Origin of the sequence: Haloplanus rubicundus (genome assembly GCF_003342675.1) — an archaeon.
GTDB lineage: Archaea > Halobacteriota > Halobacteria > Halobacteriales > Haloferacaceae > Haloplanus > Haloplanus rubicundus.
In genome coordinates this window covers 989,745-1,098,583 of sequence record NZ_CP031148.1, presented here as the reverse complement: position 1 = coordinate 1,098,583, position 108,839 = coordinate 989,745, and the positions used below count along the sequence as shown (strand labels likewise).

Sequence of the window (108,839 nt, the reverse complement as noted above, 5' to 3'; positions counted from 1 at the left end):
CGAGGACGGCTACTTTCGGTACGTCAACCAGGCGTACGCCGGCATCACGGGGTACGAGCGAGGGGCGCTCATCGGCGAACACTGGGAACTCCTCTACCCGGATGCCCACGTCGACCGGATCTACGACGAAATCCTCCCGGCCGTCCCCCGCGACGGCCGGTGGAGCGGGCGGACGGTGTACGAACGCGCGGACGGCGACCACATCGTGACGAGCCACGCGCTCGCGTACGCCGACGACGGGAGCCTGATCTGCCTGGTTCGGGACTGCGACGACGACCGGGACGTGGACGACTTCGAGACGGTCGCTGCGGACGAGGACGAGCGAACGACATCTGCGGCCGACGGCATTCTCGACGACGCCCTCGACGCCCTCGGCGACGTGTTCTACGTCCTCGACACCGAGGGCAACGTCGTCTACGTGAACGAGCCGAAGGTGACGGGGTACGATAGGGCAGAGATCGAATCGATGGACTCCACGGAACTGTTCGATCCGGCGGACCGCGAACGGGTCGTCGAGGGCATCCGCCACGCACTCGAAACCGGCTCCGACGAACGCGAACTGCGCCTCCGAACCGAAGTGGGCGGTCGGCGAACCTACGAGTTCTGTAGCTGGACACTGACCGACGCGGACGGCGAGCCGTCCCACGTCGTCGGTATCGGCCGCGACGTCTCCGGCCGGAAGGACCGCGAGCGGGCGCTGAACGGTCTCCACCGGACGACCCGGGATCTGATGCGCGCCGACTCGACGGCGGAGATCGCGGAGCTAACCGTCGAGGCGCTCGCGGACATCCTGACGCTCACGCAGGCCGGCGTTCACTACCACTCGGAACGCGAGACGGCGCTCGTGCCGGCCGCCTGGACGAGTGAAGTGGAGGACGTGATCGGCGAACCGCCCGATCTGGGGCCGGGAAGCATCGCCTGGGAGGCCTTCGAGACCGGCGAGGTGAAACACTACGAGGACCTCGGAAACGCCGACGACCTCCACAACGAGTCGACGGTGCTGGGGAGCGAACTGATCGTCCCGCTGGGGGACCACGGGGTCGTCATCGTCGCCGCGGTGGAAGCCGACGCCTTCGACGAGAACGACCGCCGCCTCGTGCAGTTGCTCTGTGAGAACGTCACCGCCGCCATCGAGCGCATCACCCACGAAACGGTGCTTCGCAAGCGCGAGGTCGAACTCGAACGCGAGAACGAACGCCTCGACGAGTTCGCCAGCCTCGTCAGCCACGACCTTCGGAACCCACTCAACGTCGCGAGCGGTCGCCTCGAACTGGCGAGGGAGACGTGCGAGAGCACGCACATCGACGAGGCCATCCAGGCGCTCGAACGCATGGAGACGCTCGTCGACGACGTGCTCAAACTCGCCCGGGAGGGCGAAGCGGTCGACGAAACCGAACCGGTCGCGCTGTCGACCGTCGTCGAACGGTGCTGGGCGAACGTCGAAACCGACGGCGTGACCCTCGACCGCGTCGACGAGGCCACCATCGCCGCCGACAGGAGCCGGCTCGCACAGGTGTTCGAGAACCTGTTTCGGAACAGCGTGGAGCACGGCTCCACGAGCAACCGGACGGAGTCCGGTGACGCTGTCGAACACGGTTCGACAGGCCCTCGGTCACAAGCTCCCGAGGACAGTGTGGAGCATGGCTCCAGGGACGACCGATCCGAGTCCAGTCACGAGGACTTCCTCGAAGTCACCGTCGGGACCATCACCGACGCCGCCGACGAGGTACGGGGCTTCTACGTCGAGGACGACGGTGTCGGCATCGACCCCGACGAGCGCGAGCAAGTGTTCGAAGCGGGCTACTCGACCGGTGACGGCGGGACGGGCTTCGGCCTCCGCATCGTCGAGGACATCGTGCGCGCCCACGGCTGGACCATCGAGTGTACCGACGGCGCGGCGGGTGGCGTCCGATTCGAGATCACCGGCGTCGTCGCGCGGTGACGTTGCGAGTGGCCGAGGCGGCGAGTCGGAACCGAACGCGCCGACCCCGCCTCAGAAGTCGTCGAGTCGCCGCTGGTCCGCCGGGAGTTCCGGCGAGGTGTCGACGGCTTCGTCGCCGCCGAGGAGGCGGGGCAGCGCCGTGTGGGCGAAGGTGATGCCGAGCGCGAGAACGATGGGCGCGAAAAAGAGCCCGTAGAACCCGAACACGACCGGGCCGAAGATGTACGCGAGCATCAACAGGCCGACGTGGGTGCGCTCGCCGCTGAGATACGGACGCAGGATGAGGTCGGGGATGGTGTCGACGACGACGACGGCCACGAACAGGAAGGCAACGAGGTAGCCGGCGAGCGAGTACTGGGCGTTGACGACCATCGGTGCGGCGATGGCGCCGGCGAGGGGGACGTACACCACCTTCATCCCGACGACGGGGATGAGGCTCGCGACGCCCGTCAGGACGCCCGCGAGGGCGGGATACGGCACCTCGACGGCGGCCGGGACGAGGGCGTTGTACCCCTTGAACGAGCCGACGGCGATGAGCGCGATGGCGATGACGTTCAGGAGGTTGCCAAAGAGGATGGCTTCGAGTTCGCGGTCGGCAGCCTCCAGATACTCGCGGACGATGGCGTCGTCGTCGAACCGGAGGAGCCACCGGCGAAACTTCCCGCCGTCGATCAGCAGGTAGTAGGTGACGACGACGACGATGAACAGGTTGAGGAAAAAACCCGTGATCGCACTCGTCAGCACCGCCGCGTTCTCCATCAGGAAGTCGATGATGGCGTCGAACCGGCCCGCGCGATACGCCTCGACGACTCCCGCGAACGTGAGTTCGGGGAGGTCCTCGAGTCCCTGGAGCCACGGCACGTTCGTCACCGCGATATCGAGGACGGCGTACGTCGACAGGAACTGTCGGGTCTCGGTGACGAGCAACACGAGCGTGTAGCTAAGGAGGAGAAGAAGCGGGACGGCGAGAAGCAACAGTACGGTCATCGCCCGCACCCGCTTGGGGAGGTGAAGCCGTCCGAGCGCCTTGTAGAAGCGGCGCGTCGAGTAGTAGAGGAAGACGGCGACGGTGAGGGCGGCGACGAAGCGATACGCGATGAAGGTGGTGACCAGAGCCACGACGAGACCGAACAGGGCGACCACTGCACGTCGTTCGTCCATGTGCAATCGAACGTGAACGGGGGCGTGTGAAAGACCTTGCCGTAGCGACAGGTGAAATTTGAGTCTGCCGCGGAGAGGAGACCGAACGGAAGCGGCACCTCGAAGAACCGTCGGAGGAGTGGATCGACATCCGAACGCGTCGTGCACAGCTATAGAATTGAGAGAGTATATTCAGATCTGATATATCTACACCAATTCAGTCGACGGCAGGGCTCGATGCGGTCGAGTCACCCGTGCACTCGTCGAAAGCGTAGCCGACGAGTTAGACCACTCTCCGGCGCTTTCATGCCGGTAAGCTAGTTAACTGTGTCTGATATCACAATTCTCTATCCCGACTCTGGAACGATCCGTTTTAGCGGACTGAGACGCCCGTAAGAACCGAACAGCGCGTGAATCTCGCGATTCCTGCGTTCAGTTTCGAAACGTTCGTGAGTTGCCCTTCCATAAATATAATTTTTTGTATATTATGTTGTTTCTTACTTAATTCTTATACTTTTTTCGAGGCCGAAGTCGAGCCGGTGGTGACCGGCTTGGATCGGTCCCCCGTGCGGCATCGACGACGTGCCCTCCGAGTGTGTCTCCTCCGCCACGGGGCGTCTACTCGGGGGCGTCCCACTCCTCGGCGTCGTCCTCGGGGTCGTATCCGAGAACGTCGCGGGCGTGGTCGATGTCGAACCACCGACGGTCGTTGTCGCTCACGACGTAGAAGACGTCGAAATCGACGGAGTCGTCCGACAGACAGCACTCGACGAACTGTGCGAGGTCACGGCGCGACGTCCACATGGCCTTCCGTCGGGCGACGGCCCGGTCGTACGCCTCGCTCCCGCGTTCGAACCGTCCCTCTTCGACGCCTCGTTCGGCATCGCCGTACGGGTGATCGTACTCGGCGTGGCGCACGCCACAGATCCGGAGCGCGTAGAAGCGGCGCGGGTAGTCGTGTTCGGGGTGTTCGACGTAGTACCGTCCCAGCCCTTCCCCGAAGAGCTTCGAGACGCCGTAGTACGAGTCGGGCCGGGCGGGCGCGGTGTGATCGACGCAGAGGTCCGCGTCCGGCGCGTAGATATCGGGTCCGTGCTCGAGTTCGTACATGCCGACGACGTGGTTGGTCGAAGCGAAGACGAACCGCTCGACGCCCGCATCGGCTGCCGCCTCGATGGCGTTGTACGTCCCGATCACGTTGTTCCGGAGAATCTCGGGCCAGCTCCCGTCCGTCGTCGGATATCCTGCCAAGTGAATCACTGCATCGGCCGTCTCGAACGCCGGTCTGATCGATTCGTAGTCGGTGACGTCCGCGACGACCGACTCGTACTCCGGATGTGGGTTCTGATCCAGATACGTGAACTCGTACGCCTCTCGGTCGGCCAGACCGTCGATCACCGCCGTGCCGACCCGCCCGAATGCCCCCGTGAGTAATACGTCCATGATTTGATACTGTGACCGGCGGCGGTATAAATCCGGGCGACGGTGCAGGTAATCGGCACGAGCCTGTCGGCGGTCCAGTTCTCCCGCCAGTCCGGCGAAACCACGGGCCGGTGGCTGCGCGGTCCGGTCGTCTCGACGGCCACCCCGCGAACTGGCGGTAGTTTTACAGTATGGGTGGGTGTCCATGGGGGTAGGTTAACCTATGGAGATAACCAACGTCGAAGCGTCGGCGCATCTCGTACCGGTCGATGTCCCCCTGCGGGACGAAGTGAAACGGCGTCGGGTCGTCGTCGCGTCCGTCGAGACGGACGAGGGAATCACCGGACACGGGGTCGCGGCGAAGCCGCAGTGGTTCGGGATCCGGTCGCTGATCAACGAAGAGGTCGGCCCGTTCGTCGAGGGCATGAATCCCCTCGAGACCGAGCGGATCTACAAGCAGTCACAGCTGGAGATCAACCCCCGATACCAGACCGGCGTCTGGCACTCCGCGATGAGTGCCGTCGACATCGCCCTGTGGGACATCGCGGGGAAGTACCACGGCGAACCGGTCTGGCGGCTTCTCGGTGGGGCCCAGAACCCGGTCGACGCGTACGTCACCTTCGGGCTGAAGAACTTCAACCGCGAGCAGCTGGCGGAGGTAGCGGCCGACTTCGCCTCGCAGGGCGAGACGCGGCTGAAAATGAAAGTCGGCATCAACGGCGCGGACGACCTCCCGGAGGACGAGGCTCGAGTCGCCGCGGTCCGTGAGGCCGTCGGCGACGACGTGGAGCTGATGATCGACGCCAACCACGAGTTCTCGGTCAACCAGGCGATCAAGCTCTGTGAGCGGCTCGAAGAGTACGACATCACGTGGTTCGAGGAGCCGGTCTACGCGAACGACCCCGACCTGCTCGCGAAGCTCCGGGAACGAACGACGATTCCGATCTCGGCCGGGCAGAACGACGGCGGTCGCTACCAGCATCGCAAACTCGTGCAGCGGGGCGCGGTCGACATCGTGCAGCCGAACGTCGTCTACAACGGCGGCTACACCGAGGGCAGGAAGATAGCCCACCTCGCACAGGCGTACAACCTCGACATCGCCAACGGCGGCGGGTGGCCCCACCACAACGCGCACCTCCACGCCGGCATGGAGAACGGCTGGCGCGTCGAGTACCACTACATCATGTACCGGGTGGGCGAGAAGCTGTTCGACGACCCGCCGCACATCGACGGGAACGAGGTCGAACTCTCCGAGGAACCCGGACTCGGGTTCGAGCCGGATCCGGACGCTCTCGACGAGTACGAGGTCACGTCGACGGACGAAGTGGACTGGTAAGGACCGTCGCAGCCCTCCCCTTTCGAGCGAGGATCACGACCGCGACGGACACGACACGCCTGGCTACCCGGTGTCGAAAAGAACGAAAAACAACGGTCGATTCGGCGACAGCGGCCGGCCGTGCGGAACGACGACCAGTTGCTCGTTGGGTCGGGTTAGAGACCGCCGCCCTGGCTCCGGTCGAGGATGTCCTGGACCTGCGGCGCGTAGTTGTCGACGACCGTTTCGGGATCCTTCTGGTCGACGTTGACTGCCTGGACCATCTCCGACAGGATGCCGGTCGCCCAGATGGACCCGAGGTGGGGGTTCGTTCTCTCGGCCTCGAAGATCTGTGCGTCGGCGTGTGACGTCGCCTCGTACAGGTGACGCTTCGCCGACGCGCCGATGCCGTTCGAGTTGTCGTAGCCCCCGTAGGGCCGGGTGTCCCAGTGGTCGGCCAGATCGTTTTTCAGGTGGTTCTGGAAGGGGTCGGATTCCTTGATCCCCGGGAACGGCGGCTGACAGTGGACAGGGCCGTCGCCCCAACAGAAGTCGGACGCGAACTCGGGATCGGACATCAGGAACTCGATGAACCGCTTGCCAGCCTCGGTGTTCTCGGCACCCGAGAACGCGTAGAGCGGCGCGACCTGGGCCTGGCTGTCCGGCGTCCGCTTCTCCGGGATGTGTCCCACGTTGGTGACGCTCTTCGCGGAGTCGTACGGCAGGTTGTCGTGGTGTGCCGAGTGGAGCTTCACCCGCGCACCGGCGTCGAAGGTGGCCGCCCCGAGCCCCGTGGGGATGGCGTGCTCGTTCTCGCCCTCGCCGGCGCCACCGGCCTCCACGGAGTACTCGTGGAGGTTCTGGAGATAGCTCAGCGTCTCGACCATCCTGTCGCGCTGCGTCCCGCTTCGCCACGCCACCTCGAACTTGTCGCCGGTCCACTCGCACATCTTCCCCCCGTTGGACATGAGGAACGAGCCCATCATGAAGTTCCCCGTGGCCTTCGCCTGGCCCGACATGACGAACACGCCCTCTTGGAGACTTTCGGGACCGTTCTCGGAGTGGGCCTGGGCGTACTCCATCAGCTTGTCCCACGTGTCCGGGACGAAGTCCTGACTGAGGCCGACGTCCTCAAGCAAGTCGTCGCGGAACCAGTAATCCGTGACTCCCTGTGCGAAGGGAATCATATAGTCCTCGCCGTCCTGCTGCCACCTGACGACCGGGTCCCCGTGCTTTTCGATCAGACGCTCCATGTTCTCGGTGAGGGGCGCGAGGGCGCCCTCGTTGTAGAACTGGCCCCCGATCGACAGGTTGATCGTCGCCACTTCCGGGGGGTCTCCGGACTGGATCAGCGAGACGATCCGCTGGTACTTGCTGTCCCCGATCCCGGTATACTGCGGTTCGACGACGGCTCCGGTCTCTTCCTCGAACGCGGCCGCGGCGCGGTCGATGACCTCGATCAGTTGGTCGCTGGTTTCGCCTTTGATGAACTGGACGGTGTCCCCCTCGATGTCGGATTTGGCGGTACTCCCGGTGGTACCGCCATCGCCGCCATCGCCGCCATCGCCGCCACCGCCGCCACCGCCGCCATCGCCGCCGTCGCCGCCGTCGCCGTCGCCGCCGTCGCCACCGGTACATCCTGCCAGACCGACAGCACCGGTTGCTGCGAGTGTCTTAAGCGCTTTTCTACGATTTACGCTACGCCAACGGTTGTCTTCCGTGGGCATAAGAAACAATCATGATGGTACACATATAAAAATATTGGGACGTGATCACATCCCAATCAGCCATTGAACGATCCTCGGTCCGAAGGAGATGACCACCAGATAGACGAACACGACCACCCCCGTTCGTACTCCGCCGTCCGGAGAGACACCGGGGATCGACGAGAGATCCCGCGCGATACCGTTGTAGTTGATGCCGACGTACACCGGGACCCAGACGAACGCGAGGGTGCTCAGGATCGGTAACGCCAGTACGTATACGACGCCGAGCGCGATGTTTCGACCCGTCGCCCCTTTTCGCATGCCGGGGACGTATTCGACGAACGCCATGGCCAACGGTCACGGGCGAAGCTTAAGAACGTGCGGGTGACTGCTGCCGGGAAGCCATCACGACAACTATCCGACTAGTCGGGGAGAATCGACCCACGGAACGGAGGCAGTCCGGAGAACGGTCACCCCGAGATTTTTTTAACTTCCGTGATGTGCACGTTACCATGGCCCACCTAGAGGTCGATAACATCCGAAAGGTGTTCGACACCCCTGATGGTAAGGAAGTTGCCGTAGAAGGGGTCAGCTTCGAGGCTGACGACGGCGAGTTCGTGACGCTCGTCGGCCCGTCCGGGTGTGGAAAGACGACTACGCTTCGGTGTATCGCTGGGCTCGAAACCCCGACGAGCGGGAAAATACGCCTCGACGGGCGAGACATCACGGAGCTTCCTCCGAACAAACGGGACATCTCGCTCATGTTCCAGTCCATCGCGCTGTACCCGCACATGACCGTCCGGGAGAACATCGCGTACCCGCTGAAGGTCGACGGCGTCTCCAAAGAGAAGCGAAAAGGACCGGCCACGGAGGCGGCCCAGACGATGCAGATCGAGGACATGCTGGACAAGATGCCCGGCGACCTGAGCGGGGGACAACAGCAGCGGGCGGCCCTCGCTCGAACCGTGGTGCAGGACCCCGGCGTGTTCCTGATGGACGAACCGCTCAGTGACTTAGACGCGAAGCTGAAAGCCGAGACGCGAAAGGAGATCCAGCGGATCCACGAGAAGCTGAATACGCCGGTCGTGTACGTCACGCACGATCAGGAGGAGGCGATGACGATGAGCGACTACATCGCCGTTATGAACGACGGAGAAATCGAGCAGTTCGACAGCCCGAACAACATCTTCTATCGGCCCAACAACCTGTTCGTCGGGCAGTTCATCGGCCAGCACGGCATGAACGTGGCGGACGCCGAAGTGGTTCGCACCGACTCGGGCGTGTCGGTTGCGATCAACGAGTACGAGCCGGACCTGCGACTGGAAAATCCGGAGAATCTCCAGGATGGCCAAGTCAAATTGGGATTCAGGCCGGAGAACACGCTCCTCGAAACGGACGCAACCGAAGGGATCCCGGGCGTCGTCGAACTGATCGAGACCTTCGGCGAGGAGGCAGTCGTGACGGTCGACATCGATCGTTCGGAACCGTTGCTCGCCGTCATCGACTCGAACAGGGATCTGAACGAGGGGGCGAACGTACGGGCGCAGATCGGACGGTACGCGCACGTCTTCGACGAGGAGACCGGCGACATCTTGACGCACACGATGCGGGGACGGAAACAGCCGGCGGACTGACGGCCGCGTTCGTCGGGTGTGGCACTCGTCGACGCCGATCGTGTTTTCCGACGCTTTCTGCCATTTCGGTCCTCTGAGTCGCTGTATTTCGGCTTTCGTACCGTATCGGGCACAACAAAGGATTTAATACGACGACTAGGGAGTATGGTGACACATGGCATCAGCTACCAAAGATGGGGTAGCGTCGGTCGTATCGAAGGTGGTCGGCCAGAGCCGAAGAGAGCGACTCGAGGACTACCTGTCCGACCGCAAAGTAATGGCGTTCATCACGGTCGTTCCGGCCACGACGATGTTCGCACTCATCGTCGCGGCGCCGATCATCTGGTCGATGGCCGCCTCGTTCCACTCGATCAACGCACTCAGTCCCGAGTGGGAGTTCGTCGGGGTCGAGAACTACGTCACACTCATCTCCTCGGGGCAGTTCTGGACGTCGTTCGGGTACAATCTGGTGTGGGCGGCCTCGACCTCCATACTCAACACGGTCTTGGGCACGGGGGTGGCGCTGTTGCTCAACCAGAACTTCAGGTTCAAGCGGGTGCTGACGCCCGTGATGCTGTTCCCCTACTTGGTCCCGACCGCCTTCTTCGGGTACATCGTGATGTGGATAACCACCCAGCAGTGGGGCCTGCTGAATCAACTCCTGATCGCGTTCGGCATCATCGCGCGGGAAAACGTGATCGCGTGGTTCACCGGTGATCCGCTGACCGCCCTCACCACACTCGTCGCCGTCCACAACTGGAAGTTCTCCATCTTCGTCGCCATTCTGGTGTACGCGAAGTTGCAGGGGATTCCGGACGACCTCTACGAGGCGGCGATCATGTCCGGCGCGACGAAGTACCAGCAGTTCAGGGACATCACGCTCCCGTACATCAAGAACGTCCTGTTCATCACGGTTCTGCTCCGCGGGCTCTGGAACTTCAACATGTTCGACCTCATCTGGGTCGCAACTAACGGGAACCCGATCGACTCGCTGATCACGCTCCCGGTGCTCGCCTACAAGACCGGGTTCCAGTTCCAGCAGCTGGGTATGTCCAACACGATCGCGACGACGCTGTTCATCATCCTCTCGATCGTCGGAATCATCTACTTCAAAACGGCCAAACCGTCCCAGGAGGTGCGCGTAGAATGAGTACCGAAGACAAGGGCCCGTTCGGGCTGACGGAGGTACAGTACCACAAACTCAAGAACAAGACCATCTGGGGAGGAATCTCGCTGGCGACCATAGTGGCAGTGGTCGCAATCTTGATTCCTCCGTACTGGATGCTGCATTCGTCGCTGTCGCCGTTCTCGCTGCTCAGGAAGGTGCCGCCACAGTGGTTCCCGATGGAGTTCACCTTCGCCCACTACGAGAGCGTCCTGTTCTCCTCTCAGTACCCACGGTTCTACATCAACAGCATCATCCTGTCGGTCGGGGTGCTGATCATCGTGACGTCGTTGTCGACGCTGGCCGGCTACGGACTGACCCGGTTCGACTTCCGACAGAAGCGTAATTTCGCCCGAATGATCCTGTTCGGCTACATGTTCCCGCCGATCCTGCTCTCGATTCCGATGTTCGTCATCTGGAAGGACATCGGCATCCACAACACCTACGTCGGCGCGATGCTGGCGATCAGCGCAACGCGGTTACCGCTCTGTATCTGGATCATGTGGCAGTTCTTCCAGACCGTTCCGTACTCCCTAGAGGAGTCCGCACAGATGTCCGGTGCCTCACGCTTCCGCGCGTTCTACGAGATAGCACTCCCGATATCCAAGCCCGGGATCCTGGCCGTCGCGACCCTAGCCGTTCAGGGTGGATGGAACGCGTACACCGTCCCCAAAATCATCCTCATCGACCAGACCCTGTGGCCGATCACGGTCGGGATCGAGAGCTTCATCAAGTCCTCGACGATCCTGTGGCCGCAGATCATGTCCGGGGTGACGCTGGGGATGATTCCGGTGATCTTCTTCCTCTACCTGCTTCACGGTAACTGGGAAACCATCTCCGTCTGATCGCCACCGGCTCGCCCGGACTTCCGAAGCGAGCCGCCGTTGGCCCTCGTATCGCTCGACTCGCATCCGAATCAACCGAAGCCGTCCGCGTTCGACGCCGTCGAACGACTCCTCCACCTCACGGAGCGGCGTGGGACGGGACTCGTCGCGAGCACGGTTGTCGAGGTGGTCGCTGCCGGTTAGATGTGAGTCGCGTTCACTTCGATGATGTTGGCAACCCGCTGGACGCGGCGGGGCAGTTCACCCCCGAATACGTCTTCCTGAAGGCGGGACTTCGGTGCCGAAACGCTCACCGCACCGAGCACCGTCCCGTCGCTCTTGACGACCGGCGAAGCCACACACCGGACGCCCTCGATCCGTTCGCCGTCGTCGGTCGCATATCCACGTTCGCGGATTCGGCGGAGTTCGTCCTCCAGCTCGTCCCGTGAGCTGAGCGTCTGTGAGGTGAGCGGGGCAAGTCCGTGACGGTCGAGTATCCACTCGTACCGCTCGTCCGGGAGGTGTGCCAGTATCGACTTTCCGAGCGCGGTGGTGTGTAGATACGTTCGCATTCCCTCGTACGTGTCGAGTTTCAGCGCATCGGACCCGGTCGCAATGTAGAGAAAGATGCCTCGTCCGTGTTCCTCGATCATCAGGTTGGCGTGCTCGCCGGTGTCGCGCGCGAGTTTCTTGATCTCGGGCTCTGCGACGTTGTATATCTGCATCCGGTCGCGGACGTACCCCCCGAGCGTGAGGAACTTCGTCCCGAGTCGGTAGCGGCCGTCCTCTTGGACCACGTAGTGTTGCTCCTCGAGCGTCTTGAGGTGGTCGTGCACGGTGCTGACCGGCAGATCCATCTCAGCCGAGAGCTCGGACACGCCCGCCCCGTCGAGGGATTTCAGCGCATCTACGATCCGGAAGCTGGTCTTCGTAGCCTCGATTGGCGCGTCGTGCCGTTCGTTTCTCGACATACGTTACCATTGTTCACTTCAATGTTAAAATTTCCGCCATGATCGGACGAACCCCGTCGGACGCGACGGCAACCGCGGGTCGGATCGCGGGAGGCTACCGGCAAGATGGACGACGGAGCGGTTACTACCGGCTCTGCGTTGGAGTCGGTGACACTGTGACGTCGGCAGTTATCCGACAGTGTCGGATAGCAATTCGTCGAGCGAAATGCACGGTAACGAGGCACGTGGACTACCCTCGAATCCCGTTTCGGATGGGAAATATTGCCCGTGACGCGTCGAGAAACGTGATCGATTTGACGATAGATATCACAACGTTATGGTTGTTATTCGTTTTCTGGAAATGTGTCCGAACAGTGTGTTTCAAAAACCATTATAATAATTCATTTATCAATTTCAAAAAGCGATGGGCAAACAAATATGAGTATTATTCGTCAGAAATATCTGAAACAGAATTGTTGCATCTTTATCACAACGTAGTCCGGTAATGCCGGAAACAACGGCCTCCGTACGGAACGTCGCCAACCGAGGCAGTCTTCGTTCCAGCACGACCGGGTGATCGGCCCACCCGAAGTTCGGATCGAGAGGTAAGCGGTCCACGTCACCCCCGCAACCGTCTCGCGAATCCGGACCCGAATCTTCGATTTCCGTCTCGTGATGCGACGCGGACCGCTCGCTGGGCCTCTCGCCACTGGCCAAGCAGCCGTACCGTCCACGCCACCAGCTAGCTTACACGAATGCATATTGTCTTTACCGATGCGTGACGACCTCGTTATGTTTAAGTATCTGTATGGACAAGTATCGAAAAAGATGCCTGTGACAGTAAACCTGAGCGGCGAAGGGATCGAGTTCGAACGAGAAATATCGGAAGATGCCGCGATAGAGATCATGCAGCTATCGATCTCGGATGGCCGAAGTAACGACGAGGGGACCGCCGAGGAACGGGATGACTCCGACGTCGACGCCAAGACTCTCCCGGACGATTTCTTCAGGCGGCTTTCTTCGAAACAGAGAGCCATGCTTACTGTCCTTACGGAGGCCAAGGACCCACTCACGAGTACCGAGCTTCGGCGGCGCATGGACGAAGAGTACGACATCGAGACCAGTGGTGGTCGAGCGCTCGCCGGCATCCTCGCCGGCTTCACCCGAAAGTATGGAGCGGATTTCGAACTCGTATCCATCGATTGGGGGGACGGCGAGGGACTCTACCAGTTGAACCCGAACCGTCCCGGCTACGTCGAGGAACTCGAATCTCGGTTGCTCGACTGAACGGCGAGGACGCCTCGCTACGCATCACCGAACGACGGGGTTCGATCGACACGGTTGGTGGCGGTCGTGAAAAAGTTCGGGCGCGAGAATCGAACCCGATTGCGAGACTCGCTGTCGCTCGACTCGCGTGATTCGATTCTCCGTCGGACCTTCCGGTCCTCACACTGGTTCGTCCCGAGAAGGTCCGGGTGCGAGAATCGAACCCGCGTCTCAGCCTCCACAAGGCTGAAGGATAACCACTACCCCAACCCGGACACGACTCGGACTACTGCGCTGTGAGTAAAGTAGGTTACGACTCGGGACTACCATGCGTCCCCAGCACACGGCAGGAAGTCGGGAGTCTTTAGCCTCGCCGTCCCGTAGTCGCCGCCAGTGGCCATCACCGACAAAGTCTATCTGAAGAACCACCGTCAGATCGTCTCCCAGCTAGATACGTCTATCCCCAAGGGCGCGTTCAAGGGGGCGACGATGGAGGTGCTCTACAGCGGCGACGGCCTCACCAAACTCGACGACGCCACCCGCGACCGACTCCTCGATTTCGCGACCGACTTCCTCGACTGCGAGGACCCCGACGACCTCTACACCGGCTACCCCGAACGGCAGTTCGTCCGCTACCTGCTGGAACTCCGCGCGCAGGGGCTGGGGCCGGACGCCATCGTCGACGTGATGACCGACGACTACATGCTGTACGCCTACCCCGGCGACGTGCTCTCTTTCCTCGACCGGGCGGTGCGACGGCTGGAGGCGGTCGAGTCGCTGGCGGCGGTCGAGGGAGACGGGGAGATGGAGCGTCGGGCCGCCGAGACGCGGCGGGTGCTGTCGAACGGCTAACGGTCAGCCCAGCTGGTACGGTTCGTCGTGGTCGCCGTCCAGGTCCTCGAGGTGGATGATCTCCTCCCCCGTCTCCAGTTGTTCCTGCAGGTACTCGATGTACCGTTTGTGCTCGTCGAGCTGTTCGTTCAGGTGTTCGACCTCGAGTTCGAGGCGTTCGCGCTCGCGGACGAACTCCTTCGGCACCTCGACGGTCGGCGGGAAACTGGGCTCGTCGTCCGGGCGGCGGGCGAACTCGTGCTCGGGGACGACTTCGACCTGGCCGTCGTGGGCAACGAGCATGTCGACGTAGTCACGAAACACCGCGGACAGGGAGATGTCGCGCTCCTCGGCGATGTCGCGGAGCGTCTCGAACGCGTCCTCGTTGACGCGGAAGGAGACGGTTTTGTTCTTGTTGCCCATCGTCACACCGCAATCGACGCCCGATTCACTTAAGCGTTCGTCAGACGACGGGGAGTCGGCCGATTAGGGCTCCGCCGGGGCGTCGATGCCGTCGTCGCCCTCGGCGTCGTCGTCCGATCCCAGTTCGTCCGACTCGTCCAGCCCTTCGAGCGCCGCGAGCGCCATCGGCCGGTAGTCGTCGACCGAGAGGTCGTACTCCTCGCGGGCCATGCGGGCGTACTCGTTGCTCTCGTCCTCGAACGCCTCGATTCGTTCGAGCGTCCGGGTGGCCGCCTCGACGACCCAGCGGTCGCGGGTTGCGGCGTCGACGGCCGTGATGGATTCGGGGCGCACGGAGACGTTGACGCTCCCGTCGTCCGTCTCGTAGGTCCGGGGCTTGCCGACGACGGCGACGTACGCCGGGGGTTCGAGGTCCCGGAGCGTCGAGGCGGCGTCCGGCTGGTACTGGCCGGCGTAGACGAAGAAGGTCCCCGTCGGGTCGACGATGCGACCCCGCCAGTACTCGTCGCCCTCGCCCACGTCCTCCTTCTCGGTCAGGGTGCCGACGAGGAACACGCGGTTAGCGCGTTCCCCCGTCGGGAGCAGGAGATAGACCGGGGCGCGTTCGTCGTCGGACTCCTTGAACGTGTGACTCGCGTCGTTGAACTCGCGGGCGAAGACGCGGCGCGCGACTTCGCGGGTGGGTGCCTGGCTCATGTTAGATCGACCTCGCTTCGATGAGGGCGGCTTCGGCGTCGACCGGATCGCTCAGTCGCTCGAACTCGTCGACCAACACGTACCGGCCGAACTGCGGGCCGCTCACCCGGTAGTACCGGCCGAGCGTCCCCGTGCGCATCTCGTCGGCGACGACGGTCGTATCCAGCGCGTCCATCGCCATGTCCTTCGCCTCCTCCAACGTCGTGCCGGTGAGTTCCTCCGTCGACTCGCGATCGAAGATCACCTCGTGGACCGTCTCGCCGTCGTCGAGGACGCCCTTGATCCGCAGGTCGAACTCGCCGTCGACGTCGCCGTGTTCGGAACACCGACCGTTCTGGAGGACGCGCGTGCAGTCGTCCTCGGGACAGCGCTTGATCAGGCCGCTCCCGCTCTGGATGTCGACCAGCGCCCCCTCGACGGTCTCGGCGTCGTCGCCGACCTCGATCTCCTCGTCGACTTCGGTGATGGTCGTCGTCCGGTTGAGCTTCACCGAGAAGTTGCCCTGGTACTCGTCGGTGACGAGGTTCTCCAGCCGGTAGACCTTTCCCTCCTCCAGTTCGGGGAGGTCCGAGGTCTCGAACGCGACGAACTTGGTCGTCCCCGTCTCGTCGCCGAGCAGGCCGACCTGGGCGACGGAGTCGCTCCGGGCCTCCCAGAGTTCGACGACTTTGGCGGTCACGTCCAGCCACTGTTCGTCCTGGTCGATTTCGGCGAGGCCGACGGAGGCGTTGCCGCCGCCGCCCAGCGCCTCACGCTCCAAGCCCGCCTCGTCGAGGTAGCTGTTCACGACGCTCCGGCGTGCTTCGTCCACCGGGACCCGGTACTCGTTGACGAGGTTGTCGAGGCGCTCCTCGACCTCGTCGACGGTCAGGTCCAGATGGTCCGAGAACTGCGCTACGATGTCCTCCGCGTGGGTATGCAAATCGGTCATGGTCTCACTCGCCTCCGTGTTGTTCTCGTGGGGAGGCACACGCCGGTTGGTTCGCGACAGTATAAAAACTTCCGTGACCACGGCGAAAGTGAAACAGTTCGGCTGGACCGGTCCGACACGGGGCGACGCCGACGGCCCTTTGACCCCGCCGGTACAAGCGGAGGTATGGACGACCGGCTGGAACGGTTCGTACGGACCACCTTCCGCTCGGCCGGCCGACGCTACGCCGAGGCCCGGAAGGCCTACCGCGAGGGGCGGGACACGCCCGCCCTGCCCCGGGACGACGAGGGGCGCGTCCGCATCGTCTGCCGGCGGGCGGCCGAACGCCGTGCCGTCGCGCTCGACGACGCCGGCCGCCCCGAGTGTTACGAGGCTGGCCACCCCGACTGTGAGGGGTGTGTCGAGGACGTTCACGAGGGCGTCGTGGAGACGTGGTGAGCGCCGTGAATCGCCCAACAGCCACGGATCGACCGCTCGTCGCCGTCGTGCTCGCCGGCGGCGTCGGCACGCGGCTCTACCCCGCGAGCCGGAGCCACCGACCGAAGCAGTTGCTCGCCATCGGCGGCGACGACAGCCTCCTCGAACGTACCGTCGCCCGCGTCGACTTCGCCGACGAGGTGGTCGTCGTGACCCGACCGGGGTTCGAGGACGCCGTCGGCGAGGCGGCCCCCGACGCGACCGTCCTCGTCGAACCCGCGGGCAAGGACACCGGCCCGGCGCTGGCCTACGCCACCCACCGGGTCGCCGACCGGTTCGCGGACCCCGTCGTCCTCGCGGTGCCGAGCGACCACCACGTCGACGGCGACTTCGAGGCGGCCGCCCGCCGTGGCGCCCGCGTCGCCACCGAGACGGGCGCACTCGTCACCTTCGGCGTCGAACCCACCCGCCCCGATACGGGCTACGGGTACATCGAACCGGGGCCAGACCACGGCGACTACGCCGATGTGGCCGCGTTCCACGAGAAACCGGACGCCGAGACGGCCCGACGGTACGTCGACCGGGGCGACTACTGGAACGCCGGCGTCTTCGCGTGGACGCCCGCGGCGTTCCGCGCGGCGGCACGGGACACGCCGCTCGGGCCGTTGCTCGACGCGCTCGACGCCGGCGATCCGACGGAAGGGTTCGACGCCGTCGACCCGGTGAGCGTCGATCACGCGGTGTTCGAACGCGCCGACGACGTCGTGACGGTCCCCCTCGGCGTCGAGTGGGACGACCTCGGCTCGTGGGACGCGCTCCGGCGGCTGCTGCCGGCCGACGAGGACGGGACCGTCGCCGTCGGCGACGTCGACGTCGTGAGTCTCGACGCCGAGAACAACGTGGTCGCGGGCGAGGACGTCCACGTCTCGCTGGTGGGCGTCGACGACCTGACCGTCGTCGCGTACGACGACCGGGTGCTGGTGGTGCCGACGGAGAGGGCACAGCAGGTGCGCGACCTGGTGGCCGAACTGGAGCGGCGCGGCGAGTTCTGATTACTTCGACTGCCGAACTCTGACGGTGCCGTCGGTGGTGACGCCGACCAGCAGGGGGGCCTGAATCTCGCGGCCCTGCACGGCCTCGCCGGCCTCGTCGCTGACGAGTTTCATCAGATCCGGCGCGGTGTGGTTGACCTTGACGCCGGCGGCGTCGCAGGCGTCGTAGACGAGTTTCGGCACGTTGTAGAGGTCGGTCTCCTCGTCGACTTCGACCCGGACGGGCGCGGTCAGGGCCTCCGCGAAGGCGACGGTTTCGCGGGCCTTCGCCACGTTGTCCCGGGCGCTCGACTCGATGCTGGAGACGTTCGCACGGGAGGTGCCGAGGAGATCGGCGATGGTGGACTGGCGCACGTTCCGCTCGCGGAGGGCGAGCACTTCGGCCTGTCGGCGCGTCAGAACGCTCTTCTCTGGGTCGAAACCGGCGCGTTCGAGCAGGGCGTTCGCGTCCGGGTCGTCTTCCATGCCTCGGTAGTACGCCTTCGGCCCCTAAAAGCTACACTTCCGACTGTCCACTCTCGACGTTGGGGCGGTGCCGGCGACTAGCTCCCCCAGAAGTTGTCTCGGCTTCCCAACTGCTCGGGACGACCGGAGTCCCCCGCCGTCGACTCCCCGTCCGACTCGTCGGCGGCCGTCACCTCGTCGTCCTCTTCCTCCTCCATCGGCAGCCGTTCGACTTCGTCGGCCGTCGCGTGGTTGGCCTTCACGCGGTCGATGCGGACCCGCGCCCGCGCCGGCGGGAGCGTCCCGTCGACGAGGACGATGAAGCCGTCTTCGGTACGGCCGACGCCCGCGCCGCTCTCGTGGATATCGGTCACCTCGACGACGAGCTCCTCCCCGGGTTTCACCGGCTGCTGTTTCAGATCGGAGATGGGCATGTCGTAGTGGTTGCACCACTCGGCACCCCCGCGGTCACCGTAGTGCTGGCACCCCATGCCCTGGATCCGCTCCGAGAAACTGGGGCAGTCGTCGGCGAGTGGACAGTTCGCCATGTCCCAACCTACTCAACCGGCTGTCTAAACGCTTGCGTTGTGCCGGGCGACGGCGTGGCGTCGTGGGCACTCGCAAGCGTTATCACCGTCGACCGGAAATCGAGTCGTATGGCTACCTTCGAGAGCGCGGAAAAGCGGATGCTCGACAAACAGATCTGTATGCGGTGTAACGCGCGCAACGCACCCCGCGCCAAGCGCTGCCGCAAGTGCGGGTACAAGAAGCTCCGCCCCAAGGCGAAAGAACGCCGTAGCGCCTAATCCTGGTACTTCGGCTCGCGACGCTCCGCCCGCGAGAGCGCCCGCGCTATCACCTGCCGGACGCTCTCGTCGTCCGCGTGGAACGCGTCGCCGTGGCCGGCGTACATCGCCGTCACCGAGTCCGGCAGTCGGTCGAGCAGCGTCTCCAGGCTCTCGATGAGGCGCTCGCGTGACTGCCCGGCCATGTCGGTCCGGCCGAAGCTCCCGTCGTCGAACGCGCCGTCGTTGTAGACGACCACGTCGCCGCTGAAGAGGGTGTGCTCGCTCACGAGCGAGACGTGGTCGTCCGCGTGGCCCGGCGTGTAGACGACGTCGAACGACTCGTCGCCCATCGCCACGGTGTCGCCGTCCGAGAGTTCGTGCGTCCGCCGCGAGTGGTCGCCGTAGGCGTACAGGTCGGCGTCGAACGCGTCGAGGACGGCGTCGAGTTCGCCGACGTGGTCGTGGTGCTGATGGGTGAGCACCACCCGATCCAACTCGTCGACGTGGTCCGCGACGACGGACGCGACGCCGGGCATCGTCCCCGCGTCGACCAGCGTCGGCGTCGCCCCGGTGACAAGATAGGCGTTGCACGTGAACTCCTCGGCGTCCGCGGTGACGGTGAGTACGTCCATACCCGACACACGGCGGTGACGGGGGAAATAACTGCCCGGTGTGGATCGGGGACCGCCTGCAAATGTTTTTTCATCGTGCGCGTGCTACGGATACACGTATGGGCTTCGGGAGCTACGACGAATCCGAACAGGAGAACCAGGAGTTAGACGCCGACCTCGACGACAACGAAGGGGTCGAGACGTCCGAGAACGACCACCGGGGGTCGGTCGAGTTCGAGATCGGGGCGTCGAACGACGAACTGCTCGATCGGCTCAAAGACATCAAAGAGGAGTGACCGCGGCGGGCGTGCGGTGGCGTCGCGGTCGCGTCTCGTCGTCGCACCCGCGATGAAGGCGGGCACGCGGGCGCTCGGCGTCGCGGAGTCGTTCGCCGACGGCGACGACCGGAGCGTCCTCTGCGGGGCCGTTCTCCGGGCGGACCGAACCGCAGACGGGTTCGTCTTCGGATCGTGTACGGTCGGTGGCACCGACGCCACCGCCGCCGTCGAGTCGCTGTTCGTCGACCTGGACCGCGAGGACGTGCAGTATCTCCTGCTCGCCGGCATCGCGCCCGCGTGGTTCAACCTCGTCGACCTGCGGGCGCTCGCCGACGCCGTCGAGCGGCCCGTTCTATCCCTCTCCTTCGAGTCGAGTCCCGGCCTCGAACCCGCGCTCCACCGGGAGTTCTCCGACGACGCCCTCGACGAGCGACTGGCGACCTACCGCGCACAGCCGCCGCGCCGACGGATCGAGGTGAACGACGACGCGGTGTGGGTCCGGGCCGTCGGCGTCGACGCCGCCCGGGCCGCGGAGATCGTCCGGGCGTACACCCCCGAGGGCGGCCGGCCCGAACCGCTCCGCGTGGCGCGGCTGGCGGCCCGGGCGGCGCGACGCTTCCGCGCGAGCGACGGCGACGTTTAAGCCCCCGGCCCCCGGCGGTCCAGTATGGTCGAACGCGACGGGCCGGACGTGACGGCCTGCGAGCGCTGTCCGGCGCTCGTCGAGTCACGGAGTCGCATCGTCAACGGCGTCGGCCCCGACGACGCCGCGCTCCTGTTCGTCGGCGAGGCCCCCGGCGCCAACGAGGACGCCGAGGGCGAACCCTTCGTCGGCCGGTCGGGGACCGTCCTCGACGACGCCCTCCGCGACGCCGGCCTCGCACGCGCCGACGTGCGCATCACCAACTGCGTGCGGTGTCGCCCGCCGGAGAACCGCGACCCGCACGTCGAGGAACTCGACAACTGCGCGGACTTTCTGGAACGCGAAATCGAGTTCGTCGATCCGGACCTGATCGTCACGCTGGGAAAGGTGCCCGGCGAGCGCCTGCTGGATCGCTCCGTGGCGGTGACGAAGGAGGCGGGATCGGTCGTCGACGCGCGTCTCGGCGGGGCGTCGCGGCGCGTCCTCGTCTGTCTCCACCCGGCGGCGACGCTGTACGACCGGAGCCAGCGGGAGGCGTTCGACGCGGCGATAGCGAAGGCGGCGGACCTCGCCGGCGTCTCGACGGACGGGGGCGGCGGGCAGTCGCGGTTGGGCGACTACTGAGAGAGGGTGTCGTGACGGTCCATCGCTTCTCGCCGGATCGTTCCGTCGGGAACGTCCGATGTACTGCCGATTGACACCGCACGGGCTAAAGACCACGTACAGAACGGTCTCAATGGACACCATGGTAAAAGTTAACATACAGTAGCTCGAATCCGCCTATATGACCTCTTTGTCATGAGGCCGAACGCAGGCGAGAGGTTGTGCGGGTGTCACGGAAGGTAACAGCCTCTCTCTACCGAAAACTCAATTATGAAACCGGATGTGGCACGAGTCGCACTCATCGCACACGACGAGAAGAAACCAACACTCGTAGAGATAGTACAGGCGTATGAAGATATCCTCTCAAATTTTGACTTAGTCGGGACTGGGATGACCGCCAAGCGACTCATGCGTAAGACGGATCTAAACATCGAGCGTAAACGGGGTGGCAGCGTCGGTGGAGACGTACAGATCGCCGCAGAAGTCGTTGAAGGCGACATCGATGGTGTCATTTTTTTGCGTGATCCCTCGATCGCACAGCCACACGAAGCAGACATCAATGCCCTGTTACGGGCCTGTACCGTTCATAACGTCCCGATAGCGTCGGTCCCTGTGACCGCAGAATTTCTCATCGAAGCACTGTACCGAAAGGGGAGCCACCATTCCGGATGGCGCTTGCGGATAAAATAACTACATATAAAAGAATCGTCCGGGTATAGTGGGGGCGTCAAGTTAGAGGATGGGGTAGACGAATCCTGAGTGTTCATGACAGAATTTGGCCGCCTCAGTACTGCTATCGAGTGGATCGGCTGGTCGTTTGAAAATGATTTTAGCCATATCGAACCACAGACAGCAGAATCCTGGCTCCAAGCTCCCGCCGTCCGTCACAATTCACGCGACCGAACGTCTGTCACACTGTAAACGGCCGATCCCCACGCGCAAATGCAACAATTCGCGCCCTCTATCCAGCAACAACGTCGAAACTTTCTCGGCTTCTGGCAGATTCCCCGTGACCGATACGAAGTGTCGATCCACCCCCGCCCACAGTCTTCAAAACGCCGTCGTGTACGGGATCATCCGGGACTGGACGTCTGTTGTATCACCTTACCGTGGTTCGATAGGTTCGGACTGCACACCATCCTCCTCGTAGGTCACATCGTCTCCCTCGGTCAATCCCAGTCTCCCTGCGGCTGTTCGCCGACGATCAGTCGCGGGATACAGCGTCCCTGCCTTTCCCAAGCCGATGGGTGGCGTATTGTTGTATACCGTTTCATACGCGCCGCCCCCCACGAGATACGTCTCGTGCCAGATTCCCACGGCATCGCTCTCGCGCATTTGCTGATTGGTCCACTGGATCGCAGGGGCGTGTCGACCGTCCGGGTTGAGGGCGTACTCCCGCAACTGTTCGAACGACCGCCAGTACTGGACGACTTCGTGATTCCGAATTCCCAGTTTCGTGTCGTACCCCAGCAATCCGCTCTCGGCGTCCGTTTCAAGTTCCTCGAGCATCTTCGGCATCGCTCGAAGAACGGGGAGCCATTCGTGGACCTTCCAGAGTGTGTTTATTCTCATTCCGATTCGGAACACGACGAAGCTCCCCTCGAGCTCGGCTGTCACCCGTTCGGTAGTGAGTTCTGCCATCTTTTCTCCCTCGCGATTGAACGGTCAACCCTCGCTGAAAGCCGCCTCTCGACCGTCGGGTAGTAGATACAGCCTCGGGCCTGTTAATCGTTGTCACTCCCGCGGAGTCTCGGCCTGTGCCGTGCTGAATACGCGCCCTGTATGCAGCATGGCATCGGCCGCAGATCAGCGGCCGAGGGTTTCAGCAGAGCCGATAATCCCTACCGCAACGGAAAGCCACTTGCCCCCTGCGGACCGACTACACGTATGAGCCTCTCCCGACCCCCGTCGGAGGCGCTTGCCGACGTGGTCATCGTCGACTACGGCCTCGGCAACCTCCGGTCGGCAACGCGCGGCCTCGAACGCGCCGGCGCGTCGGTCACCATCACCGACGATCCCGACGACTTTGCCGCCGCCGACGGCATCGTCCTGCCGGGCGTCGGTGCGTTCCGCGAAGGGATGGAGAACGCCGGACCGTACCGCGACGCCCTCGCCGACGCCGTCGACCGCGGCCAACCCGTCTTCGGCATCTGTCTCGGGATGCAGATGCTCCTCACGTCGAGCGAGGAGGCGGACCACGCCGGCGAGGGCGACGTCGTCGGCCTCGATTTCGTCCCCGGGCGGAACGTCCGCTTCGCCGAGGGACAGAAGGTGCCCCACATGGGCTGGAACGACCTGACCGTCGAGCGCGACCACCCCCTCGTCTCGGGCGTCGACGCGGCGGCCGCGCCGGAGCGCGACGGCCCGGGCGGCGGCTCCGTCGACGGCGAGTACGCCTACTTCGTCCACTCCTACTACGCCGTTCCGGACGACGACGAGGCGGTGGTCGCCACGACGGACCACGGCCGCACCTTCCCCGCGGTTATCGCCAACGACGAGGGCACCGTCTTCGGGACGCAGTTCCACCCGGAGAAGAGCGGCGAGACGGGGCTGACGATCCTGCGGAACTTCGTCGACATCTGTTACACGCAGTGATAATCGGAGGGGCGGGTTTATACTCGCCTCGGACACACCCCCGTCGTGAACAATCGGGCCACCGCCGAGCCCGGCTCGGAGTACCGTGCGCTCTTCGAGCACGTCTCCGACGGGCTCCTCGTTCTCGATCCGGACACCGGCGCCGTCCGCGACGCCAACGGCCGCTTCGTCGCGATGAGTGGCTTCGACCGCGACGCGCTCACGGACGGCCGACTCGGTGACCTGCTGACCGAGAGGACGCGATCCGACGCCCCGATCCAGTCGCTCGTCGACGCCGCGGGGGACGACGGGCGGACCGTCGAGTGGCGGTTTCGCCGCCGTGGCGGGGAGCCGTTCTGGGGCGAGCTCTCCGCGTCGCTGACGACCCTCGACGGCGAGCGGAGCGTGCTGACGACCGTTCGGGACGTGACCGAGCGCAAGCGCCGGCGGGAGGAACTCGGCCGGTTCGAGGAACTGGTCGAACACGTCCCGACCGGAATTTTCCGGGCTCCCTACGATCCGGACGGATCCTTCCTCGAAGCCAACCCGACGATGGTCGACCTGTTCGACGCGGACTCGAAGGTCGACCTGCTGTCGACGCCCGTCGCCGCTATCTACGACGACGGGAAGGACTGCCGGTCCGTCTTCGACGCGCTGGACGAGCGGGGCGTGGTGACCGAGAAGGTGGAACTCCGGACGTTGAGCGGCGACCGATTCTGGGGGCTCGTCACCGTCTGTCACTGCGAGAGTGCGGAGGGTGAAGCGTACATCGACGGGGCGATCAAGGACGTGACCGAGACGCGGGAGTACCAGCAGGTCTTGGAGGAACAAAACGAGCGCCTCGAACTCCTCAACCGCATCGTCCGCCACGACATCCGCAACGACATGCAGCTCGTGCAGGGGATGGCCGACCTGTTGGACGACGTCTCCGACGACAGGGGCAAACCCCACCTGGAGACGATTCGGACGCGAACCAAGCACGTCATCGAACTGACGGACCTGATGGGCGAACTGATGGACGCGCTCGTCGCCGAACCGGGGGAGAACCTCGAACCGACGAACCTCTCGTTCGTGCTGGATCGGGAGGTGCGGGAGGCCGAATCCAGCTATCCGGACGCCACGATCCGAACGCGGGGGAACGTGCCGCTGGTCGAGGTGGTGGCGAACGACATGCTCCGCTCGGTGTTCCGGAACCTCCTGAACAACGCCGTCCAGCACCACGACGGCGACGAGCCAACCGTCGAGGTGTCCGCCGACGTCGAGGACGAGTGGGTGCTGGTTCGAGTCGCCGACGACGGCCCCGGCATCGACCCCGACCGCCGCGAAGCCGTGTTCGGACGGGGAGAGAAGGGACTCGACAGCGAGGGCACCGGCCTCGGGCTCTATCTGGTGTACACGCTCGTCGATCAGTACGGCGGCGAGGTGTGGATCGAGGACAACGAGCCACGGGGGAGCGTCTTCAACGTCCGCCTCCGACTGGCCTGAGACGCCGCGCTCACCCCAACCCGACGCGCTTTTCCCACTCTCCGCGCAACCGAGAGGCATGAAAGCCATCACGCTCGGCCCCGCGGGGACGTACTCCCACCGCGCCGCGGGGGCGGTCGCCGACGAGGTGACCTTCAGCGAGTCCGTGACCGCCATCGTCGAGGCGGTGGCGGACGGCGAGTACCGACGCGGCGTCGTCCCCATCGAGAACAGCATCGAAGGGAGCGTCACGGAGACGCTCGACGCCCTCGCCGACTACGAGGTGAGCGTCGTCGAGGAGATCGTGACACCGATTCGCCACGCACTGATCGCGCAGTCGCCGGAGTTCGACGTGGTCGCCAGCCACTCGCAGGCGCTCGCGCAGTGTCGCTCCTTCCTCGAAGCCGAGTACCCCGACGTGACCCTGGAGGCAGTCACCAGCACCGCCCGTGGCGTCGAACACGCCCGCGAGGACGCTTCGGTCGCCGCCATCGCCCACCCCGACAACGCCGGCGACGACCTCCAGGTGCTCGCGGAGGATATCCAGGACCGCGACTCGAACGCCACTCGGTTTTTCGCCATCGCGCCCGCCGACGAAGGCTCGGACGCCGGCGGGAAATCGACGATCATCGTCAATCCGAACGCCAACTACCCCGGCCTCCTCCTCGAACTGCTCGAGGCCTTCGCGGACCGGGACATCAACCTCTCGCGCGTGGAGTCCCGTCCCACGGGTGACCGCCTCGGCGACTACCTCTTCCACATCGACTTCGAGGCCGGTCTCTACGAGCGCCACGCCCGCGACGCCGTCGAGGACGTGGAGGAAATCGCCGCCAACGGCTGGGTGCGCCGACTCGGCTCTTACGACACTCGCCACGTCGTCTGAAACGCCCCGAACACCTCTCTGAAGCCTTCTACCGTGTGATTGGCTATCTCGCATCCAGCGGTATTTATGCCCTCGGCGGGCGTACGGTAGGTCGGCGATTACCAATGCAACCAAACGACTACTTCAGTGACTTCGACGACCTCTTCGAGCGCATGACCGGTGACCGATGGGGAGCGTTCGGCCGCTACAACCGCCCCGGCTCCGGCTCCAGCTCCAGCTCCAGCTCCGGAGCCGGCGAGTTCGCCATCGACGTCGCCCACTACGACGGCGAAATCGTCGTCACGGCGGACGTGCCCGGCTTCGAGAAGTCCGACTTCGACATCTCCGTCGACGGCGACCTCCTGACCATCCGCGCCGACTCCGAGACGGCGTCCGACATCGACGAGGACGCGTACGTCCGCCGCGAGCGCCGCCACCACTCGATGCGCCGCACCATCCGCCTGCCCGCAGACGTGGACGGCGAGGGCGCGTCCGCGAGCTACCGGAACGGCGTACTGACCGTCACCATCCCCGTCGAAGCCGACGCCGACGTGCGTCACATCGACGTCGAGTAGCCTCCGGGTCACGTGACCGCGGGACGCGACATTTTACGGAACGTACATTCTACGGAACACGGCGTTTTCGCTCGTCGAAAGGCATTCGATCAAACGAGTTTCTCGAAGAGGCGCCCGCAGACGAGAACGGCAATCGGAATCCCGACTATCACGACGAGAGCCACGAGAAACTCCCGAAGGCTTCCCGAACCGATCCCTCCGTACTGAAACGGTAGCCACATCCGGTCGTGATCGGGGACTAGTCACGGGCCGGGATACCAGGGGCCGGAATACCGTTTCCGTCTGGGCGAACGCTTCGGGGCCATCGGTTGGTACACCGTCACCGGCACGCGACCAGGAGCCGAATCTCCGTTTCCGGGCCTCAATCCACCGAAATCGGCAGTTCGACGACGACGACGGTTCCTCGCGGCTCGTTGTCCTCGATCCACACCTCGCCGCCGTACTGATCGACCAGCGACTGGACGAGATAGAGCCCGAGGCCGGTGCCCTCGCTGTCGAGTCCCTTCTCTCCCTTCCCGAACACGGCCTCCCGCCGCCCCGGTGCGATGCCGGGGCCGTCGTCGGCGATACGGACGATGGCCGTGTGGTCGCCACGCGTCATGTCGGCGGTGACTTCCACTGTCGGTTCCTCTCGGTCGCTGTGCTGGACGGCGTTGTTCAGGAGGTTCCGAAACACCGACGACAGCAGGTCGTTCGCCCGCACGTCCACGTCGGGAACGTCGCCGTGGAGTTCGATGGACGCGTGGCCGAACGCCTCTCGTCGGCGGTCGATTTCCGCCCGAAGCGTCTCGTCGAGGGAGACGGATTCCAGCGGGAGTTCGGCCTCGCCGGCGACCGCCCGTGCGAGGTCACGCGAGCTCTCGGTGAGCTCGACGACGTGTTCGCCGGTGTCGCGGATCGTCCGGAGATACTCCGCCCCCTCCTCGTCGACGTGGTCCTCGAGGAGTCCACCCAGCCCGAGAACGATCTGCATGTCGTTGCGGATGTCGTGGCGCAGGACGCGGTTGAGCGCCCGAAGCTGATCCCGCTTCCGGGCGAGTTCGTGCTCGGAGTCCCGGCGGCGGGTGACGTCACGAGCGACCGACAGTACCGCCGGCGAGCCCCGATATCGGACGTATCGGGCGCTCACCTCGACCGGAATCGTCTCGCCATCGGCGGCCGTGTGGACCGTCTCGTAGACGATGCGGTCGTCGGCCGAATCGGTCCGTACGGTCGCCGACGCCTCGTCGGCACGGGCACACTCCACGTCGTCGATCCGACGGCCCACGAGCGAGTCGGCGTAGCCCAGGCGCTCCGACGCGGCGTCGTTGGCGGCGATGATCGTCCCCCGGGTGTCGTGGACGAGGACCGCGTCGCCGATGCCGTCGAAGAGGTCCTGATACTCGTCCCGGGACCGGCGGAGTTCGGCCTCGCGGGTGCGAAGCGCCCGAATCGTCGTCGCCTGTCTCGCGGTGAACAGACCGACGAGGACGCCGACCGCGCCGCCGACGCTGACGAAGTGTAACACGACCAGCGTCGGCCGCGCACCGGTCGCGTCCGGGAGGAGGTCGAAGGCCACGAAGGCGCCGAAGGTACCGAACACGAGCATCCCGACGGCGGTCAACAGCGGTACCCGAAGCGCGATTCGGCCGTCGAGGTCGCTCCGGAGGAGCCAAGCGGCGGCGACGAACAGGAGGACGGCGAGGCTGAGCGGGGCAACGACGACGAGGGATCGCCACGCGTCACCGCCCTCGACGGCCAACACGACGACTAGCGCGGCACCGAGCCCCCCGACGGCGACAGCGCCGGCGAATCGACCGAACGACGATACCTTCACGGTATGCTCGTCGGGGACCGAGGAGCCGACCACGGATATATAATGGTGTCTTACCGCCGGCATCCGGTGAGGTAATGGCTCCTTATTGGGATCGGCCGCCGTGATCAGGAGCGATAATCGCCGGTTTCGGCGGGATAGGAGTTATTTTAGGTCGGGGGTTCTTCGGGCGGGACATGGACTACGACCCGCAGGCTATCGAGGAGCGCTGGCGGGAGCGCTGGGCGGAGACGGGTAGGTACGAAGCCGATCCGTCGGACGACGAGGACGCGACGTTCATCACCGTCCCGTACCCGTACCCGAGCGGCGGAATGCACATCGGCCACGCCCGGACCTACACCGTCCCGGACGTGTACGCCCGCTACCGACGCCAGCAGGGCGACAACGTCCTCTTTCCCATCGCGTGGCACGTCACCGGGACGCCGATCATCGGCGCCGTCGAACGCCTGAAGAAAGGCGAGGAAGAACAGCTCTCGGTGCTCCGGGACACCTACGAGGTTCCCGAGTCGACCCTGCAGGACCTGGAGACGCCGATGGGGTACGCCCGCTACTTCATCGAGGAACATTACAAGCGCGGGATGAAGTCGCTGGGGCTCTCCATCGACTGGCGCCGCGAGTTCACCACGAACGACGAGCGCTACTCGAAGTTCATCACGTGGCAGTACGAGACCCTCCGCGAACGGAACCGACTGGAGAAGGGCCTCCACCCCGTCAAATACTGCACGAACGAGGAGCAGCCGGTCACGACCCACGACCTGCTCGAAGGTGAGGAAGCCGAGTATCAGGAGTACACCCTGATCCGGTTCGGCCTCGACGACGCGGTGGTGCCGATGGCGACGCTCCGCCCCGAGACGGTGCGCGGCGTCACCAACGCCTACGTCGACCCCGAAGGCACCTACGCCCGCGCGACGGTCGACGGCGAGACGTGGCTCGTGAGCGAGGCGGCGACCGAGAAGCTTCGCCTACAGGCCCACGACGTCAGCGTCTCGGAGACGTTCGCGGGGGCGGACCTCGTGGGCGAGTCGGTCACCAACCCCGTCACCGGCGACGAGGTACCCATCCTGCCGGCGACGTTCGTCGACCCCGACAACGCCACGGGCGTCGTGATGTCCGTCCCGGCTCACTCGCCGGACGACTACCTCGCCTTGCAGGAGGCGAAAGCCGACGACGCGCGGATGGAGCGCTACGGCGTCGACCCCGCGGTCGTCGACCGGATCGAACCGGTGCCGATCCTCGACGTCGAGGGGTACGGCGAGGTGCCGGCGAAAGACGCCGTCGAGCGGGCGGGCGTCGAATCCTCGAACGACCCCGAACTGGAGGCCGTGACGAAGGAGCTGTACAACCGTGAGTTCCACGCCGGGCGCCTCCACGACGACTACGGCGAGTTCGCCGGCGAAGTGATCGAGGAGGTTCGGGAAGCCTACCGTGAGCAGGGGGTCGAGGCGGGTCACTTCGGGACGATGTACGAGTTCTCGGAGGAGGTGATCTGTCGCTGTGGCGGCGACGTCGAGGTGGCCGAACAGGACACCTGGTTCCTCCGGTACAACGACGAGGACTGGAAGGAAGCGACCAAGCGGGTCGTCGAGAACATGGAGTGCATCCCCGAGAACACCCGCGGCGAGTACGACCACACCATCGACTGGCTGAACGAGTGGCCGTGCATCCGCAACTACGGGCTGGGGACGCGCCTGCCGTGGGACGACGACTTCGTCATCGAACCCCTCTCCGACTCGACCATCTACATGGCGTACTACACGGTCGCGCCCCGCCTGCGCGAGATTCCGGTCGAGGACCTCGACCGCGACTTCTTCGACGCGCTGTTCTACGGCCCCGAGGCGGTCGAGGACCCCGACCCCCGCGCCCTCGACCTGCGCGAGGAGTGGCTGCACTGGTACCCCGTCGACTACCGCTTCTCCGCGAACGACCTCATCTCCAACCACCTCACCTTCTACCTGTTCCACCACGCGGAACTGTTCGAGGAGGCCGAGTGGCCGGCGGGCATCGTCATCATGGGGATGGGCCTGCTGGAGGGGGAGAAGATGTCGTCCTCGAAGGGCCACGTCGTCCTGCCGGGCGAGGCCATCGACCGCTACGGCGCCGACACCGTGCGCTTCTTCCTGCTCAACTCCGCGGAGCCGTGGCAGGACTACGACTGGCGGGCGGGACAGGTCGAGAGCGTCCGCAACCAGCTCGACCGGTTCTGGAACCGCGCGACGGAGCTGCTGCCCGACGATCCGGGGTCGACCCTCGACGACGACCCCGAGGCCCGTGACCTCGCCGACATCGACCGGTGGCTGCTCTCGAAACTGCAGGGGACGGTTCGTGAGGTGACCGCGGCGATGGAGAACTCCGAGACGCGGGCGGCGAGTCAGACCGCCTTCTACGGCTTCGAGGAGTCGCTCCGGTGGTACCGCCGCCGGACCGACCGGAGCCGACCGGGCGCTCAGTGGACGCTCCGGCGCGCCCTGGAGACGCGGCTGCGCCTGCTCGCCCCGTTCGTCCCCTTCCTCACCAACGAGCTTCACGAGGAGTTGACGGGAACGCCGGCCGAGGACGCCCCGTGGCCTACGGTCGACCCCGAACTGGAGCGCCCGACGGTCGAGGTCCGGGAACGACGGATCGAACGCCTCACCGAGGACGTAAACGACATCGTGGACGTGACGGGGACGGATCCGGAGACGATTCGGGTGTACGTCGCCGCGGACTGGAAAGGAACGGTGTTCGACGCCGTCGTCGAGGCCGGCCCGGACGTGGGCGCGGCGATGAGCGAGGCGATGAGCGACCCCGCCCTGCGGGAACGCGGCGAGGCGGTCAACGACCTCGTCGGCGACCTGGTCGAACTCGTGCGTGACCTCGACGACGAGACGGTCGAGGTCCTCGCCGAGTTGGACGAACTGGCCGTCTACGAGGCGGCCGTCCCGTTCCTCGAACGCGAGTTCGACGCGGACGTGACGGTGTACGCCGAGGACGCCGACCCGCCGGACCCCGGCGACCGGGCCGGGAACGCCGTCCCCTTCCGCCCGGCCATCCACATCGAATAGTCGGATCGCCAATATTTATCGCCGTCGGGGGCGTATCGTGATCCTATGAGCGATGCCGAACAGACGGCCGACGAACCGACGCTCGAACCCGTCTACCGAACCCTCGGGAAGCCGTTCCGCGCCCGCGCCGACGCCGAGATGGACGCCATCGGCTGGACCATCTTTCTCGGCATGCTGATCCTCTTCCTTCCCCTCCTCCCGGTGATCCTCCTCGTCTGGGCGATAACGAAAGTCCTCGACGCCGTGGCGCCGACGGAAGAGTGAGTGTATAAACGTTTCGTAGGAATTTTTATCAGAACCGTTGCCCACCTTGCGGTCACCGTGCACGATTCAGCGTCGAGAGCGACGACGGTGGACCGAGGGGGACGACCACGCGACGACGGGGGATGGGCGTGACCGACGACCGCGGCCGCGAGTTCGTCGAGGGCCGGTTCGACCGCTGGTGGACGCGCTTTCTCGCCAAGGGGCTGGACCGCTACGACCTCCAGAACCTGCGCGACGACATCGGGGCGTGGGAGGAGTGGTGCGAGGCGTTCGCGGCGGTCGGCGAAGAGCACGCTGAACACGGCCGCGAGGCCGAAGCGGCGGGCAACGCGACGACGGCGGGCGAACACTTCCTGCGGGCGTCGATGTACTGTCACTTCGGCTCGTTCGCGTGGTTCGTCGACGAGGGCCGCCGCGAACGGGTCCACCGGCGCGGCGTCGAGTTGTGGGAGCGGGCCGCCCCGCATCTCGACCCGCCGGCGGAGCGGATCGAGGCGCCGCATCCGGGCGGCGCCGACGTTCCGGGTTACCTGCGGGTTCCCGGCGGGACGCCGGACGGACTCGACGAGTCGCCGCTGGTGATCCTCCTCTCGGGCCTCGACTCGACGAAGGAAGAACAGCACACGCGGGCCTCGGACTTCCACGCTCGCGGGATCGCGACGCTCTCCGTCGACGGTCCCGGGCAGGGCGAGATGTGGTACACCCGGACGATGACGCCGGACTACCACGAGGCCATCTCGGCGGTGGTGGACCACGTCGAGGGCGTCGACGACGTCGACGCCTCCCGTCTCGGTGTCTACGGCGTCTCGATCGGCGGGTTCTACGCCCCGCACGTCGCCGCGAACGACGACCGGTTCGACGCCTGCGTCGGCCTCGCCGGCCCCTTCAGCGTCGGGCCAGCCTCCCTCTATCGCTCCGTCTCGATGCGCGACGGCTTCCTCCACGCCTGCCGGGCCGACTCCTTCGTCGAGGCCGACGAGATCACGGAGCGGATGACGCTCCGCGGCGACATCGAGGACCTGACCGCCCCGGCGCTCATGATCGTCGGCGGCAACGACACCGTGATTCCGCCGGAACAGACCCGACGGATCGCCGAGCGGGCGCCCAACGGCGAACTGCTCTACTACCCCGACGGCGACCACGTCTGCAAGAACCGGGTGACGCAGTACCGGCCGTACGCGGCCGACTGGATGCGTGAGCGGCTCGTCTAACGCCCCAGCAGGTCGAACGCCACGCCCGCGCCGGCCGCCGACGCCCGCTCGTAGACGACGCGGGCGGCCGCCACGTCCTGCACCGCGAGGCCAGTGCTGTCGAAGACGGTGACGCCGTCCGCGGGCGTCCGGCCCGTCGCCTCGCCGATCACCACCGTGCCGAGTGCGGCGTGTATATCGTCGTCGGTGAGCCGTCCCGCGGCGTAGGGGACGTTGATCTCCCCCGAGTGGGTACACTGCTCCCGGTCGTCGACGACGAGTTTCGCGGCCGCCAGCAGGTCGTCGTCGAGTTCGTGTTTGCCCGGCGCGTCGGCGCCGACGGCGTTGACGTGGGTGTGGGCGCCCACGTCGGCGGCGTCGACGATGGGGTCGCGGACCGGCGTCGTCGTCGACACCACGTCGCAGGCGACGGCCTCGGGGATGGAGCCGACGCGGGCGTCGACGCGGTCACGCACCGCCTCGACGAACGCCGCGGCGCGGTCCGGGTCGGCGTCCGCGACGACCACTGTCTCGATGGGACGGACGGTGAGGATGGCGTCGAGTTGGGCGTGCGACTGGGCTCCCGCGCCGACCAGCCCCAGCGTCGTCGCGTCCCGGACGGCGAGGCGGTCGGTGGCGACGGCGGCGGCCGCGCCCGTCCGCTTCGTCGTCAGCGTCGTCCCGTCCATGATCGAGAGCAACAGTCCCGTCTCCGGGGCGGAGTAGCACATCGTCGCCATCACGGTGGGAAGGTCGTGCCGGCGCCGGTTCTCGGTGTGGGAGTTTACCCACTTCAGCCCCGCCGCGTCCCAGTCGCCGGCGTCGAGGTACGCCGGCATCGACCGGAAGTCGCCGTCGTACCGCGGGAGGTCGACGTACGACTTCGCCGGCATCACCGTGTCGCCGCGGGCGTGGGCGGCGAAGGCCGCCTCGACGGCGTCGACGACGGCCGTCGTCGGGGAGTGCTCGTCCACCGCGTCGGCGTCCAGAAGGAGGGTCTCCATGGCAGTGGTAGCACCTCCGCGAAGGTATCAGTTACGCAACAGTCTCAGGACGGCGTGTCCGTGACCGTCGCGGTTCCCGACGGCGTGCCGCCGCCCTCGATGGACACCGTGAACGACTCGGAGACGCCCGGACCGACGACGCCGAACTGGACGCGTGCGGGAGGGGACTCGCTCCCGCGGAAGTAGCCGACGGTCGCCTCGTGGGTCGTGGATTCGCCGGGCGGGAGCGAAAACGAGAACGCGTCGGCCGCGTAGAGCGGTCCCTGGTGGTTGATAGCGCCGTGGAAGGTGCCGAGGCCCTCGCCCTCGTTGGTCACGTCGATACGGACCGAAATCGCTTCGTCGGCGGCGACGCGTTCGGGCACCTCGATTCGCGTCGAGAAGGCAGGCGGTGGCGAGCGGAGGGCATCCAGTTCCGAGTCGGAGACCGTCCACCGGCCCGTCTCGGCGAGCTGGATCGCCACCGTGTCCGCGTCGAGGGGCGCGGGGACCCGGAAACCGAGGTAGCCCCGTCGGTCCGAGCCACCGTACGGACGGCCGGACACGGGGTCGTCGACGCGGGCGGGACCGACGCTCGCGATGCCGGATTCGTACGTCGTCCCGTCGGCGACGAGCGAGAAGTCGTCGGGGGTCGGTGGCGTGCCTTCGCCCCGGGCGGCGACGTGGACGAGGGCGAACTGCTGCCCACCGGCGTCGGCGACGCCGAAGGCGTCAGGCGCGGTCAGATACCGGATCGAGTGGGCGGAGACGAGGTCGGAAACGACGACGACCATCCCGTCGCCCCGCCCGTCGCCGTCGGTGTCGAGGGCGATGGCGTTGCCGAGCGTCGTGTCGGTGAGTGCGGGGGGCGTGGATGTCGGGCTCGGGGTCGCCGTCGATGTACCCGTGGGTGACGACGGCTGGTTCGTCCCACCGCCGAAATCGAGACAGCCGGCGAGGCCGGTCAGGGCGGCACCGACGCCGGTCAGAAGGGCGCGTCTGCTGGAGGGCATGAGGCGTCGTACCGGCGTCGAAAATATGTGTTTTGTGTCGGTGCGCGGGGTGAGAAGGAAGCGTGCCCTACGTCACATCGCGCCGCCCATGCCACCCATACCGCCCATGCCGCCGCCGGCGCCGCCGGGGCCGCCCTCGTCCCCGTCACCGGAGGTCGAGAGGTCGCCCGCGGCGATGATGTCGTCGATTTTCAGGACGAGGTTCGCGGCCTCGGTGGCTGAGGAGAGCGCCTGTTCCTTGGAGTGGGCGGGTTCGACGACGCCCGCCTCGTAGGTGTCGACCACGTCGCCCGAGAAGACGTTCAGGCCGGCGTGCACGTCGCCGTCCTCGTGGGCCGCGCGGAGCGAGACCAGCGTGTCGATGCTGTCGAGACCGGCGTTGCTGGCGAGGACGCGCGGGACGATTTCGAGCGCGTCGGCGAAGGCGCCGACGGCGAGCTGTTCGCGCCCGCTGATGTCGTCGGCGTAGTCGCGGAGGCGACCGGCCAGCTCCACCTCGATGGCGCCGCCGCCGGCGAGGACGCGGCCGTCGGAGGCCGTCGCCGACACGACGTCGAGGGCGTCCTTGATGCCGCGTTCGAGTTCGTCGACGACGTGCTCGGTCGAGCCGCGGAGGAGGAGCGTCACGCCGTGGGCGTCGTCACCCTCGACGTAGAACAGCCCGGCGTCGGCGTCACGGCTGATCGAGCCGTGGCCGAGGTGGGCGTCGGTCGCGGAGTCGAGGTCGGAGACGATCTCGGCGCCGAGGATCTCCTGCAGGAAGCCCATGTCGGACTTCTTGGTCCGGCGCACGGCCAGGATGCCCTCCTTGGCGAGGAGATACTGGGCGAGGTCGTCGATGGCCTTCTGACAGAACACCACGTCGGCGCCCGTCGCGACGATCTGATCGACCTTCTCGCGCAGCTGGCGTTCCTCGCTGTCGAGGAACTGCTGGAGCTGGTCGGGGCTGTCGATGCTGACCGAGGTGTCGGCGTCGGTCTCCTCGACCTCGATGGGGTCGTTCAGCAGGAGGACGTCCGCCGCGTCGAACTCGACGGGCATGTCGTCGTTGACGGGATCCTTGTCGATGACCGCGCCGTTGAGGAGTTCGGACTCGGAGGCCGAGCGGCCGGTCTGGGTCTCGATCTCGACGAACTCGAGGTCGACGATGTGGGAGCCGTCGTCGGCCTCGACGGTGACGGCCTGCACCGCGTCGACGACGAGCTGGGCGAGCAGCTCCTTGTCGAGTTCGGAGCTCTTGCCCGTCATCGACGTCTCGGCGACCTTCCGGAGGAGCTCCTCGTCGGAGGCGTCGACGCGCTCCGCGATGTCGTCGACTTCCTCGCGGGCCTTCTCCGCGGCCATGTTGAAGCCCTTGATGATCGCCGTCGGGTGGATGTCCTGTTCGAGGAGGTCCTGCGCCTCCTTCAGGAGTTCACCCGCGATGGCGACTGCGGTGGTGGTGCCGTCGCCGGCCTCGTCCTCCTGTGTCTCGGCAACCTCGACGATCATCTCGGCCGTCGGGTTGTCGATGTCCATCTCCTGGAGGATGGTCACGCCGTCGTTGGTGATGGTGACGGTGCCCATCGAGTCGACGAGCATCTTGTCCATCCCCTTCGGGCCGAGCGTCGAGCGTACCGACTCCGCCACGGCGCGGGCCGCCGAAATGTTGTACTCCTGTGCGTCCTTGTCCTTGACGCGCTGGGCGTCCTCGCCCATAATGATCATCGGCTGACCCTGCTGCATTCGCTGACTCATGGTTCACCGAACGATTGTTTGTCCTTCTATATAAAAGTAAGTGGTGTCGGCAGTCGTGCACGGGATCGACGACACACCGCTGTCGCTCCCCAATCGACGGACGTAGGCGACTCGAACTGCCGTTTGAGAACTGTTATCACGGCCCGAACGAAGACGCGTGTTACGGTTCTCCGGGGTGTTTAAATACGCGTTCCGGCCTCAGTCGCCGTCGGGTTCCTTCCAGTGGACGGTGACGGTGCCGACGGCGAAGGCGTCCGACGTGTCGGCGTCGCGGCCGATGCGGAGGCGGTTGGTCCCCTCGGTGAGGGTGACGGCGTCGCCGAAGGTGTCGACCCAGTACTGCCAGCCGTCGTTGGGCGGGATGTCGAACCCGCTCATCGGCTCGCCGTTGATCAGTATTTCGTGACCGTACTCCCCCACGTCGAACGCCTGGATGCCCACGTAGCCGTCGGTTGGGTCGGCCGTCGGCACCTCGAACTCGAAGGCCTCGGTTTCGTCGCCGGCGTCGTCGGCCCAGTCGAGGTCGAGTTTCCGCGTCTCCGGCGCCAGTTGCGCGCCGACGTATATCGTCGCGTAGTTCGCACGGAGTGGCACGGGCGACCGGTTCGGACGGGGCGGTTAAAAGGGCCCCGACACTCGCCGCTCCGGGGCGTTCGTGTGGCTACCGCTGCGGCAAAAGGGTGGGGTCGTTACACGTCGTCGGCCGCGAACTCTTCTTCGCCCTCGCCGAACTCCGGCAGGTCTGCGTCCTCGTCGAGCGATTCGAGTTCCTGCTCGTACAGCTGCTGGCGGAGTTGCGCGCGCTTGTTCCGGCCGTTTCGTTCGCGACCACTTTTCGTGTCAGGCATTGTCATGCAAGGGAACGAGCGCCCACCACATGAACCTTTCTCCGATTCCGAGCCGCCGCGATACTGTTCGAACAACCACCGAATTTGTTCAAAAACACACATTCGACCAGAGATATTCGGTTTGTCGCGCCGTATGGCTTAAGTGAGTGGAATGTGAAGTGTTACCATGTCTCTGAAAGAGGGCGGTACCGAGTTCGGGCCGACGGAGTCAGCGGCCGTCCGTAGATACGTCGCCGAAGCCGTCTGCACCGACTGTGACTACGCCGAGTACCGGACCACGACGGGTGTGACCGGGACGTTCACGCGGTGTCCGGAGTGTTACGGCGACCTGGTGATGCCGCGGGACGCGATGTCGTGACTGCGGGGCCGTCGCTGGGGTCACGCACGGCGAGTACGCGGCGCTGATCGTCGGTATCGAAGCAGAAAACGCCGGGACAGGGATTTGAACCCTGGATCCCAGAGGGAACACGCTTTCCAGGCGTGCGCCTTACCACTCGGCCATCCCGGCTCGCAGTTACGAATACCCGTTCGACCCTTTAACTCCTTCCGTTTTCGTGTATCCGCGGCGCCAGCGCGTGGGTGAGACCGGCCGCCGTCGCGCCGACGAGGAGGGTGACGCCACCGATGGCGACGACGCTCACGTCGAGGGGACCGACGACCAGCCGGTAGCCCTGCACGAGCACGAGAAAGGTGAGCGCGCCCACGAGCCCCCACAGGAGGCTGGATTTCCGCCGCGGCGTCATTCGATCACTCGATATCGGCGATGGCCTCGATTTCGAGGGCCGCGCCCTTCGGCACGTTGCCGACTTCGACGGCGCTCCGCGCCGGCGGCTCCGCGTCGAAGTACGTCCCGTACGTCTCGTTCATCTCGTCGAAGTTCTCGATGTCGTCGAGGAAGATGGTCACCTTCAGCAGGTCGTTCGCGTCGGCTCCCTCCGCGTCGAGGATGGCGAGGACGTTGTCGAGCGCCTGTTCGGTCTGGGTGGCGACGGACTCGTCGTCGAGGAGTTCGCCGTCCGTGGTCAGCGGGAGCTGGCCCGCAGTGAAGAGGAGCGATCCGTTCGTCGTCGCCTGACTGTACGCGCCCACGGCCGCCGGGGCGTCGTCGGTGCTGATGGTTCGTTTCACGCTCGATCGGTCGTTGCCGTTCCGGTTAAAAGTACACATCCGCGCCGGTACTGCCGTCACCGCCACCGCAGGGAGTCAGACGGACATCTGGTAGCCGTTGACGATTTCGACCTCGTAGCCCGCATCGCGGAGCGCCGAGAGGAGTTCGTCGACGTGGTCCGGGCCCCGCGTCTCCACTTCGAGTTCGACCCGCGCGTCGTTCATCGCCACGTCCCGCGAGGTGCGGTCGTGGTGGAAGGCCGTGATGTTCGCGCGGAGGTCCGCGATGATCTCCCCGAGTTCGACGAGCGCGCCGGGCTGGTCTTTCAGGATGGTGCGGAATCGGAGGTAGCGGCCCGTCGCCACCAATCCGCGCATCACCACCGTCGTCAGCACGTTGAGGTCGATATTCCCGCCACAGAGCGCGGGGACGATCACTTCGCCCTCCTCGTACTCGATGGCTCCGGAGAGCAGGGCCGCAAGCGAGATGGCGCCCGCGCCCTCCGCCAGCGCCTTCTCGCGTTCGAGCAGGTAGGTCAAAGCGATGGCGATGGACTCGTCGTCGACGGTCACCACCTCGTCGACGCGCTCTTTGATCACCTCGAACGTCCGGTCGCCGATCCGGCGGGTGGCGATGCCGTCCGCGATGGTGTCGACGCTCTCGCGCTCGTAGATCTCACCCTTCTGCAGCGATTCGGCGGCGCTCGAGGCCCCCTCGGCCTGCACGCCGATCACTCGCACGTCGGGGTCGTGGGCCTTCACCGCCGTCGCGATGCCCGAGATCAGCCCGCCGCCGCCGATGGGGACGATCACCGTCTCCACCTCCGGGCAGTCCTCGACGATTTCGAGGCCGATGGTCCCCTGCCCGGCCATCACCATCTCGTCGTCGAAGGCGTGGACGTACGTCCGCCCCTCCTCGCGCTCGATCCGGTGGGCCTCCGCCTGCGCGTCGCTGTAGTCCGTCCCGTGGAGGATGGCCTCGCCGCCGTAGCGCTCGGTCGCTTTCACCTTCGACACCGGCGCGTGTTCGGGCATGACGATCTTCGAATCGACGCCCGCCCGCGTCGCCGCGAGCGCGACCCCCTGTGCGTGGTTGCCGGCGCTCGCGGTGACGACACCCGCCGCCTTCGCCTCGTCGGAGAGCGTCTCGATCCGGTTGATCGCCCCGCGGATCTTGAACGCGCCCGTGCGCTGGAAGTTCTCCAGCTTGAGATACACGTCGGCACCGGTCATCTCCGAGAAGGCGAACGAGTATTCGAGCGGCGTGTGACGCGCCACGCCCGCGACCCGGTCTCGGGCGGCGAGCACGTCCTCGTACGAGATCATACCACCCATACCCGTCGGTGGCTGTTAACGGTTTATGTAGACCAGTGCCGCCGCTCCGGAATGTGAGGAAGGGGGAATGCACGCGTGTGACGTGCAAGTAGTGGATAGTCGCGCAGGGATATAAACGTCATGAAGGCGCGGTGAAAGTGAAAGTGTACGACGGCGAAGGGGTGGCACCAGTTCGCATGGCGCACCATCAAGAGTGTTCCGGCCTGACGACGACCGGATGGCGCTCGAAGTAGCGGCGGACGCGCTCGGCGAACGGCCCCGACCCGGGCCACTCGACCGCCTCCTCGGCGTCGAGGGCGTCTGGATCGCCGACGTAGACGGCGACTGTTCCGCCGTCGGTTCGGGCTGTAGACACGCGGACGTAGAGTCCCTCGTCGACGCCCTCGTAGGCGTCGAGGGCGTCTATCTCGTCCGTCCGCAGGAGGCGACCGGCGGTCTGACCGCCGGGTGCGAGCGTCGGATATCGGCCCGCGACGGGATGACAGCCGTCCAGAACGGCAGCGCCGACGAAGACGAAGGCGTCGACGATGGACGCCACTCGCTCGGGTTCGGTGAGGGTGCCGTAGACGAAAACCTCCATGAACGGTGTGGGACCGCCGCGGTGTTCGGCCTTTCGGCTACCGCTCGTCGAGCGGGACGAACTCGCGACCACGGTCCCCGACGTAGTGGGCGCGGGGGCGGATGAGGCGGTTGTCCTCGTACTGTTCGAGCATGTGCGCGATCCAGCCCCCGACCCGCGACAGCGCGAAGATGGGCGTGTAGAGATCCATCGGAATCCCCATCTGGTAGTACATCGACGCGGAGTAGAAGTCGACGTTGGGTGCGAGACCCTTCTCCTCGGTCATGTACTCCTCGATGGCGACGGAGTAGTCGTACCACCGGGGATCGCCGGACTCCTCGCCCAGCCGCTCGGAGTACGTCTCCAGAATGCCCGCACGCGGGTCCCGGACGTTGTAGACGCGGTGGCCGAAGCCGGGGATGCGCCGCCCCTCCTCGACCGCCGACTCGATCCAGTCGCCCGGGTCCGCGTCGCTCTCGTCGATTTCCTTCAGCATCCGCATGACGTTCTGGTTGGCGCCGCCGTGGAGACTGCCGGCGAGCGTCCCGATGGCGCTCGTGACGCCGCTGTGGAGATCCGACATCGTCGACGTGGTCACCATCGCCGCGAACGTCGAGGCGTTCAGGCCGTGGTCCGCGTGGAGGACGAGTGCGGTGTCGAACGTCTCGGCTGCCACCTCGTCGGGTTCCTCGCCGTTCAGCATGTAGAGGAAGTTCGCGGCGTGGCCCAGATCCTCGCGGGGTTCGACCGGATCGAAGCCGTTGCGGAGGCGGGCAAACGCCGCGAGCGCCGTCGGGAACTTCGCGGTGATGCGACAGCCCTTCGCGAGGTTCGTCTCGCGGTCGGCCGGGTCGGCGTCCGCGTCCGGATCGGACGCCGAGAGTGCGGAGACGACCGTCCGCAGGGCCGCCATCGGGTTCTCGTCCTGCGCCGCGAGCGCTTCGATGAGGTCGTAGACGGCAGGGTCGAGGTCACGCTCGGCGGCCAGTCGAGCGGCGAACTCGTCGTGTTCGGCGCGGGTCGGCCACTCGCCGTTCCAGAGCAGCGACAGCACCTCCTCGTAACTCGCCTCACGCGCAAAATCCTCGATGGCGTACCCGCGGTAGCCCAACTCGCCGGCGTCGCCGTCGATGTAGCTCAGCCGGGACTCGAAAACCACGACACCCTCCAGCCCCCGCTTGACCTCATCAGACATATCGTATCGATTTCGGAGCGTCTCAAAAAAGCGTTGCCGTTTCCTTCACGGTTCCGTCAGGAATTGCCTCGAACGGCACCGCGCCGTCCACGGACGCCACCGTCACGGCGCCGACCGGGGGGATTTTACCCCTCGACACCACCCCGTTAGGTATGATCCTGTCGGACACCGACATCCTCGCTCGCCTCCGCGAGGGTGACCTCGTGATCGACCCCCTCGACGACGTCGACCAACAGGTCCAGCCGGCCAGCGTCGACCTCCGCCTCGGCTCGGAGTTTCTGGAGTTCCAGCGCACCAACATCTCCTGTATCCACCCCACCCGCGAGGAGGAAGTGGGCGAGTACATCTCGGAGACGGTCGTCGACGAGGGCGACGAGTTCATCCTCCACCCCGGCGACTTCGTCCTCGGCACCACGAAAGAACGCGTCGAGATGCCCGCCGACCTCGTCGCCAACGTCGAGGGACGCTCCTCGCTCGGCCGCCTCGCCGTCGTCGTCCACGCCACCGCCGGCTTCGTCGACCCCGGCTACCGCGGGCAGGTGACGCTCGAACTCTCCAACCTCGGCACCGCCCCCGTCGCGCTCACGCCCGGCATGCGCGTCTCCCAGCTCGTCTTCACCGAACTCACCTCGCCCGCCGAACGGCCGTACGGAAGCGAGCGCGGCTCGAAATACCAGGACCAACACGGCCCGCAGGCCTCCCGCATCGGCGACGACCCCGAGTTCGAGTCATGAAGTTCGTCGAGGAGATCGTGGTGGAGGAGTTCCTGCCCACCGTGCGGTCGATGCTCGCCGCCGACCTCCGGGAGCGGGGCTTCACCCAGCGCGAGGTGGCCGACGCCCTCGGCATCTCCCAGTCCGCCGTCTCGAAGTACGCCCACGGCGAGGTGGCGACCAGCGACCGGATCAGCGAGGACGAACGCGTCCGGGAACTCGTCGAACGGATCGGCGACGGGCTGGCGACCGGCGACATGAGCCGCGTGCAGGCGCTCATCGAACTCGAGGTCCTCGTCCGACAGCTGGAGGACGGCGACCTGCTCGCCGAACGCCACCGCGAACTCATGCCCACCCTCCGCGAGTACGACGCCTCCTTCGACGTCCACGACCCCGAGAGCGGCGCCCGAACCACCGAACAGGTCCGCTCGTCGGTGCGCCGCGGCCTCCGCATCCTCCGCAACACCTCCGGATTCGCCGGTCTCGTCCCCAACGTCGGCTCCAACCTCGTCGAGTGCCTGCCCGAGGCGACCGACGTGGAGGACGTGGCCGGCGTCCCCGGCCGCATCTTCGACGTGCGCGGGACGGCGACCATCCCCTCCGATCCGGAGTTCGGCGTCAGCGAACACGTCGCCTCCGTCCTCCTGTCGGCCCGCGCCGCGGGGGCGACCGTCCGGAGTGCAGTGAACGTCCGCTACGATCCCGAACTCGTCGACGCCTTGCGCGAGGCTGGCTACCCGACCGTCGAGTACGAGGCCGGCCGGGACGGAGCCGAGTCGGACGAGGCCGCTCGCCCAAGCGTCACCGAGGCGGTCCGCGACGCCGACCCCGACGCCCCGTTCGTCCTCTACCAGACCGGCGGCTTCGGCATCGAGCCGATCACGTACGTCCTCGCCGACGACGCGCCGACCGTCGCGCGAATTATTCGCGATCTGGCCCGATGACGACTCCCGATCCGGACCGCGCGAGCGCCGCGCAGGTCTTCTACTCGCGGTGGGCGCCCGGCTACGACCGCCTCGCCACGCACGCCCCCGGTGTCCGTCGCCTCCGGACCGCACTCGTCGGCTCGCTCGACCCCGCCCCGGGCGATACCGTCGTCGACGTCGGCTGTGGCACCGGCGCGACCCTCCCCTACCTCCGCGAGCGAGTCGGGAGCGAGGGTGCCGTCGTCGGCGTCGACTTCGCCCCCGGCGCCGTTTCCCGCGCCCGCGACCGGATCGAACGCGCTGGCTGGGACAACGTGATCGTCTGTCTGAGCGACGCCACCCGCCTCCCCCTCCGTGACGCGGACGCCGTCACCGCAAGTTTCCTGATGGGGATGCTCCCCGATCCCGCGGCGACGGTCGAGGGCTGGCTCGACGACCTCGACCCCGACCGGATCGCCCTCCTCGATCTGGCGCGGAGCCACCGGCTCCCCGGCCGGTCGCTCAACCCCCTCTTCCGACTCGTCGTCCGCGCGTCGGCGCCCCCGGGCACCGCGGATCATCACGGCGAGTCGCCGACGCGCGTCCTCGACCGTCGGGTGGCGGCGGCACACCGGACGGTGCTGGACCGCTGTTCCGCGGCGACCCACGGGACGCGTGCCGGCGGCTTCGCCTACCTGAGCGCCGGGCGGCGTTAGCCGTACCGCTCGGCGTGCGCCTCGCAGAATTCGGGGTCGCGAAGCTGTGCCCGCACCACGCCGGGCTGGCGGTGGGCGTCGTACAGCCGACACCGCTCGTCGTCACAGAAGGCGGTGCCCGTCTCGACGAACGCCACCGCGGCGAGGACGTACCCCTTCAGGGCGTCTGTCGTCCGCGGGTCGTCGGCGACGAGGAAGTCGCCCTCGATTTCCGCCTCCAGCACCTCCCGGGGTGGCGCGTCGCCCGTCAGCATGGCGTGTTTGCTCTTGGCCTCGTAGTACGCCTCGGGCTTGGCCGGCGCCTCGTAGAGGCCGGGCACGGAGATCAGTGAGGGCTGTCCGAGGACGGCCACGCGCTTGTGCCAGCGGCCGTCGTGGTCGCCCCACGTCCCGAGGACGCGGTCCAGCAGGGGGACGTGGAGGTGGTCCAAGCCCTGCCGGTCGGGGAGGCGGGCGTTCAGCGCCCGCCCGACCGCCTGCCCGTCGTAGACGACGCCGCCGGCCCGTTCGGGGGCCGAAAGCGCCCGCTCCTCGTAGCGGACGATCCCGACCATGGTATTGCCCGTCTCGGGGTCGTAGGGGTCGGTGACGCGGGCGGCGGCGAGTGCTTCGGCGAGGGCATCGGAGTCGTCGGGAGCGCCCAACAGCCGGTCGCGCACCCTGACCTCGGCGGCCACCCGGTCGCGGAGCCAGTCCGCGATGGCGTCGGCGTCCGCGGGGGTGGTGGGCGCGCGATAGAGGGTGACGGTCTCGACCATCACGGCACCTCGCGCGAAGACCGCATCGTGTCGATCAGTCGTCCGCGGGCGCCCGCGACGTGAGTTCCACGTCCGCGGCGTCGACGCCGAGTTCGTCGATGGCGGCCTGGGCCGCGCGCTTGCCGGAGACGAGCATGGCGCCGAAGGTCGGCCCCATCCGCGGCAGGCCGTAGGTCGTGGCGACGGCCATCCCCGTCGCGATCAGGCCGTCGTGGACGACGCCCGTGTGTTCGACGACGGCGTCCTCGCTCTCGCCGACCCACATCGAGTCGTGGCCCGGCGAGTCGTGCCCGGGCGCGCCGTAGGAGTCGTCGCCCGTCTGGTCCATCCCCGTGTTGTGCTCCTTGGCGTGCTGGATGCCCGGCGCGTCGAGGACGCCGCGCTCGTCGAGTTTGGAGATGGCGACGGCGTCGTGGCCCGTCGCGTCGATGACGAGGTCCGCCTCGACGGCGATGGGGTCGACGCAGGTGATCTCCCGGGGCAGCGCGTGCACCGGCGTCCAGTTCATGACGATGCCGCCGACGCGGTGGTCCTCGCGGATCACGATGTCCGTGAACTCCGTCATGTTCTGCATCTTCGCACCCGCGTCGCACGCGGCCTTGATGAGGCCGGAACACGCCTCCGGCCCGTTGGCGACGTACAGGCCCTCGGTGTCCTGTGCGGGCTTGTAGTCCACGTCGAGGTCCTCCAGTACGTCCTGAGCGGGGTCCCGAACGGTCACCTTGTTCATCAGGAAGCCGCCGAGCCAGAACCCGCCGCCGAGGTAGTTGTTCTTCTCGACGACCATCGTCTTCACGCCGCGCTCGGAGAGCTCCTTCGCCGCCATCAGCCCCGAGGGACCGCCGCCGACGATGAGCACGTCCGAGTCCGAGAAGTCCATGAACTCCTCGGTCCACTCCTGACCGATCGCACGCGTTACGTCCGCTTCGCCGACCTGACTGAACTCGCTGAACGAAGACATACCACTCAGTGATATTACTGGGTAGTTCATATAGCTTGCGCCACGCCGACGAAGGCTTTTGCCCGTCGCTCCCGGACGGGGACGTATGCAAACCGAGGTGAGCGAGCGGTGAGCCGACTGGTCGAGGGCGAGTGGGTCGCCGAGGCCGACCTGGAGACCGACGAGGACGGCGAGTTCCAGCGCCAAGAGCAGGCGTTCCACGACCGCCTCGGCACCGACGCGTACCCCAGCGAGGCCGGGCGCTACCACATATACATCTCGCGGGCGTGTCCGTGGGCCCACCGCGTCGCCATGACGCGCAGTCTGAAGGGACTGGACGACGCCATCTCCCTCTCGCTCGTCCAGCCGGAACGCTACGACGAGGGGTGGGAGTTCTCCGACGCCCATCCGGACCCCCTCTACGGCGCCGACTACCTCCGCGAACTCTACGTCCGCGCCGATCCGAACTTCACCGGGCGTCCGACCGTCCCCGTCCTCTGGGATACGGAGACGGAGACCATCGTCAACAACGAGTCCGAGGAGATCATGCGCACCCTCGACGTGGCCGGCCACGAACTCGCCACGCGCGACGTCGACCTCTACCCAGAGGGCTACCGCGACGAGGTGGACCGCCTCATCGACGACATCTACGACCCCATCAACAACGGCGTCTACCGCGCCGGCTTCGCGGCGTCACAGTCGGCGTACGACCGCGCCGTCGACGACCTGTTCGCGGCGCTCGACCGCTACGACGACCTGTTGGCCGACCAGCGCTACCTCGCCGGCGACCGGCTCACCGAGGCGGACCTCGCCATGTTCGCGACGCTCGTGCGGTTCGATCACGTCTACCACACCCACTTTAAATGTAACCGCCGCGCCATCCACGAGTACGACCACCTCTGGGGCTACACGAAGGACCTCTACACCACGCCCGGAATCGAGCGCACCGTCAACGTGGACCACGTCGTCCGTCACTACTACGTGAGTCACGCTGATCTGAACCCAAAGCGTCTCGTTCCCACCGGCCCCGACATCGACTTCACCGAGGGGCACGACCGGGACCGGTTGCCGGGCGGGCCGCCGGCGGGCCTACAGGACCGCTAGGACGCCCGCGCTCAGTCCCAGCGTCACCAACAGTCGCCCGACGCTCCCGGCGAACGTCGCGGCGGCGAAGCGGACGTAGTCCTCTTCTAACACCGCGAAGGCGTAGATGGAGAGCGTATCGGGGAAGAACGGAACCGACAGCGCGAGCGCGAGACCGGCGTACCCCCAGCGCTGGGCGACTTCGACGGTCCGGCGCTCCGACCAGCCGATCACGTCGAACCGGGAGCGGCGGAGCGCCTCGATGATCGGTCCCGACTCCTTGGCCTCCTGGCCGATGTGGAAGGCGAAGACGCTCCCGGCTGCCTTCCCGAGGGCCGAGGTGAGGATGATCAGCGCCAGTCGGGCCTCGGTCGACAGGCCGAGATCGAGCGGCGCCAACAGGACGACTTCGCTGACGCCGGGGAGGGCAAAGGCGATGAGAAACGAGTAGACGAAGATGATGACCAGTCCACCCCATCCGGTCGCCGTCTCGACGAGGCGCGTCAGCCACTCGAGTCCGGGGAGGTCGAACGCGACGAGGGGGACCAGTGCGTCCACACCTCACCCTTGACAGGCGGTGACGTAAGTCTTTCAGGTTTCCGTCGGGCGGGAAATCCAGTCCGACGACTCATAGGGAGTATGGTAACTGTCTATAGATTCTCGCCGGACCGTCACGGCGAGAATCTATGCTGACTTCCGATAATTCCTATCAGCGCACCGAATCGAGGATCAGCCGCGACTCGACGCGGTCGACTTCCTCGAACACGTCCGCGACGGCGTCGATGTTGGCGCTGATGGAGGTGATCCCCTTGCGGACCAGAAAGTCGACCATCTTGGGGTGGGAGCCGGCCTGCCCGCAGATGCTCGTGTCGACGCCCGCCGCCCGGCAGGCGTCGATGGTGTCGCCCATGATGTCGAGCACCGCCGGGTGGAGTTCGTCGAACCGGTCCGAGACGTGCTCGTTGTTGCGGTCCACGGCGAGGACGTACTGCGTGAGGTCGTTCGTCCCGAAGGAGACGAAGTCGACACCCTCGTCGACGATGTCCTCGACGCCCATGGCGCTGGCCGGCGTCTCGATCATGACGCCCCAGTCGCGCTTCTGGGGGTCGATGCCGACCGCCTCCATGTGCTCGCGGGCCGCGGCCACGTCCGACCCGTCGGTGACGAGCGGGAACATGATCTCCAGGTTCTCGTAACCCTGCTCGTAGAGGCGCTTGAACGCCTCGAGTTCGTGTTCGAACACCTCCGGCCGGTCGAGGCTGCGGCGGATGCCGCGGTAGCCGAGCATCGGGTTGTGTTCGTCGGGTTCGTCCTCGCCGCCCTCCAGCTGTCGGAACTCGTCGGTCGGCGCGTCGAGCGTGCGCACCCGAACGGGCCGGGGGTAGAACGCCTCGGCCACCGTGCGGACGCCGCTCATGAGTTCCTTCACGTAGGCCTCGGAGCCCTCGTCCGCGATGTAGCGCTCGGGGGTCTTCCCCAGCGAGAGGACGAGATGTTCGATCCGGAGGAGGCCGACGCCGTCGGCGCCGGTCTTCGCCGCCCGCTCGGCCGCGTCGGGGATGGAGACGTTCACCTTCACCTCCGTCGCGGTGATCGGTTTGGGTCGCGATCCGACCGGAGCGTCGTCGTCGGTGCCGGGCTCGACGGCCGGTTCGTCCGTCGCGACCGCCCCCTCGCGGACCGTCCCCATCTCGCCGTCGACGGTGACGATCTGTCCGTCCTCCAGGGTTCGAGTCGCGCCGCCACAGCCGACGACCGCCGGCACGCCGAGTTCGCGCGAGACGATGGCCGCGTGGGAGGTCATCCCCCCCTCGTCGGTGACGATGGCGGCCGCGCGCTTCATCGCGGGCACCATGTCGGGCATCGTCATCTCGGTGACGATCACGTCGCCCTCGCTCACCTGGTCGAGGTGATCGAGTTTCGTGACGATCCGGACGGCACCGGAGGCGATACCGGGACTCGCGCCGAGCCCCGACAGCAGGTGGTCGTCGCCGTCGTCGCTCTCGTCCACGTCGTCTTCGGCCTCGGTCGCGCCGTCGTCGATGGTCGTGATCGGTCGGGACTGGAGCATGTACACCTCACCGCCGGCGACGGCCCACTCCACGTCCTGCGGTTCGCCGTAGTGGTCCTCGACTTTCTTGCCGAGTTCGATCAGGCGATCGATCTCCGCCTGCGTGAGCACCTGCTGATCGCGCTTGTCCTCGGGGACCTCGCGCTCGACGGTCTCGCCCGTCTCGTCGTCTTTGACGTGCATCAGCTTCTTCGTCGCGACCGTCATCGTCTCCACCTCGCCGGTCGTGCGGTCGACGACGTAGTTGTCCGGCGAGACGGCGCCGGAGACGACGGCCTCGCCCAGTCCCCACGCCGCCTCGATGATGATACGCGGGTCGCCGGTCGAGGGGTGGCTCGTAAACATCACGCCGCTCTTCTCGGCGTCGACCATCGTCTGGACGACGACGGCGATGTCCACCTCGTCGTGTGGGAAGCCCTTCTGGTTCCGGTAGTAGATGGCCCGCTGGGAGAACAGCGACGCCCAGCACTCCTGTACCCGGTCGACCAGGTCGTCCTCGGTGACGTTGAGAAACGTCTCCTGTTGCCCGGCGAAGGAGGCGTCCGGCAGGTCCTCCGCGGTCGCCGAGGAACGGACGGCGACGAACGTCTCCCCGTCGCCCATGGACCGGTACGCCTCGACGATTTCCGCACGTACGTCCTCGGGAACCTCCGTCTCGACGATGAGTTCGTGAGCGCGCTCGTGGGCCGCCTCGAGCGCCTCGGAGTCCTCGGAGTCTACGTCGACCGCCGAGAACAGTTCCTCGTCGATGCCGGCCTCCTCGATGAAGGTGCGGTAGGTACCGGCCGTCACGACGAACCCCGGCGGGACGGGCAGTCCGGCCTCCGTGAGTTCGCCGAGCGAAGCCGCCTTCCCACCGACCGTCCCCAGGTCGGTAGAACGCACGTCCTCCAGCCAAGCTACAGCCATTTCGTGTCTACGACACCCGCCAGCGAGATAAAGAAGGTTTCGAAGCGCGCAACTACGGCGAACCGTGCGACGCCGTGTCTCGGTGGCTCATACTGTCGGCTGCAACTGTTTCAAGATATTCGCCACCCCGGGCTGGCGGGTATCTTGATCGACTTACAGCCGACAGTATCAGGCCTCGAGGATGTCGTCGTCGTCCGCCGCCGGCACGGCGAGGGTCCCGTCGAGCGCGGTCACCGCGCGCCCACCGACGCGCACGTCGTCCCCGTCGACCCGGACACGGACGAATCCCGGCCGGTCGACGAAGTGGCCCTGTTCGAATCGCATCTCGGCCGGCGGGTCGTCGAAGGCGTCCACCGCGTGGAGGTAGGCCCCGCAGGCGCCGCTCGCGGTCCCGGTCACCGGGTCCTCCGGTACGCCCGCACCCGGCGCCCACATCCGCGCGTGGAGGGTCGAGTCGGCCTCCAGCGCGTCGAACGTGAACGCGTAGACGCCGGTCGCACCGTGATCGGCCGCCAGCGCCGCGACCGCGTCCATGTCCGGATCGGCGCCGCCGAGATGTTCGAGGAAGTTCACGGGGACGATCAGGAACGGCAGGCCGACCGTCGCCACCGCCGCGGGCACGTCCGCGCCAACGTCCTGCATCGCCGCGGGGTCGATCCCCAGCGCCTCGCCCACGCGCTCGTAGTCGGGGTCGACCACCTCGACGCTCGGCTCGCCGGTCCCCATCCACGCCACGCCGTCGTCGGTCACCTCGACGTCGATTGGGGCCGCGTTCGTCCGCAGGCGTCCCTCGCCGGCGTCGAGGGCGCCCTCGTCGTGGAGGTGGACCAGGCTGGCGATGGTGGCGTGACCACAGAGGTCTACCTCCTGTTCGGGCGTGAAATAGCGGATTCGGCGGTCGACCTCGTCGTCGGCGTCGGGCGTGAGAAAGGCCGTCTCGCTCGCCGACAGTTCGCGGGCGATGGCTTGCATCCGCTCGGCGTCGAGGCCGTCCGCGTCGGGGACGACGCCCGCCGCGTTGCCCGCGAGGGGTTCGGCCGCGAACGCGTCGATCAACAGGGTACGGCGCGTATCCATATCACCGACGTGGACGGCGGGCGACAAAAGGCGTTGGGCGGTCCGGCGAAACGTAAACCCTTACCTGTCGGCCGTCGGACTCGCCGCCATGAGCGACCTCCCGGACGACTTCACCTGTACGATCACCAACTGGGAGTACATCTACGGACTCTGCCGGGACGTGGCCGACGAGGTTCGCGCCGCGGAGTTCGACCCCGACGTGATCGTCGCCCTCGCCCGCGGCGGCTGGTTCGCCGGCCGCTGTTGCTGTGACTTCCTCGGTCTCGACGACCTCACCAGCCTCAAGATGGAACACTACGTCGGCACGGCGTCGAAGGGGGCCGACCCCGAGGTTCGCTACCCGATGCCCGAGGGGAGCGTCGAGGGCAAGGACGTCCTGATCGTCGACGACATCGCCGACACCGGCGAATCCCTCAGCCACGCCTACGAGTACGTCACCGACCGCGACGCGGGGGCGGTGCGGACGGCGACGCTCCAGCTCCTCCACACCAGCGAGTTCGACCCCGACTTCGTCGGCGAGCGCCTCGACGAGTGGGCGTGGATCGTCTACCCCTGGAACTTCATCGAGGATATGATCGACCTGATCGAGGGCGCGATGGAGCGGGCGGACGCGGAGACGTTCGACCGGGACGCGATCCGGGCACGGCTCGCGGCCGACCACGACATCCAGCGCATCGAGATGGAGATCGCCCAACCCGACCGCCTCGACGAGGTGCTCGCCGAGATGGAGCGCCGCGACGTGATCGAACCCGCCGGCGACGACCGCTGGCGCCTCGCGTAGCGTGCGCCGAGTCACCATTCCGCGTCCGGGAGAGCACTCCCGTCCCGCACCCGGAGGGAGCGCGTGACCTCCCTGCTCACCATCTTCGCGACGGCCATCCTCCCCATCATCGCCCTCGCGGCCGTCGGCGTCGTCCTCGGGCGCGCCCGCGATGTCGACATCGACCCCCTCAACACCGTCACGGTGTACGTCCTCGTGCCGGCGCTCATCTTCCACAGCATCGCCACCGCGAGCTTCGGCGGGGCGACGCTCGCGCGCATCGGCGTCGCCACGGTGGCCTATCTCGTCGCCATGGTCGTCGTCGCGGAGGCAATCGGCCGCCTGTTCGGCATGGACGAACCCATCCTGAGCGCGCTCGTCCTCGTGAGCGCCTTCCCCAACTCCGGCAACTACGGCATCCCGCTCTCGGAGTTCGCCTTCGGCGCCACCGGCCGGAGCACGGCCGTCGTCTACCTGACCGCACAGGCCATCCTGCTCTACACCGGCGGCGTCTACATCGCCCAGCGAAGCGGCGGCACCCACGGTCTCGGCGGGATGAAGCGCGCGCTCAAGATTCCGCTGGTCTACGCCGTCGTCGCCGGTGTCCTCGCCCGCTGGCTCGGCGTCGTCCCGCCCGCCGAGGGCACCGCGATGACGACGATCGCGCTCGTCGGCAACGCCTCCATCCCCGTCATGCTCCTCATCCTCGGCATCCAGCTCGCCGACACCGACTACGGCGCCGCGCTCGCGGAGGTCGGGGTCGCGAGCGTCCTGAAGATGGCCGTCGCGCCCGCCCTCGCCGTCGGCATCGCCCTCCTCGTCGGCTTCGAAGACCCCACCGTCGCGCGCACGTTCGTCCTCGAGTGTGCGACGCCTGCGGCCATCACGCCGCTCCTCCTCGTCGTCGAGTTCGGCGGCGAGTCCGTCGGCGACGGTCTCTCCGTCGCCGAGTACGTCAGCACGACGGTGCTCGTCACGACGATCCTGAGCATCCCCGTGTTGACCCTGCTCATCGCGGTGCTGGAGTCGGGGGTGCTGGTCTGAGCGGACGACGGAATCTTTAGCACGACGCGGCGAAACGTCCACCTCGAATGGAGCTGTCGACTCTCGCGGCCTTCGTCCCCGCCGCCCTCGCCATCGTCCTCGCGCCGGGGCCCGACACGATGTACGTCGTGACGCGGAGCCTCGGCGACGGCCGCGCCGCGGGCGTCGTCGCCGGCTGTGGCACCGCGACGGGCGTCCTCCTCCACACCGCCGCCGCCGTCGCCGGGCTGGCCGCCCTCCTGCGCGCGAGCGCCACCGCCTACACCGTCGTGAAGTACGTCGGCGCCGCCTACCTCTGTTATCTCGGCGTGCGTCTCCTCCTGAGCGAGGGGACGTTCGAGCCGACACCCGACGGCCGGACCCGCTCGCTCGCCGAGTCGTACCGCCGAGCCGTCGCCATCAACGTCACCAACCCGAAAGTCGCCGTCTTCGTCCTCGCGTTCTTCCCACAGTTCGTCCCCGCGGCCGCCGACGCTCCCGTGCAGATGTCGATCCTCGGCGTCGTCTACGCGGGACTCAGTCTACTCTATCTCGGCGGCGTCGCGCTCTTTGCCGGCCGGGTCCGGACCCGACTGCTCGACTCCGCGCGCGCCGGTCGGGCGATCGAGTACCTGAGTGGGAGCGTCCTGATCGGGTTCGGGGTTCGGCTCGTCCTCGACGAGCGGCCGGTGTGAGCGCCCCGTCCACGACCACCGCTGATAATCGGGCCACGACGCTTAAGCCACCGCGCCGTCGAGGGTCGACGAATGCGACAGAGAGACGGCCTGGACTACCTGCTCGTCGCCGTCGTCGCGGTGCTCGCGGCGGTGCACATCCCGCCCTACGCGGTGGCGAAACGGGAGACGGTCGAACTCGCCCACGAGACCGGTATCGCCGCCGTGATCGACCTGGTGGTCGATATCCGGGTCGCCGTCGTGCTTCTGGCGCTGCTCGGACTCGTCATCCTCCTCGTCGTGACCGACACCGTGCCGAGTCGGGAGTAACCGAGACCTGTCGCCCCGAAAGAACCATTCCGCAGTCACCCGAATCCGTCGCGTGGAATGGTTCAGGGTGGCCCGGCCGTCCAACTCGGCGTCATCGCGGCGTCGGTCCTGGGGCTGTGGATCGGCGCCCGGGCGCTGGTCGACGCCGTCGTCAGACTGGCCCGGCGATTCGGGCTCTCCGATCACACCATCGGACTCACCGTCGTGGCGATGGGCACGTCGACGCCGGAACTCGTCGTCTCCGTCGACTCCGCGCTGAAGGGGCTGGGGAACATCGCCGTCGCCAACGTCCTCGGATCGAACGTCTACAATCTGGCGTTCATCCTCGGCGTCATCTCGCTGATCCGGGTGATTCCGATCGCCGAAGGACTGGTGCATCGGGACGGGGGCGCGCTGCTCGCGAGCACGCTCGTCGCTGGCCTCGTCGTCGCCGACCTGACCGTCACCCGACTGGAGGGTGGACTGCTCGCGGGGCTGTTCGTCGTCTACACCGCGAATCTGTTCCGGACCGCACGGTCCACGGCCTCCACGACGCCGGGGACAGGGGTGGAGGCGGTGACCACGGCGGCCACGGAGCGGCTGGCGTTCCGCGGGCGGGACGCCGCCCTCCTCGTCGGCGGGCTGGCGCTGGTACTCGTGAGCGGCGACTACATGGTCGCGGCGGCGTCCGAACTGGCGCGGGCGGCTGGCGTCTCCGAGTGGGTGATCGGCGGCACCATCGTCGCCGCCGGCACCTCCACCCCGGAGTTCGCCGTCTCGCTGGTGGCGCTCCGGCGCGGCAGCCTCGGCATCTCCGTGGGCAACGTCGTCGGGAGCAACGTCTACAACGTCACGGGCATCCTCGGCGTCTCGGCGCTCGTCCGCCCGCTCGTCGTGAGCGGGACGGCACTGGAGACGCTGGCGTGGCTGGCGGCCGTCACCGTCCTGATGGTCGCCGCCCTCTGGACGAAGCGGCAACTCTCCCGGATCGAGGGGGCGCTGCTCGCCGGCTCCGAACTCTGTCGGTGGGTGCTCAGCCTCCTGCGTGTGTTCGGGTGACCCGTCGCGCGAGTCGCGCGACGCCCGCAGGCCGCCACGGCTTCGTCGCCCAGCGACGAACCTGTCGGTCTCTTCGGATGCCTCGCCGGTCGCGAGGCATACTCAGTCCGCCACGGCTTCGTCGCCCACCGACGACGAACCCGCGGGTCTCCTCGGCCACCTCGCCAGTCGCGAGGTGGCCTCAGTCCGCCACGGCTTCGTCGCCGACCCGCGGCGCCGCCGGATCACGAATCCACAGGTCACCGAACAGGTCGTCCTGCCGGAGTCGAATCTCGCCGCGATGGGCCAGAAAGAGCAGGGCGAGGAAGGTGTCGACCGGCGCGCCGCCCGCCTCGCGCACCTCCGCGAACAGCACCTCGGCGCGGCCGGCGTCGTAGTGGGTGCGTACCGTCTCCCGCACCGCGTCGATAGTCGTCTCGATGTCCTCGGTGTGGGTCGTGCCCGTCACGTCGCCCTCGGTCGGTTCGCCGCCGTCGCGGAAGTCGTCCGCCGCGTGGTAGTCGAGCGTCTGCGTTCCGCGGTCGTACCCTCGCGGCGACTCCGAGGTGTCGTAGGATCGGGACTCCTTCCACCACGAGTCGCGTTCGGCCTCGCGGAGTTCCCGGACGAGTTCGTCGAGCGTCTCAGGCGACCCGCGGGCGTGCTTGCGCTCCAGCCGCCGGTCGAGTTCGGCGTCGAGGGCGTCGATGGGGTCCGGCCCGTCGAAGTCCGGGTCGCCGCCCTCCATCGCCACCTCCCACGGCTCCGGCTCCGGCTCGTCCGGCCCGTCGTCCAGCAGGGCGTCGCTTTTCATCCGCAGGAGGACGCTCGCGTAGAACAGCGCCCGCCCGGAGGTGCGCAGGTCAGTCTCGTCGAGGCGGTCGAGGAAGGCGTCCGTGGCGTCGACGATGTCGATATCCCACGGGTCGATTTCCCCGTCCTCGGCCAACTGGACGAGAATCTCGACCGGCTCCACCTCGTCGTCGTCGGTGCCGGGGAGGCTCACGTCGTCGGGGACGTACTCAGTCATCCGCAGGCACCTCCGTCTCGCCGTCCAGCCGAATCCCGGTCACCGCGCTCACGTTGTCGCCCTGCATCGTGACGCCGATGGCGCGCTCCGAACGGTCCAGCAGGGCGGAGCGGTGGGAGACGACGACGAACTGCGCCTCGCCCGCCAGGTCGTCGACCATCTCCCCCACCCGCTCGGCGTTGGCGGCGTCGAGGAAGGCGTCCACCTCGTCCAGCGCGTAGAAGGGTGCGGGGTTGTGCCGCTGGATGGCGAAGATGAAGGCGAGTGCCGTCAGCGACTTCTCGCCGCCGCTCATCGCGTCGAGGCGCTGAATCGGCTTGTCGCCGGGTTCGGCCTTCATCGTCAGTCCGCCGTCGAAGGGGTCGGTCTCGTTTTCGAGGTGCAACTCGCCCGTCCCCGCCGACAGGCGCTCGAAGATGTCCTGGAAGTGCGCGTCGATGGCGTCGAAGGCCTCCATGAACGTCTCCTTCTTTTTGGCCTCGTAGCCCTCGATGCGTTCGGCGATGGCGTCGCGCTCGTCGACGAGGGTGTCGCGGCGCTCCTGTAAGTCCTCCAGGGCCGCCTCCACCTCGTCGTACTCGTCGATGGCGAGCATGTTCACCGGCTCCAGCTCCTGCATCTCGGCTTCGAGGCGCTCGACGTTCGCCTCGACTTCGTCGTGGTCCGGAATCGCGTCGGGGTCGTAGTCGCCGACCTCGCTTTCGAGTTCGTCGATTTCCCACTCCAGGCGTTCGCTCTCGTCTTCGAGGTCGTCGATCCGCGACTCCACCTCGGCCACCCGCTCGCGGGCCTCGTCGCGCTCCGCCCGCGCCTCGCGCAGGTCCGACTGGAGGTCGCGGCGCTCGTCTTTGAGGTCCGCGAGTTCGTCCTCCAGATCCTCGATGGCGGCGCGTTTCTCCGAAAGCGTCGCCTCGTGCTCCGCGATGTCGGCCTCGACGGCCTCGATGCGCTCCTCGGCCTCGGCCTTCCGGGCCTTGGCCGTCTCGATGGTCGATTCGAGGTCGTCGATGGCCTCCTCCGCGTACTCGGCCTCGACCCGTTTCTCGTTGAGCCGGGCGTCGAGGTCGTCCATCCGACCCTCCAACTCGTCGATCTCGCCCTCGATCTCCTCCTTTCGAGCCGTGAGTTCGGGGACTCGGGAGTCCGCGAGTTCGTCCTCCAACTCGTCGATCTCGCCCTCGATCCCCTCGATGTCGTCGTCGAGGGTCGCGATGCGATCCTCCAGGTCGCCCATCTCCGCGTCCACCTCGTCGCGCTCGCTCCGGAGGTCGTCGAGTTCGTCTTCCAACTCGGTAATCTCGGTCGACGCCGCCTCGACCTCCGCTCGCACGTCCTCGATGTCCGATTCGAGGGAGCGGACGCGGTCGGTCGCGTCGCTCTTGCGGTCGCGGGCGTCGTCCAGTTTCGACTCAACGTCGCGAATCTCCTCGCGGACGCGACGGCGGTCGTCCTCCAGACTCTCGATCTCTTCGGCGAGGCGTTCGAGCCGCCCCTTCCCGCTCTTGGTGAAGGAGTACCGGGAGCCGCCGCCGGAGCCGCCGGTCATCGCGCCGCTTTTCTCCACCAGGTCGCCGTCGAGGGTGACCATCCGGTAGTCGCCCATGAACCCCCGCGCCGTCTCCATGTCCTCGACGACGAGCGTCGAGCCGAGGACGTACGAGAAGACGCCGGCGTAGCGGTCGTCGTAGTCGACGAGGTTGCGCGCGAAGTCGACGACGCCCGGATGCGTGGGTTTCGAGGGCAGCCCCCGGCGGTCCATCTCCGTGATCGGGAGGAAGGTTGCCCGACCCGCCGAGCGGGATTTGAGGTAGTCGATACAGCTCGATCCGACGCCGTCGTCGTCGACGACGACGTTCGCCAGCCGCCCGCCCGCCGCCGTCTCGCAGGCGGTGGCGTACTCGGCGTCGACGCTTCCGAGTTGGCCGACTGCGCCGTGGACGCCGTCGATGCCGGCGTTGAGGACGGTGGTGACGGATCGCGGCCACGAGTCGTCGCCGTCGCGGCTGGCGCGGGCCTCCAACTCCGCGTACTCGTTCTGTTTCGCGCGGAGGTCGTCCTCGACGTCGTCGAGCCGGTCGCTCAGCGCCGCCTTCTCCTCGCGCAACTCCTCGATGGCCGACTCGATCTTCTCGCGGTTCTTCTCGGCCCGGTCGAGTTCGCCGTGGAGGTCCGACAGGTCGGCCTTCAGGTCCGGCACCCGGTCGTGGGCCGCCTCCAACTCCGCCTGCGCCTCGCTGATCCGGTTCGAGCGCCGGCGCGCCTCGTCGAGCAGGCGGTCCTTCTCGCGCTGGGCGTCGTTGCGCGCGGTCTTTTTCTCCTCCAACTCCGCTTTGCGCTCGGCGAGTTCCTCCTTCAGTTCGTCGAACTCGGTGTCGACGCTCTCGATTTCCGCCTCGACGTCGGCGAGTTCGGCCTCCGTCTCCTCGATGTCGCCTTTGACCGACGCCTTCTCGACTTTGATCGACCGAATCTCGTCTTCCAGGGCCTCCAGTTCCTCGGTCTTGCCGTCGAGGGAGACGAACGCTTCGCGGCGCTCCGCCTCGGCGTCCTCGATTTTCTCCTCCTGGTTCTCGATGGTCGCCTCCAAGCGACCGATCTCACCCTTGATCTCCTCGATTTCGCCCTTGATTCGGAGCTGTTCGTCCTCGCCTTTCCGCTCGATTTCGCGGGTGAGATCGTCGAGGTCGGTCTCCAACTCGTCGACGGCGGCGGCCTTCGTATCGAGGGTCGCCTGCCGGTCGGCGAGTTCCTGCTCTTTGGCCTCGACGCGCTTTTTCGTCCGCGCCAGCGCCGTCCGTTTCTCCTCCAACTCGGCCGCCTTGAGGTAGCCCTCGTACTCTTCTTTCTCCTCGCGGAGCGACTGGTACTCCAGTGCGGTCTCGCGTTCGTCTTCCAACTGGTCGAGGCGGTCTTCCTTCTCCTCGATGCGGAGGTCGGCCTCGTCGATGCGCTCCTCGACGACGTCCAGTTCCTCGTAGGCGTCCTCCTTTTTCGCGTCGAACTCCGCGACGCCCGCGATTTCGTCGATGATGGTGCGCCGCTGTCCGGCCGACATGTTGATGATCTCGGTCACGTCGCCCTGCATGACGACGTTGTACCCTTCGGGCGTCACGCCCGCCTGTGCCAGCAGGTCGCGGATGTCCGAGAGGTTGACCGAGCGACCGTTGAGGTAGTAGTAGGAGTAGTAGTTGTCCTCGGTCTCCTTGACGCGGCGCTTGACGGCGATTTCGTCCACGTCGCCCACGTCCTCGGTGCCGGCGGCGTTGACCACCTGCGAGCGGTCGAGCGTGCCGTCGGCGTTGTCGAGGACGACGGTGACGCTGGCCTCGCGGGGGCCGGACCGGTCGTCGTCGTCCTCGTGGCCGGGGTTGTAGATGAGGTCAGTCAGCTTCTCCGCGCGGATGCCGCGGGTGCGCGCGAGGCCGAGGGCGAAGAGCACGCCGTCGATGATGTTGCTCTTGCCGGAGCCGTTCGGGCCGGTGATGACGGTGAAGTCCTCGTAGAAGGGGATTCGGGTCTTCCGGCCGAAGCTCTTGAAGTCGTCCAGGACCAGCTCTGAGATGTGCATGGGGGGCGGTGACCCCGATCAGGCGACGATGATGTCGTTCCCGTCGGAGTCGGAGCCGTCGTCCTCGGCCTCTTCCGCCTCGGCCTGGGTGTCGGTTTCGGTTTCGTCGTCGGCGTCGGCCTCGGCGGCGTCGTCGGCGTCCTCGGGCGCGTGCTCCACCTGGGCGTGCGCCGACTCGCGGCGCTCGGGCGTCCGCGAGTTGTCGACGCCGTCGTTCTCTTCCAGCTGGCGAAGCCGTTCTCGCGTCTCGACGAGTTCCTCGGTGAGGCCGTCGACGGCGGCCTGCAGTTCCGCGACTTGGGATTCGAGCTCCTCCACCCTGTTGCTCATGGCCATATGGGGAGTCCCTGGGCGTATAAAGCTACGTCAGACATTCACCAGGTTGCGGAGGGGTTCGGCGGGCGGGGCGATAGGCGCGGCTGGTTCTCACGTCCCTCGAATACGTCCCGGTCGCGGTTCCGTGTCGAGGTCCGGTTTCGGCCGCGATCACTCCAGAGCGTCCCACGCGAATCCGTCGGCCGTCCGCGTCACCCGCCCCAGTCCGGGTGCCGGGAAATGGGCAACCATCGCCAGGTCCGCGTCGGCCGCCCGTCCGAGTAGGTCACGGCGAGTGTCGGCCACTCGGTCGGGCTGGTGATCGAAGCCGACGGCCCACGACGGATGGCTGACGTGGAGCGGATGGATCACCGTGTCGACCAGGTGGAGGAGTGACTCGCCACGCGATTCGATCATCACGGCCGCGTGGCCCGGCGTGTGGCCCGGCGCCGGAACGACGGTCACCCCCGGATGGATCGTCCGCTCGCCGTCGACACGCTCCAACCGGTCGGCTGCCGCGAGTGGTTCGAGATTCGACACGGCCGTCGTCCGCATCAGGTCGAGGAACTCGTCCGGCAGCTGTAAGTCGCTCAGGTCGGGCTCCGGAAGCCAGTAGTCGTACTCCGCGGCCGGAATGTAGTGAGCCGCGTCGTCGAACACCGGATCGCCGTCCTCGACGAGTCCACCCACGTGGTCCGGATGGGCGTGCGATAGCACGACTGCGTCGACGTCTCCGGGGTCGGTCCCGAGATCGGTCAGCACGTCGACGAGATTGCCGGTCGTCGGGGCCAGCGTCCCCGCCCCGGTGTCGACGAGGACGGTACCCTCACCGGTGTCGACGAGGAGGCAGAGGTACGGGAGCGTCGTCTCCGCCCAGTCGTCGGGGTCGATGCCGTGCTCGCGGAGGGCCGTATCCCGCTCGTCGGCCGGAGCGGTCGCGAACAGCAACTCCGCGGGGTGTGGGTACTCGAACGAACCGTCGACGAGGACGGTACAGGTCGCGTCACCGATACTGATCCGGTGGGCACCGTCCGCTGGCGTGGAGTATGTTACTATATAACAATAAACGAGCTGAAATCATAAGTAACCCAGTCGTGACCTTCAGATCCGGTCACCCGTCCAGCACGGCCGTACTGGCGGCTATCGATAGGCTCGGCGGTGACGGTGACGCTTCTCGATCCGAACCGCCGATCCTTAGTGTCTCGACGGCGGACCAATAGCTATGCGCCACCTCGGACTCAAAGCCCGGATGGCGGTCGTCGGATCGATCCTGTTCGCGTTCTACGCGGTCGCCGCAGTGGTCGTGATGGCCGTCTTCCAGTGGCCGCTCGCGCTCGTCCTGATCGGGAGCGTCCTCTTCGTCGGCGTTCAGTACAAACTCGGGAAGTGGATGGCGCTCCGGAGCGTCGGCGCCGAGGACCTCCCCGAGGAGCGCGCACCCGACCTACACCGCCGGGTCGAGTCGCTCTCGCGGGACATGGGCATCGACAAACCGCGGCTCATGATCGCGAGCATGGGCGTCCCCAACGCCTTCGCCGTCGGCCGGAAGGGAGCGGGCACCGTCGTCGTCAGTCAGGAACTCCTGCGGACGCTCGACGACGACGAGGTGGAAGGCGTGTTGGCCCACGAACTCGCACACATCCGCAACCGCGACGTGGTGATGATGGTGCTCGGACAGGGCGTCGCCTCCATCGTCGCCATCGTCGCGCAGTGGGCCGTCCTCCTGACCGGCGACAACGACATCGCCGATTTCTTCCTCGCCATCGTCGTCGGGCAGATCACCCAGATGCTCGTGATGCTCTTTGTCTTCGCCATCTCGCGGTACCGCGAGTACGTCGCCGACGGCGACGCCGCCGACGCCATCGGAACCGGCGAGCCTCTCGCCCGCGCCTTGGAGAAGATCAGCCGCGGCGCCGAGCGCGGAGAGAGCACGGTCGACGACCAGGCCGCCGCCCTCTGTATCTTCGACGACCGGGGCGGGCTCGCCAACCTCCTGTCGACGCACCCGCCGGTCGAGAAACGGATCGAGCGCCTCCGCGGGTAGATGGCGGACCTCCGGACGCTCCTGGCCGCCGTCCTCGGACTCCTCCTCGGCGTCGTCTGCCTCGCCGCTCCCGGCGCCGTCGTGCGCGTCCAGACCGCCGGCCGCCGACCCACCGGCCGCGACGGGGAGTACGGCACCGACGCCGTCCCGGACCGCTGGCGACGACTCGTCCAGGCCGTCGGCGTCGGTCTCGTCGTCGCCGGCGCGTACTTCGGCTACGTGGCGCTCGGGTGATCAGTCGTCGCCGGCCTCGCCGTCGCTTCGCACCCGGTCGAAGGGCCGCCGGAGCGTCGCCACCGTCTCCGCGTCGTGGGCGCGTTCGTGGAGGTGGAAGTGACCGACGGCGTCGAAGCGTTCGAGGTGACGGATCAGCACGTGCAGGAACTGATACATCTCGTCAGTGGTCGAATACTGGAGGAGGACGGTCAGCGACTGGCAACAGAACGTCGTCCGGGCGTCGGCCGCGTCGTGTGACTCCAACGCGTCCAGCAACGTGACCCCGAGGTCGGTGAGGTTTCCGGGCGAGTCGACGAGCGAGGTGCTGACGGTCGTATCGGGGGCGGCCGCCGAGTCGATTCTGGCGCGAGGCGCCCCGGCGAGCCACTCCGCGGCGTCGGCCACGACGAACGTCGCCCGGTCGGGGTCGCCGACGGCGGTCCGCCAGCCGTCGAGCCACCGGGCGGGCGAGCCCTCGAAGGCGACGACGAGCAGGTCGGAGCCGCCGGGCGCGACGCGTGCACACTGCGCCGCCGTCGTCGCCGTGTCGCCGTCTGCGAGATGGAGTGTGCTCACCGGGGGACCGTCGGGCGAGATACTATCACCTCGTCGAATAGTACTGATTGCCGACAGATAACCCCTGTGGCGAACGGCGTCAGCGGATCCGGGCGACGACGCCCAGACCGACGGCGAGCAGTCCGACGAGGGGAGCGATGGGTACGTCGAACGGCCCGACGACGGGGATCGGAATCGAGACGGACGCGCCGAGGAACGACGGGATCGGAACGGTGATGCCGATGATCGGAACCGTCAGCCCGGCGGACTCGGCCGGTGCCGCGGGGGTCGCCGTCGCCGTGGGCGCGGCGGTTGCCGTCGGCGTGACCGTCGGGGTCGCCGTGGGCACGGGTGTCCCCGTCGGCGTGACCGTCGGCGTATCGACCGTCAGCGTCCGGTCGGTCGACTGGACGTGTTCGGTCCCCGCGGCGTCGATGACGCGCAGTCGGATCGTCGCCTGCCGGCCGGCGGGCGCATCGAGTCGACGCTCGAAGGAGAGGTCGGTGACGGTATCGCCCTCGTGGACCGTGACGATGTCGACCACCTCGCCGGTGTCGGGGTCGACCGTCTCGACGGTCGCCGAGACGATTTCGCCGTCGGTCGCGCCGCCGCGGGCGACGACCGTCCCCTCGCTCTCGAAGCGGGTCCCCGTGGGGTCGAGACGGAGTTCGGGGGCGACCGTCCGCTGGACGGTGACGACTCGCTCGACGGTGTTCCCGGCAGTGTCGGTCGCCGTGACGAGGAGGGCCGTCGCGCCGGTGTACAGCGAGAGGTTCCGGTCGAAGCTACGCCGCTGACGGGTGCGGTCCGGTTCCTCACCCCCCGATTCGACCAGATACTGCAGGGCGGAGCGATTGCCCCTGAGGGACGTGTTTCGGGGCTGCACCGTGACGTTTTGCAGTTGGCCGTTGTCGGTCGCCACACCCCGAAGTCGAAGGGTCGACGGCGACTGCCGAACGAGCGAGAGATTCGACAGCGACGGCGGGGCGGTGTCCTCGACCACGATGGGGAAGCGATGCACCCGCTGGTGGCCCAACCGGTCGTAGTACCGAGCGGTGATGTTGTTCCGACCGACGCCGAGGAAGATCGGTTGCTCGAACGAGCCGTCGAGATCCGTGGCGGTGTAAATCGCCGTGTCGGTCCGGGAGAGGCCGCCGACGTCGTAGGTCGTCGTTCGGTTGATCCGGAGGTGGGTGACGCCGCTCACGTCGGTGAAGTTGCCGGCGAGGACGACCAGCGAGCGGTTCACCGTCGCCGACTCCGGTGGCGGCGCGTACCGGTCGGTCTCGAACGGCGCCGTGTAGCGGACGTACGGCCGTTCGGCGTCTTTCGTGATCGTCACCTCGTGGGTGGTGACGCCGTCGGTCTTGACGACGACGGTGACCGTGTGGTCCCCGCTGGGAACCGCCACGTCGAACGATCCGTCGAACGTCGTGTCGTTCGGCGTGGCCCGGTGGATGGTCGTCCCGTCGAGGCGGACCGAGACCTCCCGAATCGAGCGGTTGGCGTCGACCGTGACGTCGAGGGTCGGGTCGGTCTCGACGAGCGTCGACTCGCCGTCGGCGACGACCGTCCCGTCGACGGCGAGGGTGATCGACGGCGTCGTCGCGGCGGTGCCGGGCGGCGCGAGCGCCGCCGTGGCGGCGACGACGAGGAGGGCGGCGACGACGAGGCGGGCGGCGGTCGATCCCATCGACAGGTCGTGAGAGGCCACGGGGTTTCAAGATGTGGGCCACCTTCTCAGCGCTGAGAACCGAGGGCGCCGTCGCTCGTCGAGGTAGCGTCCGTGAAAAATCGAATTGCTAGCGAGAAGCGGTCGGCGCCTTAGAGGCGGACGACGTTCGTCGCGCGCGGACCCTTGGGGGAGTCCTCGATTTCGAATTCAAGTTCCTGTCCTTCTTCGAGGTCCGGGCCGCCCACGTCTTCCATGTGGAAGAACACGTCGTCGTCCGCGTCCTCAGTTTCGATAAAGCCGTAACCGCCAGTGTCGTTGAAGAAATCAACCGTACCAGTTGCCATTGCAATTGAGTAGAGCCCCCGGCGAGGGATAAGGCTTCCGTGATAGAACTCACCGTGGCTCGCGGGCGCCGAACCCGCACGGACCGCTCGACGTAACCGAAGCATTCGTTATCGACCACGCGATACGGACGGGGTACGTGTCGGTACTCGGAGTGTCCCCCGCCGTCGCTTACGGCCTATTGTTCGCCGTGGCGGGCGTCGTCTGCACCGCCGGCGTCCGCCACGCCCGCCGGGTCGAGGACGACGACACCCGGTACGGGCTGGTCGCCCTGCTCGCGACGAGCGGTGGCTGGGCCGTCACCCACGCCGTCATCCTCGTCGTCCCGTCGACCGCGCTGAAGACGGCGGTGTATCTGGTCGGATTGATTCTCGGGTTCAGTACCGTCTTCGCGTGGCTCTACTTCTGCTCGGCGTACACCGGGCGGTCGTACCATCGACGACCCGCCTACCGTCGCGCCGCCGTCCTCCTGTATCTCGCCGTCGTCGCGGTGAAGGTCACCAACCCCGTCCACCACCTCTATTTCACCACCGCCGTCGTCGCCGAACCGTTTCCCCATCTGGCGATCCGACAGGGGCTGTTTCACTGGGTCGTCACCGGACTCTCCTACCTGCTCGCCGGCGTGGGGATGTTCACCCTCTTCGAGGCGTTCGCCGACTCGGAGTACGACGCTACGCCGCTCGCGGGGCTGGTCGGTCTCGCCGGCCTCCCGGTCGTCCTCGACATCGTCGGCTACGCCACGCCGATGCTGCTGGATATGATCCACGCGCCCCTCGGCGTGGCGGCCTTTACCCTCGGCGTCCTCTTCGTCTACGAGGATCGCTTCTTCGCCGTCCAGCTCACCGAGGGCGTCACGGGACCGACGGTCTTTCTCGACGACGACGACCGAATTCGTGAGTTCAACCACGCGGCTCGGCGGCTCTTTCCCGGCCTCGACGGCGCGGTGGGGGAGCCGGTCGACGCCGTCCCGGCGCTTGCCGCGGCGCTCGATTCGGACGACGGCATCGCCACCGTCGACGTGGACGACGAGCGCCGCCACTACGTCGTGAGCGAGAACGCGTTCGAGGTGGGACAGGGGTCGCTCGGGCGCATCGTCGTCCTCTCGGACGTGACGCGAATCGAGCGCCAACGCCGGGAGCTCGAACGCCACAACCGACAGCTCGAGGAGCTCTCGGAGGGTATGCGTCACGAACTCCGCAACGCCGTCACGGTCGTCCAGGGCAACGTTCGGGGGGCGATGCGCCAGCTCGAGGACGGTGACGTGGCGAGCGCTCGCGAGGCGCTCCGGGCGGCGACGGAGACGACCGACCGGACCACGCGGCTGATGAACGACTTCGCGACGCTCGCCCAGTACGGTCGGACGGTGACCGACCCCACATCGGTCGACGTCCGGAAGACGGTGACGGCGGCCTGGCCCGAGGCCGACGCCGACGCCGCGGGCGCGACCCTCACCGTCGAGGGCGACGGGACGGTGGCGGCCGACCCCGCCCGGTTCGAACTCCTCTTCACGCGCGCGTTCGAGTTCGCGCTCGACAACGGTGCGTCGACGGTGGTCGTCGAGTCCGACGAGAGCGGGGTCACGATCACGGGCGACGGCGACCCGCCGCGGGGCGACGCCGAGCGCTACTTCGACTACGGCGACGCGGTGGCGAACACGACCAGCGGGACGGCGCTCCCGATGGTCCGGACGCTCGCACAGGTCCACGGCTGGCACGCGCGGATCGACCCCGACTATCGGGACGGGGTGCGACTCGTCGTCTCGTGGCCGACGCCGCGCGCCGAGCACGAGGGAGTACGATTTTGAGGGTCGGGCGTCGTAGGGCAGGTATGGCCGACCTCGATTCGACGACGCTCACGCAACGACTCACGCTGATCAGCGTCGCTCAACTGGCGTCGAAGGGCGACACACCGGCGCATGCGGGCGAAATCTCCCGGACCTGTGCCCGGCACGTCGAGGCCATCGACGCCGACGTGGTGGGCTCCGTCTCCGAAGCCGCGACGACGCGCGCGCTCAACGAACTCGAAGCCGAGGACCTCGTCCGGATGGCCACGGACGGGAGCGACTCCCCCGTCGGGAAGGGGCGACCCGAGTACGAACCGGGACTCGACACGTCGACGCTCGTCACGGCACTCGACGACGACGACCGACTCGACGAGCTGCTCGACCGGCTCTGAGCGTCGGCGCGAAGCCGACACCGCGGACGGTCCGACCGGAAGGTCAGTCGAGCGGCGCCAGCGCGTCGCCGCCCGCGAACCCGCCGTCGGACGCGCGAGCGATGCCGAGCAGTCGGTTGTACTTCGCGAGGCGCTCCGAGCGCGCGAGTGATCCGATCTTGATCTGTCCCGCGTCGAGACCGATCGCGAGGTCAGCGATGGTCGCGTCACACGTCTCGCCGGAGCGCGCGGAGACGACGGGCGCCCAGCCCGCGTCCTGTGCCGCCTCGAGGACGCGCCGCGTCCGGGTGATCGTCCCGGCCTGATTCGGCTTGATCAGCGCCGCGTTGGCGGCGCCAGCGCCTCTCGCTCTCGCCAGCCGATCCGCGTTCGTCGCCAGCAGATCGTCGCCGAGCAACTGCACCCGGTCGCCGACGCGGTCGGCCAGCCGTTCCCACCCGTCCCAGTCGTCCTCGGCGAGGGGGTCCTCGACCGAGCAGATGGGGTGGGCGTCGATCCAGCCGGCCACGCGGTCGACCATCGCCGCCCGGTCGAGGCGTTCGCCCGCGAGCGCGTACCGGTCGCGGTCGGCGTCGTAGAAGTGGGTGGCCGCCACGTCGACGGCGATGGCCACCTCGTCGCCGGGGGCGTAGCCCGCGCCGCGGATGGCGTCGACGAGCAGTTCGAAGGCCGCGTCCGCGTCGGCGACCGACGGGACGAAGCCGCCCTCGTCGGCGACCGGCGGGGGATGGTCGCCGTCGCCGTCACCGGACGGAGACCGATTGCCCGCGGACCGTCGGTCCGCGCTGATCCGATTGCCCGCGGCCCGCCGCACCGCCCACACCGTCTCCAGCGCCTCGGGGTACGTCTCCGCGCCCACGGGCACGGCGAGGAAGTCCTGGATCGGCAGGTCGGCCGCGGCGTGGAGACCGCCGCTCAGGACGTTGATCATGGGCATCGGCAGGTCGCCCGGCCCCGCGTCGGGCGCCAGCACCGCGTAGAGCGGGCGGTCGGTCGCGTCCGCCGCGGCGTGGGCAACGGCACCCGAGACCCCGAGGACGGCGTTGGCGCCGAGGCGGGAGAGGTTCTCCGTCCCGTCGCAGTCGACCAGTACCTCGTCGATGCCCGCCTGATCGGTCACCGACCGTCCCGCGACGACCGGCGCGAGTTCGTCCCGGACGGCGGCACAGGCCTCGCGCACCCCCCGTCCGCCGTACCGGTCGCCGCCGTCGCGGCGCTCGACCGCCTCGTGGGCGCCCGTGCTGGCGCCGGCGGGGACGGTGAACGTGCCAGCGGCGTCGCCGGCCTCGACCCGCACCCGGACCGTGGGGTCGCCCCGGGAGTCGAGGACCTCCCACGCGTCGACGTCCGTAATCTCGGTCATAGCGCATCGGCCTCATCGCGGGCGAGCGCGGCGAACTCGGGGAGCGTCTCGGCGTCGCCACGGAGGGTGCGCTTGGCGACGCGGCGGAGCGCGTCGGCGACGGCGTCGCGCGTGACGTACTCGACGGGCGACTTGCCGTCGACCCGCGCGAGCATCAGGACGGCGAGTTCGGCGACCGTCTCTCGCTCGATGTCCCAGTCGACTGCGTCGTCGTAGGCCGTCCAGAACCGGTCGGCGGCGTCGGCGTACGCGGCGTGCTGTCCGTAGTTGTAGATGGACTTGATGTAGAGGTGGTTCAGCATGAACGCGGTGTCGAAGGCGGGGTCGCCCCAGTGAGCCACCTCGAAATCGAGGATCCACGGGACGGCGCCGTCGGGGTCGACGAGGACGTTTTTCGGGCTGTAGTCGCCGTGGACGAGCGTCCGCGAGGTGTCCAGCAGGCGGTCGATCTCCGCGTGGATGGCGTCGGCCACGTCGGGATGGCGCTCCGCCGTCGTGCGGTGGTAGGGATCGACGCGCAACTGCTCGAACGGACGCTTGCTGGCGAACCGCTCCCGCACGTCGTCGTCCGTCGAGGCCGCGTCGTGGACGACGCCGAGGACTTCGCCCACCGCGGCGGCGACGCCGGCGTCGACGCGGCCGTCGAGCAGGTCCGTCTTCCACATCGTCGCGCCGTCGGGCGCGCACTCGATGGCGACGACGTGGTCCGGTTCGTGGGTTTCGCTGACGACGCGGGGGACCCGCGCCTCGACGGCGGCGTCTCGGAGGACGGCGTCGTAGGCGCGGATGGCCGCCGCCTCGTTGTGGACGCGCTCGATGTCCGCCGGCCAGTCGTCCTCGACGGCGAGGTTCGGGAGCGGCCGCTTCACGACGAGACAGTCGTCGTCCCAGGTGACCTGGTGGACGTGATTCGAGACGCCGCCGCCGAGGGAACGGGCCGTGGCGTCGGCGTCGGGCGGAACGACCCCCTGTGCCCGGAGGTGGTCGATGGCCGCCTCCGGCGTGAACGTCGTATCGGGCATTCGTCTCGCCCGACTCCGCGCGCGCACTTCATCGTTCCCGTCCGACGGGACGGGAAACGGTTATGCTTGTCAGGCTGTGACTCGCGTACATGCGTCCGATCAGGCGCTGTCACGTCTGCGGGAGCCACTTTCGCCGGTCGCCGGACCGTCGCCACGGCCGGATGCGGGTGCGCCGGCGGGTCGATCCGGACGCGACACTCCCCGAGACGGCGTTCGTCTGTGACGACTGCCGACCGGAAGTGGTCGACCTGACGCGACACTGGGAGCCGAACACCGAGGCCTGCGGGTTCTGTGACCGCGCCGCCGACGAGACGGGGGAAGTCGCGCTCGAAAGCGTCGTCGACGACCGGATCGTCTCGCAGGGGACCTACCGGCTCTGTCGCGGGTGTGAGGATGTCTTCGCCACCTTCCTCGCCGACGTGCACGCGGGCGTCGACCTGCCGGCGTCGTGGACACACACGCCGTCGGCGGCCGGGGCCGTCTTCGACCGGGACGAGGGCGACCTGCGCGTCGAGACGACGGCGCCGACCGACCCCGAACCGCGTCTCCGGCTGCTCGATGCGTCCGAATCCGTTCTCGAAGCCGTCCCGCGCGGCCCACCCCGCGAACGCGCCCGCGAGTTCGTCGCCGCGTTCGAGGCGTTCTACCCCGCCGAGATGGATGCTCTCGCCGCAGCCGTCGTCGACGGCCACCCCGGCCTCCGGCGCCCGGAGTATAGTAGCGTTTGTAACTGTCCGCACACCTGATCGCATGACAGCGTGCGATCAGGTGTGTGATGACTTACAAAGGCTACTATAGTTACGCGAGGAAGTCGCGCAGATCCGCCTCGAACCGCTCCGGCGCCTCGAAGAAGGGCGAGTGGCCGACGCCCTCGTACACCGAGAGCGTCGCCGACGGGAACAAGTCGGCGTGCTTTCTCGCCGCGGCGGGGCGGACCACCGGGTCGGCCGCGCCGTGGATCAGGCACACCGGCGTCGCCAGTTCGGCGAGGGCGGCCCCGTGTTCGACGGTCCGATCCTGCATCGCGGCGCGGACGAACGGCGGCACCGCGACGTTGTAGCCGAGCGCCCGGTAGCGGCCCGGGTCGTCGAGGTCGCCCTCGACACAGAGGTCGACGAAGGTCTCGAGGGTCGCGACGCTCTCCTCGGCGTCGGTGGACCGAAAGCCCGAATCGAGGGCGACGAACTCGCCGCCGGCGAACCGGTCGGCGTCGACGGTGCCTTTCTCCGTGATGGCGCCGACGAGGACGACGCCGGACACCGCGTCGTCGCCGTGGGTGGCGAGGTAGTCGGAGACGACGAGGCCACCGTACGACCAGCCGACGAGGGTCGGGTGATCGAGGTCCGCGACGACCGCTTGCACGTCGTCGGCCCACAGCGCGGAATCGCGGTATGCGCCCGGATCGCTGGGGGTGTCGGACGCGCCGTGGCCCCGGCAGTCCATCGCGACGAGGCGGTAGTCGTCGGCGAGCGCCGACTCGAACTGCGGCGTCCACGCCAGCCGCGACTGCGAGAAACCGTGAATCAGGAGGATTGGATGGGCGTCCCGCGGTCCGTGTTCCTCGACGTGAATCTCGACCCCGCCGCCGCCGGTGACCGTCCGTGATCGCATACCGGCCGGTCGGCGGCCGGGGAGAAAAACGTCCGCGTCTACCCCCGCCACGACGTGTATAGGCGCTATCGTAACTGTCCATGGATGCTCGCCGGACCGTCGCGGCGGGGATCTACGATGACTTATACCCCTTGTACAGGTCGCGCCCGACGACGCCGAGACCGAGGAAGCCGAGGAGCGTGGTCACGAGGTTGCCGAGGAGGGGAACGGCGCCGACGGCGGCCAAAACGGCGGCGCCGACGCCGACGGCCGCCCCGTCGGGGTCGTCACGCCCGGTCAGGAGCGTCCCGACCCAGCAGATGGTGACCGCGTTGCCGACGAGCCCGAGGAAAAACAGGGCGATCAACCCCGGAATCGTGACCAGGAGGCCGATGATCGTGATGGCGATCAACACGAGGGCGATGGGGACGGCGATGCCGGCGAGCAGGCCCCAGAGGAAGGCGGTGCCGGCGTCGTCACGGATGGCCGCCACCATCCGTCGGGTGTAGTCGGGGGCGATGCCGAGAAGCGCCCCGCCGAGGACGAGGTTGATAACGAGGACGACGGCGAATCGGAGGCCGATACGGGTGGCGAAGCCGAGTTCGGAACCCATCTCGGGTTGAGCGGCGGCAACGCCCGCGAGCGAACACGCGGCGACGACGCTCGAACCGAGAGAGAGCAGTCTGCTGGAGGGCATCGATAGCCGACTCACGAAGTGGACACATAACGGTTTCCGATCAGACGTAGCCGTAGTATTTCAGGTAGCTCACGACGATGAGCCACCAGGCGAGGCCGACGCGAACGATCAGCCCCGGCGTGGAGAGCGACGACCCGTCGAACAGCCGGAAGCCGATGAAGACGAGATAGCAGATGCCGACGACGCCGTACCCCCACCACGGGATTCCCTCGAGTACCGAACGCAGACCCATGGCCGACCCTCGCGGGTGGAACGGAAAGCGCTTGTCCTCCGGGCTCGCCGACCGTATACAGCTATCTCCTTGTAGAGATAAGTATCCGACATGTCTTCGACGAGTGGAGACCACACGCCGACGGAACCGTTCGTGACGCCCGCGACGGGCGGGCAGGCGCTTCGATCCACGGGAGCGCTGCTGATCGTCAAGGCGGACGCCGAGTCGACCGGCGGGGCGTTCGCGCTGGTGGACCTCCGCGCCGCGCCCGGGTACGAGACGCCCCTCCACGTCCACCGGCGGGAAGACGAACACTGCTACGTCCTCGACGGCGAGATGGAGTGTGTCTACGGAGACGGCGAGACGCTCACCGCCGGCCCACACGACGCCGTCTTCCTCCCCCGGGACGTGCCCCACGGCTTCCGCGTCGTGAGCGACGCCCCACTTCGAATTCTGGTGACGGTGACGCCCGCCGGCCTCGAAGGGTTCTTCGCCGACGTCGGCGAGGAAGCCGAGACGCTGGACCTCCCGGCCCCGGCCGAACCCGACGTGGCCGCGGTGACGGCCGCCGCCGCAGCGTACGACCTCGAAATTCTGGGTCCGTTGCCGGGGTGAACGCCGAGGAGGGCCGGTAGTCGCCGTCGTGCGACGAACGACCACTCGGCTCGTGGATCGACCGCGGCGGCGCGACGGGAAGCGAAATTAGCCCTGAACGATGATTAAGTATCAGCTTGGCAATACCTTAAGTTCGTGGAGTGCCTCCATTTCTTGGGAACGGCCGGTGTCGGCAGGCGCTGGAGGCTGGGTGACGCCCGCCGTGCGACATGCCGACGATCAGGAACTCCCAGCCTGCCCACGAAAGCGCTGTTGCCGTTCCCAAGTTTCCTGCCGTCGCTGCGTGTCGATGCTCGATCATCACTCCGTCACGTGAGTCGTCTCCGTGGCCGATCACGCGCGAGGCTTGTCGTTACGTCCGTGGAAACGTCACATCCGTAACAGCAGTGGTGAAGCTACGGTTATTTCCGTTCGACGCCCACGTGGTGTGGGGGAAAAGTACCTCTGACGTACCGGTTTCCCGCAGCGCGGATTCCCGTCACGCGGCGCTTCTCCGTCGGTACCGGCGCCACCGCGTCACCGGTTCCTCGTCGGCCCGACCCCCCTTGTGACGCACTCCTCTGCCCGTTTTCTACTCCTGTAGAAATAATAAAAATTGTTACAGGATGGGTGAAAATGCGGTTATTTCTCCTCTGAGAGCGACGTTGAGTACGGGGAGAGGGTGCCTCTGACATGCCGGGACCGGTTGCCCGCGGTCCCAAATCCCGATCCCTCCATTTTGTTCGGAGAACGCCGTCACGCCTCACCACCCCGTCGAGACTGTCGCCACGGCATCGCGAGTTCCTCGTCGAGTTACACGATTCCCGAGACGGGGCCGAGACACTGGATTCGAGAAGGTGGGTCTCACCGCACTCTTAGCATCTGAGTGCTAGATTCGTCGGAGCCGAATTTTCTCCCCACGTTTTTGCGAGGGAGCGGGGCGACCGAGCGAAAAGTGGGTATGGGACCGCCGTGGACTCGCGACGCTCGCTCATGGGGCCGCCCGGATTGCGAACCAAACTGAGACCTCGCTACGCTCGGTCTCGCCGGGTTCGAACCGGTCGCTGTACATTTCTGGCTCCTCGTGTACGCTCGTCGCACAGAAATGGGACCGCCCGGATTTGGACTCTGCGCCGTTCGACGTCGTCGGTCGTAGCGTTGGTCATGTATTCTCCTCGCTGCTGTCGATCCCGAGCTTATGCAAGTGGGCAGCCCGCCGCTGTCGAAACTCTTCGAGTTGTCGCGCCTGGTCGTAGTGCCGCTCGATAACCTCAATCGTCGCGTTCACGCGGTCGGCAACGACGTCCTTCGAGAGTCCGCGGTGAAGCTGCCAGGTAATACTTCCGGACCGCACCTCGTGGGGCGAGCGGGCGGACGGACACCCGTACGAGGACGTCCTTGAATGGTACTCACAACTGACGCGTTCGTTCTCGTGCGGACACGGACCCGCCCGACACGGATGGGTCGCGTAGTAACAGGTCTCCCGTAGCGTCGAGCCGGCGATCCGCCCGTACTGGGTCGCGAACACCGGGCGACGGCCGTAGTCGTCGGTCGTCTGAGGGCGGTCACTGATGTACGCGCCCAACGCCTCGGCGACGTCGTCGGAGATCCCGACGATCCGCTCGCCATCGTACCCGTTCTTCAGCGGCGTCTCCTCTTCGGGCCGGTGCCGAAACTGCACGTGACCCTCGTCGAGGTCGACGTCGTCGACGTCGAGGCCACGGATCGAACCCATCCGGGCGCCGGTCCACCATGACAGTTCAAGCCACGCGTGTTCCCGCGTGTACTGACCGTCGCCACCGCGGAACGCCGCGAGAAGAGACTCGCCGCGTTCCGGTTCGAGCAGGGTCTCGCTCACCTGGTCGGCCTTGTCGACCTTCGGCGGGTCGACAGCCTCGGCGACGGCGTCGTCGACGAGGTCGAGGCCGGCCGCCCAGTCGAGCAACTGCCGGAGCGTCGTCAACTCGTTGTTGAGGCTGACCGGCGCGACCACCGCACGTCGGTGGTCCTCGTAGGCTCCAAGGTCCCACGGTTCGAGGTCGGCGAGGTGGTCGACAGCCTCGTCGTCGCACCACTCGACGAAGTGTTCGAGACGTCGGGCGTAGCTCCCGACCGACGACTCGGCGAGTTCCATACGCTGGCGGTCGAGCCACCGGTCGACGGCGTCCGACGGCGTCAGGTCGGGACGGGTGCGCTCCCCGTCGCTCACGTCGACCCCTCCCCGAGCGTCGCCTGATCGTCGTGGCCGGCGGGGTGGGCGACCGGCTGGATCTCGCGCAGGTCCCCCGCCCAGTCGTCCATGCGCTCGCGGATCGCCGTCATCTTCTCGTCGAGTTCGTCGAGCGTGTCCGCGGACACCTCGGTCTTCACGACTTCCTTGTCGTCGCTCGACGTGCCGCGGGTCATCTTCACGGTCACCGAGTAGGCGTCGCCGTCGCTCACGGGTCGACCACCTCGTCGGCGGCGTCCTCGGCGGTGTCGGCAGGATGCTCCGCGAGCGCCGCGTGGTCCTCGACGACGTCGAGGAACGTAGCGACGATCTCGGCGGTCGTCCCGCGCTTCGTGACGCTCGTCCCCTGGCGGTCGTGCGTCTCGCGGACGAGCCGGTCGTAGGCGAGCGAGTCGTTCGACCGGAGTTCCTGCGCCTCGTCGGCGAATCGAGCGCACGCGGCGGCCGCGCGGAACGCGGCGGTGTTCCGGACGAGTTCGCCCAGTTCCTCGTCGTCCAGGTCGTCGAGCGGCGTCCCGTTCACCGTCCACGCACCTCCTCGAACCGGGCGTCGTGGCTCGGCTTGGCTCGCCGGTGGACGTCGACCGCGCGGGCGGCCTGATGACGCTCGCGCTTCAGCTCCTCGAACGTGCAGTCCGAACAGACGACGTGATAGCGGCTGCCTCCGGTGAGCAGCCCGCCGTCGGTTTCGACGCCCTCACCGCGGTCGACGTCGTCGTCTGCGTAGCACCCCAGCGGACACTTCCGACGTGGCGCGTACACCGTCGATCCGATTTCGTCGCAGTAGTGCGCGTAGGTCCGTTCGGGCGTCGTCGAGCCGCCCATCGCCGGCGCGTACCGACCGCCACCGGTCGACGCGACCGGTTCGCCGCGGTCAGTCATCGGCCACCTCCCTTCGCGGCACGGTCGACGGCGTCCAGGTCGACGCGCTCCTCGATGTCGAGCGCGGCGTCTTCGACCCATCCGGCGACGCTCTTCCCGCTCCGTCCCGAAACCGGCTCTTCGATGCCGATGTCCTGGGCGGCTCGCGTGTCGAGCGTCCGGATCAACTCGACGAGCGCGGCGTTCTGGACGCGCATCTGTTCGGCGATGTCTTCGAGCGCGTCGGCCTGCCGCTCGAAGTCGTCGGGACCACCGCCGTCGGTCACCGGCCCGTCGCCGCGGTCGACGTCGTCGCTCACGCGTTCGGCGTAGTCGTCGAGCACGTCACCGACGGCGGCCTCGATCTCCCGCTGGAGCCGCGTCGGGTGCGGGTAGTCCGTCGACGCGCCCGACACCTCGATGCCCACCTCGCCGCTGAGGTGGTTCATGTCGTCGCCCGGCGTACTGACGTGGTTGCTCGAACAGCCGCCGAAAGTGATCGACGACGTGACCGTCCGCCGACCGGCCGACACGTCGCGCCCGCCATCGGCTCGGATTTTCGCGCAGTAGCCACAGACAGGCGGGTTGCCGTCGCGGCCGGCGTCGATCCCGTCGGCCTCGCCACCACAGACGACGCAGTCGCCGTCGTCAGGTTGATTTCCGCTCGGTCCCTCTCGGGTCGTGCGGGACGTTAGTCCCGTGGTACATGCGGTTTGCATGGCTGAACCGCAGAACCGTAACGCGGGGGACGCTGGTCCCGTCCCTCGCGTCACCGACCTATCTCGAAGTGCCAACAGAGTCTCGCGTGGTTCTGCATCAACACGTGTTCTCTGTCTCTGCATAAATGTAACGACGCATTATGAAATTAGTCGCCCATTACTAACATCGGATTCCGTACAAAAAGGTCGCATGGATGTGTGGGTGCAACTAAGATGAGGAAGTCCGCTTCGTGGATGGTACTATGGGATGACCGTCTGTTGGAAATCGCTCGGCGAGAAGGCCATATATCTCCTAAAACCGCGGAAGACAGCGGGTATGTCCATATCACCAATGCACAGATTTCGCGCCGTCTCTCGAAACTTGCCGACCACGGGCTTCTTCGCCGCCTCCCTAACGGCGTTTACACCATCACAGCCGAGGGAGAGAAGTATCTCGACGGCGAACTCAACGCCGAGGAACTGCACGACGAGAGCGAGAACGGGGACAAAGCGCAGGCGTAGATGACCGACACGATCCGCCGGAGTGGGTGCTGGATGACGCACACCGACGACCGGATACTCGAATATCTGTATGAGGTGTCGACGGCGACGGCGTGGGAGATCGCCTACGAGCAGGGCGTCGTGGCCGACCGGCGACGAATCGGGCGGCGGTGTCGGGTACTCGTGAACGCGGGCTTTGTCAATGTGGTCGAGCGCGAAGGCCTGAACGATGAGTTCGAGATCACGAGGTGGGGCGAGTTGTATCTCGACGGCGATGTCGACGCGGAACTACGGAGGCCGTTGCCGGCCATGCGGCCGCCCGATAAGGTGCGGCCGGGTTGGTGGGCCGGGTTCGGATGATATTCCCCACAGATGACAAAAGCAGAAAATTTTGAGACATTTCATCTTTTGATGGTTATAATATTGGTATCAGCGTTAATAGTCACTATAATTAACCTACTTCCTGTTTCATGGGGGAGTTTGATCACAGATATAAATTCACTAAGTCCGATTATTTCGAGTCTTCTCTCCGGATTACTGGTCTTGCTTTATTTCATGCAGTATAATTCTCAGAAAGAACATACAAAAATTGTAGACCGCCAATCAAGGATCCAAAAACAACAGACAGAGTTGATGCAGAAACAAACCGAGTGGATGGAACAAAATCATGTTCCGGACTTATCTATTGACAATTGGAGGATCAAAAATCAACATCTGCAGTCTAGTCTTGATATTTCAAATTTCGGTAAGGGTATCGCACGAAAGCTAAACCTATGTATGGAATTTAGATATTTAAAAAAGCCGCTCCGAGAGCAAGTTGAGGATGGAGAAGAATTAACGGTCACTTCACTGGACAACCTTCCACTAGAGTATAGAAATATAAGAATTCCATTTAAACTCAATAGATCAGATGTTACTGTTGATGGAAAATCTGCTTCAATAATTGAAGCAAAGGAATCTCAAATCACTTTTAATTGTGAAGGAAGAGAGCGTATTCAATACGAAGAAGATAAAGGAGGATCGCTTTCATCCGTAGGAGTTTCTGAATTCTTTTCGGAACTATCTGAGTGTCAAGTAGACCAAGTTTGGTACATTTTCAATATAGAATACCAGTATGCAAACAACAGAGAAGGCTCTATTGAGTTATGGGGGGGATACGCCCCTCCGGATGAGATCGAGAATCTCATAGACTTAATAGACCATGCAGACCACCTCTATAATCCGTACCACCTGATCCAACTAGAAATAAAAGTTGAGGGGGTGGAGGTCAATGAATATGCATAGCGGATTTATAACCAGTCGACCTTTTCTCGTGCACGATTTTTCGCTTTCGTCGAGTAGGTGCCGAGGTACGCCTCTCGAAACGTCTCCCAGTCCTCCCATCCACCCCACTCCATGACGAGTCCGGGCTCGACTTCGTCGTCGACGAGCAGCGTCCCCCAGGTCCGACGGAGATCGTGCGCCGACAGGTGGGACCATCCGTCGTCGCCGGTCTCGTCGAGGCGGTGCTCACCGATAGTAGTGACCCAGTCGCGGACGGTGCGCGTCGTGCGCGACACGAGGGGGTCATCGGGACCGCCGTCACGGACGTCGGCGTAGGCGTTGATCGTCGCCGCCAGCGAGTCCGTGAGTGGCGTCTCTCGGTACTTATCGCCTTTCCCACGCTGGACACGGACGACCCACCCCGACGGCGTCTCGTCCACGTCCGCGGGCGTCACGTCGACCACCTCGGCGGATCGAAGCCCCGACCGAGCCATGAGTCCGACAGCAATTCGCTGCACGGTGCCATCGGCGTCGGCGACCACGTCGGCCACCTCGTCGCGGGTGAGCCACACTTTTCGTCCGTCCCGGTCGTCGTAGTCCTCCATGTGCATCTCCGGTTACCTCACATACCGGAAGAAAAGCCCCACCAATCTAGTCTTTTCGGTGCGTTCGACGGGGTAAAAGCGGCGTTTCGCTTCCGACTCTCTACTCTTCTCGGAAACAGGTGGCCAACTCCAGTTGTCCTCTCGGACACAGCCTACCGAAAGATAACTTCCACGTAACTTAAGTTTGTTAACAGCCGTTGATGAAACTGAAGCTTGGTTTTAACACCCTCAGATGCCGATATTTCTCTGATGAAATACGTCCGTAGTCAGAACGATACTTGGCATCAAAAAGGGTGTGAGTCACTTCGAAGGAATTACGTGGACGTGAAAGAGGAGAGAGAGAATCTACCAAGAGATGTTCCCGGAAGCTTCTGTGACAACTGTCTTCGCGACCGATAATATCTGGTTCTCGAAAACAGGTACGAGGCAAGACCCTTGTCACCTATTCGGCAGTGACCACCGTGAAATCCCTCTGGAATAGAGGGGGCTACTAATCGCCCGTTCACGCGAACGGGTACCGCACTACCAGTCAACGCTGTTCACGCAGTAACAAGTATTAGCTGTTGCTATAGAGGAGATAGCCGACTCTCTATGATTCTCAGATGAATCCAGCTATAGTTCAAATCCGACAAGCAATTTAAAAGTACCAACCGATTACGGCATAGCATGGTTGAGGAACGCCTGCCTATCCGATTTCGTAAGGAAGACGGCGAAATTGTACGAATTTTACTGCTTGAGGATTGGTACGACAGATTGTCACCACTATTTAAATATTTTAAATCAGGGGCAGGAATGTTTAGCGTATCCGAATTGCCTGAAGAGTTAGAACACACATTCGAGTTTTTCCAACATCTCATCGCGGAATTCGAAATGGCAGGATTCGTATTCACATTTAGTTTAATCGCACTACTTCAGTGGGCGGCTGAACAAGCAATCACACTTGGAAAATTTACTTATGAATACATAGGTGGGGGCCTCGGTACAACGCCATTGGGGAGCAGCCCCCTTGGCGAGGGAGGTTACACCGAAATTCGAGAGATACCGGACGAAGATATCTGACCCTCCGTCACTCTTCGAGCCGCTGCCAAACGAACAGCGGCCCAGGTGTCGACTCACCGCACCGCCCGCACTCGTATCCATCAACGAGCCCGTACCGGGACGGCACTTCGGCCGACTCAAATCGATGACCGACGACGGTACACCACAACCGCCGCGGAAGCCATCGAAGGAACGCGCCGGCGGTCATGCCGTCGTCGCACCTCCGCGACGCGGTGGACGGCCACAGACGGGACACTCGTTCTCGCTGTCAGCGGCCAAGAATTGGATTCGACAGACGGGACAGTACGTCATCGGAGGGTATCGTTCGCCCAGTGATCTTCGGTCTCGGCGACGGCTCGCTTCGGCGACGCGAGATACGTGTGCGTTTCCGCGTCGTAGCCGAGGACCATCTCGGTACCAGCCTCGATCCCGTCGGAACTCGCGGGCGGCTGTGGGAGAAGTGAATACAGCGACCCATTTCGGAATTGAACAGTACAGCTTCCGAGCGGGGTGATCGGCGCGTCCGGGTCCGACAGTTCTCTCAACGCCCGCCGTCGGGCACTACCCTGACTCATCTCATCCCCTGGTAGGGAGGTACGGGTAATTAAACATCCAGACCACTCCCCGGATGACTCCCCGGACGACTCCCCGGTCAAACGGGGAGCGACGGCCGTGTTATCCCTGCGACCCCCGTCGACCCGGCCGTATGCTGGACCCGATTTCAGCAATCGCAGGTGTAGCGATCACCGGAGTCACCGCCTCGACGTTGTACGCCGCGTACCTTCGCGGCGCTCGGGACGCAACCAGTCCCGCCCACATCGTCGACCTTCGCGAAGTCGAGAACTACCACGCCGAGAGCGCCCGCGCCGAGGCGATCCGCGAGTCCGTCGAGGCGACGACGGAGGGATCGGCATGAGCGCCGACGAGCCGGACGCTCCTGGTGACGCCGTCGACGGCGACCAGGAGGACAGCGCCGACGTCGAGGACGTCGAGGTGACGACCGTCCACCGGAAGGACGGTGTCGACCAGATCACCGAGCGCTCGGTCCTGCTCGACACGGGCGACGAGGAGATCGTCGAGACGTTCCAGGTGGTCGACGGCGAGCACGAGTACCTGGGCGACGGCAATCCCGACCAGCGCGCTCTCGACGCCCTGGAGGCGCGATTCTGATGGACCCGATGACGCCGCCGGAGTTCGAGCATTCGGCCGCGTCGGAGGTGTTCGAGGACTACGACCAGTACCTCGATCATCACCGTGCGAAGTCCGAAGGCCGGACGGCATCGGCGGCCTCGCTCGTCTCCTACAATTTCGACCTCCAGACGGGGATCATGATCGCCTTCGTGATCGGCGCCGTCCTCGTCGCGGCGTTCGAGGACGGTGATGCCTTCGAGACCTTCCGATGAGCGTCACCGTCGAGTTCGGATCGAAGGCCGCGGCCGACCAGTACCGCGACGACTACGAGGAGTACATCTGTCCCGTCGACGACGACCGGCGACTCAAGACCGTCGCGTTCGTCAGCGACACGCCCGACTGGTTGCTTGACCAGGCCCGCCTCGACGCCGAGGAGGGCCGCGCCGAGCGAGCCGCCAGCGCCGGACAGGCAGAACTCACCGACGGCGAACGCGACCGGATCGACTTCTCGAAGGGGCGGGCGAACGTCCCCCACGCTCGCGCCGTGAAGGGCATCGCCGCCGATCACGGCGTCGACGACTGGACCGCCCACTACGACCCCACTCTCACGGTTGACGAACACCGCGGCGTGATGGAACAGGCGCGGGAAGAGGGCGGCGGCCAACGCCTCGACGCCAACGAGGGCCGGCAAGCCGCTCGCGCCCGTGACGCCGCCCGCGCCCAGCAGTCGAGCGAGTGCGACCACGCGGCCGACCACTGCGAACACGGCGATCCCGAGGCGTGCGAGTTCCTCAAGAACGCCTGCGGGTACGACGAGGACGAAGTGGCGTCGATCCTCGACGAGGACGACCAGGACGCCGGCGACGGCGCCGAGGAGATCACCGGCAAGGCCGCCGGGGCGCTCGGACGGGCGTGGGGCGGATACAAGGGGGCGATCACCCGCCTCGACCGAGAGATCGAGGACGTCGTCGAGAGCAAGCGCGAGGCCGAGGGCGCCGCCGCGGCGATCAACGCGATCCGCCGCGACCACGGCCAGGAGCCGATGGAGTTCGAGCGCCTCGAAGAGCTGTCCGACCGCCTCGAAGGCGTCGGTGACGTCGCCCACGACGCCGAGGGTCACGTCGAACTGATGGAGCGATTCTCATGACCAAACACACCTGTCCCGTAGAGGGGTGCGACTACCAGGCCGACCAGATCGACCAGCTACGAGGGCACGTCAACGCCTCCGCCGACCACCCCTCGTGGGAGGCGGTGAAGGGAGGCCTCGACGCTGGTAGCGAACTGGTAGACCAGAACGACCAGGAAGAGACCACCCCCTCCGAGGGAGGTGAATCGCCCGACGAGACCGGCGACGACGACCAGCCAGACGACCAGGCAAAAGGGGGCGATGAAGGGGGTAGCGAGGGGGGTAGCGCCCCCCCTGACGCTGGTAGCGACGAGGACGACCAGCAAAACGACCAGGAAGACCAGGCAGATACCGACATGCCAACCGACGATGAACTCCAGCGTCAGCGACGGGTACAGGGCGCTCAACCAGACGAATCGGGTAGCGGCGAAGAGACCAGCCAAGAGACCCAATCTACCAGGGAAAATACCCCCTCGAAAGGGGGTGAATCGCCTGGTCTGCTCCCTGCTCTCGACACCTCGACGATCATCATGCTGGTCGCCGTCCTGGCGGTGGCCCTCATCCTCTATCGCTTGGTGTCCGACAGCGAGGGCGACCAGGGGACTGAGGGGACCGACGAAGACGTCGACGACCAGGAGGACGAGGACGTCGAGGAACTCCCGAACTTCGACGCGACCGAACTGGAGGATATCTAAATGGCTGCCGAGACCGACGAGATCGACGAGCAGGACGCACCGGACGAGGGGGACGACGAAGAGGAGAAGCCCCCCATCGAAGACGAAGAGTTCGCGGACCTGAGCGCCGTCGCAGACGAGATCGAGGAGTCCGCCGGCGCCGGTTCCGAGGACGACGAGGAGGACGTCGACGACCAGGAGGACAGCGCCGACCAGAAGGCGAGCAGCGAGGACCACACTCGAGGAAGCCCTCGCGGTCGAGGGTGGGGCGACATGTACGTCGCGTCGGTCACCTCGGGACTGAACGCGGTAATCGACGAACACGGGAAGGACGGTTCCGAACCCCTCGACGAGCAGATGGCCCGCGACCTCCACCTCGACGAGGCGTTCGAGGAAGTGATGGAGAAGCGCGGCCGGGCCGACATGCCCCCCGAGCAGGAGCTTCTGATGGGGACGCTCATCCTCGCCGGGACGGTCGTACTCTCGAAGACCGACCTGCCGGCCCAGGCCCTCTCGGAGGTGGGCGACGATGCTTGAGGGGGCGAAAGAGCAGATGATGCGCCGGGCCATGCGACAGGTAACGCCCTCGGAGACGCCGGTCGCCCAGGCCCTCGCCAACGTCATTGCGTCCATCGAGGCCCGGCAGATGGCCGCGGTGACTCGCCTCGCCGAGGCTGCCGACGTCGACGAGGCGGCGGTCGGTCACCTGGACGCCGGCGCTCGCGAAGAGCAGCTGCTCGACCTCGCCGACGCCCTCGCCGACGACCGCCTCGAAGACTGGTGGCTCGACGAGGTGGCAGCCGGCCACCTGGACGATCCCGACCGCGCCGCGGACTACCTCGGGATGGACCGGGAGGCGTGGGCCGACCAGATCGCCACCTGGGGGGAGAACTACCGGGACGCCGCGCCCGATCACGTCGAGGGCATGACCGACGCTCAGATCGCCGACCTGCACGTCCGCGAGACGTTCGGCATCCCCCTGCGGGAGTTCACCCGCGAGGTGGTCGACTGGTCCCAGGGTGAGGCCGTCGAGGACGTCCTGGCCGGGCACCTCTCGTCGACGACGTCGTCGATCCACCGGGTCGCCGCCGAACTGGAGGGATCGGAGTGTTAGACACCTCTACGACGATATGTGCAACCAACCAAGGCACGATCGTACACGAGGGAATCGTCTATAACATCGACGCTGACGGGAATGCAACCGAAGTCGGTTCTGTCGAGGAAGTGGTCGAGGAGGCGAACTGACCCATGCGGATGCTGATCGCGGCAAAGAGCGGGTGGGGGAAGTCGTACGTCGGGCAGTCCTACCTCGAAGACAACATCAAGGAGTTCGACCACGCGATCATCCTCGACTTCAAAAACGAGTTTCGAGGGCTGGTGAAGTCCGGACTCGCGAGTTACGTCGGAGTCGGACAAGCGGAGATGGGGATCTCTGTCGAGGGGTGGCGGACGATCATCGAGCAAAACGGAACAGTCGTCGTCGACGGCGAGGTCCTGGGACCGGATACCTGGCGCGAGGTCGCGACGATCATCGCGAAGGCCGCCCGGCGCGTCGACGGTCGCGTCCTGGTCGGCGTCGACGAGGCCCACCTTGTCGCCCCTCAGGACGTGAAGCTCCCCGAAGCGATCAAACTGCTCGCGACGACGGGCCGCGGAAAGGTCTCGTCTATCTGGATCACCCAACGCCTGCAAGAGATCGACGAGGCGGTCATCTCCCAAAACAACGCGAATCTTCTCGGTGGGTTCGGGAGTAACCGTGACCGTGGCAAGCTCGACGTCGAGTATCCGGTCGAAGTTCACAACCCCGAGGCCGACCGGGTGCCGAACCTCCCTGCCGAACTCCACCACGCCGAGGACGGTCCCGTCCCCCTGCAAAAGACCGAGGTAAACGGCGTGGTTCGGTCGAGCGAGTGGATCTACTCGACCGACGAGGGCGAGATGGAACGCCTCGACTCGGCGAGTATCAACATGATGGCCGAACACTACGGCGGCTCCGACCAGAAACTCGAACACCCGTTCTAAGAATGGCCCGAAGAAAAGAGACAATCACTCTTTCAGGCGGTCGAGCAGAACGGTTCCGGGAGATCCGTGAAGACTTCGAGGACGATCTTGGATACGAACCGTCGAAGCCGGAGGTGATCGGTCGCCTCTTCGAACTCTACACCACCGACTGAAATCGACTCAATATAACTCAATATAACCGAAATCGGCTGTATCTGGCGCTTTGGGGACTATAATCGCCCATCTCGGAATTTGGGCCGTAGCATGGGAGAACTTGCAGACAATTTCGAGACGCTCGCCGACTCCGACATGTGGATGGACGTCGGCATCCTGTTCGGGGGCTTCATGGCTCCCACAGTTGCACGGAACGTGATCGAACCGAACCTGCCGTGGGACCTCCCCGACGAGACCTACGGCGTCGGCGTCGTACTCGGCGCCGGCTACCTCCCCGAAGGGACCAACATGGCCCGGATGGGCGGCGGCCTCTACGTCGCCGACAAACTCGCCGAGCGAGCCGATCTGAAACAGCGCGTGACCTCCGTCGGAGAAGGTGGTAACTGATGGCCGAGATCTACATCTCGAACGGCGACACCAGCGAGATCGTCGAGACCGAGACGAACACGCCCGGAGTGATGACGCCCATCGCGCGGATCGTGCCCGACCGGGGCACCTTCCTCCGCCTGCTCAACATGGTGGCGAAAGGGAGCGAGCAGGGCGTCCCGATCTACGCGAAGCTCCGGGACTCCAACGGGGACCTGCTCGCCGTCTCGACGAAACTCCAGTTCGAGATCTCGCCTGCGGGGACCGACGAGCGCATGAAGGTCTCCAAGCGCGTTGAGCAGATCAGCGTCTACAACAGCTACTCGCTCCAGGAGCAGCGCAACGTCGACAACGTCGACGCGACCAAGGTGGTCCTCACCACGCCCGAGAACATGGGCGGCGATCCCGTCGCCAACATCGAGTGGGCCGACATTCAGGACCTCTTCGTCTCCGCACAGGCACCGGCCGAAGTCGACTGGTCGCAGTCGGAGTTCTACGTCGACAGTACTGCTCTCGAAGGGCCGTTCAACCGGGGGCGGTAGGATGGCGCGGACGGCACAGGACGTCATCGACGACCTGCGCGACGTCTCGCGGACCTCCGGCGGGATCGGCCCGTCGAACTTCCGCGACCAGGCCGAGACCGCGGTCAACACGACCGGCTCGCGCTCGCGGATCGTCGAGCTTCCCGTCGACACAGTCCACCGCATCCTTACCGGCCGGAGCAACCCCTTCCGCGTGGCCGTGCCCGCCTACGAGCAGTTCAGCAGCGACGGCACGGACGCGAACACGGAGACGTTCAACCTGAACCACGACCTCATCCAGTGCCCGAACACGCAGGACGTGGTCGTCTACATCGGCGGGTCCTACTACGGCAGCGCCGACGCCGTGGACTACGCGAACGGCACCATCGACGTGACCGACCCCGGCTCGAACAACAACGTCCACGTGTTCTACATGCCGGGCGAGACGGCCACGCTCGAAGTCTACAAGGCCACGCCCTCGTCGAGCGCCTCGGCGAACGAGGAACTGTACTCGCGGCCGCTCAATCTGCTCAACCAGACCAAGCAGGCCGAGCAGCCCGAGTACTTCGAGTTGAACCAGTCGGCCCTCCAGCCGTTCCTCGCTTCGGACATGCGCCTGAACGTCTACGTGAAGGCACCCTACGAAGTTCGATTCGAGGACCCTGCTGGCGACGGCGCGACCCCGGATAACATGCTCCTGCATGTGCCGGTCGAGCGTGGCGCGTCCACGGTGGCGGGCCTGAAATCGCTCATCAAATCCGACATGGGGAGCCGGTAGCCCGGCCCTCCGGGAGCTTATCATGCAGAACGCTATCTGGGACGCTACGACCGGACAGCCACAGCACACCGGACAGGTCCACACGATGACCGGCGGTAGCGCCGGCGGGCAGGGGTGCGGGTGCGCCGGCTGCTGCTCGTCGTCGACGACATCGGGAGGGAACCAGGCGGCCAACATCGACAACGACGTCTCGGTGACCGGCGGGACGGTAACCGACACGATCCAGTCGCTCGCGGCGCCGGGAACACTCTCGACCGAGGATGCCCTGCTCATCTGGACAGCGCTCAACACGGCTATCCTCGCCTACTGGGCGTACACGGAGGTGCGCCGATGAAGTCCGATGCACGGATCGAAGAGGTCGACATCGAACGCGAGAAGCGCCGGCTCGAAGAGCAAATCGACGACCGGACGGGGGACGAGTGATGCTGGTTCCCTGTCCTGATCCCGACGACGCACCCTTCAACGAGACTGTCTCGGCAGAACTCGCGCCGGGAGAGAAGCTCACCGCCGAGTTCACGCCCGAGCAGTCTGAGACGCGGATGTACCTCCCCATTCTCGCCGCCTCGAAGTACCCGAACATGAGCTACGAGGCCAGCGCGGACGGAGAACCGATCTACGGACCGGGTCGGGCACCGCCGACAGATATCGACGATCTCTCGGTGACGTTCATCCCGGCCAAGTCCTTCACCCGCTCGCTCACCGTCGAAGTGACCAACCTCGACGACAGCGTCACCCGCACTGTCATCATCCAGCCCGTCGGGTGGGAGGTGACCTAATGAGCCTCGAAACGCTGACGAAAATCGAGGAACTGAAAGGCCGCTTCGCGTCGGATTCACAGCTCGCAGACAATGAGGACACAAGTGGTGGCGTCGAGACGTCAATCGGTGACGTTGCCTCCTACTCACTGTTCCTCGATGTCGAGGGCGCTATCGACCTCCGCGTCTACCTCTCACCCGACGGTGGAGAGACATGGTACGAACCCCGAGAGGAATCACCGATCTCCTTCGGCGGGTCAAACACCGACGTGTACTGGTTCGAGTACGACGCCGACCGCATCCGGTTGGTCGGAACGAACGACACGCCGGTGACGGCACAGGTTCGGGAGGTGGTCTGAGTGGGACGCTTCCCTCGAATCCTCCCCGACCTCTGGTTCAACTACGTCCAGAATACCACACCTGATCCGCCTGACGGTCTCGAAGAGGGTGAAATGTGGTACGAACCGGATTCGAACACGAGCTACGTCTACGACGGCGCCTCGTGGATCGAGATGACGGTCACCGCCCACTCGCAACTGTCCGGCATCACCGACTCGGACCACCACAACCCGGTCACGACCGCGGACCCGCTGACGGTCGACGCCGGGCAGGGCCTCGGCCTGTCGCTTGCGTCGATGCTGACGGTCGACGCGGACGGCAACCTGTCGATCCCCGACAACTCGCTCGCGGAGTCGTTGCTGTCGTTCGACACGGCCACGCAGTCCGAGCTTGATAGCGTCTCGACGGACCTCTCGGATCATGCTGGATCGACCGGCGGCATCCACGGGGTAGCGTCGGGGGACACGGTGGCGGGGCAGTCAGACGTTGATACCGTCTCCTCTAATCTCTCGGACCACGAGAGCGACACGACCAACCCCCACAACGTCACGGACGACCAAACGGGGGCGGCGACGGCACTCTCGAACCACGCCAGCGACAACAGCGCCCACCACAGCCGCCCGACCTCAACACAAAGTGAGTCAATTTCGGGGGGATACACGAACCCACAAACTCACACCGGCTCAATTGTAGACAACACGAAGTGGGTGACTGTCGGCACCCTGTCGAATGGCAATTTTGTCGACGGATTGCGCATCTCAAACGACGGGAGTCAGTACGTCGACGTGACGCGGAGCCGAATAACGGATACCGGCGGATCAACGACGACGATCAATCACAGCAACGTAGCCGGCGGCAATACACTCGAAATACCGTTTTCGAGTCAACCCGTCGAAAAGGTCGAGTCCGAGATAAGCACGAGCTACAACTCGGACCGAGATGTGGACCTGACCTACGAGCCGCACGTCGTCACCCTACCAAGTCACAACCACGGAGTGTAATCTATGAGACGAGACCAAATACTAATGGAGCGTTTCAACGCGCTCATCCGACTGATCGAACAGGACGGCGCGAGCGCCGCCGGAGACTTGCCCCCCGCCGACTATCTTTCGGCGCTCCGGTCGGTCAACTCGCCCGAACAGCACAGGGAGATCGAGGAGGCTCACAGAGAGGGACGCGGCCCGCCGGACTTTGCAGGCCGGCGTGGTCCACCTAATCAGGGTGATGGATCATGAGCCGAGTCGAGAAAGTCAACATCACGGATACCGGCGACTCGATCATCCTGTCTATCGTCGTGCGAGACGATGAGGGATGGCAACCGAGGAGCGGCCCGATTCGACTCAACGGCCGCAAAATCTCGGACGGCTTCGGGAGCGAGGCGACCGGCGCCCGCGCTCAAGAGGTCATCAGAGGCATCGACAAGCCGGGCGACGGATCGGCGTACTATCACGTCGAGGTTGGCGGGCAGTCGTTCCACGCCATCAAAAGCAACGTCGGCCGGGTGGTGTCGATGACGCGGGGGACGCCCCCGAGTAATCCGCCCACCACGCCGGACTCGTCCGACTCGTCCGGCGGCTCGTGGCACGACCCCGAACCGACGCCGACCGTCCCGGATTACGAGTCGTGGACGACAGTCATGGAGGTGCGCGGCTGGCAGGTCCAAAGCAAGGGCGGCCAATTCCGAGTTACCGACGGGTCGGGGCGTTACCTGCACCGAGACGGCAAGGTCCGTAACCAGATGCAAACGGCCGGCACGAGCATCACCGACGCCCGCAGCGCACTCATGGGCCGACTCGTGGACAAACATAGCCTCTCGTGGGTTAACAACCGCCAAATTGCGGAGATACCCGACTCGTTCCCCGACGCCGCCCCGTCCGGCTCGTCGAGCGGATCGAGCGACACCGATGACAACACGGTCGACGTTGGGGAGGTCGACTGGCCCGACCACATGACGGACGACGACGGCGGACAGTCTGATGATCCGGTCCCCGACGGCGGCACGTCGGGCGGACTAACCGGCGACCCACAACCGGACCCGTCACCCTCGCCGTCCCCATCCGATCCGACCGCCGGCACGCCCGGCACGCCGGACGGGGGGACCGACACGGACGGCGATACGTCGAGCGACGGCCCGGACCGAACGATGATCCTCGGGGCGCTCGGGCTTATCGCCGTTGCATGGGGGGCAATAGATGCCTAAGACGCTCATATCAAAATCGACCTCTGGACGGGCGCGATACTTGTCCGTCTCGGGGATCGGCGGCCGGACCGGCGAGATACGTGTCGAGGGTCCACAGTCCGCCCGACTCGGACACCGCGACTCCCCGGATGAGAACGTCTGGATACGCGCCAATCTCCCGACTGAGCCGGGCGAGTACCGCCTCGTCATCGGTGGCGAGGTAACCGACCGCCTCACCATCTCCCCGTCAGAGGCCGGCACAACGGCCGATATGGGATACGGCTGGAACGGGACGATAAAGCGTGTCGACTGGCAGGGTGGCACGTCCGAGACGGAACAAGAGGAGTACGACCCGGACGGACCGGACCAACCTGACGCGGCCAACATCCCCGGACTCGTGACAGGCGACGAGGGCGGCTTAGTCCTGTCGCCGTCACTCCGTCGGGAGGGCTACACGGCCGAGGAGTTGGGCGGGGAAATCACCATCGGCGGGGAGACGTACCAGATCAACCCGGCCGACACGGTGGTTCGAGACCCCGTGACGGGCGACCCGGTGAGCCGCGGTCCCGGCGGCGAGTCGGGGGCGCCGGGAGAGGACCCGTCGCAACGCGGAGCGAGCGGCGACCTCGGAGACGCTGGCGTGGCCCTCGGCGTGCTGGCGGCGCTGGCGGCCGGCTACATGGTGATGCAACCATGACACTACTCGACAACATCGACGCGACCGAAGTATTGGCGCTCGTCTCGCTTGCGGGCGCGGCGGTGGCCTACGTCTCGGGCGACTCGTCGGACGTAGACCTGTCGCTCCCCGCGGACTTCGGACAGCCGTCGATCCCCGAGGACTCGGTAGACACCTCTGACCCCGACGGCGGCGACACGTCGGACGACTGGGTGGGCGACGTGGGCGACTCGGCGCCCAACCCGGATAGCGGCGGTTGGACCGACGTACCCGAGGACTCTGTGGGCGTCACGGACCCCGACGGTGGCGAGCCTGACGACGGATGGCTCGGTGATGTGGGCGACTCGGCACCGGAGACGGACGACGACCCGCCGCTCGACGCGGGCGGCGACTGGTCCGGATGGGGGTGGTGACATGGCAGACATTCCAATAACGAGCGTCGAGTTCGCGGATAGCTGGGCGCCCGGCACCATCCAGTCGGTCGACGTTAAGATCGACAACAAGGAGACGATGGCCCCGGCAGGATGGGGGCCGGCGGTCTGCTCGTCTGACGGTATCTGGAACTCCGGCCACATGACCGACGTGACGCTTATAATTGAAGATCCGAGCGGTGCTGTCGTGTGGGAGCGGACCAAAGGCGAGTGTATCCCCGCAGAGCGCCCGACGACCGCGGGTGGCCCGAACGCAACGGTCCACTTCGAGCCGTCGATCAGTACGGCAGGCGAGTACGCGGTCATCGCCGAGGTCCAGGTCCGCGGTAACAACGGCTTCGACCGCTCGGACCGCTATCCGCTCACCGTCGGATCAGGCGGGTTAACCACGCCACCGGCTGGTGACGACCGAGACGCAGGGTTGTTCCCCGATTCCGGTCTAGAAGACGTTGCCGACGACGTGAGCGACGCTGCGTCGAATCCGATTGGCGCCGCCGTCGACAACCCCGCCCTCGCTGCTGGCGCCGTGCTGCTCGGTCTGATCGTCCTCCGACCATACGCCTCCCTGGGGGCCAACGCAACGGGGTGATCGCAACGAAATGATCCCCGCCTTCATGGACATCGGAGCAATCGGCTCGCCCATCGACGCGGCGACGTTCGTCCTGGTGCTCGCGATGCTCGTCTTCCGGCTCCGCCCGCGAGTGCAGCTGGTCGCGGCCGGCGTGGTCGCCCTCGCCCGTGGTCGCGACGACGTCGACGACGACCGTCTCGCGCACGAACTCGACGTCGACGAGCGTGCCGTCGAGTCGCTGAAGCCCGAAGTTATCTACCGCAGGGAGGGCGACGATGGGTGAACTACCCCGCGAGTGGGAGCGGGTGCCCGTCCACTACCGGTGGCCCGATCCGATCCTTCAGCGCCGGTACGAACCGGGCGCGGTCGTCCTCGACGATGCCGACGGCGGCGAGGTAATCCGCTCGGACACGGTCGCGGACGATCTCGTCGACGATCTCGAAAAAGGAGCGCCGTCGCGGTGACGGTGATCGCTACTCGGGCGGCCGGACGGTGATCCAGACGGTCGACATGGCTGGATCGATCTTCACGAAGCCCTGTTTCTTCAGCGGCCGGATGAGTTCGTCCATCACCGCACTCTTCGGAGTGTCGTTCGAGTAGAGCCGATTCATCGCTGCCTCACGGGAGACCCGGAGGCCCGCATCGTGCAGCGGCTCGGCGGCATCGAGGAGCGTCAGATACGCGTCGGTGAGACGGTCGGTCTCCGGGAGCGTCATCCCGTCTTGATCGTCATCGGAGTGACGGGCCACGTCCTGCTTGACGAGCGCACGCAGCCGCTCGCTTCGACTCACGCCCTCGTCGTCGCAAATGCCGTCGAACTCGTCGAGGACGTCGTCGTCGATCCCGAAGGAAACGCGACTCGTCGGGTTGTGGTCCATCCGGGGCATCTTATTCACTCGCCCCCTGCGTGCATACGCCGTGAATACCTGGACGGCGTGGCGATGAGGAGTCCGTATGCAAGGGGGGTGGGGAGGCGTGCGGAGCGGACTCGCGTTCGGGGGCGTGTGCGCGCGACCCGTCACCCTCGCCGACGGCGGGGTACAGGTCGACCGTTCCCTCGAACTCGGTGAGGTGGGTCTGCGCGACCGAGTGGATCGCGCGGTCGGCGCGCTCGAGGATGGCGAGGTAGTCCATCAGGGCCACCTCCGGTGTCGACCACCGTCGGCGCGTAGCTTCTCGACGGCGTGGTCGGCCCTCGCGTCGGCCACGTCCTCGATGTCGAAGACGTCGACGTGTCGGTCGTGGGTGTCGGTGACGTCACCGAACGCCGCCTTCCGAACGGTACAGAGGTGGGCGCACGGGCCGTCGTGGTAGGCGTTCCCCGGACAGGGCTCGCGCTCATCACCGTCGAGCGTGTAGCACTCGCCGACGTAGGCACCGTGATCGCGTTCGAGGCGGACATCGTGGGCGTGCTCGCTGTCGGGAAGCGTGACGACCCAGCGGTTCCACGCCGTTCGTTCGATCAGCGCGGCCCGTGGATCGGCGCGACGCCACGAGGCGGTCCCTTCGTCGCGCTCGGCGGCGAAGTCGAGCGGCGTCACCGGTTCCCACCTCCTTGACAGTCGGGACAGGTTCGACGGGGGATGCCACCCCTTGAGGTGGTCGTCACGAGACGGGCGCCGCAGGTCGGACAGTGGCGCCTCATGGGCGACACGCTCCCTCCTTCCGGGCAGGACAGTCTTCGCGGCCGTCACGTGGGATCGACAGGCCGCAGTAGTAGCAGACGGCGAGCGGGTAGCGGTCGGTGGGTCGGTCGCTCTTACTCACGACCGACCACCTCCTGACTTAAGCGGGTGCTCGCCGTCTGGTGTTTCACCGGTATAACGGTATGGGACCGCCCGGATTCGAACCGGGGTCACGGGCACCCAAGGCCCGAAGTATACCAGGCTAACCCACGGTCCCGCACTTGGAAGTGCACCGCGCGCCCGCTAAAGGATTTCGTTCGGTCGAAGACGGTTAGTCCGCGCCGATGGCACAGCCGTCGACGTACTCGATGTCGTCGATGGAGTCGATGGGGTCGTCGCCACAGACGGGGCAGTCGGGGTCCTCGGCGTACGGCACCGTCTCGAAGCTCATGTCCATCGCGTCGTAGAACAGGAGCCGACCGATCAGAGGGTCGCCGGCGTCGAGGAGGACCTTCACGGCCTCGGTGGCCTGAATACAGCCGACAGTGCCGGGGAGGACGCCGAGGACGCCCGTCGTCGCACAGTCGGGGACGGTGCCGGGTTCGGGCGCCTCGCGGAACAGACACCGATAGCAGGGACCGTCGGGGTGGAGCGTCGTCACCTGCCCCTCGAACTTGTAGATGGCGCCGTGGGAGACGGGAATCCCCTCGAGTCGACAGGTGTCGTTGACGAGATAGCGCGTCGGGAAGTTGTCGGAGGCGTCGACGACGATGTCGTAGTCGGTGAGGATGCCGGCGTTCTCCCGGTCCAGCCGCGTCTCGTAGGTGTCGACGTCCACGTCGGGGTTGAGTGCGGCTACGAAGTCCCGTGCGCTGTCGACTTTCGGCCGGCCCACGTCGTCGTCGCCGTGGATGACCTGCCGTTGCAGGTTCGAGCGCTCGACCACGTCGTCGTCGACGACGCCGACGGTACCCACGCCCGCGGCGGCGAGATACTGGATGACGGGGGCGCCCAGGCCGCCGGCGCCGACGACGAGCGCGCTCGAATCGAGCAGGCGCTTCTGCCCCTCCGGTCCCACCTCGTCCATGATGATGTGCCGGGAGTAGCGGTCCAGCTGCGTGGCATCTAGCGAGAGGTCGCTCATGACCCATCCTCCGTGACCGAGGTGGATAAATCCGTGTTGTCCGTGCGCCCGCACGTCCCGACCGACATAAACCGTTCGTCGCGATACGAAACGGGATATCGTGAAGTGGAGACTATAGCGGGGTTATCGGGGCTGTACTGCGTGCATTTGGACGAATCAGGACCGGGGACGACTTCGAATCGCTCTCGAGATGCGCATTCTCGTTACGCTCCCAACACCATTGCCGAATTTCAGCGACTTCCGTGAGTGTTGCCACTCGAACACCATTCTCACCCGCTCTGGACGCCGTACTACCCGATTCCTGTTTCCTTCTTCAGCAGTATCAGCGTATTGTTGGCCGTCACAATCGGCGAATGCTCGTATTCACCGGTTAGTTCGATCTGTACCAGCGGATCCACCGCTCGCCAAATCGGGTACAGTAGACACGCGAACGCGAAATAGAAGACTCACAACCCGAAATGCTTCGACGTGGTGGCAGCCACGAAGCGTTCGATCGACTTGTAGCCGCTTTCGATTTCCCGCCGATAGCCGTACTCAGTGAGGTGTCCGCTTCCCCGAGCGTCATGAACACACACAAGAGCGTGGCAGTCTTCTCACGGGATCACGGACGACCGAGGTGGGGGAAAATCACCTGTTTGATTGGAAAAGATTTGTTGGACTGAAATTAACCCACTACCGGTACGCAGTCCAGTTCCGTGTCCCAACTACCGTACTGTTGCGTACCCGTTCGGCCACTCCCCGTAGCCGAACTCACCGTACGGCCCGCGTCGCCAATCGCTACAGTCTCGGACGGAGTGGTCGCCCTCCATCCGACTGAACCGGCGCAACGTCGGGGTCGGTCTCGTCGACCCACCGATCGGAACGGCGGACGTTCGTTGGCGCGGCGTGAGCACAGGGCAATCAGGGGTTCGACAGCGGCACTTCCTCGGGGAGCGAGTCGAGGACCCTCTCGACCCGTTCGTCGGGGCGGTACCGGACTGCTCCGCTCCTGTGTTCGAATTCGACGACCCCGTGGTCCGCCAACGTCGGCAGGTGGACGTGGTGTAGTTGGATGGCGAGTTCTTCCCGGGTCTGCAGTGGGCCGTCCTTGGAGTCCGGACTGTGACCCTGCAATTGATCGACGAGGTCCTCGAACGCCGTGGCTCCAGTAGCCTCGTGGCGCAAGTGGTGGATGACCCGCCGTCGGTGCCGGTCGGCGACGAGGCGGAGACACGCGTCGAGACTGTGATCCGTCATACCACGTTACTCTTTACCGATCTTCATGAATTGTGTATATTTTCACACTTGTGAAAGTTTTCATTATGTGAGTTACACTCGATGAGCGTACCTGTCTACAATGGACGGTTGTTGTAGGCTCTCGAAGCCCACGTCGCCCGAGTAATCAAAATGGAGACGGCATCGAAGATTCCACCACCAACAACGGTCCTCACTGTGGTGGATTGTTGGTGAACAGTACTGTCCCACACGATTAGCAGCGCAATCCTACGACAGGAAGGGAAGTTATTCCAGTGGAGCGCCAATCACGGGTATGACCCACTATGAGGCGTCCTTCGAGATAGACTCGAAGACCGATTCGTACGCCGCGCGACGCATGCTGGAGCGGGTATACGATACGATTCGAGAAGAATCACGGAGCGTTCGAGAAGGGACGGATGACGCCGATGAACTCTTGGAAGAGTTCCGGACGCTTCGAGACGCAGCGAAACGGCCCACGCCGGGGCGACTGACCATCACCTACGAACAATTCGAGGACGAATTCGAGGACTGATGTCGTGGACGCTTCGTTGAAGCCGACCCGGCTGCCTCTGAGAACCTACGTATAGGTGTGAGTTGTCGACGGAGCGAACACAGCCTCTCTCGTCCGCCGACTTCACCGAGTAGCACGTTCCGCAGTCGACCCCGCTCTGGACGTACTCTGACTGTGTTCTATTGGTGGAGCCAGTTGAATCAGTATCGGCGATCCGGACAGCATCACCTTCTCCCCGCTTGGTGAGTTCCCGCTGCGCGGGATGTTGACACCGGTCCGTTCGAACGCGGAGTCGACGCTGTGAACGGCGACTCGGACCGGCTGCCACTCTCGCGGGGGCAGTGGGTTCTCGATCCAGGATCGAAGTTCGAGGGCTACAGCCGAATCGTCGAATCGAACTGGAACGACCTCTGACTCGGGCTGAGTCGTGATCTGCCACAATCCATCAGTTATCTGATTATTCGGACCCGCAGGATGTTTCCGAATCGGACTCCTCGGTTTCAAATTCTGAGTGAAAGGTGACTGTAGCGTATGCTCCCTACAGCGTGCTTACTCCACAGGGTTAACCGTCTCCAGGAGATACTAGTTGCATGATTGACCAGTTCGTCGGTGATGTGATGACACCGTCAGTTCGAACGATTCCGCCAGAGACGACGGCCTGTGATGTTGCGACATTATTCGCGAATCACGATATCGGATCGGCAGTCGTAGTCGAACCGGAGACGAGCGAGTACATCGGAATCGTAACTAAAACCGATATCATGCAGCAGGTTGCAGCGGGGGTTGATATCAACTCCGTTCGTGTGACTGCGTTTCTGAGTACGCCACTCGTCACGATCGCCAGCACGGAAGACATCCACACCGCTGCCACTCTGATGAAAGAACACTCGATCCAGCGGCTCCCAGTCACCGACGATGGCGAACTCGTCGGCATCCTCACGACGACCGATCTCACCCATTATATACCTCGGCTCAGGAACGCAATCCTTCGTGGACGAGACGACCTGGCCGCTCAGTAAGCCTCCGGTATCGAGTGATTCACGAGGCTACCGCTTCGCGGACAGCCGGTGACTGTCGAAGTCGATTTCGGTCCCTTCCGGCAGATCCTCACCGTCAACGTCCTCCATGTGGAAGAACACACGCGAATCGATCACTCGATCTCCAACTGGCCGCTCTCACCGTCCTCTCCACTACCGTTCTCGTCCCATTCGAGTTCGAACTCGATACTGAATTCACCGGGACCGTCCGTCGGCCCCTCGCGTTCGGCTTTGACCTCAAACGTCGGACGGGCTGGCGGCTCCATCGTCACGGATTCGGAACCGGATTTCAGCGTGATCGCCTCTCCTCGATCGAGTTTGTCAGCAACGCTACGAAGATACGACGCGATTTCTTCTCGGGTCTGGTCGCTCTCGGATTTGAACAGGACTTCTTCAGGCATACAGCGATATTACACCGTCTGCACCGATAAGTCCACTCACTGATCTACTCACCCCGCTGTACAGCTGTTATGAGTTGGCTCTTTGGAAGCCACTCGTCGGAGAACTGAAAAAACCGTGACGTCGAATAGAGGCCTTTCTGGTGAGTGTTTCGCGTTCCACCGGGAGGTTCGAATATTCGGCCCTCTTCGCCGGCGGAGAGATCCTCAGTCACCCAATTAGAGAAGATACCAGTTCTTTTCCGTCGGTGGCATTTCTTCTTAGTATGTCCTTCTCTTTAGTTTCTCTGGCAGACCAGAGTCTGGCCTCGACGCCGGTGACGGCCGAGATGCTCGTCGTCTTTGTCCTCATCCTCCTCGCTCTCGTACTCTTCGCGACCGAACGGTTTCCAATCGACGTCACCGCCATCTTGATCATGGTGCTGTTGATGCTGCTCGAACCATGGACACAGATTTCCCCGCGGGAGGGAATCTCGGGGTTCGCGAACCCGGCGACCATAACGGTCCTGGCGATGCTCATTCTGAGTACGGGTATCAACCGAACCGGCCTCGTCCAGTTGATCGGCCGGAAGATGAGTGCCTTCGCCGGGACCGACCGACGTAAGCAACTCGCCGCGACGATTGGAGTCACTGGCCCAGTCTCGGGGTTCATCAACAACACGCCGGTCGTCGCGATTCTGGTTCCCGTCATCGCCGATCTCGCACACGAAGGGAAGACCTCGCCCTCGAAGCTCCTGATGCCGCTGTCGTTCGCGTCGATGCTCGGGGGGACGCTCACACTCATCGGAACGTCGACGAACATTCTCGCGAGCGATATCGCCGCCCAACTCGGTGCGGAGTCGCCCGAGCTCGGATTACATGCGTTCGGGATGTTCGAGTTCACCAAACTCGGTGTCGTCGTCTTCGCCGTCGGTGCCCTCTATCTCATGACGGTCGGCGTTCGACTCCTTCCCGAACGAATCCCGGCTGACGAGGACCTCGTCGAGGAGTACGCGCTTCAGGAATACCTCGCGGACGTCGTCGTCCCGGCGAACTCACCACTGATCGGCCAGACCGTCCGGGAGGCGCTCGGCGACGACGATCTCGATATCGACGTGTTACAGCTGATTCGCTACGGCGAGCAGTTCGACGAACCGCTCGCTCGAAAGGAGATACACGAAAACGATACGCTCCGACTCAGGACGAACCGAGAGACGCTCGAGTACATCATGGATGCGGAAGGACTCACACTATCGGGAGGTCCGCGAACCGAGGACGACCTGCACCCGGAGGAGGAAGAACCGGTGCTCGTCGAAGTCGTCATCCCGTCCGGATCGTTTCTCGTTGGCGAAACGCTGGCGAGTTCGTCGTTTCGACAGCGCTACGACGCGAACGTGCTCGCCTTTCGAACCCGTGGAGACGTCGTCCGGGATCAGTTCGAGGACATCCGCATTCGCGTCGGCGACACGCTCTTAGTCCAAGCACCGCCCGACAGCCTCACACGACTCGTCGAGAACGAGGATTTCATCGTCGCCCACGAGTTCGACGAGATGAGCTACCGGAGCGAGAAGATACCGTTCGCAGTCGGCATCATCGCCGGCGTGGTCGCACTGCCGGCGTTGAACATCTTCCCGATCGTCGTCTCAGCACTCGCCGGCGTCGTGGCGATGATCTTCACCGGCGTCCTCAAGCCAACGGAACTCTACTCCTCCGTCGAGTGGAACGTGATATTCCTCCTCGCCGGCGTCATCCCGCTCGGTATCGCCTTACAACAGACAGGCGCTGCGGCGCTACTCGGCGATGCCGTCGCCGCGACGTCGGTGTTCCTGCCACCGATCGGCGTCCTGTGGGTCTTCTACCTCGCGACTGGACTGTTGACGAGCGTCATCAGTAACAACGCGAGCGTCGTGTTGATGATTCCAGTGGCTGCCAACGCCGCCCAATCGATCGGGGCGAACGCGTTCGCGTTCGTTCTGGCGGTCACGTTCGCCGCCTCCACGGCGTTCATGACGCCCGTCGGCTACCAGACGAATCTCTTCGTCTACGGGCCCGGGGGGTACACGTTCTCGGACTTCATTCGGGTCGGTGCCCCGTTGCAGTTCGTCCTTTCGATCGTTACCGTCCTCGGAATCGCGTTCTTCTGGGGCGTCCGTGTATGATACGTGTCTTCCCCCACCCCCGAAACACGGGCAAAGGACACCGCGCTCGTCCTGTAGAATCGAGCCCACTGCGTTCGGTTACCATTTTGGGAGTCTCGCACTCACTCGGACACCTCCCGTAGTGTTGCCGTGTGGCTACGGCGGTCTCGGTATCCGACGGTGCCGAGTAGAGGTGCCGCTCCCATCGTAGCAAACACCGACGACCGGGAAGCGAACACGGCTGTCGGCCCGGCAGTCGAATCGAAGCGGTCGAGTGTCACCGAAATAAGAACATTGCTGAAGAGAGTAACTACCGCAAATTATGAGCGTGAGCATTCTGGAGCCGGTATGCCCGAGTGCGATAACTGTGATTCCTTCGTGACCGAACGGTACGTTCGTGTGTTTGCCCCGGCACATCTCGACACCGTACGGGTGTGTCCGCGCTGTGATGATTTAGTTCGGGACGGCAACGAGACGCGCACGGCGCGCTCGACGCGGTAGTGGTCCAGCTCTCGACGCTGTTCGTCGCGACACGGCACGTCGGGGACGTCGACGGGACGGATCTATCGGTCGTGGCGGGCGTCCAGTCGGCGCCGTACCCCGGCACCGAATTCGACCGGGCAGTGGGGTCGCCTCTCGTCGTCTGGAGAGGAACGGCGGGTGACAACCGCCGACCGCGGTGGCAACCCGTCGGACACGAGGGAGTCCACGGAACAACGCGGACACCGCGACGCACGATACCGACGACCGATCAGTCACTATCCGGCCCCAGTGAGACACCGTGAAACGCACGGACCTCGTCACACGCTGGCGACGGAGTCGCTCATGAACGCGAACGCTATCCCCTTCGCCGTCTCCAAGTCGGCGGCGGTCCCGAGGTCACCGTCCCGCCCCGAGCGATGGACGATGTATTCCCAGACGTTGTCCCCGTCGATGACCTCGTTGATGTACACTGCGCTTCTGGTGTCTTCCTGTCGATAGAGGACCGTCGTGTAGTCCCGGCCCATGAGTTCGTCGTGTGTCGTCCGCTCGGTCTCCAACACCCAGCCCGCTGGTGGATTGCGTTCGGAAGTCATCGTCAGTCGTTCGTCTCCTCCTCCACGTGGCCGGCACTCGCGGCGTTCGAAGCCCCGTCCTTGACCGCCTTGGCCTGTTGCTCTAGCTCTTCGACGTCCATCTCGGATGCGCGGTCGATTTCGCCGAGGATCTCCTTGATGTCGTCGAGTCCGACGAGTTCGCGCGTCTCGGCATCGAACTGGAGGCTGTCTAGCTGCTGTCCGTCGGCCGCTACGTCGCTTCCCGTGAGGTGCTTGCCGTAGCGCCCCACCAGCGAGGTGAGTTCCTGCGGGAGGACGAACGTCGTCGACTCCCCCTGTCCGATCGCTTCGAGCGTGTCCATCCCTTTGTCGATGATCGCACGCTCGCCCATCGACTCCGCGGACTTCGCGCGCAGGACCGTCGAGATGGCGTCACCCTGTGCCTCGAGGATCTGGCTCTGTTTTTCCCCTTGCGCTCGAATGATGTTCGACTGCTTGTCCCCCTCGGCTTTCTCGACTGCACTCCGGCGTTCGCCCTGCGCTTCGAGGATCGTCGCCCGACGTCTGCGCTCCGCGCCGGTTTGCTGTTCCATCGCGTTCTGCACCTCCGGACTGGGATTGACCTCTCGGACCTCGACAGACTCGACGCGGATCCCCCATTCGTCGGTCGGTTCGTCGAGTTCCTTGCGAATGCGAGCGTTGATCTCCTGGCGCTTGTTCAGCGTCTCGTCGAGTTCCATGTCGCCGATGACCGCCCGGAGCGTGGTCTGGGCGAGGTTCGAGACCGCCGTCTTGTAGTCTTCGACCTCCAGAAACGCCTTCTTCGCATCCATCACGCGGAGGTAGACGACGGCATCCGCCGTCACGGGGGAGTTGTCCCGCGTGATCGCCTCCTGTCGGGGCACGTCCATCGTCTGTGTCCGCATGTCGAACGGGTACGTGCGCGAAACGAACGGCGGGACGAAGTTGATGCCCGGTTCGATCAAGCCGCGATACTCGCCGAAGACGGTGAGCGCCTCTTTGTCGTAGGCATCGACGATCCGCACCATCTGCCAGACCGTTACGATCGCCAGCACCAGTACGAACAGGCCAACGATCATTACCCCGAAACCGGAAGCCTGCAGCGGGACCAGATCGTACATGTGTCGCGTATTCGCTCCGCGACTGCGTCAAGGGACGAGATTTTCACGGCCTACGTGCTTTTTATTATTAGAGTAACACGATGGCGTCGTGGAGTCGCGTACAACGGGGTAGAAGTCGAAACACCACGTGGTCGAGAGCTATCGTAGCGTTTGGAACTGTTCGCACACCCGATCGGGTGTGCAATGACTTACAAAGGCTACGATAGTCCAGGAAGCCGACGCGAGCGTAGAAGTCGGACGTGCCGAGAATCGTTACCGGCCTTTATTATATTGTCCGTTTAACATGTGGTATGGCACTCGACGTAGCGGTTCCGGACCCGCCAGACCTCTCGAACCGAGGGAAGCCACGCGAGTTCGATTTGCAGGACGAGACGCTCGGGTCGGAGGACTTCTATCGGGAGGATCTCGAAGACCTGCTCCAGGAGGGAGCGTGGACGGAAGGGTTCAACGAGTGGACCGAGTACACGGACCTCGACGAAGAGCAGGTTCGAATCGTCAGCGACCTCGGCCTGTTCCAGGCGTTCGACTTCTACTGGGACCCCACCGACGATCGGCTTCGCTTCGATGCCCCGACGATTCCGGACGACTGGCGGGAGCGAGATGCGACCGACTCGCTCGAATCGAGCACGGTTTCGCTGATCGACGCCGCGTTACAGGATCTGGGCCGAGCCGTCTACGAGACGCTGGAGGACTACCTCGAACGGAACGAGGAAACCTCCGATTTTGGCTGGGGGAAAGAGACGTACGGCAAACGAGGCGAGTGACCCCCGCGTGAGTCTCGAATGACTGCGTACCGTGGTGGTGCGTCGGCATACTTCGTTCGAAGTGTAGTCGTATCGGCGTGTTCACTCCCGTTGCACTATGTCCCCCCGAGCCACCAGCCGTAGAGCTGTTCCTGTTCGTCTGTGTCGGGATGTTTCTTCGATTGGCCGTAGGTCTTCCCCTTGAGAAGCTGGCGTTCGACCGCGTTCGCCGCAAGACGAAGAGCGTGGGAGGCACCGTACCCCTCACCATCGGCAGTGAAGTAGCCACGGTCGGTGACCAGCCGAATCCGTGCCAGCACCAGCGGCACGCCCCGGGTCCGTTCCTTGTGCTCCTGCAGTTCGATGCTGGCCTTGATCACGCTCATCTCGCCGTACTTCGAGGCCATGCTCTCGATCAGCGCGGAGACGTCGTCGTAGTCCATCCCCTCCAGCAGGTCGAGCCCGAACACCTGCACGGCGTTCCGGTCGTCGCGCTCCCAGGTGAGCGCCTCGATAATGTCCGTCTTCGTGATGATACCGACCGGCTCGTCGGTGTCATCGGCCGTGACGACGAGCGAGGAAATCTCCCGGTCGAACATCGTTTCGACGACCTCGTCGAGCGATGCGCTCCGCTCGACCGTCGCGACTGCGTCGGACATCAGGTTCCGGACCGGCAGGTCGAGCATCCGGTCGGCGTCACCCTCGCGCGCGCCGAACCCACCGCGGTTCTGCCCCCCGCCACGGCCACCAAAGCCACTCGACGACCCGCCCTGGCTCTTGCTGCCGCCCCGCGTCGTGAACTCGATGACGTCGTACAAGCTCACCATTCCTGTGAGATCCTCACCGTCGACGACTGGGAGGTGAGCGATACCAGCCTCTCGAAGCAGATTGAGCACTTTCCCGATCGTGGTTTCAGGGCTTGCACTGATCAGCTCTGTCGTGTAGGCGTCGTCGACGGTCGCTGCGTCGAGAAACGGGCGCACAGCTTCGAGGACCGCATCGCCGGTTACCACACCGACGACGCGGTTATCCTTGAGGACGGGGAGCGTTTTGGCGTCGCTCCCGATCATGAGCCGCGCGACCTCGCGGACGTCTTCGGTGCGGTCGACCGTCGGGACGTGCTGTACCTGTGAGCCGACCTTCGCGGACGGCTGGTTGGACGAGGACGCCAGCTGTCGGCGACTCACGATGCCGCGATACTCGTCGCCGTCCGTTACGACGACGGCGTCGAGTTCCTGATTCTCGAATGCCCCGGCGACTTTCGAGAGGGGGGTTCCGATGTCGAACTCGGTGAACTTTGTCGAGAGTATCTCGGAGATATCCATGGCTAACTCTCTAGTACGAGGGGCGCAGGCCCGTTATGTCTGTCCCACCCCTGATTGTAGAGGGGGACTGCGCGAAGTGACGTTTTGTTCTGTGTCGGCCGTATGCATTGAGACCACTAGTCTCGACGACTGGGAGATCGAAGCGGCGGCCGGCGCCACTACCCTCTTGACGCCGGGGCGAGAGCCGTCACCATGGCCCTCCGCGACCACCTCCGACCGTGGCACGGCGTGATGCTCGTCGTCTTCGGCGTCGGAACCGCCATCACCCTCCTGCGTGCCGGCACCATCACCGTCGAGACGGCCCTCCGAGCCGTCCTCTCCGGGCTCCTCGGTCTCGTCGTCTTCCAGTTCACCGTCGGCAACGTCTGGGGCTACGCGGTCGAGTACCACAACGCCGGCGGGGAGTGGACCGATCTCCCCTTCCTCGCCCCCTTCGTCACCGCGGGCGTCGCCGGCGTCGGCGTCGCGGCCCGAACCGGGAGCGCCGGCCTCGGCGCGTGGACCGCGTTCTGGGCGTTCGTCGTCGTCGCCGCCGTCGTTGCACTGGGGGTGTGGTTCGTCGCCGGTTACCGCGGTGCCGGCGCCTAGTAGACGAGCAGTTTCCAGAGCAGTTCGCCCGGCCGGGGCGGGCCGAGCGCCGCCGGCCGGTCCACGTCGATCCCGACCGCGAACGCGTGGTCGACGCGTCGCTCGATTCGGTCGGTCGTCTCGCCGGCCGTGACCGTCGCCGCGAACCGGACCTCGATCCGTTCGAGCGTCCGGTTCTCGCGGTCCACCACGGCTCGAATCCGCGCGACGCTCACGTTCGTGATGCGGTCCGGCGAGACGCCCTGGACCGCCTCGAAGGTCGGCCGCGCCCCCGTGAGTTCGAGGACGAGGCGCTCGTCGCTCCGGTCGGCGACGCGCCAGCCGTCGACCGGCGCGGGCGGCTGGAGGCCCCCCTCGCCGTCCCAGGCGTAGCCCGTGGTGTACAGCAGGTAGTCCGGCGACGCCCGAACCGTCCGGCCGTCGTCGACGGTCCGTTCCCCGAGCGCGACGGGGTCGAACCCGCGGATCGGCGGCGATCCGGCTCCCGCGCTCGCGTAGACATCCGGCCCGCGTGCCTCCCCGGCGAGTCGCTGTCGGTACTGCCGATCCGTCCGGTCGAGGCGGCGTTCGACGACGAACGGCTCCCCGTCGGGGTCGTCGCCGTCGAGGATCGCGAGCCGGTAGCGGTGGTCGGCCCGGAAGGTGTTCCCGAGCGCCGTCGCGTACGCCGCGTCGGGGTCGGCGGGGAGGGCGTCGGGGGCGGAGTCGACCGGTCGCAGTTCCGCCGTCCGGACCCCGGCGGCGCCGACGACGAGGCCGGTGCAGAGGAGGGCCGCGAGCGCGAGACGCCGACGGTCCGGGCCGCGAACGCGGGGGGCCGTCCACGCCCGGTACCGGGCGGCGAGGACCGCGGGACCCAGTATCAGAATCGGGAGGGCGACTCCACCGCCGAGCGCCGCGGCGACGACGGCGGAGCGCCGGAGCCGGCCGGCCTCGAGTCCGACCGCGAGCGAGAGACCGAGGAGGAGGGCGAACGCGACGTGGAGACCGAGCGCCCCGGCGACGGCGCGGGGGGACCGGGTCGGGGCGAAAAGCGCCGTCCGAACCGCCCGCCGCGGCGTCGCCCCGGCGAGGAGGCGACCGACGGCGATGCCGGGGACGGCCCACGCGAGGAGCGTCCCGACGACGACACCGAGGACGGCGCCGCCGACCTGAGCCGTCGTCCCGAGCGCGTCACCGTATCCGAGCGCGTACAGCGCGGCGCGAATCGGGGTATCGAGAAGCAGGAAGCCGGCGGTCCCGAGAAAGAGGGCGGCGGCGTGCCCGACGACGGCGGCGACGACCAGCGTCGAGAGGGCGGGCGCGTCGCCGTCCGCTGGACGGGCATCGGGCGGGAGGGCGGCGCGGACCGTCGACGCCGCCAGCCCGAACCCGACGACGGCGATCACCGGCGGACAGAGGAGGGCGAGGGCTGGCGGGCCGTGAAGCGCGAGGCCGATTCGGAGCGCCACCTCGCCGAGGGCGACGGCGGCGGCGACGGCGAGGAGGCGGGAGCCGTTCAGGGCGGCGTGGAGGGCGGCGCGAAGGGCGGACACGCGTCGGTGTTTCGGAGTGAACGGGTTATACGTCCCGGCCGATCAGTCCGCCAGTTCCGCCATGTCGAGGGCGTCGAGTCGTTCGGCCGTGGGAATCCCGTCGTCGTCCCACCCGCGGAACTCGTAGTACTCGTCGAGCATGGCGGACAGCTCCTCCGGGGGGCAGTACATCCCCTCGGCCGGCCCGTCGGGGATGGGTTCGTGCATGACCCGATGTGAGAGCGTGTCCGTCTCGCGGCGCGCGACGCCGCGCTCGACGTTGATGAGGCGTTCGAGGTTGTAGATGCGCTCGCCGATGCGCTCCACCTCGTCGGTCGAGAGGTCCCAGCCCGTCGCCGCGTTGATGGCGTCGCGGTAGCGGTCGGTGACGCGCTTGTCGTAGCCGCCTTCGCTCACGAACCGACACTGGGTGAGGGAGTCGCCGAGGGCGGTGAAATGTTGGGTGCGGGCGGCGAAGGCCGGGGTACCCTCCGTCGTCTCGGCGTGTTCGCCGTCGTACTGGGGCGTGGGACGAGTGTCGTGGTGGGAGCCGCCACGCGTCGACGTGGCGTAGCCGATGCTCATCCCCTTCAGCCCGCGGGGGGAGTGAGCGGCGAACTCCAGTCCCTTGGTGCCGTGGAGGTAGCGTTCGGCCTCGTCGTCGAGTTCGGCGGCGAGGCGAAACGACCCCTCGGCGAGTCGGTCGCCGAACCCCTCCCGGTGTGCGGTCAGGCGCGCGAGTTCGACGAGACCGTCGGCGTCGCCGAACGCGAGGTGGGGGCAGTCGTCGTCGTCGAGGAGACCCTCGTCGTAACACTCGCGGGCGAAGGCGACGGAGACGCCCCACGAGATGGTGTCCATCCCCAACTGATCACAGAGGTCGTTGGCCTTGATCACCCGCTCGACGTCGAAGACGTCGGTCATGGTCGCGGTGCCGAACAGGCTCTCGAACTCGGGGATCTTCGCGTCGGTGACCCCCTCGCTCTCGACGGTGACGTGTTTGCCACAGGCGACGGCACAGTTCGCACACGTCGTATCCTCGGTGACGTACTCCTCGCGGATCAGTTCGCCGCTGATCGCCTCGGCCTCCTCGCGGGGTGAGTGTTCGACCCGGTTGTTCCGCCGCCCGAGTTTCCCCATCTCGTTGATGGGGTTGACGAGGCCGGCCGTGCCGTACTCCTGGAGCATCTCCGTCTCCTCCATCAGCGGCTGCATCCGACTCCCCACGAGGCTCCGTAAGTCGCCGTCTGCGGCGGGGTCGGGGCTGAAATCGCCCTCCTCGACGACGACGGCTTTCACGTTTTTCGACCCGAGGACGGCGCCGGCGCCGCCGCGGCCGGCGACCCCCTCGCGCATCTCGGAGTCGTGGAGCAGGCAGGCGAAGCGGACGAGGTTCTCGCCCGCAGGACCGGCGGCGATGACGTGAACGTCGTTGTCGGCGTCCGCGGCCGCGAGTTCCTCGACCTCGGCACAGGTCTCGTAGGTGCCGAGGCCCGCGAGGTCGGGCGCGGGGACGACGCGTGCCCCCTCCTCGTCGACGTGGACGTAGGAGAGTTCGTCGGCGGCGCCGTGGAGGACGACGCTCTCGAACCCCGTCGTCTTCTGGGCACGGGGGAAGGTGCCGCCGAAGGTGCTGTCGAAGAAGCCGTTGGTCTGCGGGCTGACGAAGCCGACGACGCCCCGACTCGTCGACTGGAACGGCGTGCCGTTCATCGGTCCGACGGTGAACGCGACGACGTTCTCCGGGTCGAACGGGTCGGCGTCCGTGGGCACGTGGTCGTGAACCGCCTTCGCCGCGAAACCGTTGCCGCCGAGGAACCGCCGGGCGTCGGCGGAGTCGATAGTCTCGACCTCGCTCTCGTCGTCGTCGAGGTGGACGTGGAGGCTCTCCCCGCCGTAGACGGACGGTAGATCGGTCACGCTACGTCTCCGTCGGCGCATCGGCCCGCCGGGTGGCCGCAGTGGTCGTGTGTGACATGGAGGGGTGTCGTCGCTCCGCGCACAAATCAGTTGCCGGTCGCTGACCTTTTCACCACGCGATACCGTCTTCCTCCATGGAGTTCGACTTCGGCAAGTCGGTCGGCGTACTGGTGGCGATTACGGCCGTCGCCACGGTGGGGCTCACTAGCGTGATGGCGCCCGGAACCGTCTTCATGATGGTGTTGCCCTCGATGGTCGTGTTCGCCGTCGTCGCCTTCTTCCTCGGCATGAAACACGGCGAGTACCGCACCGCGCGGTAGACACGGACCGACGGGTCCGGTAGCGTTAATCCGCCGGGCCGGGACCGACGAGGCATGGGACCACGGATCACGCGCATCGAGAGCACGGAGTTCGAGTACCCACTGGCGGACGTGGGCGTCGACGACGCCGGCTTCAACCTCGTCTACGAACCGGGGACGACGACGACCCGGAAACTGTTCGCGGTCAGGGTCCATACCGACGCGGGCGTCACCGGCGAGTACGTCGGCGGCAACTCCCCCGCGGCGGCCCAGTACAACACGGTCGCGAACTACCTCGTCGGCCGGAACCCGCTGGACCGCGAGAAACACTGGTCGGAACTCAAACGCGCGCTCCGCAAGTACGACCGCATGGGGATCGGACCGATAGACATCGCGCTCTGGGATTTCGCGGGCAAACACTACGACGCGCCGATCCACGAACTCCTCGGCACCTACCGCCGGACGATGCCGGCGTACGCGTCGACGTACCACGGCGACGAGAACGGCGGCCTCGACTCCCCCGCGGCCTTCGCCGACTTCGCCGAGACGTGTCGGGACATGGGCTACGGCGGGTTCAAGATTCACGGGTGGGGTGGCGGCGACGCCCGCCGCGACCTGGACCGCGAGATAGCGGCCGTCCACGCCGTCGGCGAGGCCGTCGGGAGCGAGATGGACCTGATGCACGACCCCGCCTGCGAACTGGAGACGTTCGCGGACGCCCTCCAACTCGGCCGCGCCCTCGACGAGGAGGGCTTCTACTGGTACGAGGACCCCTTCCGCGACGGCGGCATCTCGGGGCACGCCCACCGAAAGCTCCGGCAGAAGCTCGACACGCCGATCCTGCAGACCGAACACGTCCGGGGGCTGGAACTCAAATCCGACTTCGCCGCCGGGGAGTCGACCGACTTCCTCCGCGCCGACCCCGAGTACGACGGCGGGATCACCGGTGCGATGAAGATCGCCCACGTCGCCGAGGGGTTCGGCATCGACGTGGAGTTCCACGCCCCCGGTCCCGCCCAGCGACACTGCATCGCCGCGACGCGAAACACGAACTACTACGAACTCGCCCTGGTCCACCCCGAGGCGGCGAACACGCAGCCGCCGGTGTACGAGGGCGACTACTCCGACATGATCGACACCGTCGACGCCGACGGGTGCGTCAGCGTCCCCGAGGGACCGGGCCTCGGCGTCGAGTACGACTGGGACTACATCGAGGCCAACGCCACGGGGAGCACACACGTCTACGAGGGGTGACGCTCGTGGCGGTCGAACGGCTCGTTCGCGTGGGCGTG

Annotated in this window: 134 protein-coding genes, 3 tRNA genes and 1 pseudogene (1 of these 138 only partly in view); 71 read left to right on the top strand and 67 right to left on the bottom strand. The window is 65.9% G+C overall.

Annotation, left to right across the window (positions count from 1 at the left end; translation table 11 throughout):
- Positions 1–1,942: the 3' portion of a hybrid sensor histidine kinase/response regulator gene (locus tag DU484_RS06640; protein WP_114605452.1), read on the top strand. It extends 497 nt beyond the left edge of the window; only the last 1,942 of its 2,439 coding nucleotides appear in the window; the start codon falls outside the window, past its left edge; the stop codon is at positions 1,940–1,942.
- A 51-nt stretch (positions 1,943–1,993) separates the two neighbouring features.
- Here DU484_RS06640 and DU484_RS06635 read toward each other — a convergent pair whose 3' ends face one another.
- Positions 1,994–3,103: an AI-2E family transporter gene (locus tag DU484_RS06635; RefSeq protein WP_114585333.1), complete on the bottom strand. Its 1,110-nt coding sequence runs from the start codon at positions 3,101–3,103 to the stop codon at positions 1,994–1,996.
- Between the two features lie 597 nt (positions 3,104–3,700).
- Positions 3,701–4,525: an NAD-dependent epimerase/dehydratase family protein gene (locus DU484_RS06630; RefSeq protein WP_114605451.1), complete on the bottom strand. Its 825-nt coding sequence runs from the start codon at positions 4,523–4,525 to the stop codon at positions 3,701–3,703.
- Between the two features lie 202 nt (positions 4,526–4,727).
- Between DU484_RS06630 and DU484_RS06625 the strand changes: the two genes are divergently transcribed.
- Complete coding sequence (locus DU484_RS06625) at positions 4,728–5,840, top strand: mandelate racemase/muconate lactonizing enzyme family protein (protein ID WP_114605450.1); 1,113 nt, start codon at positions 4,728–4,730, stop codon at positions 5,838–5,840.
- A gap of 155 nt (positions 5,841–5,995) precedes the next feature.
- Here the strand turns inward: DU484_RS06625 and DU484_RS06620 are convergent, their stop codons facing one another.
- Positions 5,996–7,546: an ABC transporter substrate-binding protein gene (locus DU484_RS06620; RefSeq protein WP_114605449.1), complete on the bottom strand. Its 1,551-nt coding sequence runs from the start codon at positions 7,544–7,546 to the stop codon at positions 5,996–5,998.
- Between the two features lie 45 nt (positions 7,547–7,591).
- Positions 7,592–7,873 carry a hypothetical protein gene (locus tag DU484_RS06615; RefSeq protein WP_114605448.1) on the bottom strand — a complete coding sequence of 94 codons (282 nt, stop codon included), beginning with the start codon at positions 7,871–7,873 and terminating at the stop codon, positions 7,592–7,594.
- Between the two features lie 164 nt (positions 7,874–8,037).
- On the opposite strand from DU484_RS06615, the gene DU484_RS06610 reads away from it, so the two are divergent.
- The 4 genes from DU484_RS06610 (at position 8,038) to DU484_RS19460 (ending at position 11,331) form a co-directional block, all read left to right on the top strand.
- On the top strand, positions 8,038–9,159 hold the full coding sequence (locus tag DU484_RS06610; RefSeq protein WP_114605447.1) for an ABC transporter ATP-binding protein: 1,122 nt from the start codon (positions 8,038–8,040) through the stop codon (positions 9,157–9,159).
- Between the two features lie 154 nt (positions 9,160–9,313).
- Positions 9,314–10,288 (top strand): carbohydrate ABC transporter permease, encoded by a 975-nt coding sequence (locus DU484_RS06605; RefSeq protein WP_114605446.1) that lies wholly within the window; start codon positions 9,314–9,316, stop codon positions 10,286–10,288.
- Entirely contained in the window at positions 10,285–11,148 is an 864-nt protein-coding gene (locus DU484_RS06600) for a carbohydrate ABC transporter permease (protein WP_114585326.1), read from the top strand. Before DU484_RS06605 ends, DU484_RS06600 begins: the two co-directional genes overlap by 4 nt.
- Positions 11,149–11,187: 39 nt before the next feature.
- A complete protein-coding gene (locus DU484_RS19460) occupies positions 11,188–11,331 on the top strand; it encodes a hypothetical protein (protein ID WP_157969273.1) in 144 nt (47 codons plus the stop codon).
- Here the strand turns inward: DU484_RS19460 and DU484_RS06595 are convergent.
- Entirely contained in the window at positions 11,328–12,098 is a 771-nt protein-coding gene (locus tag DU484_RS06595; protein ID WP_114585325.1) for an IclR family transcriptional regulator, read from the bottom strand. The two genes, DU484_RS19460 and DU484_RS06595, sit on opposite strands and share 4 nt — an antisense overlap.
- Before the next feature lie 753 nt (positions 12,099–12,851).
- Between DU484_RS06595 and DU484_RS06590 the strand changes: the two genes are divergently transcribed.
- A complete protein-coding gene (locus DU484_RS06590; protein WP_114605445.1) occupies positions 12,852–13,364 on the top strand; it encodes a hypothetical protein in 513 nt (170 codons plus the stop codon).
- 182 nt (positions 13,365–13,546) lie between these two features.
- On the opposite strand, the gene DU484_RS06585 is transcribed toward DU484_RS06590, so the two are convergent.
- Positions 13,547–13,618, bottom strand: a tRNA-His gene (locus DU484_RS06585).
- Between the two features lie 118 nt (positions 13,619–13,736).
- On the opposite strand from DU484_RS06585, the gene DU484_RS06580 reads away from it, so the two are divergent.
- On the top strand, positions 13,737–14,195 hold the full coding sequence (locus DU484_RS06580; protein ID WP_114585323.1) for a DUF5814 domain-containing protein: 459 nt from the start codon (positions 13,737–13,739) through the stop codon (positions 14,193–14,195).
- 3 nt (positions 14,196–14,198) lie between these two features.
- On the opposite strand, the gene DU484_RS06575 is transcribed toward DU484_RS06580, so the two are convergent.
- The 3 genes from DU484_RS06575 to DU484_RS06565 all read right to left on the bottom strand — a co-directional run bounded on the left by DU484_RS06575 (position 14,199) and on the right by DU484_RS06565 (position 16,224).
- The gene (locus tag DU484_RS06575) at positions 14,199–14,597 is read right to left on the bottom strand and encodes a CopG family transcriptional regulator (RefSeq protein WP_114587187.1); all 399 of its coding nucleotides are present in this window, start codon (positions 14,595–14,597) and stop codon (positions 14,199–14,201) included.
- A 63-nt stretch (positions 14,598–14,660) separates the two neighbouring features.
- On the bottom strand, positions 14,661–15,293 hold the full coding sequence (locus DU484_RS06570; protein ID WP_114605444.1) for an RPA family protein: 633 nt from the start codon (positions 15,291–15,293) through the stop codon (positions 14,661–14,663).
- 1 nt (position 15,294) lies between these two features.
- Positions 15,295–16,224 carry a replication factor A gene (locus tag DU484_RS06565; protein ID WP_114587186.1) on the bottom strand — a complete coding sequence of 310 codons (930 nt, stop codon included), beginning with the start codon at positions 16,222–16,224 and terminating at the stop codon, positions 15,295–15,297.
- Between the two features lie 165 nt (positions 16,225–16,389).
- Between DU484_RS06565 and DU484_RS06560 the strand changes: the two genes are divergently transcribed.
- Positions 16,390–16,662, top strand: coding sequence for a DUF7091 family protein (locus tag DU484_RS06560; RefSeq protein WP_114585321.1), 273 nt, complete (start codon positions 16,390–16,392; stop codon positions 16,660–16,662).
- A gap of 5 nt (positions 16,663–16,667) precedes the next feature.
- Entirely contained in the window at positions 16,668–17,693 is a 1,026-nt protein-coding gene (locus DU484_RS06555; RefSeq protein ID WP_114606727.1) for a mannose-1-phosphate guanylyltransferase, read from the top strand.
- On the opposite strand, the gene DU484_RS06550 is transcribed toward DU484_RS06555, so the two are convergent.
- Entirely contained in the window at positions 17,694–18,158 is a 465-nt protein-coding gene (locus DU484_RS06550; RefSeq protein WP_114585320.1) for a Tfx family DNA-binding protein, read from the bottom strand.
- Between the two features lie 77 nt (positions 18,159–18,235).
- Entirely contained in the window at positions 18,236–18,685 is a 450-nt protein-coding gene (locus DU484_RS06545) for a TRAM domain-containing protein (protein ID WP_114585319.1), read from the bottom strand.
- Between the two features lie 108 nt (positions 18,686–18,793).
- Here DU484_RS06545 and DU484_RS06540 point away from each other — a divergent pair, with 108 nt between their 5' ends.
- Complete coding sequence (locus DU484_RS06540; protein ID WP_114448092.1) at positions 18,794–18,943, top strand: 50S ribosomal protein L40e; 150 nt, start codon at positions 18,794–18,796, stop codon at positions 18,941–18,943.
- On the opposite strand, the gene DU484_RS06535 is transcribed toward DU484_RS06540, so the two are convergent.
- Positions 18,940–19,557, bottom strand: a complete 618-nt coding sequence (locus tag DU484_RS06535; protein ID WP_114585318.1) for an MBL fold metallo-hydrolase — start codon at positions 19,555–19,557, stop codon at positions 18,940–18,942. The two genes, DU484_RS06540 and DU484_RS06535, sit on opposite strands and share 4 nt — an antisense overlap.
- A gap of 98 nt (positions 19,558–19,655) precedes the next feature.
- On the opposite strand from DU484_RS06535, the gene DU484_RS06530 reads away from it, so the two are divergent.
- The 4 genes from DU484_RS06530 (at position 19,656) to DU484_RS06515 (ending at position 21,750) form a co-directional block, all read left to right on the top strand.
- A complete protein-coding gene (locus DU484_RS06530) occupies positions 19,656–19,832 on the top strand; it encodes a DUF5786 family protein (RefSeq protein WP_114585317.1) in 177 nt (58 codons plus the stop codon).
- A 52-nt stretch (positions 19,833–19,884) separates the two neighbouring features.
- A complete protein-coding gene (locus tag DU484_RS06525; RefSeq protein ID WP_114587184.1) occupies positions 19,885–20,457 on the top strand; it encodes an endonuclease dU in 573 nt (190 codons plus the stop codon).
- 24 nt (positions 20,458–20,481) lie between these two features.
- Positions 20,482–21,081: a uracil-DNA glycosylase gene (locus DU484_RS06520; protein ID WP_114585316.1), complete on the top strand. Its 600-nt coding sequence runs from the start codon at positions 20,482–20,484 to the stop codon at positions 21,079–21,081.
- A gap of 261 nt (positions 21,082–21,342) precedes the next feature.
- Entirely contained in the window at positions 21,343–21,750 is a 408-nt protein-coding gene (locus DU484_RS06515) for a methylglyoxal synthase (protein ID WP_114587183.1), read from the top strand.
- Positions 21,751–22,164: 414 nt separating this feature from the next.
- Here DU484_RS06515 and DU484_RS06510 read toward each other — a convergent pair whose 3' ends face one another.
- Positions 22,165–22,701 (bottom strand): DUF4188 domain-containing protein, encoded by a 537-nt coding sequence (locus DU484_RS06510; RefSeq protein ID WP_114585315.1) that lies wholly within the window; start codon positions 22,699–22,701, stop codon positions 22,165–22,167.
- A gap of 246 nt (positions 22,702–22,947) precedes the next feature.
- On the opposite strand from DU484_RS06510, the gene hisH reads away from it, so the two are divergent.
- The 4 genes from hisH (at position 22,948) to DU484_RS06490 (ending at position 26,535) form a co-directional block, all read left to right on the top strand.
- Entirely contained in the window at positions 22,948–23,655 is a 708-nt protein-coding gene (gene hisH / locus DU484_RS06505) for an imidazole glycerol phosphate synthase subunit HisH (RefSeq protein ID WP_114585314.1), read from the top strand.
- A gap of 45 nt (positions 23,656–23,700) precedes the next feature.
- Entirely contained in the window at positions 23,701–25,119 is a 1,419-nt protein-coding gene (locus DU484_RS06500; RefSeq protein ID WP_114585313.1) for a sensor histidine kinase, read from the top strand.
- A gap of 58 nt (positions 25,120–25,177) precedes the next feature.
- Positions 25,178–25,981: a prephenate dehydratase gene (gene pheA / locus DU484_RS06495; protein ID WP_114585312.1), complete on the top strand. Its 804-nt coding sequence runs from the start codon at positions 25,178–25,180 to the stop codon at positions 25,979–25,981.
- Between the two features lie 104 nt (positions 25,982–26,085).
- The gene (locus DU484_RS06490; protein ID WP_114585311.1) at positions 26,086–26,535 is read left to right on the top strand and encodes an Hsp20/alpha crystallin family protein; all 450 of its coding nucleotides are present in this window, start codon (positions 26,086–26,088) and stop codon (positions 26,533–26,535) included.
- Positions 26,536–26,896: 361 nt separating this feature from the next.
- Here DU484_RS06490 and DU484_RS06485 read toward each other — a convergent pair whose 3' ends face one another.
- Positions 26,897–28,351 carry a sensor histidine kinase gene (locus DU484_RS06485; RefSeq protein ID WP_187347773.1) on the bottom strand — a complete coding sequence of 485 codons (1,455 nt, stop codon included), beginning with the start codon at positions 28,349–28,351 and terminating at the stop codon, positions 26,897–26,899.
- A 173-nt stretch (positions 28,352–28,524) separates the two neighbouring features.
- Here DU484_RS06485 and leuS point away from each other — a divergent pair, with 173 nt between their 5' ends.
- The 3 genes from leuS to DU484_RS06470 all read left to right on the top strand — a co-directional run bounded on the left by leuS (position 28,525) and on the right by DU484_RS06470 (position 32,864).
- A complete protein-coding gene (gene leuS, locus DU484_RS06480) occupies positions 28,525–31,389 on the top strand; it encodes a leucine--tRNA ligase (protein ID WP_114605442.1) in 2,865 nt (954 codons plus the stop codon).
- 45 nt (positions 31,390–31,434) lie between these two features.
- Positions 31,435–31,653, top strand: a complete 219-nt coding sequence (locus DU484_RS06475) for a DUF7535 family protein (RefSeq protein ID WP_114605441.1) — start codon at positions 31,435–31,437, stop codon at positions 31,651–31,653.
- A 128-nt stretch (positions 31,654–31,781) separates the two neighbouring features.
- Positions 31,782–32,864, top strand: coding sequence for an alpha/beta hydrolase family protein (locus DU484_RS06470; RefSeq protein WP_157969519.1), 1,083 nt, complete (start codon positions 31,782–31,784; stop codon positions 32,862–32,864).
- Here DU484_RS06470 and DU484_RS06465 read toward each other — a convergent pair.
- From DU484_RS06465 to DU484_RS19945, 5 genes are all read right to left on the bottom strand, one after another.
- Entirely contained in the window at positions 32,861–33,847 is a 987-nt protein-coding gene (locus DU484_RS06465) for an ornithine cyclodeaminase family protein (protein WP_114605439.1), read from the bottom strand. The two genes, DU484_RS06470 and DU484_RS06465, sit on opposite strands and share 4 nt — an antisense overlap.
- A gap of 44 nt (positions 33,848–33,891) precedes the next feature.
- Positions 33,892–34,839: a hypothetical protein gene (locus DU484_RS06460; RefSeq protein ID WP_114605438.1), complete on the bottom strand. Its 948-nt coding sequence runs from the start codon at positions 34,837–34,839 to the stop codon at positions 33,892–33,894.
- 72 nt (positions 34,840–34,911) lie between these two features.
- Positions 34,912–36,546, bottom strand: coding sequence for a thermosome subunit beta (gene thsB / locus DU484_RS06455; protein ID WP_114587182.1), 1,635 nt, complete (start codon positions 36,544–36,546; stop codon positions 34,912–34,914).
- A 228-nt stretch (positions 36,547–36,774) separates the two neighbouring features.
- A complete protein-coding gene (locus DU484_RS06450) occupies positions 36,775–37,170 on the bottom strand; it encodes a DUF7383 domain-containing protein (RefSeq protein WP_114585304.1) in 396 nt (131 codons plus the stop codon).
- Positions 37,171–37,265: 95 nt separating this feature from the next.
- Positions 37,266–37,424 carry a hypothetical protein gene (locus DU484_RS19945; protein ID WP_187347772.1) on the bottom strand — a complete coding sequence of 53 codons (159 nt, stop codon included), beginning with the start codon at positions 37,422–37,424 and terminating at the stop codon, positions 37,266–37,268.
- A 166-nt stretch (positions 37,425–37,590) separates the two neighbouring features.
- On the opposite strand from DU484_RS19945, the gene DU484_RS06445 reads away from it, so the two are divergent.
- On the top strand, positions 37,591–37,782 hold the full coding sequence (locus DU484_RS06445) for a hypothetical protein (RefSeq protein WP_114585303.1): 192 nt from the start codon (positions 37,591–37,593) through the stop codon (positions 37,780–37,782).
- Positions 37,783–37,851: 69 nt separating this feature from the next.
- Here DU484_RS06445 and DU484_RS06440 read toward each other — a convergent pair.
- The 7 genes from DU484_RS06440 to DU484_RS19455 all read right to left on the bottom strand — a co-directional run bounded on the left by DU484_RS06440 (position 37,852) and on the right by DU484_RS19455 (position 41,789).
- Positions 37,852–37,932: transfer RNA gene (locus DU484_RS06440), tRNA-Ser, on the bottom strand.
- A 28-nt stretch (positions 37,933–37,960) separates the two neighbouring features.
- Positions 37,961–38,167 carry a hypothetical protein gene (locus DU484_RS06435; RefSeq protein ID WP_114585302.1) on the bottom strand — a complete coding sequence of 69 codons (207 nt, stop codon included), beginning with the start codon at positions 38,165–38,167 and terminating at the stop codon, positions 37,961–37,963.
- A 4-nt stretch (positions 38,168–38,171) separates the two neighbouring features.
- Positions 38,172–38,552: a Rid family detoxifying hydrolase gene (locus DU484_RS06430; protein ID WP_114605437.1), complete on the bottom strand. Its 381-nt coding sequence runs from the start codon at positions 38,550–38,552 to the stop codon at positions 38,172–38,174.
- Positions 38,553–38,627: 75 nt separating this feature from the next.
- Entirely contained in the window at positions 38,628–39,857 is a 1,230-nt protein-coding gene (gene ilvA / locus DU484_RS06425) for a threonine ammonia-lyase (protein ID WP_114585300.1), read from the bottom strand.
- A 196-nt stretch (positions 39,858–40,053) separates the two neighbouring features.
- Positions 40,054–40,446 carry a gamma-glutamylcyclotransferase family protein gene (locus DU484_RS06420; protein WP_114606726.1) on the bottom strand — a complete coding sequence of 131 codons (393 nt, stop codon included), beginning with the start codon at positions 40,444–40,446 and terminating at the stop codon, positions 40,054–40,056.
- 37 nt (positions 40,447–40,483) lie between these two features.
- Positions 40,484–41,620: a citrate synthase gene (gene citZ / locus DU484_RS06415; protein WP_114585299.1), complete on the bottom strand. Its 1,137-nt coding sequence runs from the start codon at positions 41,618–41,620 to the stop codon at positions 40,484–40,486.
- A gap of 22 nt (positions 41,621–41,642) precedes the next feature.
- Positions 41,643–41,789, bottom strand: a complete 147-nt coding sequence (locus tag DU484_RS19455) for a hypothetical protein (protein ID WP_157969269.1) — start codon at positions 41,787–41,789, stop codon at positions 41,643–41,645.
- Here DU484_RS19455 and dcd point away from each other — a divergent pair.
- The 3 genes from dcd to DU484_RS06400 are packed head-to-tail and all read left to right on the top strand — an operon-like array spanning position 41,773 to position 43,954.
- On the top strand, positions 41,773–42,354 hold the full coding sequence (dcd, locus tag DU484_RS06410) for a dCTP deaminase (RefSeq protein WP_114585298.1): 582 nt from the start codon (positions 41,773–41,775) through the stop codon (positions 42,352–42,354). The two genes, DU484_RS19455 and dcd, sit on opposite strands and share 17 nt — an antisense overlap.
- A complete protein-coding gene (locus tag DU484_RS06405; RefSeq protein ID WP_114605436.1) occupies positions 42,351–43,277 on the top strand; it encodes a thiamine-phosphate synthase family protein in 927 nt (308 codons plus the stop codon). The genes dcd and DU484_RS06405 overlap by 4 nt, the downstream gene beginning before the upstream one ends.
- Complete coding sequence (locus DU484_RS06400) at positions 43,274–43,954, top strand: class I SAM-dependent methyltransferase (protein ID WP_114585296.1); 681 nt, start codon at positions 43,274–43,276, stop codon at positions 43,952–43,954. The genes DU484_RS06405 and DU484_RS06400 overlap by 4 nt, the downstream gene beginning before the upstream one ends.
- Here DU484_RS06400 and DU484_RS06395 read toward each other — a convergent pair.
- Positions 43,951–44,712, bottom strand: coding sequence for a DUF7001 family protein (locus DU484_RS06395; RefSeq protein WP_114605435.1), 762 nt, complete (start codon positions 44,710–44,712; stop codon positions 43,951–43,953). The two genes, DU484_RS06400 and DU484_RS06395, sit on opposite strands and share 4 nt — an antisense overlap.
- 34 nt (positions 44,713–44,746) lie before the next feature.
- Entirely contained in the window at positions 44,747–45,673 is a 927-nt protein-coding gene (locus tag DU484_RS06390) for a sulfide-dependent adenosine diphosphate thiazole synthase (protein WP_114585294.1), read from the bottom strand.
- Between the two features lie 108 nt (positions 45,674–45,781).
- Between DU484_RS06390 and DU484_RS06385 the strand changes: the two genes are divergently transcribed.
- Positions 45,782–46,756 (top strand): glutathione S-transferase family protein, encoded by a 975-nt coding sequence (locus DU484_RS06385; RefSeq protein ID WP_114605434.1) that lies wholly within the window; start codon positions 45,782–45,784, stop codon positions 46,754–46,756.
- Here DU484_RS06385 and DU484_RS06380 read toward each other — a convergent pair.
- The 3 genes from DU484_RS06380 to DU484_RS06370 form a co-directional block, all read right to left on the bottom strand.
- Positions 46,742–47,293, bottom strand: coding sequence for a YqaA family protein (locus DU484_RS06380; RefSeq protein WP_114585292.1), 552 nt, complete (start codon positions 47,291–47,293; stop codon positions 46,742–46,744). The two genes, DU484_RS06385 and DU484_RS06380, sit on opposite strands and share 15 nt — an antisense overlap.
- A gap of 151 nt (positions 47,294–47,444) precedes the next feature.
- Positions 47,445–49,715 (bottom strand): phosphoenolpyruvate synthase, encoded by a 2,271-nt coding sequence (ppsA, locus tag DU484_RS06375; protein WP_114605433.1) that lies wholly within the window; start codon positions 49,713–49,715, stop codon positions 47,445–47,447.
- A 168-nt stretch (positions 49,716–49,883) separates the two neighbouring features.
- Positions 49,884–50,792, bottom strand: a complete 909-nt coding sequence (locus DU484_RS06370; RefSeq protein ID WP_114585290.1) for a PhzF family phenazine biosynthesis protein — start codon at positions 50,790–50,792, stop codon at positions 49,884–49,886.
- Positions 50,793–50,880: 88 nt separating this feature from the next.
- Between DU484_RS06370 and DU484_RS06365 the strand changes: the two genes are divergently transcribed.
- The 5 genes from DU484_RS06365 to DU484_RS06345 all read left to right on the top strand — a co-directional run bounded on the left by DU484_RS06365 (position 50,881) and on the right by DU484_RS06345 (position 54,617).
- Complete coding sequence (locus tag DU484_RS06365; RefSeq protein WP_114585289.1) at positions 50,881–51,573, top strand: phosphoribosyltransferase; 693 nt, start codon at positions 50,881–50,883, stop codon at positions 51,571–51,573.
- 63 nt (positions 51,574–51,636) lie between these two features.
- Positions 51,637–52,596: an AEC family transporter gene (locus DU484_RS06360; protein WP_114605432.1), complete on the top strand. Its 960-nt coding sequence runs from the start codon at positions 51,637–51,639 to the stop codon at positions 52,594–52,596.
- Between the two features lie 47 nt (positions 52,597–52,643).
- Positions 52,644–53,270: a LysE family translocator gene (locus tag DU484_RS06355; protein ID WP_114605431.1), complete on the top strand. Its 627-nt coding sequence runs from the start codon at positions 52,644–52,646 to the stop codon at positions 53,268–53,270.
- Between the two features lie 72 nt (positions 53,271–53,342).
- Entirely contained in the window at positions 53,343–53,579 is a 237-nt protein-coding gene (locus tag DU484_RS06350; RefSeq protein WP_114585286.1) for a hypothetical protein, read from the top strand.
- Positions 53,580–53,636: 57 nt separating this feature from the next.
- Positions 53,637–54,617, top strand: coding sequence for a calcium/sodium antiporter (locus DU484_RS06345; RefSeq protein WP_114605430.1), 981 nt, complete (start codon positions 53,637–53,639; stop codon positions 54,615–54,617).
- A gap of 181 nt (positions 54,618–54,798) precedes the next feature.
- On the opposite strand, the gene DU484_RS06340 is transcribed toward DU484_RS06345, so the two are convergent.
- The 4 genes from DU484_RS06340 to DU484_RS06325 all read right to left on the bottom strand — a co-directional run bounded on the left by DU484_RS06340 (position 54,799) and on the right by DU484_RS06325 (position 60,457).
- A complete protein-coding gene (locus DU484_RS06340) occupies positions 54,799–55,626 on the bottom strand; it encodes a segregation and condensation protein A (protein WP_114605429.1) in 828 nt (275 codons plus the stop codon).
- The gene (gene smc / locus DU484_RS06335; RefSeq protein ID WP_114605428.1) at positions 55,619–59,194 is read right to left on the bottom strand and encodes a chromosome segregation protein SMC; all 3,576 of its coding nucleotides are present in this window, start codon (positions 59,192–59,194) and stop codon (positions 55,619–55,621) included. The genes DU484_RS06340 and smc overlap by 8 nt, the downstream gene beginning before the upstream one ends.
- 18 nt (positions 59,195–59,212) lie before the next feature.
- Positions 59,213–59,524: a DUF7518 family protein gene (locus DU484_RS06330; protein ID WP_114585282.1), complete on the bottom strand. Its 312-nt coding sequence runs from the start codon at positions 59,522–59,524 to the stop codon at positions 59,213–59,215.
- Between the two features lie 156 nt (positions 59,525–59,680).
- On the bottom strand, positions 59,681–60,457 hold the full coding sequence (locus DU484_RS06325) for an MBL fold metallo-hydrolase (RefSeq protein ID WP_157969518.1): 777 nt from the start codon (positions 60,455–60,457) through the stop codon (positions 59,681–59,683).
- A 274-nt stretch (positions 60,458–60,731) separates the two neighbouring features.
- Between DU484_RS06325 and DU484_RS06320 the strand changes: the two genes are divergently transcribed.
- Both DU484_RS06320 and DU484_RS06315 read left to right on the top strand, forming a co-directional pair.
- Entirely contained in the window at positions 60,732–61,553 is an 822-nt protein-coding gene (locus DU484_RS06320; protein WP_114585280.1) for a M48 family metallopeptidase, read from the top strand.
- Complete coding sequence (locus DU484_RS06315) at positions 61,554–61,787, top strand: hypothetical protein (RefSeq protein WP_114585279.1); 234 nt, start codon at positions 61,554–61,556, stop codon at positions 61,785–61,787. It abuts the gene before it with no gap.
- Here DU484_RS06315 and DU484_RS06310 read toward each other — a convergent pair whose 3' ends face one another.
- The 3 genes from DU484_RS06310 to DU484_RS06295 all read right to left on the bottom strand — a co-directional run bounded on the left by DU484_RS06310 (position 61,788) and on the right by DU484_RS06295 (position 64,343).
- Positions 61,788–62,345, bottom strand: coding sequence for a DUF7504 family protein (locus tag DU484_RS06310; protein WP_114605426.1), 558 nt, complete (start codon positions 62,343–62,345; stop codon positions 61,788–61,790). It lies immediately after the preceding gene.
- 79 nt (positions 62,346–62,424) lie between these two features.
- A complete protein-coding gene (locus tag DU484_RS06305; RefSeq protein WP_157969517.1) occupies positions 62,425–64,038 on the bottom strand; it encodes a hypothetical protein in 1,614 nt (537 codons plus the stop codon).
- 110 nt (positions 64,039–64,148) lie between these two features.
- Positions 64,149–64,343, bottom strand: coding sequence for a cold-shock protein (locus DU484_RS06295; RefSeq protein ID WP_049935367.1), 195 nt, complete (start codon positions 64,341–64,343; stop codon positions 64,149–64,151).
- A 188-nt stretch (positions 64,344–64,531) separates the two neighbouring features.
- Between DU484_RS06295 and DU484_RS06290 the strand changes: the two genes are divergently transcribed.
- Together DU484_RS06290 and DU484_RS06285 are read left to right on the top strand one after the other, a co-directional pair.
- Complete coding sequence (locus tag DU484_RS06290; RefSeq protein WP_157969516.1) at positions 64,532–66,145, top strand: histidine kinase N-terminal 7TM domain-containing protein; 1,614 nt, start codon at positions 64,532–64,534, stop codon at positions 66,143–66,145.
- A gap of 23 nt (positions 66,146–66,168) precedes the next feature.
- Complete coding sequence (locus DU484_RS06285) at positions 66,169–66,516, top strand: hypothetical protein (RefSeq protein ID WP_114585275.1); 348 nt, start codon at positions 66,169–66,171, stop codon at positions 66,514–66,516.
- A 43-nt stretch (positions 66,517–66,559) separates the two neighbouring features.
- Here DU484_RS06285 and eno read toward each other — a convergent pair whose 3' ends face one another.
- Complete coding sequence (gene eno / locus DU484_RS06280) at positions 66,560–67,879, bottom strand: phosphopyruvate hydratase (protein WP_114605424.1); 1,320 nt, start codon at positions 67,877–67,879, stop codon at positions 66,560–66,562.
- Positions 67,876–68,901, bottom strand: coding sequence for an aminoglycoside phosphotransferase family protein (locus tag DU484_RS06275; protein ID WP_114605423.1), 1,026 nt, complete (start codon positions 68,899–68,901; stop codon positions 67,876–67,878). Before DU484_RS06275 ends, eno begins: the two co-directional genes overlap by 4 nt.
- Before the next feature lie 89 nt (positions 68,902–68,990).
- Here DU484_RS06275 and DU484_RS06270 point away from each other — a divergent pair, with 89 nt between their 5' ends.
- On the top strand, positions 68,991–69,647 hold the full coding sequence (locus DU484_RS06270; RefSeq protein WP_114605422.1) for a hypothetical protein: 657 nt from the start codon (positions 68,991–68,993) through the stop codon (positions 69,645–69,647).
- Between the two features lie 52 nt (positions 69,648–69,699).
- On the opposite strand, the gene DU484_RS06265 is transcribed toward DU484_RS06270, so the two are convergent.
- From DU484_RS06265 to DU484_RS06255, 3 genes are all read right to left on the bottom strand, one after another.
- On the bottom strand, positions 69,700–70,512 hold the full coding sequence (locus DU484_RS06265; protein WP_114605421.1) for an alpha/beta fold hydrolase: 813 nt from the start codon (positions 70,510–70,512) through the stop codon (positions 69,700–69,702).
- 112 nt (positions 70,513–70,624) lie between these two features.
- Positions 70,625–71,188, bottom strand: a complete 564-nt coding sequence (locus tag DU484_RS06260; protein ID WP_114585270.1) for a hypothetical protein — start codon at positions 71,186–71,188, stop codon at positions 70,625–70,627.
- Positions 71,189–71,228: 40 nt separating this feature from the next.
- On the bottom strand, positions 71,229–71,420 hold the full coding sequence (locus tag DU484_RS06255) for a hypothetical protein (protein ID WP_114585269.1): 192 nt from the start codon (positions 71,418–71,420) through the stop codon (positions 71,229–71,231).
- Positions 71,421–71,510: 90 nt separating this feature from the next.
- On the opposite strand from DU484_RS06255, the gene DU484_RS06250 reads away from it, so the two are divergent.
- A complete protein-coding gene (locus tag DU484_RS06250) occupies positions 71,511–72,014 on the top strand; it encodes a cupin domain-containing protein (RefSeq protein WP_114585268.1) in 504 nt (167 codons plus the stop codon).
- A gap of 1,141 nt (positions 72,015–73,155) precedes the next feature.
- On the opposite strand, the gene DU484_RS06245 is transcribed toward DU484_RS06250, so the two are convergent.
- The 6 genes from DU484_RS06245 to DU484_RS20600 all read right to left on the bottom strand — a co-directional run bounded on the left by DU484_RS06245 (position 73,156) and on the right by DU484_RS20600 (position 76,268).
- Positions 73,156–74,202, bottom strand: a complete 1,047-nt coding sequence (locus tag DU484_RS06245; protein WP_114605420.1) for a tyrosine-type recombinase/integrase — start codon at positions 74,200–74,202, stop codon at positions 73,156–73,158.
- Positions 74,199–74,435, bottom strand: a complete 237-nt coding sequence (locus tag DU484_RS06240; RefSeq protein WP_114605419.1) for a DUF7389 domain-containing protein — start codon at positions 74,433–74,435, stop codon at positions 74,199–74,201. Before DU484_RS06240 ends, DU484_RS06245 begins: the two co-directional genes overlap by 4 nt.
- Positions 74,432–74,746 carry a hypothetical protein gene (locus tag DU484_RS06235; RefSeq protein ID WP_114605418.1) on the bottom strand — a complete coding sequence of 105 codons (315 nt, stop codon included), beginning with the start codon at positions 74,744–74,746 and terminating at the stop codon, positions 74,432–74,434. The genes DU484_RS06240 and DU484_RS06235 overlap by 4 nt, the downstream gene beginning before the upstream one ends.
- The gene (locus DU484_RS06230; protein WP_114605417.1) at positions 74,743–75,105 is read right to left on the bottom strand and encodes a hypothetical protein; all 363 of its coding nucleotides are present in this window, start codon (positions 75,103–75,105) and stop codon (positions 74,743–74,745) included. The genes DU484_RS06235 and DU484_RS06230 overlap by 4 nt, the downstream gene beginning before the upstream one ends.
- Positions 75,102–75,803: a hypothetical protein gene (locus DU484_RS06225; RefSeq protein WP_114605416.1), complete on the bottom strand. Its 702-nt coding sequence runs from the start codon at positions 75,801–75,803 to the stop codon at positions 75,102–75,104. Before DU484_RS06225 ends, DU484_RS06230 begins: the two co-directional genes overlap by 4 nt.
- Positions 75,804–76,043: 240 nt before the next feature.
- Complete coding sequence (locus tag DU484_RS20600; RefSeq protein ID WP_157969515.1) at positions 76,044–76,268, bottom strand: hypothetical protein; 225 nt, start codon at positions 76,266–76,268, stop codon at positions 76,044–76,046.
- Positions 76,269–76,304: 36 nt separating this feature from the next.
- Here DU484_RS20600 and DU484_RS06215 point away from each other — a divergent pair, with 36 nt between their 5' ends.
- Together DU484_RS06215 and DU484_RS19445 are read left to right on the top strand one after the other, a co-directional pair.
- The gene (locus DU484_RS06215; RefSeq protein WP_262342880.1) at positions 76,305–76,643 is read left to right on the top strand and encodes a hypothetical protein; all 339 of its coding nucleotides are present in this window, start codon (positions 76,305–76,307) and stop codon (positions 76,641–76,643) included.
- A gap of 12 nt (positions 76,644–76,655) precedes the next feature.
- Complete coding sequence (locus DU484_RS19445) at positions 76,656–77,567, top strand: hypothetical protein (protein ID WP_157969514.1); 912 nt, start codon at positions 76,656–76,658, stop codon at positions 77,565–77,567.
- Between the two features lie 5 nt (positions 77,568–77,572).
- Here DU484_RS19445 and DU484_RS06210 read toward each other — a convergent pair whose 3' ends face one another.
- Positions 77,573–78,157 carry a tyrosine-type recombinase/integrase gene (locus DU484_RS06210; RefSeq protein WP_114605414.1) on the bottom strand — a complete coding sequence of 195 codons (585 nt, stop codon included), beginning with the start codon at positions 78,155–78,157 and terminating at the stop codon, positions 77,573–77,575.
- 660 nt (positions 78,158–78,817) lie between these two features.
- Between DU484_RS06210 and DU484_RS06205 the strand changes: the two genes are divergently transcribed.
- Positions 78,818–79,210 (top strand): hypothetical protein, encoded by a 393-nt coding sequence (locus DU484_RS06205; RefSeq protein ID WP_157969513.1) that lies wholly within the window; start codon positions 78,818–78,820, stop codon positions 79,208–79,210.
- 287 nt (positions 79,211–79,497) lie between these two features.
- Here DU484_RS06205 and DU484_RS19440 read toward each other — a convergent pair whose 3' ends face one another.
- Complete coding sequence (locus DU484_RS19440) at positions 79,498–79,764, bottom strand: hypothetical protein (RefSeq protein ID WP_157969512.1); 267 nt, start codon at positions 79,762–79,764, stop codon at positions 79,498–79,500.
- A gap of 131 nt (positions 79,765–79,895) precedes the next feature.
- On the opposite strand from DU484_RS19440, the gene DU484_RS06200 reads away from it, so the two are divergent.
- The 22 genes from DU484_RS06200 to DU484_RS06100 all read left to right on the top strand — a co-directional run bounded on the left by DU484_RS06200 (position 79,896) and on the right by DU484_RS06100 (position 91,375).
- A complete protein-coding gene (locus DU484_RS06200; protein ID WP_114605412.1) occupies positions 79,896–80,105 on the top strand; it encodes a hypothetical protein in 210 nt (69 codons plus the stop codon).
- Complete coding sequence (locus DU484_RS06195) at positions 80,102–80,359, top strand: hypothetical protein (RefSeq protein ID WP_114605411.1); 258 nt, start codon at positions 80,102–80,104, stop codon at positions 80,357–80,359. The genes DU484_RS06200 and DU484_RS06195 overlap by 4 nt, the downstream gene beginning before the upstream one ends.
- Entirely contained in the window at positions 80,359–80,592 is a 234-nt protein-coding gene (locus tag DU484_RS06190) for a hypothetical protein (RefSeq protein WP_114605410.1), read from the top strand. The genes DU484_RS06195 and DU484_RS06190 overlap by 1 nt, the downstream gene beginning before the upstream one ends.
- A complete protein-coding gene (locus DU484_RS06185) occupies positions 80,589–81,467 on the top strand; it encodes a hypothetical protein (RefSeq protein ID WP_114605409.1) in 879 nt (292 codons plus the stop codon). Before DU484_RS06190 ends, DU484_RS06185 begins: the two co-directional genes overlap by 4 nt.
- Entirely contained in the window at positions 81,464–82,141 is a 678-nt protein-coding gene (locus DU484_RS19435; RefSeq protein ID WP_157969511.1) for an ICP22 family protein, read from the top strand. The genes DU484_RS06185 and DU484_RS19435 overlap by 4 nt, the downstream gene beginning before the upstream one ends.
- Entirely contained in the window at positions 82,142–82,657 is a 516-nt protein-coding gene (locus DU484_RS06175; protein ID WP_114605407.1) for a hypothetical protein, read from the top strand.
- Positions 82,650–83,234 (top strand): hypothetical protein, encoded by a 585-nt coding sequence (locus DU484_RS06170; RefSeq protein ID WP_157969510.1) that lies wholly within the window; start codon positions 82,650–82,652, stop codon positions 83,232–83,234. The genes DU484_RS06175 and DU484_RS06170 overlap by 8 nt, the downstream gene beginning before the upstream one ends.
- Positions 83,235–83,368: 134 nt before the next feature.
- Entirely contained in the window at positions 83,369–84,142 is a 774-nt protein-coding gene (locus DU484_RS06165) for an ATP-binding protein (protein WP_114605405.1), read from the top strand.
- Positions 84,143–84,385: 243 nt separating this feature from the next.
- Entirely contained in the window at positions 84,386–84,682 is a 297-nt protein-coding gene (locus tag DU484_RS06160; RefSeq protein WP_114605404.1) for a hypothetical protein, read from the top strand.
- On the top strand, positions 84,682–85,203 hold the full coding sequence (locus DU484_RS06155; RefSeq protein ID WP_222844882.1) for a hypothetical protein: 522 nt from the start codon (positions 84,682–84,684) through the stop codon (positions 85,201–85,203). The genes DU484_RS06160 and DU484_RS06155 overlap by 1 nt, the downstream gene beginning before the upstream one ends.
- Position 85,204: 1 nt before the next feature.
- Entirely contained in the window at positions 85,205–85,960 is a 756-nt protein-coding gene (locus DU484_RS06150; RefSeq protein WP_114605402.1) for a hypothetical protein, read from the top strand.
- Positions 85,961–85,982: 22 nt separating this feature from the next.
- Positions 85,983–86,294, top strand: a complete 312-nt coding sequence (locus DU484_RS06145; protein WP_114605401.1) for a hypothetical protein — start codon at positions 85,983–85,985, stop codon at positions 86,292–86,294.
- 88 nt (positions 86,295–86,382) lie between these two features.
- Complete coding sequence (locus DU484_RS06140; protein WP_114605400.1) at positions 86,383–86,736, top strand: hypothetical protein; 354 nt, start codon at positions 86,383–86,385, stop codon at positions 86,734–86,736.
- Complete coding sequence (locus tag DU484_RS06135) at positions 86,736–87,074, top strand: hypothetical protein (protein ID WP_114605399.1); 339 nt, start codon at positions 86,736–86,738, stop codon at positions 87,072–87,074. Before DU484_RS06140 ends, DU484_RS06135 begins: the two co-directional genes overlap by 1 nt.
- A complete protein-coding gene (locus tag DU484_RS06130) occupies positions 87,075–88,055 on the top strand; it encodes a hypothetical protein (protein ID WP_157969509.1) in 981 nt (326 codons plus the stop codon).
- Between the two features lie 3 nt (positions 88,056–88,058).
- Positions 88,059–88,289, top strand: a complete 231-nt coding sequence (locus tag DU484_RS19430; protein ID WP_187347771.1) for a hypothetical protein — start codon at positions 88,059–88,061, stop codon at positions 88,287–88,289.
- Positions 88,286–89,254 carry a hypothetical protein gene (locus DU484_RS06125; protein ID WP_114605397.1) on the top strand — a complete coding sequence of 323 codons (969 nt, stop codon included), beginning with the start codon at positions 88,286–88,288 and terminating at the stop codon, positions 89,252–89,254. The genes DU484_RS19430 and DU484_RS06125 overlap by 4 nt, the downstream gene beginning before the upstream one ends.
- A gap of 40 nt (positions 89,255–89,294) precedes the next feature.
- Complete coding sequence (locus DU484_RS06120) at positions 89,295–89,930, top strand: hypothetical protein (protein WP_114605396.1); 636 nt, start codon at positions 89,295–89,297, stop codon at positions 89,928–89,930.
- Positions 89,927–90,322 carry a hypothetical protein gene (locus tag DU484_RS06115; protein ID WP_114605395.1) on the top strand — a complete coding sequence of 132 codons (396 nt, stop codon included), beginning with the start codon at positions 89,927–89,929 and terminating at the stop codon, positions 90,320–90,322. Before DU484_RS06120 ends, DU484_RS06115 begins: the two co-directional genes overlap by 4 nt.
- Before the next feature lies 1 nt (position 90,323).
- Positions 90,324–90,929 carry a hypothetical protein gene (locus DU484_RS06110; RefSeq protein ID WP_114605394.1) on the top strand — a complete coding sequence of 202 codons (606 nt, stop codon included), beginning with the start codon at positions 90,324–90,326 and terminating at the stop codon, positions 90,927–90,929.
- A 10-nt stretch (positions 90,930–90,939) separates the two neighbouring features.
- Positions 90,940–91,194, top strand: coding sequence for a hypothetical protein (locus tag DU484_RS06105; protein WP_114605393.1), 255 nt, complete (start codon positions 90,940–90,942; stop codon positions 91,192–91,194).
- Entirely contained in the window at positions 91,187–91,375 is a 189-nt protein-coding gene (locus DU484_RS06100; RefSeq protein WP_114605392.1) for a hypothetical protein, read from the top strand. Before DU484_RS06105 ends, DU484_RS06100 begins: the two co-directional genes overlap by 8 nt.
- Positions 91,376–91,384: 9 nt before the next feature.
- Here DU484_RS06100 and DU484_RS06095 read toward each other — a convergent pair whose 3' ends face one another.
- The 9 genes and pseudogenes from DU484_RS06095 to DU484_RS06065 all read right to left on the bottom strand — a co-directional run bounded on the left by DU484_RS06095 (position 91,385) and on the right by DU484_RS06065 (position 94,916).
- Positions 91,385–91,798 (bottom strand): CopG family ribbon-helix-helix protein, encoded by a 414-nt coding sequence (locus tag DU484_RS06095; protein ID WP_114605391.1) that lies wholly within the window; start codon positions 91,796–91,798, stop codon positions 91,385–91,387.
- Position 91,799: 1 nt separating this feature from the next.
- Complete coding sequence (locus DU484_RS19940; protein ID WP_187347770.1) at positions 91,800–92,045, bottom strand: hypothetical protein; 246 nt, start codon at positions 92,043–92,045, stop codon at positions 91,800–91,802.
- The gene (locus DU484_RS19935; RefSeq protein WP_187347818.1) at positions 92,045–92,452 is read right to left on the bottom strand and encodes a hypothetical protein; all 408 of its coding nucleotides are present in this window, start codon (positions 92,450–92,452) and stop codon (positions 92,045–92,047) included. Before DU484_RS19935 ends, DU484_RS19940 begins: the two co-directional genes overlap by 1 nt.
- Positions 92,449–92,556 carry a zf-TFIIB domain-containing protein gene (locus tag DU484_RS20690; protein ID WP_114606724.1) on the bottom strand — a complete coding sequence of 36 codons (108 nt, stop codon included), beginning with the start codon at positions 92,554–92,556 and terminating at the stop codon, positions 92,449–92,451. Before DU484_RS20690 ends, DU484_RS19935 begins: the two co-directional genes overlap by 4 nt.
- Entirely contained in the window at positions 92,553–92,678 is a 126-nt protein-coding gene (locus DU484_RS20315) for a hypothetical protein (RefSeq protein WP_262342879.1), read from the bottom strand. Before DU484_RS20315 ends, DU484_RS20690 begins: the two co-directional genes overlap by 4 nt.
- A gap of 62 nt (positions 92,679–92,740) precedes the next feature.
- Positions 92,741–92,813: transfer RNA gene (locus tag DU484_RS06080), tRNA-Pro, on the bottom strand.
- 54 nt (positions 92,814–92,867) lie between these two features.
- The gene (gene ubaA, locus DU484_RS06075; RefSeq protein WP_114605390.1) at positions 92,868–93,680 is read right to left on the bottom strand and encodes an SAMP-activating enzyme E1; all 813 of its coding nucleotides are present in this window, start codon (positions 93,678–93,680) and stop codon (positions 92,868–92,870) included.
- Between the two features lie 290 nt (positions 93,681–93,970).
- A pseudogene (locus tag DU484_RS20310) lies at positions 93,971–94,237 on the bottom strand (transposase); the annotation flags it as partial.
- A gap of 343 nt (positions 94,238–94,580) precedes the next feature.
- Positions 94,581–94,916 (bottom strand): DUF7344 domain-containing protein, encoded by a 336-nt coding sequence (locus DU484_RS06065; RefSeq protein ID WP_114585266.1) that lies wholly within the window; start codon positions 94,914–94,916, stop codon positions 94,581–94,583.
- Positions 94,917–95,208: 292 nt separating this feature from the next.
- Here DU484_RS06065 and DU484_RS06060 point away from each other — a divergent pair, with 292 nt between their 5' ends.
- On the top strand, positions 95,209–95,448 hold the full coding sequence (locus DU484_RS06060; protein WP_114585265.1) for a hypothetical protein: 240 nt from the start codon (positions 95,209–95,211) through the stop codon (positions 95,446–95,448).
- A gap of 102 nt (positions 95,449–95,550) precedes the next feature.
- On the opposite strand, the gene DU484_RS20685 is transcribed toward DU484_RS06060, so the two are convergent.
- Positions 95,551–95,868: a hypothetical protein gene (locus tag DU484_RS20685; protein WP_394338755.1), complete on the bottom strand. Its 318-nt coding sequence runs from the start codon at positions 95,866–95,868 to the stop codon at positions 95,551–95,553.
- Positions 95,869–96,017: 149 nt separating this feature from the next.
- Between DU484_RS20685 and DU484_RS06055 the strand changes: the two genes are divergently transcribed.
- Positions 96,018–96,446: a CBS domain-containing protein gene (locus DU484_RS06055; RefSeq protein ID WP_222844881.1), complete on the top strand. Its 429-nt coding sequence runs from the start codon at positions 96,018–96,020 to the stop codon at positions 96,444–96,446.
- Between the two features lie 131 nt (positions 96,447–96,577).
- Here the strand turns inward: DU484_RS06055 and DU484_RS06050 are convergent, their stop codons facing one another.
- Positions 96,578–96,865 carry an amphi-Trp domain-containing protein gene (locus DU484_RS06050; protein WP_114605389.1) on the bottom strand — a complete coding sequence of 96 codons (288 nt, stop codon included), beginning with the start codon at positions 96,863–96,865 and terminating at the stop codon, positions 96,578–96,580.
- Between the two features lie 326 nt (positions 96,866–97,191).
- Between DU484_RS06050 and DU484_RS06045 the strand changes: the two genes are divergently transcribed.
- On the top strand, positions 97,192–99,000 hold the full coding sequence (locus DU484_RS06045; protein WP_114606722.1) for an SLC13 family permease: 1,809 nt from the start codon (positions 97,192–97,194) through the stop codon (positions 98,998–99,000).
- A 327-nt stretch (positions 99,001–99,327) separates the two neighbouring features.
- The gene (locus DU484_RS20805; protein ID WP_449405122.1) at positions 99,328–99,480 is read left to right on the top strand and encodes a DUF7563 family protein; all 153 of its coding nucleotides are present in this window, start codon (positions 99,328–99,330) and stop codon (positions 99,478–99,480) included.
- A 299-nt stretch (positions 99,481–99,779) separates the two neighbouring features.
- On the opposite strand, the gene DU484_RS06035 is transcribed toward DU484_RS20805, so the two are convergent.
- Both DU484_RS06035 and DU484_RS06030 read right to left on the bottom strand, forming a co-directional pair.
- Entirely contained in the window at positions 99,780–100,055 is a 276-nt protein-coding gene (locus tag DU484_RS06035) for a hypothetical protein (protein ID WP_114605387.1), read from the bottom strand.
- Positions 100,056–100,057: 2 nt separating this feature from the next.
- The gene (locus tag DU484_RS06030) at positions 100,058–101,158 is read right to left on the bottom strand and encodes an SPFH domain-containing protein (protein WP_114605386.1); all 1,101 of its coding nucleotides are present in this window, start codon (positions 101,156–101,158) and stop codon (positions 100,058–100,060) included.
- 290 nt (positions 101,159–101,448) lie between these two features.
- Between DU484_RS06030 and DU484_RS06025 the strand changes: the two genes are divergently transcribed.
- Entirely contained in the window at positions 101,449–101,922 is a 474-nt protein-coding gene (locus DU484_RS06025; RefSeq protein ID WP_114605385.1) for a hypothetical protein, read from the top strand.
- Positions 101,923–102,017: 95 nt separating this feature from the next.
- Here the strand turns inward: DU484_RS06025 and DU484_RS06020 are convergent, their stop codons facing one another.
- A complete protein-coding gene (locus tag DU484_RS06020) occupies positions 102,018–103,226 on the bottom strand; it encodes a CBS domain-containing protein (protein ID WP_114605384.1) in 1,209 nt (402 codons plus the stop codon).
- Positions 103,227–103,418: 192 nt separating this feature from the next.
- Between DU484_RS06020 and DU484_RS06015 the strand changes: the two genes are divergently transcribed.
- The gene (locus DU484_RS06015; RefSeq protein ID WP_245957293.1) at positions 103,419–103,814 is read left to right on the top strand and encodes a hypothetical protein; all 396 of its coding nucleotides are present in this window, start codon (positions 103,419–103,421) and stop codon (positions 103,812–103,814) included.
- On the opposite strand, the gene DU484_RS06010 is transcribed toward DU484_RS06015, so the two are convergent.
- Together DU484_RS06010 and DU484_RS06005 are read right to left on the bottom strand one after the other, a co-directional pair.
- A complete protein-coding gene (locus tag DU484_RS06010) occupies positions 103,811–105,349 on the bottom strand; it encodes a hypothetical protein (protein ID WP_114585260.1) in 1,539 nt (512 codons plus the stop codon). The genes DU484_RS06015 and DU484_RS06010 overlap by 4 nt on opposite strands.
- Positions 105,350–105,391: 42 nt before the next feature.
- Entirely contained in the window at positions 105,392–107,248 is a 1,857-nt protein-coding gene (locus tag DU484_RS06005; RefSeq protein WP_187347769.1) for an aldehyde ferredoxin oxidoreductase family protein, read from the bottom strand.
- Between the two features lie 134 nt (positions 107,249–107,382).
- On the opposite strand from DU484_RS06005, the gene DU484_RS06000 reads away from it, so the two are divergent.
- Positions 107,383–107,568: a DUF7333 family protein gene (locus DU484_RS06000; protein ID WP_114585258.1), complete on the top strand. Its 186-nt coding sequence runs from the start codon at positions 107,383–107,385 to the stop codon at positions 107,566–107,568.
- Between the two features lie 54 nt (positions 107,569–107,622).
- Positions 107,623–108,801, top strand: a complete 1,179-nt coding sequence (locus tag DU484_RS05995) for a mandelate racemase family protein (RefSeq protein WP_114585257.1) — start codon at positions 107,623–107,625, stop codon at positions 108,799–108,801.
- Positions 108,802–108,839 lie beyond the last annotated feature (38 nt).

Bases quoted from the DNA above. Each gene is read 5' to 3' on its own strand.
- DU484_RS06350 (WP_114585286.1), top strand. From the start codon at position 53,343: ATGCGACAGAGAGACGGCCTGGACTACCTGCTCGTCGCCGTCGTCGCG.
- DU484_RS06270 (WP_114605422.1), top strand. From the start codon at position 68,991: ATGCGTCCGATCAGGCGCTGTCACGTCTGCGGGAGCCACTTTCGCCGG.
- DU484_RS06530 (WP_114585317.1), top strand. From the start codon at position 19,656: ATGGGCTTCGGGAGCTACGACGAATCCGAACAGGAGAACCAGGAGTTA.
- DU484_RS06630 (WP_114605451.1), bottom strand. From the start codon at position 4,525: ATGGACGTATTACTCACGGGGGCATTCGGGCGGGTCGGCACGGCGGTG.
- DU484_RS06015 (WP_245957293.1), top strand. From the start codon at position 103,419: ATGGCCCTCCGCGACCACCTCCGACCGTGGCACGGCGTGATGCTCGTC.
- DU484_RS06620 (WP_114605449.1), bottom strand. From the start codon at position 7,546: ATGCCCACGGAAGACAACCGTTGGCGTAGCGTAAATCGTAGAAAAGCG.
- pheA (WP_114585312.1), top strand. From the start codon at position 25,178: ATGAAAGCCATCACGCTCGGCCCCGCGGGGACGTACTCCCACCGCGCC.
- DU484_RS06095 (WP_114605391.1), bottom strand. From the start codon at position 91,798: ATGCCCCGGATGGACCACAACCCGACGAGTCGCGTTTCCTTCGGGATC.
- DU484_RS06460 (WP_114605438.1), bottom strand. From the start codon at position 34,839: ATGCCCTCCAGCAGACGCGCCCTTCTGACCGGCGTCGGTGCCGCCCTG.
- DU484_RS06465 (WP_114605439.1), bottom strand. From the start codon at position 33,847: ATGGAGACCCTCCTTCTGGACGCCGACGCGGTGGACGAGCACTCCCCG.
- DU484_RS19440 (WP_157969512.1), bottom strand. From the start codon at position 79,764: ATGAGTCAGGGTAGTGCCCGACGGCGGGCGTTGAGAGAACTGTCGGAC.
- DU484_RS06215 (WP_262342880.1), top strand. From the start codon at position 76,305: ATGACCGACACGATCCGCCGGAGTGGGTGCTGGATGACGCACACCGAC.
- DU484_RS06045 (WP_114606722.1), top strand. From the start codon at position 97,192: ATGCTCGTCGTCTTTGTCCTCATCCTCCTCGCTCTCGTACTCTTCGCG.
- DU484_RS06320 (WP_114585280.1), top strand. From the start codon at position 60,732: ATGCGCCACCTCGGACTCAAAGCCCGGATGGCGGTCGTCGGATCGATC.
- DU484_RS06615 (WP_114605448.1), bottom strand. From the start codon at position 7,873: ATGGCGTTCGTCGAATACGTCCCCGGCATGCGAAAAGGGGCGACGGGT.
- DU484_RS06295 (WP_049935367.1), bottom strand. From the start codon at position 64,343: ATGGCAACTGGTACGGTTGATTTCTTCAACGACACTGGCGGTTACGGC.
- DU484_RS06565 (WP_114587186.1), bottom strand. From the start codon at position 16,224: ATGACCGATTTGCATACCCACGCGGAGGACATCGTAGCGCAGTTCTCG.
- DU484_RS06165 (WP_114605405.1), top strand. From the start codon at position 83,369: ATGCGGATGCTGATCGCGGCAAAGAGCGGGTGGGGGAAGTCGTACGTC.
- DU484_RS06145 (WP_114605401.1), top strand. From the start codon at position 85,983: ATGCAGAACGCTATCTGGGACGCTACGACCGGACAGCCACAGCACACC.
- DU484_RS06475 (WP_114605441.1), top strand. From the start codon at position 31,435: ATGAGCGATGCCGAACAGACGGCCGACGAACCGACGCTCGAACCCGTC.
- DU484_RS06055 (WP_222844881.1), top strand. From the start codon at position 96,018: ATGATTGACCAGTTCGTCGGTGATGTGATGACACCGTCAGTTCGAACG.
- DU484_RS06060 (WP_114585265.1), top strand. From the start codon at position 95,209: ATGACCCACTATGAGGCGTCCTTCGAGATAGACTCGAAGACCGATTCG.
- DU484_RS06210 (WP_114605414.1), bottom strand. From the start codon at position 78,157: ATGCACATGGAGGACTACGACGACCGGGACGGACGAAAAGTGTGGCTC.
- thsB (WP_114587182.1), bottom strand. From the start codon at position 36,546: ATGATCATTATGGGCGAGGACGCCCAGCGCGTCAAGGACAAGGACGCA.
- DU484_RS06135 (WP_114605399.1), top strand. From the start codon at position 86,736: ATGAGCCTCGAAACGCTGACGAAAATCGAGGAACTGAAAGGCCGCTTC.
- DU484_RS06435 (WP_114585302.1), bottom strand. From the start codon at position 38,167: ATGACGCCGCGGCGGAAATCCAGCCTCCTGTGGGGGCTCGTGGGCGCG.
- DU484_RS19445 (WP_157969514.1), top strand. From the start codon at position 76,656: ATGACAAAAGCAGAAAATTTTGAGACATTTCATCTTTTGATGGTTATA.
- DU484_RS06445 (WP_114585303.1), top strand. From the start codon at position 37,591: ATGTCTCTGAAAGAGGGCGGTACCGAGTTCGGGCCGACGGAGTCAGCG.
- DU484_RS06420 (WP_114606726.1), bottom strand. From the start codon at position 40,446: ATGGAGGTTTTCGTCTACGGCACCCTCACCGAACCCGAGCGAGTGGCG.
- DU484_RS06275 (WP_114605423.1), bottom strand. From the start codon at position 68,901: ATGCCCGATACGACGTTCACGCCGGAGGCGGCCATCGACCACCTCCGG.
- DU484_RS06560 (WP_114585321.1), top strand. From the start codon at position 16,390: ATGGACGACCGGCTGGAACGGTTCGTACGGACCACCTTCCGCTCGGCC.
- DU484_RS06110 (WP_114605394.1), top strand. From the start codon at position 90,324: ATGGCAGACATTCCAATAACGAGCGTCGAGTTCGCGGATAGCTGGGCG.
- DU484_RS06175 (WP_114605407.1), top strand. From the start codon at position 82,142: ATGGCTGCCGAGACCGACGAGATCGACGAGCAGGACGCACCGGACGAG.
- DU484_RS06365 (WP_114585289.1), top strand. From the start codon at position 50,881: ATGAGCGACCTCCCGGACGACTTCACCTGTACGATCACCAACTGGGAG.
- DU484_RS06610 (WP_114605447.1), top strand. From the start codon at position 8,038: ATGGCCCACCTAGAGGTCGATAACATCCGAAAGGTGTTCGACACCCCT.
- DU484_RS06370 (WP_114585290.1), bottom strand. From the start codon at position 50,792: ATGGATACGCGCCGTACCCTGTTGATCGACGCGTTCGCGGCCGAACCC.
- DU484_RS06265 (WP_114605421.1), bottom strand. From the start codon at position 70,512: ATGCGATCACGGACGGTCACCGGCGGCGGCGGGGTCGAGATTCACGTC.
- DU484_RS06605 (WP_114605446.1), top strand. From the start codon at position 9,314: ATGGCATCAGCTACCAAAGATGGGGTAGCGTCGGTCGTATCGAAGGTG.
- DU484_RS06550 (WP_114585320.1), bottom strand. From the start codon at position 18,158: ATGGAAGACGACCCGGACGCGAACGCCCTGCTCGAACGCGCCGGTTTC.
- DU484_RS06115 (WP_114605395.1), top strand. From the start codon at position 89,927: ATGACACTACTCGACAACATCGACGCGACCGAAGTATTGGCGCTCGTC.
- DU484_RS06230 (WP_114605417.1), bottom strand. From the start codon at position 75,105: ATGACTGACCGCGGCGAACCGGTCGCGTCGACCGGTGGCGGTCGGTAC.
- DU484_RS05995 (WP_114585257.1), top strand. From the start codon at position 107,623: ATGGGACCACGGATCACGCGCATCGAGAGCACGGAGTTCGAGTACCCA.
- DU484_RS06390 (WP_114585294.1), bottom strand. From the start codon at position 45,673: ATGTCTTCGTTCAGCGAGTTCAGTCAGGTCGGCGAAGCGGACGTAACG.
- citZ (WP_114585299.1), bottom strand. From the start codon at position 41,620: ATGTCTGATGAGGTCAAGCGGGGGCTGGAGGGTGTCGTGGTTTTCGAG.
- DU484_RS06200 (WP_114605412.1), top strand. From the start codon at position 79,896: ATGCTGGACCCGATTTCAGCAATCGCAGGTGTAGCGATCACCGGAGTC.
- DU484_RS06190 (WP_114605410.1), top strand. From the start codon at position 80,359: ATGGACCCGATGACGCCGCCGGAGTTCGAGCATTCGGCCGCGTCGGAG.
- DU484_RS06315 (WP_114585279.1), top strand. From the start codon at position 61,554: ATGGCGGACCTCCGGACGCTCCTGGCCGCCGTCCTCGGACTCCTCCTC.
- DU484_RS06050 (WP_114605389.1), bottom strand. From the start codon at position 96,865: ATGCCTGAAGAAGTCCTGTTCAAATCCGAGAGCGACCAGACCCGAGAA.
- DU484_RS06185 (WP_114605409.1), top strand. From the start codon at position 80,589: ATGAGCGTCACCGTCGAGTTCGGATCGAAGGCCGCGGCCGACCAGTAC.
- DU484_RS06405 (WP_114605436.1), top strand. From the start codon at position 42,351: ATGAAGTTCGTCGAGGAGATCGTGGTGGAGGAGTTCCTGCCCACCGTG.
- DU484_RS06025 (WP_114605385.1), top strand. From the start codon at position 101,449: ATGGCACTCGACGTAGCGGTTCCGGACCCGCCAGACCTCTCGAACCGA.
- DU484_RS06285 (WP_114585275.1), top strand. From the start codon at position 66,169: ATGGCCGACCTCGATTCGACGACGCTCACGCAACGACTCACGCTGATC.
- leuS (WP_114605442.1), top strand. From the start codon at position 28,525: ATGGACTACGACCCGCAGGCTATCGAGGAGCGCTGGCGGGAGCGCTGG.
- DU484_RS06020 (WP_114605384.1), bottom strand. From the start codon at position 103,226: ATGGATATCTCCGAGATACTCTCGACAAAGTTCACCGAGTTCGACATC.
- DU484_RS06150 (WP_114605402.1), top strand. From the start codon at position 85,205: ATGGCGCGGACGGCACAGGACGTCATCGACGACCTGCGCGACGTCTCG.
- DU484_RS06510 (WP_114585315.1), bottom strand. From the start codon at position 22,701: ATGGCAGAACTCACTACCGAACGGGTGACAGCCGAGCTCGAGGGGAGC.
- DU484_RS06100 (WP_114605392.1), top strand. From the start codon at position 91,187: ATGGGTGAACTACCCCGCGAGTGGGAGCGGGTGCCCGTCCACTACCGG.
- DU484_RS06635 (WP_114585333.1), bottom strand. From the start codon at position 3,103: ATGGACGAACGACGTGCAGTGGTCGCCCTGTTCGGTCTCGTCGTGGCT.
- DU484_RS06525 (WP_114587184.1), top strand. From the start codon at position 19,885: ATGAAGGCGGGCACGCGGGCGCTCGGCGTCGCGGAGTCGTTCGCCGAC.
- DU484_RS06575 (WP_114587187.1), bottom strand. From the start codon at position 14,597: ATGGGCAACAAGAACAAAACCGTCTCCTTCCGCGTCAACGAGGACGCG.
- DU484_RS06140 (WP_114605400.1), top strand. From the start codon at position 86,383: ATGCTGGTTCCCTGTCCTGATCCCGACGACGCACCCTTCAACGAGACT.
- DU484_RS06170 (WP_157969510.1), top strand. From the start codon at position 82,650: ATGCTTGAGGGGGCGAAAGAGCAGATGATGCGCCGGGCCATGCGACAG.
- DU484_RS06400 (WP_114585296.1), top strand. From the start codon at position 43,274: ATGACGACTCCCGATCCGGACCGCGCGAGCGCCGCGCAGGTCTTCTAC.
- DU484_RS06065 (WP_114585266.1), bottom strand. From the start codon at position 94,916: ATGACGGATCACAGTCTCGACGCGTGTCTCCGCCTCGTCGCCGACCGG.
- DU484_RS06195 (WP_114605411.1), top strand. From the start codon at position 80,102: ATGAGCGCCGACGAGCCGGACGCTCCTGGTGACGCCGTCGACGGCGAC.
- DU484_RS19435 (WP_157969511.1), top strand. From the start codon at position 81,464: ATGACCAAACACACCTGTCCCGTAGAGGGGTGCGACTACCAGGCCGAC.
- ilvA (WP_114585300.1), bottom strand. From the start codon at position 39,857: ATGATCTCGTACGAGGACGTGCTCGCCGCCCGAGACCGGGTCGCGGGC.
- DU484_RS06340 (WP_114605429.1), bottom strand. From the start codon at position 55,626: ATGACTGAGTACGTCCCCGACGACGTGAGCCTCCCCGGCACCGACGAC.
- DU484_RS19940 (WP_187347770.1), bottom strand. From the start codon at position 92,045: ATGGACTACCTCGCCATCCTCGAGCGCGCCGACCGCGCGATCCACTCG.
- DU484_RS06205 (WP_157969513.1), top strand. From the start codon at position 78,818: ATGGTTGAGGAACGCCTGCCTATCCGATTTCGTAAGGAAGACGGCGAA.
- DU484_RS19430 (WP_187347771.1), top strand. From the start codon at position 88,059: ATGAGACGAGACCAAATACTAATGGAGCGTTTCAACGCGCTCATCCGA.
- DU484_RS06160 (WP_114605404.1), top strand. From the start codon at position 84,386: ATGGGAGAACTTGCAGACAATTTCGAGACGCTCGCCGACTCCGACATG.
- DU484_RS20805 (WP_449405122.1), top strand. From the start codon at position 99,328: ATGCCCGAGTGCGATAACTGTGATTCCTTCGTGACCGAACGGTACGTT.
- DU484_RS06260 (WP_114585270.1), bottom strand. From the start codon at position 71,188: ATGCCCTCCAGCAGACTGCTCTCTCTCGGTTCGAGCGTCGTCGCCGCG.
- DU484_RS06345 (WP_114605430.1), top strand. From the start codon at position 53,637: ATGGTTCAGGGTGGCCCGGCCGTCCAACTCGGCGTCATCGCGGCGTCG.
- DU484_RS06520 (WP_114585316.1), top strand. From the start codon at position 20,482: ATGGTCGAACGCGACGGGCCGGACGTGACGGCCTGCGAGCGCTGTCCG.
- DU484_RS06540 (WP_114448092.1), top strand. From the start codon at position 18,794: ATGGCTACCTTCGAGAGCGCGGAAAAGCGGATGCTCGACAAACAGATC.
- DU484_RS19945 (WP_187347772.1), bottom strand. From the start codon at position 37,424: ATGCCTGACACGAAAAGTGGTCGCGAACGAAACGGCCGGAACAAGCGC.
- DU484_RS06155 (WP_222844882.1), top strand. From the start codon at position 84,682: ATGGCCGAGATCTACATCTCGAACGGCGACACCAGCGAGATCGTCGAG.
- ppsA (WP_114605433.1), bottom strand. From the start codon at position 49,715: ATGGCTGTAGCTTGGCTGGAGGACGTGCGTTCTACCGACCTGGGGACG.
- DU484_RS06000 (WP_114585258.1), top strand. From the start codon at position 107,383: ATGGAGTTCGACTTCGGCAAGTCGGTCGGCGTACTGGTGGCGATTACG.
- DU484_RS06490 (WP_114585311.1), top strand. From the start codon at position 26,086: ATGCAACCAAACGACTACTTCAGTGACTTCGACGACCTCTTCGAGCGC.
- DU484_RS06225 (WP_114605416.1), bottom strand. From the start codon at position 75,803: ATGCAAACCGCATGTACCACGGGACTAACGTCCCGCACGACCCGAGAG.
- DU484_RS06030 (WP_114605386.1), bottom strand. From the start codon at position 101,158: ATGTACGATCTGGTCCCGCTGCAGGCTTCCGGTTTCGGGGTAATGATC.
- DU484_RS06570 (WP_114605444.1), bottom strand. From the start codon at position 15,293: ATGAGCCAGGCACCCACCCGCGAAGTCGCGCGCCGCGTCTTCGCCCGC.
- DU484_RS06255 (WP_114585269.1), bottom strand. From the start codon at position 71,420: ATGGGTCTGCGTTCGGTACTCGAGGGAATCCCGTGGTGGGGGTACGGC.
- DU484_RS06625 (WP_114605450.1), top strand. From the start codon at position 4,728: ATGGAGATAACCAACGTCGAAGCGTCGGCGCATCTCGTACCGGTCGAT.
- DU484_RS06250 (WP_114585268.1), top strand. From the start codon at position 71,511: ATGTCTTCGACGAGTGGAGACCACACGCCGACGGAACCGTTCGTGACG.
- DU484_RS20690 (WP_114606724.1), bottom strand. From the start codon at position 92,556: ATGAGGCGCCACTGTCCGACCTGCGGCGCCCGTCTCGTGACGACCACC.
- DU484_RS06590 (WP_114605445.1), top strand. From the start codon at position 12,852: ATGCGTGACGACCTCGTTATGTTTAAGTATCTGTATGGACAAGTATCG.
- ubaA (WP_114605390.1), bottom strand. From the start codon at position 93,680: ATGAGCGACCTCTCGCTAGATGCCACGCAGCTGGACCGCTACTCCCGG.
- DU484_RS06545 (WP_114585319.1), bottom strand. From the start codon at position 18,685: ATGGCGAACTGTCCACTCGCCGACGACTGCCCCAGTTTCTCGGAGCGG.
- smc (WP_114605428.1), bottom strand. From the start codon at position 59,194: ATGCACATCTCAGAGCTGGTCCTGGACGACTTCAAGAGCTTCGGCCGG.
- DU484_RS06035 (WP_114605387.1), bottom strand. From the start codon at position 100,055: ATGACTTCCGAACGCAATCCACCAGCGGGCTGGGTGTTGGAGACCGAG.
- DU484_RS06535 (WP_114585318.1), bottom strand. From the start codon at position 19,557: ATGGACGTACTCACCGTCACCGCGGACGCCGAGGAGTTCACGTGCAAC.
- DU484_RS06595 (WP_114585325.1), bottom strand. From the start codon at position 12,098: ATGTCGAGAAACGAACGGCACGACGCGCCAATCGAGGCTACGAAGACC.
- DU484_RS06395 (WP_114605435.1), bottom strand. From the start codon at position 44,712: ATGGTCGAGACCGTCACCCTCTATCGCGCGCCCACCACCCCCGCGGAC.
- hisH (WP_114585314.1), top strand. From the start codon at position 22,948: ATGAGCCTCTCCCGACCCCCGTCGGAGGCGCTTGCCGACGTGGTCATC.
- DU484_RS06330 (WP_114585282.1), bottom strand. From the start codon at position 59,524: ATGAGCAACAGGGTGGAGGAGCTCGAATCCCAAGTCGCGGAACTGCAG.
- eno (WP_114605424.1), bottom strand. From the start codon at position 67,879: ATGACCGAGATTACGGACGTCGACGCGTGGGAGGTCCTCGACTCCCGG.
- DU484_RS06355 (WP_114605431.1), top strand. From the start codon at position 52,644: ATGGAGCTGTCGACTCTCGCGGCCTTCGTCCCCGCCGCCCTCGCCATC.
- DU484_RS06105 (WP_114605393.1), top strand. From the start codon at position 90,940: ATGATCCCCGCCTTCATGGACATCGGAGCAATCGGCTCGCCCATCGAC.
- DU484_RS06125 (WP_114605397.1), top strand. From the start codon at position 88,286: ATGAGCCGAGTCGAGAAAGTCAACATCACGGATACCGGCGACTCGATC.
- DU484_RS06600 (WP_114585326.1), top strand. From the start codon at position 10,285: ATGAGTACCGAAGACAAGGGCCCGTTCGGGCTGACGGAGGTACAGTAC.
- dcd (WP_114585298.1), top strand. From the start codon at position 41,773: ATGATCCTGTCGGACACCGACATCCTCGCTCGCCTCCGCGAGGGTGAC.